This window comes from Pseudomonas syringae pv. tagetis (genome assembly GCF_022557255.1).
GTDB lineage: Bacteria > Pseudomonadota > Gammaproteobacteria > Pseudomonadales > Pseudomonadaceae > Aquipseudomonas > Aquipseudomonas caricapapayae.
Genome location: NZ_CP092923.1, coordinates 5732501 through 5847843, shown reverse-complemented (window position 1 = coordinate 5847843; position 115343 = coordinate 5732501). Strand labels below are relative to the sequence as shown.

The window sequence follows — 115343 nt, the reverse complement described above, 5'->3', positions numbered from 1 at the left end:
AGTTTCTTGGGTCAAGCCTAATCCGCGAAGCTTTGCGTCCACCGCATGCGGGCAGGCCTCGATGGTCGTCAACGCTGCAGGCACTGAGTGCAATTCGGCAAGTCCTTACACCAAATCCAACGATTGCCAAACTGAGGCTTATAGCGCGTATGGTGGAAGCTCCGAGCAAGCCAGCGGAAGTCGATCATGCAACATACCTCGTGACTGCGGCAGCTTTGGGTGCGCGCCCAACTGACATCATAGCTTGGTATCGCGAATTGCTGATGCGTAGTGACAACGACCTGTGCCAGCAGACCAAGAACCGCAGGCGTGGCCTTAGTTATGAGGCTTTATCCGATCAGCTAGGTCAGGTCGCTGCGTCCTTCGATGAGTGGAGAACCCTCTGGAAGGCTTTATTTGTCACAGATAGAGAACACGCCCGGTACTTCCCATTTGCTCCCAACGCACTCTACCCCAGTATTCATTTGCTCCGTACTGGCATGGAATTGCTTCGGAAAAATCCATCACACGCCGACGCCCAGAATTTTTTCGACGAACTTGTTGGCTACAACAGATGCCTCTTGTCAAATGTTACCCGGAATACCAGTCCAATTGGTGATGAGCTGGTTGGGTATGGTGTCGATGTCGCCCCAAGCGTTTTTGGATCTGATTGGCCGCAGCGGCTGAGGATTGATCCGCGTTTGCTCACAAGCGCAAAAAGCCGCCTCTACTTCGCGACGCTTCTTCTCGGAGGAGGCGCTACGTTCGGTGATGCCACAGACGCCTTGAAAGCCGCAGGCCACCACCTCATGGAGGCTGTCGACGAAATAAGAAAAACGAAGAGATTCGATTACGATGCCCATCGTTTGTGCGAAATAATTGAGGATGCCGCGAGCGAACATCGTAGGATTGGGAAAGGGGCGCGATTGGACTTGCCCCTACCAAACCTGACACCAACTCCCCGTTAAATTGATGTTGCCGCTAAGCGCCTGTACTCCCTCGGTGATCGATATTTCAAGGCGCTGTGCGGATGCTGCTCGTTGTAATGCTCGAAGGCAATTGCCAGGTTGCGCAGCGCGGTTTCTCGATCCGGTTTGGGCATGTGCGCCACGTATTCACGTTTGATCGTCTTCACGAAACTCTCGGCCATGCCGTTGCTCTGCGGGCTACGCACCGGTGTGGTTACCGGTTGCAAACCGATCTGCCGAGCAAACAGACGCGTCTGTTCGGCGGTGTATGCCGAGCCGTTGTCGCTTAGCCATTGCACCGGCGTAGCGGGCGGTTGATTACCAAAACGCTTTTCAACGCTTTCCAACATCAAGTCGCGGATATCATCGCCGCTGTACCCGGTTGAGCTCGCGACCCCAGCCGATGGCTTCACGATCACAGCAGTCCAGGGCGAAAGTTACGCTCAGTTTGGCGCCGTCCTCGCAACGGCATTCAAAGCCGTCCGAGCACCAACGCGTATCGCTGGTTTTCACTGCAATACGGCCTTCCTGCCGACGCGGCACGCCGGGTTGGTTGATCCGGCGCTCAAGCAGCAGGTTGTGATCACGCTTCACCCGGTAAAGCCGCTTATTTCGCCAGCGGTTGTGGCGATACTGCATACGTCAGGGCATGAGTCGCCGGGGAAATTGTTGAGACAGTGCGCCTATGGAGCGGGTGTTCCGGAGTTTGAAAACGGAATGGATACCGACCTTAGGCTATAGAACTGCGCAGAACGTACAGTGCGACATCAGCCATTTTTTTGAGCATCGGTACAACTGGATCCGGCCGCATCAGTTCAATGGCGGGCTGGCGCCAGCTTGAGCCGAGGAAAAAAACTCAATGTCGTGTTCGGGATTGGTTGACCACTACATTTTGCTCCCCACTCGGACTCATCTTCGGCTGCTCTTCCGCTGTGACAACCTTTATTCTTCTGAAAACACCTTGATATTATGAACTGACAATATTTGTGACATCCTTTTTTAATTTGCAAACGCTCGATTTCTCCATGGAGGCCTCTACATACAAGGGGTGTTGTGACAATCTTTATTTCTTGGGCACATATATTGGTTTTAGAGAATTAAAGCTGTCGCAAGAGAAATAAACCTGTCGCAGCAGCCGGTCCGATGACTCGAATCGGCTTCTGCCATGCATTCGCTGGTTGCTTGGCATGCCATGCCCCGGCCTAGTCGAGCCGGTTGATGCTGCTACGAATCCAGAAAAATGAGTCCTTACGTTCCTTTGTGGAACGTAGTCTTTTTATTCCCAATGCAGGCCTTAGCGACGAAGCCGTTAAGGCTTTGTCTGCCTGGAATTGGAACAGTTATCACGTCAAACTAATCGCTAAGCTACTTGGATGGCATGGTTGCTATGTAGCGGTCAACTGATCCCGGACACTGCGTTAAGTTTTTCCTCGGCGACCGCAGGCGCTGACCCTTGATTGAACTTGTGTGGTCGCCGCCAGTTATACTGCTGCATCAGATACCGACCGATATCCTGCTTTGCCAGCGCAGCGCTCATGTAGCCCACCGTCGGTATCCATTCAGTTTTCAAGCTGCGAAATAGCCGCTCCATCGGTGCATTGTCGTGGCAGTTACCACGCCGGCTCATGCTTTGTTTAAAGCGATATCGCCACAGCCTCTGGCGGAAGGCTCTGCTCCCGTATTGGCTGCCCTGATCACTGTGAAACAAAACGTTTTGCGGCCGGCCCCGTTGCTCGTAAGCCATGTCCAACGCCTTGATTACCAGGTCAGCGTCAGGGTTGGGTGAGAACGCCCGGCCCACGACTCGGCGCGCATATAGGTCGATAACGGCTGCCAGATAGTGCCAGCGGCCCTCGGCCCAAATGTACGTAATATCACCGCACCAGACCTGATTGGGGGATGTGACGGCAAACTCTCGATTCAGCACGTTCGGGATATCAGGTCGCTCTACGGTAGCCTTTTTGTAGACATGGGAGCCTGGTTGCTTGCTGATCAAGTTCATCTCGCGCATCAACATGCGTACCTTGAACCGCCCGATTTGCAGGCCGTCCTCTTTCATCATCAGCATGATGCTGCGGCTACCTGCAGCGCTTCGGCTTTGCGTGAATAACTCATTCACACGGTTGCGCACAAGCACCCGTTCAGCGTCCGGAGTTCGACGTCTGCGACAGTACGCGTAGTAGCAGGATCGAGTGACTTCAAAGACCGAGCACAAAAAATCAACCGGCTCCTGTGAGCGCAATTGATCGACTAACGCAAGCGCTCGTGTTCCTCGGCCATCAAGAGCGCGGTAGCCTTTTTTAAAATCGATTTCTCTCGTTCCAGGCGGTTGATTCGGGCTTCCAGTTCCTGGATTCTCTGCTGCTCGGGTGTCAGCGCTTTGCTGGTCGGTGTGGCACCGCCTCGTTCCTGCTAGAGCTGGTTGACCCACCGGCGCAGTGCCGACTCTACCAACCCAAGCGACTGGGCTGCATCAGCGTGGCTGCAGCCCTGGTCAAGCACCAGGCTGGCAGCTTCGCGCTTGAACTCGGGGGTGAAGGTACGTCGTTGTCTGCTCATCGAACACCTCTATGCGGCGATCATATTCGCCTAAAAAGGTGTCCGGGGTTAGTAGACCACTACACACTCCATTAACTCAAGCCGAAGGTTTTTCGAAGCCCTCTATCCAACAATGAACTAGGCAAAAACCGTCTTATAAATCTAAGTTTTGATGCCTCCCCACTTGCTGTGTGACGCATTGCCCAGGGACCTACGGCCGCTTCCACGACGATTTTGGCTACATGCTCTGGTCCAGGTGCTTTGAGGTTGTTCTGAGCTATAGCCTTTTCTATATCGCTACGAATTGTGTCATAGCTGGCCAAAGGGGTCTGTACTCTGGCTGAGTTTGCATCAAATCTAGTTTTGGTAAACGATGGCTCGACTAGGCTTACACGAACGCCAAAATGGCGAACCTCATGATCGAGCGTTTCAGAAAAACCTTCGAGAGCATGTTTTGATGACCCATAGATTCCTTGATAAGGTGCAGGCAAGAACCCTAACACTGAACTTACATTGACGATTCGTCCAGATTTACGCGCTTTCATATGGGGCAACACAGCTCGGACAGTCCGCAAAACACCAAATAGATTTGTGTCAAAAACCAGTTGTGCCTCTTGTACGCTACTTTCCTCAATACAACCCAGCAAAGATACTCCAGCATTATTTACTAGAATATTGATCTGAAACGATCTCTTGACAATATCGCTAATTGCTTTTTCTACCGAATGGTCGTCACAGACATTCATCTCAATAAGTTCAACACCTCTTATCGAATTTTGCTGAGCTATCGATCTAACGGTACCAAAGACTCGATAACCTTTAGCCACGAACGATTGTGCTACTGCTAGACCAATACCCGACGACACTCCGGTCACCACGACCACTTCAGAATTTGACATGCTTCTATAGACTCATTAAAAACGCTCGACAATTCCTTTTATCAAAGCGCAAAACTGTTAGCCGTGCGTAATTTGCATAGCGCTTATCTTTTTTGAAACAGACTGCTATGGAGGCCATAGCGAATTTTGCTACTTTTTATCATCAATAAATTTATTTACTGTTGAATTGGCTGCCATCGCTTCGCCAAACGAAGTAGGCATGCGACCCAGAAGCTTTTCCAAGACATCAGTTACAACTTCATACCTACCACCAGCAATCAATCGCGTTAGAACTTTCAAATGCTCAGCCGTATGGACACTTCGTTTTGCTAAAATTGTATCGATCATATTATCGCTATGGTCAATTGATAGCGAAACATACGCGACCTTGCGTTCTAAAACCCGTGAAAATTCAGCTGCAATTTGATTCATGCTCAACGATTCAGGCCCCGTTAAAGCATAAGATTTTCCGATATGAGCTTTTGGTGAAATCAGGATATTAGCGCAAACGTCGGCGACATCTTTGGCTGCGATAGGAGATATGCATGCAGACCCAAAGGGAAGACATAGCTCACCTTTTTTATACATGTTTTCAAGTGGGAACCATGTCAGCAGCGGATTTTCGACGAAGATAGTCGGTCGCACATGAACTGCGGGTAAGTCAGACCAATTCAAAGCTTGTTCTGCAAGCCAATGAGCACGTTGTTGAGGTGACCATTGATCAGCTAACCCGCCAAGCCATTGCAGGCGATGCTTTCGATCTGCCGACATGTGTTCATAGGTCATATAAGACTGCTCAATATCCGAAATATTGACTAGTACCTCAATGTTTTCTGCCTGACGGGCTGCTGCGATCATTACAAGGTTGGCATCCAAGTAATAGGGGGATAGGCTCATAGTGAAAAATATTCGTTTACAACCTTTTAATGCTGACGCAACGTCAGCAATATTCAATAGGTCGCCTACGAATACCTCAGCGCCTGCCTCTCGGAGAGCTTCAGCACGCTCGTCATCACTGCGCACAAAAGCTCTAACAGGGTAGCCTTGTTCCAATAGCCGGTGAGCAATTCCTCTGCTCACCGATCCGATCTCACCACCTGCTCCAGTAATCAAAATTGGAGAAAAATCAGTCATGTATGCGCCTTTCTAGCCATTTATGGGAAATCAGGGAGGGTCTACACCTCAAGCATGATGGTCATCATGATTGGATTAAAATATGATGACCATCATGCTATATGTCAAGCATCTTCGTTCAAGGGACACACATGAGATATCCAGCAAGCCAAACAGCAGAGCGTCATGGAAAAATCCTGCAGGAGGCGTCGCGTCTGTTCCGTGCGAAAGGGATGGTCGGTGCAAGCATCGCTGAGGTGATGAAGGCGTCTGGTCTAACCCACGGAGCCTTTTATGCGCACTTCAAATCCAAGGACGCACTAGCCTGTGCGAGCCTCGAACACGCTATGGATCAGCTAGCAGAACGACTTGATCAAATTACCGGTGCCAGTGAAACGCCAAAGACTGCATTCTTGGCACACTATCTAAGTCAGTGGCATCGTGATCATCCTGAAGAAGGTTGCCCAATGCCTACCTTGGCTGTCGAAGTTTCTCGGGAGCCTAAGATGCGTCCTACGTTCACGAAGCGCCTCAAGGGAATGATTCAATCGTTCAGCGAGAATCTCCCTTGGCGGCAAGATAGTGCAGCGGAAGATCAGGCAATCTGCTTTGTGGCAGCAATGGTCGGCGCCCTGGTGCTTTCTCGCGCAGTAGAAGATCCTGAGCTTTCAGACAAGATCTTGTTAGCAACCCAGAATGAGCTTTCTCGATCTTAGTTTTTGGGCCTTGCAGCATCCCGTGGCTTACCATGAATCGCCCCTGGTTTCCTAGACACCTCCAAGCCTCATAATGAGGCCCAAATAGGAGGTGCCATGAGTCGTCAGCGTTACCCCGAAGAATTCAAGATCGAAGCGGTCAAGCAAGTGACCGAAAAAGGCAAACCTGTCGCCGATGTCGCCCAGCGCCTGGGCATGTCCGTGCACAGCCTTTACGCCTGGATCAAGGTCTACAGCAAGCCCCAAGAGCAGCGTCAGCAAGACGACGATCAGCAGGCAGAACTGCGCAATCTACGCGCTGAACTTAAGCGCGTGACTGAAGAGCGAGACATCTTAAAAAAGGCCGCCGCGTACTTTGCCAAGGAGTGTGGCTGAAGTACGCCTTCATCAAGAAGCACTCGACTGCTTACCCGGTGAGGCGCCTTTGCCAAACCCTCAAGGTGCACGCCAGCGGCTACTACGCTTGGCTGGCCGAGCCTCAATCTGCCCGAGCGAAAGAAGATCAACGTCTGCTTGGCTTGATCAAACACGCTTGGCTGGAAAGCGGAGGTGTATACGGCTATCGCAAAATTCACGATGACCTACGTGAGCTGGGAGAGGCATGCGGGCGAAATCGGGTCGGGCGCTTGATGCAGGCGGAGGGGCTGCGTTCGCAAACGGGCTATCGGCGGCGTCCAGGGTTTTACGGTGGAAAACCAACAGTGGCCTCGCCCAACCACCTCGCGCGGCAGTTCAAGGTCAGTGAGCCGAACAAGGTCTGGGTGACCGATATCACTTACATCCGCACCTATGAAGGATGGCTCTACCTGGCAGTAGTGCTGGATCTGTTCTCACGCCAAGTAATTGGTTGGTCAATGAAGCCAAGGATGTGCAGCGACCTGGCTATCGATGCGATGTTGATGGCTGTGTGGCGACGCAAACCACAGCAGCAAGTAATGATCCACTCAGACCAAGGCAGTCAGTTCAGTAGTTCAGACTGGCAAAGCTTCTTGAAGGCCAACAATGTAATCAGCAGCATGAGTCGGCGAGGAAACTGCCACGACAATGCCGTAGCCGAGAGCTTTTTCCAGCTTTTGAAGCGGGAGCGAATACGACGAAAGATCTACACAACGCGTGAAGACGCCCGAAGTGATATTTTCGATTACATCGAAATGTTCTATAACCCTAAACGCCGGCACAGCAGTGCTATGCAGCTGTCTCCAGTAGAGTATGAGAAACGTTATTTCCTGAGCTTGGAGAGTGTCTAGGAAACCAGGGGCGATTCAGTCGGAAATAAATAAAGTCTGTCGCTGGCGCCTCCTAAACCTACGGTCGAGTTGCCGGTGACGCTTTTTCCGGGCCACCGTGCTCGGGATGCACTTAAGGTTTTGACGACCAAATGATCTTAGCTATTCAGCCTGAGGAGACGGTACGTTCCTTTGTGGCAAGAACTCTTTTTGTTAAAGGAAAACATTCTTCCGAAGAGGTTTTTCGGAAGTTCCCCAAAAACTACGCATTACACGCGGATATTTTGTTAATCGCCGAAATGCAGGGATGGATTGGCTGCTACGGCTTTAACAAAATTCTTCATAAGCATACTAATTACCCGTTAAAAGAGGTTTTTAAAAATATTCAAGATATCTCCTATTCTAGAGGCGAATACATAGGTCATTCGAGGTGGTGTGATTCAAATAGAACCCCAGCAGGGTTCTGCCCTATTTGTGTTACCGAAGATACTAAACGCTTAGGATTCTCCTTCTGGCGGCGTGCTCACTGCTGTGAGCTCAAGGTCTGCGCTGAACACAATGTAGAGCTAGTCAAACGCTGCCTATCCTGTGACAAGCCGTTCTGCCACGGCGGCCATGACCTGGATGTGATGTGGACTACCTGTGAGGGGCGACATCTTAAAGACAGCCCAGTGACGTTGAACACAGATCCATTTGAACTGAAGAAAGCTCGAATTTTTGCAGAGATTCTGTCAGCCACCCATCACCTCTCTGAGGAGGCAGTTCTTGCGGTCTTGGATGAGAGAGTCGATAAAAACGTTAACTTAAAGCTTAGAGTTTGGAGCTCCAGATACAACCAGACGCTGGGATATACAATTAAACGGCGACTAGAAATTGTCAAAGAAGGGGTTGATACAGAAAACGGACAAAATCGTACGCTAAGCATTCATCAAGGGTCACCCGAAGTCCCGGAAAATCACGGCCATTCATCAAATGTGGTTGACCCAAGTGTCACCTTGTATATGATTACAAGTGAGCGCGAAACTAGTGGCCTTCAGCGGCAATGACTGGCGTAGGAACCCCGGCGATGGCTGAACATCGGCGTAGGGTGAGACCTCCACACCCCTGCTTGAGGGTGTGTATATGAATATCAAGCTTCAAATTTGAGGGCTACTTTCACTAGTAGCCCTTTTTATTTGCTCTCAGAAAAGCGTGTAGCGCTTGTACAGCAGCTCGATGCATAGGAATTTCAAAATGCCTATGCATCCGGCTGACGTTATGACGGAGGCGTCATGCCTTCAAAGCGATGTGTAGGAAGACGCTGATGCGTTACTTATGCAGTGAAAATCCCTATCAATCAGCATTAACGCAGGTTATTTTACCGCTGAACCTAGGTGCGGACGCACCTTCCCCCTGTCATGGCTTCACGTACCTCATCTGCGCGATCGCCTGAGCGTTGAGGACCAGTCCCTGCACCGTCAGCCCGCTGATTGCCGCCGTGTATACCATCCGCGCGCCACACAGCACGCAGCGGAACGGATCGACGTTTAGAAAGGCTTTGGCCATTGGCGCAAAATACAGCTTTGGTACCGGTCCTGGCGTCGCCATCTTCAGTGCTTCATAGACCTTCGGCAGGTACTGCCCGCAGACCCGATTGGCCAGAAAACCAAAATACCGGATCATCCGGAAATGCTTTTCGGGGATGTGCACGTGGTTTGGAACCTTACGGAGGTTCACGCCACCAAGTTTTCATTCGAACCTAAAGGTATTCACACCATGCGCACATCCGTTAATCGTCTGCTTGAGCACAGCCTGAAGACCCTGGGCTTTGATACTTCGGCATTGCAGGCCTTGCGCGACGACGGTTATTTACTGTGGCAAGGCAAGGATAAACAAGCCAGTCTTCTGGTTCCCTCTACTGACGGCGACGCGCTTTTCGTCGTCTGTACCTTGAGCCGTGTCGATCCCGAGCACGACGGACGTCTGCTGGCGCTTGCATTGCACCTGAACATGTCTCCTGTCCACACGATGAGCGCATGTATAGCACTTGATGTCGAGCAAAACACGTTGTGTCTTCGCTACACCCATGACCTTGGCGGGAACGGGGCAGATACCCTGTTGCTTGCGCTCGAAAACGCCCATGCGCTGGCTGAACAGATCAAGCAGGTAATCGAAAACTTTAGGCACGATCAGGGACGCCGATAAAAGGAGGTTGGTATGAAAATATCCGGCTCCACATCTTCTGCAAACACCCCAACGGATTCAGCGCAGAAGTCTTCTCCAAAGGACTGCTGAGTGGGTTGGCCCGCAAATCAGAAGAGTGAGGGCTGAAATTGGTCCCCAGAAAAGCAAGGTAAGCTCGTTCGATTGAAAAAAGCGGCTTGAAAAACGAGAACGGCGCGGACGTGTTAATTGTTCAGCGTTTCTTTAAAATTTAAGTGAGTGATTTTATTTATGGGTAATGTTTGTGGTACTTCTGGCTCCAATCATGTGTATAGTCCGCCTATTAGCCCTCAACATGCCTCTGGTTCGTCCACACCAGTGCCCAGTGCTCCTGGGACGATGCTTTCTCTCGGTCATGAACAAATATTAAACCAAAACTATGCTAGCAATATAACGGGGAAACATCGCACGAATCCCCGAAAAGGACCATCTCCTAGGCTTTCTGATACGCTGATGAAGCAGGCGCTGTCTTCAGTGATCACACAAGAGAAAAAGCGACTTAAAAGTCAACCAAAGTCAATAGCCCAAGATATTCAGCCTCCAAACAGCATGATCAAAAATGCACTTGATGAAAAAGACAGCCACCCTTTTGGTGATTTCTTCTCAGACGATGAATTTCTTGCGATCTATCTCTATACGAGTTGTCTTTACAGACCGATCAACCATCATCTGCGGTATGCCCCGAAAAATGATGTCGCACCTGTTGTCGAGGCAATGAAAAGCGGTTTGGCCAAACTTGCTCAATACCCTGATTATCAGGTGTCTGGTCAGCTGCATAGAGGCATCAAGCAAAAGATGGATGATGCTGAAGTTATGAGTCGCTTCAAGCCGGGTAATATTTATCGTGATGACGCGTTCATGAGCACATCGACTAGAATGGATGTTACAGAAGAATTTACTTCCGATGTCACGTTACATCTGCAGTCCTCATCAGCCGTCAATATAGGTCCCTTTTCAAAAAACCCATACGAGGACGAAGCGCTCATCCCGCCCCGGACGCCTTTCAAAGTAACCGGTCTGCACAAGCAGGACGATAGGTGGCACGTCCACTTGAACGAGATCGCAGAGAGCTCTGACGAGTGACTCATATGATGAAAACAGTCAGCAATCACTCGATACCCAGTACAAATCTCGTCGGGGATGCGGGAACGGAAACTTCGGCGCAGAAATCACAGCCGGTTTCCAGCGAAATCCAGCGCAACAGCAAGATTGAAAAAGCAGTCATCGAACACATTGCCGACCACCCGGCAGCGAAAATGACAATAAGTGCGCTGGTTGACACGTTGACAGACGTTTTCGTCAAGGCTCATGGGGAGGTTAAGGGGTGGGCCGAAATCGTCCAGGCAGTCTCTCGCCCTCATGACAGTAATCGACACGGCAGTGGCGTGCTTAGCCCGCGCTTTGATGTAATGGGGAGTGTTGGTTGGAATGCGGCAGCTATCCGGGCCACCAGTCGCGTCGGGACGCTCCGAGAGAAAGGTACACTGTTCATTAGCCTTATGCTCAGTAACAACTTCAAACATTTGCTTGAACGAGTGGTTAGCGATCCAGCCTTGCAGCAAAAGCTCGACGGTGTGGTAGACCTCAATTATCTGAAAGCTTGTGAAGGCGATCTTTATGTCATGTCAGGGTGGGCTGCACGGGCTAGCGAAAGTCGTGAACAGATTGGCAAAGCTCGGTATGAAACGGCATCAAATCTTAACCAGACGCTGATCAGTGCACGTGAGTTGGCTTTTCATCGTCACAATCCGGTTAATCATCCGTCTGCCCAAGCGAAAGTGGGCTTTAATAAGGGTTTGCCTGAGGAATCTGATCTGCAGGTTCTGAGAAGCCATGGCAGCAGTGTATGGAGTGTAAAACCGAACAGCGATTTCGCAAAGCGTGCTGAAGTTTCTGCAAAGCCTATTATCGCCGGCCCGGCCGGTACCGCTTCGCGCATGGTCGCTGTTGCGCGTTTTCTGGCACCGGCTTGTTTGAAAAGCCTGGGTATTGAGAGTGAGCAGAACCTGAAAGAGCTTGTGCGGTATGTCTGCTATGCCTATTTCGGTCAGGACAGCCACCATTCGATGCTTGAAGTGAATCTGGGTGTCGCTCCCCATGGAATGCCGGAACAATGGGACGACACGCTTTATAGCGAGCCTTTCAGTAATTCAATTAAAGGTCGCGGGTTTGGTATAGACAATCTCGCGCAAAGGCAAGTCGTCAGGCAGGCGGCTCAAAAGTCATGAGCCATTGATGTATAGGAATTTTAATAATTCCTATACAGGGTAATCCTCCTAAAAAGGCACCCTCTGCGTGGTGCCAACGTGGCGTCGATGTCGGCAAAAAGCTTTTTTCACTCATCACCCACGCCGAAAAATGGATTGAAAGCGACTTTTCTGGGGAGCCTAGAGAATTCGGAAAAAATTGTACGCTAAGGTTTTCCGAGCTGTCGTAACGGCCTGAATTTACCGTCTTCCAGCTTGCGGCTCTGCCGCCAAACGTAATCGCCGGTCAGGTTGATGTGCTCCCAACCCAACGGCGACAGGTACTGATACAGATCGGTATTCACCGGCTTTCCGGCGTAAGTCAGCCCTTGGGTGGCCCGCTCCAGGTAGACCGTGTTCCACAGCACGATGGCGGCGGTCACCAGGTTCAATCCGCTGGCCCGATAGCGCTGCTGCTCGAAGCTCCGATCCCTGATTTCACCGAGGCGATTGAAGAACACCGCCCTGGCCAAGGCGTTGCGCGCCTCGCCTTTGTTTAGGCCTGCATGCACACTGCAGTGGTCTAATGATTCCGGACACTCATTTAGGCGAGAATATCGCCAGATAGAGGTGTCTGATGACCAAACAACGCCGTACCTTCTCTGCTGAATTCAAACGTGAGGCCGCAGGCCTCGTGCTCGATCAGGGCTATAGCCACATTGAGGCCTCCCGCTCACTAGGGGTGGTCGAGTCTGCGCTGCGTCGCTGGGTGAGCCAGCTCCAGCAGGAGCGCAATGGCGTAACGCCTCAGAGCAAAGCCCTGACGCCCGAGCAGCAGAAAATTCAGGAGCTGGAAGCGCGGATCGCTCGTCTTGAGCGGGAGAAATCCATTTTAAAAAAGGCTACCGCGCTCTTGATGTCGGAAGAACACGAGCGCTTGCGCTGATCGATCAGCTAGGTGCCCATGAGCCGATCGAATTGCTGTGCGAGGTGTTCGAGACACCTCGCTCGTGCTACTACGACCATTGCCAGCGGCGTCGGGCTCCAGACGCTGAGCGGGTTCGTTTACTCAGTCGAGTCAATGAGCTGTTCGGGCAAAGTCGAAGCGCTGCAGGCAGCCGCAGTATCGTTTCGATATTGCAGGAAGATGGCGAGCAAATTGGTCGGTTCAAGGTACGTGGCCTGATGCGGGAACTGGGATTAATCAGCAAGCAACCTGGCTCTCATGCTTATAAAAAAGCAACAGTGGAGAGGCCTGACATTCCGAACATTTTGAATCGGGAGTTCGATGTACCCGCGCCCAATCAGGTCTGGTGTGGCGACATCACCTACATCTGGGCGCAAGGAAAATGGCATTACCTGGCGGTGGTTATGGATCTTTATGCGCGTCGGGTGGTGGGCTGGGCGTTTTCAAACAAACCGGACACGGACTTGGTCATCAAGGCGCTGGACATGGCTTATGAGCAACGCGGCAAGCCTCAGGGCCTGCTGTTTCACTCAGATCAGGGCTCCCAATATGGGAGCCGACAGTTTCGCCAGCGGCTTTGGCGATACCGCATGCGCCAGAGCATGAGTCGCCGAGGTAATTGCTACGACAACTCGCCGATGGAGCGTGTATTCCGCAGCTTGAAAACCGAGTGGATACCCGCCGTGGGCTACATGACGGCCCAAGAGGCACAGCGGGATATCAGTCATTATCTGATGCATCGCTACAACTGGGTTCGGCCACACCAGTTCAATGATGGACTGGCACCCGCTCAGTACGAGAAAAACCTTAACGTCGTGTCCGGGATCAGTTGACCACTACAGTGTACCCACCTAAATAAGCGCCAGATGCCCCTGCTCTGTTGATACCCACCATATGCTGATTTTCTCCGCTTACTGGCTTGCAGGGTAACTGACCCTGCAAAATTAAAGTGTGTGGCAACGAGCAAGAAAAAGTTCCACCTTGATGCATAGGCATTTTTAAATTCCTATGCATAAGGTCTGTCGCTCCCGTCGAGACCGCCGCTTGGATGTACTCATGGCTGGACTTGGAACTGGGTGACGGGAATTTCTGGGATTCCGGCTTACAACCCCGACCTGTATCAGTACCTGTCGCCGTTGGGTTGGAAGCATGGGAACCTGACCGGCGATTACGTCTAACGGCAGAGCTGGAAGAGCGTAAATTCAGGCGTTACGACAAGTCGGAAACCTTAGCGTACGATTTTTTCCGAATTCTCTAGGCTCCCCTTGTCAGAGCACTCGGCGCTAGTGTTTCCATAGGCGGTGGTAGCGGTACCTATGGTCGAAGAGACCCCGTTGATAGAGCTGGCACTCGGATGGCATCCGGAGAATCGGTCGTCTGCGCTGGCGGCATTCATCAGGGCATTCAGTGATCTAGACCCCAGCGCTGGAGAACAGAAGTACATGTACGGTAGCTAACCAGCGTTAACCAGCCGCAATTCAGTGAGTTCGCTGCGAGGCCCGGGGCCTTAGCAGCAGCCACTAAAGGAGATGCTCCTCGGTAGCCCAGAAGCGTACCGCTGCTGGGTCAGCGATGCGGCGCAATGGTCTCCAGACAACGCTGCAAAGTATCCGAAACGTCGCCGGTACGGTGGCTGACAACGATCGGCGACGTCACGCTGCTATCAAGTAGTGACACATAGCCGATGTCATCCCGGTGCAGCCGCTGCACCGAGGCAGGCACCAATGTGATGCCCACCCCGGCGGCCACCAAGCCAATTGCTGTCTGCAACTCGTTGGCCATCTGAGCGACGTGGATTTTCAAGCCACGTTGAGCAAACACTCCCAACACGTGATCGGCGTAGCTGGGCCGCGGGTTGCCGGGGTACAGAATGAACGGCTCTGCGCTTAATTGCTGCAAAGTGACCGGCTCGTCGAGCAAGGGGTGCCCCGCCGGAAGCGCGGCCACCAGCGGGTCTTCACGAAGCACTTTCTGAGTGATCGCCGGATCATCGAACAGTAAGCGGCCGAAGCCCAGCCGCTCGTGCAGGGGTTTCAGGTCCGTCGTGTCACTACCAGCTCTACTGCGGCAATACGGTCCACATCCTTGTAGCCCTCTTCAAGCAGCTCTTCGCCGAACACATCCGGGTCCAGTTCGCGGTAGGTCCATGCCAGCGTTGCATGACCGATATCGTCACGCACAGCTTCGAAAAACGGGTCATGCTCACCCACCATGGCCACGCCGGTGTAGAGCACCAGCGAGCCGCCCTGGGCAAGTCGATCCAGTGCCTCACGCACGATGCGCACTGACAGGTCTGCGCCCAATGCATCGCCGCCATGGCGGTAAGCCCGGCGTTTGGCGTCCTTCATGTAGGGCGGGTTGGCGACAATAAGGTCGAAGTTACCGGTCAGGCCCGAGAGGATATCGCTGTGGCAGCACTCCATGTTTTCCAGCCCGGCTATCATGGCGTTGGTCTGAGCGAAATGCAGTGCCTTGGGGTTGATGTCGACCGCGTGAACCTGCGCCTGCGGACGTGCAACTGCAACCAGCATGGCACCAGCGCCGGTGCCACAGCCGATATCGACCGCGCGGTTGATCGGCTGCGAAGTACTTTGCAAATGGCGATGGATGGAGTGCGCAAAGCGGTAGGTGTCCGGGCCGAAAAATACCGAGTCTTCATCGGCAGTCGGAAACGCGGAGTGCACCAGCAGCAAGTCATCCAGGCTGGAAAATCTGACCCGGCTCTTCAAGCCGTCTTCGCTGCGTTGAAGAATACCGGCTTCCAGCAAGCATTGCGCCTCGGCCACCGGCAGCATGGATTCCGGTATCGAACGGCTCCAGCCGAATACGTCTCTTAGCGACGCAGCGACACGGTTTTCCGGACGTTGATTGACATGCTTATGAGTCAACGGAGTGGGTGTGACAAACCGATACCCACTGGTCTTGAGACGCTGCGCCAGCGCAATCAGCGCGGCGCTGTCTGGCAGTGAGTTATTCATACGCAAGCTCCCGTCACTCGCTCGGCCATGCTGCTGACAAACAGGCGAGTGGCGTGCAGTCCGGCGGCGGTGGCATGCCTTGCTGGCGACATGCTTTCGATCAGCGTGGACATCTTCTCGGACGCCGCCGCCGATTCGAGTTTCATGTGCAGTTCGCGTACATCCGGATCAGCGTCGGCCGATGCGGCCGTGGCCAAAGCCGGCGAAGGCTGAGCGCTGCCTTGCAGGTTGCGAAAGCGGGAGCGGAATGCTTCCGGAAGCCGCTTGCCGACAGTTGGCTGAGCGCTGCCATCGGACAGCCAGTCGCCGGCGATCCAGTCATGCATGAGCTGCTTTTCGTAGCCATTGAACACGCCGAACATGGGAGCGCCGGCGCCTTCGAACAGTTTCCAGAAACGGCTGTGCAGGGGATCTTCATGACGTTTGATCCAGCCCCGGTTTTGCAGTACGGCAAGAAATTCCGGGATCTGGTCGGGTTCGGCCAGCCACTCGTTGACCGTTTTGCCATCGAGACGGCAATAGTCTGAATGCATGTGCTGACCGAAGGTGCGCTTGCGCTCAAGCATGGCGATCACTTCCTGCTCAAGATCGAACGACTGGATCACCTGGGTAGAGCCCATGCCCAGCTCGTTCAGCCTGTAGCCATTGGCGACACGGCGATAGAACTCGTCGCGTTCCTGACCTACAGGCAGCAGCTCCAGAACGCTCTGCGCAGCCTTGCGCGCATGGCCGGTACTGGCGTTGTCGATCGTGACATGCAGTGTGAAGTAATAAGGATCGATACCCAGCTCATTCAGCTCGAACGAGGTGATGAGCAAATGCAGCGGCAACTGCTCATACCCCAGGTTGTAACCAATGACCTCGGGAAGGTAGTGCTCGCTCAGTTGCCCCAGCGACAACTGAATGGCACCTTGCAGGTAAGCGTCATCAGTGAGCGGGGCGCTGGTATCGCAGTCCAGATCCGCCAGCAACTTGCGGTACAGAGAGACATGATTCTGTGCCTGTTCGCCGTCGCCCAGTTCTTCAAGGTAAGTACGAATCAGGCCGTGAAAACGGTAGTCCGCCCAGTGCGGCAGCAAGCCATACAACCACGCACCGTCGACCAGCTTGGTTGGCGCGACCTGCTGAATGAAATACATGGCCTGCGCCTTGGTCCTGAAAAACCGTCTCGGTTGCCCGTTACGACGTTGTTCAAGGTAGAGCGCATACTGATCGGCTACGACCCCTACGTTCTGTTCCATCCAGTGTTCAAGCGTTTCAGGCTGAGCCGGAAGGTCGCAGTTTTCCCGCTCGGCCTGAGCCAGGCAGTGATTCAGAAACATGGCCGCATCGTGTTGATGTTCTGGAGCGCGTTCAGTCATCCATGATTGATAGACGGTTTTTGAACAGGCTTCTTCAACGACGGTTTTGATGACGGCAGTGCCGGTCATCACTTGAAGAGACGTCATGAAAATCGTACCTCGGCAGTTGAACATCACGATTGACGCGGTCATTCGAGACTTTCTGTTTTTCTATGCAACGTAGATAAGTGAGTGTCGCGGTACGGGGAAATTCAGCGTATTTTTCCGAGGACCGATAGGTGGCGATCATGGTTATTTCATGAGCGCGAAGGCCGGGTGGAAAAAATGTATCCTCGTCCGGTACGCACATCAGGAACAGGCCATCATGGACAGCTCACATCGGGTAAAGAACCTTGTCTGGCAAACCAGCCAAGTGTCCTCGACAGACCGTGAGGAGTATTTGAAGCAAGCGCCGAAAACAGTTTGGCTTACCGGATTCAGCGGCTCTGGAAAGTCCACCATTGCGTTTGCACTGGAGCGCGCGCTTATGGACCTTGGCAAGCTTGCGTATACCCTGGATGGCGACAACCTGCGTCAAGGTTTATGCCGGGACCTGGGGTTCTCTGCCGCCGATCGTTCGGAGAACATCAGACGTATCGCTGAAGTCGCCCGGTTGATGAATGACGCAGGGTTGGTCGTTATCTCATCATTCATTTCGCCCTATGAGGCGGACCGGGAAGCCGCCCGCGCTATCATCGGTCACGAACGCTTCATAGAGGTGTTTGTCAGCACCCCCCTGGAAACCTGCATTCAGCGTGATCCCAAAGGGCTTTATCGCCGGGCGGTGGCGGGGGAGTTGAAAGACTTCACCGGCATCAGTGCGCCTTATGAGCCGCCCGTCAATCCCGCGTTGCAGCTCGACACACGGCACCTCTCGATTGAACAGTGCCTGGCGCGGATTCTGGATGTTCTATTGATAACAGCGGAGCCAAACGTTCGCGAATAGACCGTTTCGGTCTTTCAATCAAAAAATCCGCTGACAGGCTTGTCTCAGGCCCGCCTGCGGATCATAGGGATTGCATCGCTGCAGTAATGATCAAGCCATCAGCGTGTCGGCAAGTTGTTGTCCAGCAATGTTCCAACCCCGAAGACTCTGGTGGCCATCACCACCTGAAAGCCACGACGTGCAAGCAGCGCCTGGGTTTCGAAAGAACGAAGCCCGTTTACAAATACGGTGTCTGTCAACGCCGTATCGAACTCGACCGAAGACGATCGAGGTTTTTGGGAGCGAAGTTTTTTCATGATTCCATTCTCCTTTACGAGACAGTCTTGAACCCGTGTCAGGCGTCTTTGCCCTGTACGAAGCCTGAGCCCAGATCCGCCCCGGTAATCGGGTTTGCACTCGGATCGGACTGAGTCCGCTCCTTCATCATTTCCAGCACCTCGGCATCTTTGGTATCCAGCTTGACGGATGCGGTGCCGTCACCACCGTCGACTGCCGGTTGTGGTGATTCCACATACTCCCAGTCACCGCCCTGGTTCCACGGACCGCGTACATTGGGTTCGCCGGACATGTTGAAGTACGTGTTGGTGAATTCCGGCATGCCGGGCAATTTGCCTTGGGGGAAGTTGGGCTGGATGGCGTGCAGGGCTTTTTCGAACGACAATTGGTGAGCGATCTCCCGTGCCATCAGAAAGCCCAGCGCTTCTTTCACGCCTGGATCATCCGTGACGTTCATCAAGCGCTCATAAACGATCTTGGCTCTGGATTCCGCCGCAATATTGGAGCGGAAGTCAGCAGTGGGCTCGCCAATGGTATCGATATATGCCGCCGTGAACGGCACACCGGCAGAGTTGGTCAACGGGGCACCGGCCCCGTACAGCAGGCTGGTGATATGTGAGTCGTTGCCATTGCCGTTGATGGCGCGGTATAGCTCGCCTTCCTCTTCAATGCCTTCAGCGAGCTGGCCTTTGGCACCTTTATTGAGCATGACGATGATCGAGCCGACTATTTCGAGGTGGCTCAGCTCTTCGGTGGCGATATCCATCAGCAGGTCCTTGCGACCTGGATCTTCTTCGCTCAACCCTTGAGTGAAATAACGTCCTGCTGCGGCCAACTCGCCTTGGGCACCGCCGAACTGTTCGAGTAGAAGGTTGGCCAGTCCAGGGTTGGGTCGCGCTACCCGGACGGTATATTGAAGTCGCTTGTTATGAATAAACATGTCGTGTCCTCAGGCGTGGTCTCTTGGTAAGCGTCAACCCATTTGAATGGGCTTCATTCAACGCAGTCACAGGGTATGAGAGACTGAGGCAGTGCATTGTTACGACTAACTTTTTTAAATGGGATGGGCGGCGTTAAACGTCTGGTTCAATAGAATTTGATTATTCCCTTAACCTCGCCGTGTATCGATTAAAATTAGTTAGCGCGCCTATTATCAATGGCCAGAGGCTGGCCAGTAATTACTGCGGAAAAACACTGAAAAAGTTCAGTTATAAACAAACTCTATCATTAAGCAGACCGTGGGGTTCAGGCATAAAAGCGCGCCATGATATGGCTATATGATATCATTTACATGACGGCATTAATATTTTGAATTTTTTGAAATGGCTGCGATCTGTTTTGCGAGTCGACAAAGCAGGAGCAACACAATGGCTGATGAAAAACACTACCGTATCGATTACCTGCTGCATGGCAGTTACAAGACGTTCTACATAAGAGCGGTTGTCATGGACAATAAAGAAGCCTGGCATTGGGCGTCGGTGGATGCGGGATTCGGTGCAATTCCCAAATACCGCTCCGACCCGGTCCCCAAATTGAGCAAGCCTCAGGCTGAAAAGCTCGGGTTGTCGAACGTGGAGTGGACACGGGCTTGAAAGTCCTCGTTCACCTCAATACGGCTCTCACCGTCGTGCGTCACGATGACGCGCGACGGTGTATGCGCTGAAGATTCTGCGCTCGGCAGATCGGTCGGACAGATGCCTTTCCCCCGAAATTGGTCTGAACCCTCTTTATCTGGATCATGATTTACCGCTGGCTTCATAGCCCCCCGCGTCGCTCCCGCCTGACACTTGCCAACCCTCTAACTTCACGTTCCACGTGGCCTTGCCGATAGCCCGGTGTCAGGCTATGGCCCCTGTTGAACTTCTCGACGGGGCATCGCTCTGAGGTGATGTCACTGTGCCTTCATTTGAGTGGATGAAGTCCTTCAACGTCGCATAACTGACCTTGCACCTGCCGTGATGCAAAGAAAGGAGATTTTTCAGCCGGATCGGGCACCCTAATTAAAAAGAGAACACTATGAACATCCTTTCGCCTGGTATTTACCTTACCAATCGCCTGCGGTTCCCTGCCAAGTTTGCCGTTTTAGCCATCATTATCGTCATCCCGCTGATCGTTCTGGGCCTTCGCGTCTTCAACAGCCTGAATGCGAGTATCGACACCGTTGCGCAAGAACGTATCGGTCGTGAATACCTGCATGTCATGACGCCGGTTCTGCGACTCTCCATGCTGCAACGTGCGACAACCAACCGTTTGCTCGCCGGTGATGCGTCTGCCGCTCAGGATCTGGCCAGCAATCGCACTCAGCTCGAGACTGCTCTCAATAACCTCGCCGACATGGATGCTCGCCAGGGACGTGTGCTGGAAACGGAGAATCGTGTGCAGCGTCTTCGTGAAGGTGCCCGTTCTCTGATGGAAAGCGTCAAGCCCGGCCTTTTGCAAGATGAGGTGTTTGCCCAGTGGAATGAACAACTGGCCCAGACACTCAACTTTATCTATTACGTCTCGGCTACCTCGGGCATGGTGCTGGACGAGGATTACGCCTCACTGTTTCTGATCGACCTGAGCACCATCCGCATGCCCAGAGAAATCAACGTGGCCGGTCAGATCCGCGGTATCACGGCGGGCTTGAGTACCGGTCAGGGGCTTAGCGTACCCATGCGCGGTTCGCTCGAAAGCCTGCTGAAGATCGAGCTGCAATTTCGCGCGGAGCTGGAGCAAAGCATTCGACTGCTCAAGCGCCGTGCTCCAGAGCTTGCTGCACGCATTGGCGACCCTATCGCTACGGCTACTTCGGCAATGGACAGCTTTCGCAACGACATGTATGCGTACGTCAGGGGTACAGAGTTCTCTGCACAGCAGGGACAGGCGTTAAGTGCTCGCGGTAATGTCGTGGTAGCGGGTCTTTATAAGGCTCAGGACGAGATACAGGCTGCGCTTCAGCAGGAACTGGATGCGCGTTATGACGCGCTTCTGCTGCAACGCGAGGTCGTCATTGCCATGTGCGTGATCATGGGTTTATTGCTGCTCTATGCGTTCTTCAGTATCTACCGCGCTCTGCGCCTGACCATCGACGGCCTGCTGGGCGTCACTCGCCGCCTGGCAGAAGGTGATCTGAGCGCCCGCGTACAGGTCAGCAGCAAGGATGAAGTGGCGGATATCGCCAACGGTCTGAACCTGATGGCGGAAGCATTTGCCAGTTCCATCTCGCACATGGACCGCACTTCCTACGAGCTTTCTGATGTGGCTGCCCGGCTGGGCACATCCATCGGCCTGGCCAAGCAGTCGATGAACGCGCAGCAAGCTGAAACCGAGCAAGTGGCGACCGCTATCAACGAGATGACCACAAGCGTGGCCGATGTGGCGCAGAACACCGAGGGCGCCGCGCTGGCTGCCGATGAAGCGAACACGGCGTCGCGTAACGGGCTGCGCATCATGCATCAGGCCCACTCGACCATTCAGGCCCTGGCGGAAGAAGTGGAGGTCAGTGCCCAGAAAGTCCAGGCGCTGGCCCTGCACAGCCAGTCGATTGGTGGCGTCATTCAGGTCATCAGTACGATTGCCGATCAGACCAACCTGCTGGCTCTTAACGCCGCGATCGAAGCGGCACGGGCGGGCGAGCAGGGACGCGGGTTTGCTGTGGTCGCTGATGAAGTGCGCACGCTGGCTTCGCGTACTCAGGCGTCGACCGAAGAAATCCGCAACATCATTCAGCAACTGCAAAGTGCTACCGATGCTGCCGTGCAGCAAATGCAGGCTGGCCAGCAAAAGGCTCAAGCGTGCATCAGTGCCGCGAGTGACGCCTCCGGCAGCCTGTCGAGTATCAGTCAGGGCGTCGAGCGTATTGTCGAGATGAATACTCAGATTGCCAGCGCTGCGGTGCAACAGCATGCGGTGTCCGAGGACATCAACCGTAATGTCATGGAGATTCGCAACAGCTCCGGGACGTTGATGCTGGGCATCGACAACAACGCGGTCACTGCCGAAGAGTTGGCACGGGTCGCTACCGACATGCGCAATGTCGTAGCGCGTTTCAAGCTGGTTGCCTGACCGGATCGGGGGGCTTGCAGCCTCCCGGTTCACCCTTCCTCAGTCAGCGCCCGGGCGCTGATTGCCTTTTTTTGATCAAGTTTTGCTCTTCTGCGGCCGATAGCTCTGGCGCGCGGGTTTGCTGTCCATAAAAACAAATCTTCAGCTCTTTCGTTGCGCACAAAAAGCATATTCAGGAGATTTTATGAACAGCAGTTTTGCGAACATCAGCGTCAACATGAAGTTGGCATTGGGCTTTGGGATCGTTCTCTTCTTCACTGCCATCCTCGCACTCGTCGGCTGGACCAGCCTCGATAAACTCATCAATCGCACTGACAGAATCGGCGATATCACTGAGCTGAGTGACAACCTGACCAACCTGCGGGTCGCGCGCCTGCAATACATGCTGACTGACGGCGATGAAACCGCCGCGCAAAATATGCAGAGCAAACTGGATGTCTTCAAAGCCCAGCAGCAATCACTGCTCATCAGCTTCAACAACCCGGTCAACCTGAAACCTCTGCGTGAGCTCGCCGACGTCACTCGCGACTATGAAATGTCCTTGAACAGCATGCGTGCTGCTTACCAGGCCGGAGCCAGAGTGCGTAGCGAGATGACCACCAATGCCATGGTCGCCATGCGGGCTGTCGACTCATTGAACGATGCTGTCATGCAGATGGATCCTTCGGACCCGGCCCGTTTCGATCAAGCCCGAGTGGCGGCTACCGCCAGGCAAGACCTTACTCTGGTCCGCTACGAGGTACGGGGTTATACCGGCAATCCGAATGACAAGGCAGAGGCCGCCGCCTTCCAGCAGCTTGATGCAGCGATCAGTCATCTGGACGCACTTAAAACCACGTTTGGCGCTGCCAGTCGCGATCAGATTACCCAGTTTGAAACCGCTCTGCGCAATTACCGCAGTTCGGTCGACGCGTTCAAGGCTACCACTCAGACGGCTGCCAGCGTGCGCAAGGACCTGACCTCCCAGGGCGCCGCCATCGTCAAACTGGGCGAAGAGCTGTACGGCATTCAGATGCAGATGGGCAAGGAAGATACCGCTCAGGCGCGTAATCTGCAGATCGGTTGCGTGTTGTTGGTCATGTTGCTGGGCATTCTTGCAGCCATCGTCATTACCCGTCAGATCACCCGACCGTTGCACGATACGCTGGCCATTGTGGAACGTATCGCAGCTGGCGACCTGACTCATACGCAGGCAGTCACCCGGCGTGACGAACTGGGCGTGTTGCAGCAGGGCATCCAGCGCATGGGCGCAACCTTGCGCGAGCTGATTTCCGGTATTCGCGACGGCGTTACGCAGATTGCCAGCGCTGCCGAAGAACTGTCGGCGGTCACCGAGCAGACCAGCGCGGGCGTCAACAGTCAGAAGGTCGAGACTGATCAGGTGGCGACTGCCATGCATGAAATGTCAGCCACTGTGCATGAGGTAGCGCGCAACGCCGAGCAGGCTTCGGTTGCCGCTTCCGATGCCGACAACCAGGCCCGTGAAGGCGACAAGGTCGTAGGAGAAGCCATCCAGCAGATCGAGCGGCTGGCCGCCGAGGTGGTGCGCTCATCCGACGCGATGAACGTGCTGGAGCAGGAAAGCGACAAGATCGGCAAGGTCATGGATGTGATCAAGGCCGTCGCCGAGCAGACCAATCTGCTGGCACTCAACGCGGCCATTGAGGCTGCGCGTGCCGGGGAAGCCGGTCGCGGTTTTGCCGTGGTGGCCGACGAGGTTCGTGGCCTGGCACAACGAACCCAGCAGTCCACCGAAGAAATCGAGGGCCTGGTCGCTGCATTGCAGAACGGCACTCGTCAGGTATCGGGCATCATGCTGGGCAGTCGCACGCTGACTGACAACAGTGTCGAGCTGACGCGCAGGGCCGGGACGTCACTGGAAAGCATCACCCGGACTGTGTCGAACATTCAGGCGATGAACCAGCAGATTGCCGCCGCTGCAGAGCAACAAAGCTCGGTGGCCGACGAAATCAGCCGCAGTATCGTCAACGTTCGCGATGTATCCGAACAGACCGCCGAAGCCAGCGAAGAAACCGCAGCCTCCAGCGTCGAGCTGGCACGTCTGGGAGGCCAGTTGCAGATGATGGTCAGCCACTTTCGGGTGTAATGAGGGCTGCATGCCGACGCGGAGCGCTGCACGATAGTTGAAGCAGTTGAGATTATCGTTGCGCACGTCCCAGCGTCGGAATGCCTTGCGTGACACTCTGCGCTACAGATCTGCGCCACGCATTCAAGGTCAGACGCAGCACGTCCAGAATGGCATGCCGACGCGGAGCGTCGCACGATAACTTAATCAGTTGAGGTTATCGTTCATCACACGATGGGCAGGAGCGTTAGCGCACTATACGTTGGTATATATAAACCATACTGACAGATAAACATGACCTACTTTTGCAGGTTATATCTATTGTTCAAACCTCGATAAGCTTTACCTCATTATCCGGCAGCCATTAATGCCCTTTATGTCTAATCGCTGACAGCCCGTCTGCTCATAGAGCCGGCGTGTCTGCGCCTGCACAGCCGATGCGAGGTGAGCAATGCATTCTATATTTGAATTCGGTAAAAGCCTGCGCACGCCCCGTTTTGTAAAACCCGGCGCGCGCACTCCGTACTGGGCCGATGGCCTCTGCCTGGTCATTATTGCCGTGTTTATTGCGCTGGTGCTGTATGGCACAAGCCAGATGATGCAGCCACTTGCCGCGTTGAACTCAAGCCCGATGAGTCTGGACCCGGCGCGCCTGCCCGAGTATGCATTGCGCACCACACTGCGCATGTTCATCGCACTGGCGGCCTCCCTGATCTTCACGTTTGTCGTGGCCACGCTGGCGGCAAAAAGCCGCAAGGCCGAACACGTGATTATCCCGGCGCTGGATATTCTTCAGTCGGTTCCGGTACTGGGGTTTTTGACGTTCACGGTGACGTTCTTCATGGGGCTGTTTCCCGGTCGGCAGATGGGCGTTGAATGCGCAGCCATTTTTGCCATCTTCACCAGCCAGGCATGGAATCTCGCGTTCAGTTTCTATCAGTCACTGCGCACCGTGCCAAGCGACCTGAATGAAGTCACACGCCAGTTCGGGCTGTCCCCAGTGCTGCGTTTTACCCGCCTCGAGTTGCCGTTTGCCATACCGGGGCTGGTATGGAACATGATGATGTCGATGTCCGGCGGCTGGTTTTTCGTGGTCGCCTGCGAAGCTATTTCAGTCGGTGATACCACGGTCAATCTGCCTGGCATCGGGTCATGGCTGGCGCTGGCCATCGAGCAGAAAAACCTTGGCGCGATTGCCTGGGCGGTGGGCGCAATGGCGCTGGTGATTCTGGCCTATGACCAACTGCTGTTCAGGCCGATCGTGGCGTGGGCGGACAAGTTCCGCTTCGAGCAAACCGCGTCGTCCAAGCGTCCGCGCTCCTGGATGTACAGCCTGCTGGGCCGTTCCCGAGTGGCGCCCATGCTCGGTTCGATCCTGGCTGCGCCGTGGAAATGCCTGATGCTGATCGACTGGCGCGTGGCATCCCGGCTCTGGAACGTAAAGCTCTCGCCTGGCGTTGTCCGGTTGCTCGACTGCCTGTGGCTGGGGCTGGTCATGGCCGCCTGTCTGGCCGGGAGTGTCTACCTGTTCAGGTTCATCGAGACATCGCTGGGCCTGAGCGATCTGGCCACTGCGTTTGGTCTGGGGCTGGCCACGATGGTACGGGTGATCGTATTGATCGTCATCGCGAGCCTGATCTGGGTGCCTGTCGGTGTATGGATCGGCTTGCGTCCGGTCTGGGCCGAACGGTTGCAGCCCATCGCGCAGTTCATGGCAGCCTTTCCCGCCAACGTGCTGTTCCCTTTTGCCGTGATCGCGATTGTCGGTCTGCACCTGAACCCGGACGTCTGGCTCTCGCCGTTGATGGTGCTCGGTACACAGTGGTACATCCTGTTCAACGTGATCGCCGGCGCAAGCGCCTTGCCTACCGATCTGCGCGAAGCGGCGACCATGTTCAACATGCGCGGCTGGCAGTGGTGGCGGCGAGTGGCCTTGCCGGGCGTGTTCCCCTACTACGTCACCGGGGCGCTGACTGCATCGGGTGGTTCGTGGAACGCCAGCATTGTCGCCGAAGCGGTGTCCTGGGGTGATCAGCATCTGGAAGCGGCGGGGCTCGGTGCTTACATCGCCAACGCGACCCAGGCGGGAGACTTTCCACGCGTCGCGTTGGGCATTGTCGTCATGTCGGTCTTCGTGATCGGATTCAACCGGTTGCTGTGGCGTCCGCTGTACGGATTTGCCGAGCGCCGCCTGAGTCTTGTGTGAATTTTTGTAAGGGAGGGCGCCATGATGATGGCTGTCGAAACGCGTTGCCTGGTAGATGTTCAGAAAGTCCGACATGTGTACGGCAAAGGCAGCAAAGAGCGTCTGGTGCTGGATGACGTGACACTGAAGCTCAACGAGAACGAAATAGTCGGCCTGCTGGGCCGCTCCGGCTCGGGCAAGTCCACGTTGTTGCGCTCCATCGCGGGCTTGGTGGTGCCCACCGAAGGCGAGGTGAGCTTTCCTCGTCGTGCACAGGGGCGGGCGATGTCGGTGGGCATGGTGTTTCAGAGCTTTGCCCTGTTTCCGTGGCTGACGGTGCTGGAAAACGTCGAAGTCGGGCTCGAGGCGCAGCGCGTGCCGGCAGCGGTACGCCGCAAGCGGGCGCTGGCGGCCATCGACCTGATTGGCCTGGACGGTTTCGAAAGCGCCTATCCCAAGGAGCTTTCCGGCGGCATGCGCCAACGCGTGGGCATGGCGCGAGCGCTGGTGATCGACCCTGATGTGCTGCTGATGGACGAACCCTTTTCCGCGCTCGATGTGCTGACGGCTGAAACCCTGCGCACCGACCTGCTGGACATGTGGAGCGAAGGGCGCATGCCCATCAAGTCGATCCTGATGGTGACGCACAACATTGCCGAGGCGGTGCTGATGTGCGATCGGATCCTGCTGTTCTCCTCCAATCCGGGCCGGGTGATCAGTGAGATCAAGGTCGATCTGCCCCAACCGCGCAATCGTCAGGACCCGATTTTCCGCGCACTGGTGGAAGAAATCTACGTGCTGATGACCCAGGACAACGATGCCGGCGAGATTCGTCAGGGCGTATTTCCGGGCACCGGGCTGGGCATGGTGTTGCCACAGGTGTCCACCAATGCGCTCGCGGGGCTGATCGAAGCCATTCATGCGCCGCCCTACAGCCTCAAAGCGGACCTGCCGGAGCTGGCCAGTGCACTTCACTACAATGCCGACGAGCTGTTCCCGATTGCCGAGGTTCTGCAACTGTTGCGCTTCGCTGAACTGAAGGGCGGTGATATTCGCCTGCTGCCTGCCGCAAATCGCTATGCACTGGCGGATGTGGATGAACGCAAGCAACTGTTTGCCCAACACCTGTTGAGCTTCGTGCCGCTGGTGGCGCACATTCGGCGGGTGCTGGATGATCGCCCCACGCACACAGCCCCGGCGCGGCGATTTCGCGACCAACTGGAAGACTTCATGTCCGAAAGCGATGCCATGCAGACCCTGAATGTCGTCACACAGTGGGGTCGCTACGCCGAGTTGTTCGCGTACGATGAACTGGCCGATCAGTTCAGTCTGGATAACCCGTCCTGAGGTGTGTAAGACATACTCTGCGGGCGTTTGAAGAGCGAGAGGGTGCCGATGCACGAGCCAGAATCCTGTAGCAGGGCTGCGATGGCAGTCAGGTGGGTCGCTTTGCTGGCGCTGGCGCTGGTGATCGCGGTGGCCGATACCCTTACCGATCTGGAGATCGCCGTAGGGGTGTTCCAGATCGCTGTGGTGTTGCTGGCAGTCTGGTTTTTGCCGGCCAGGGGCGTGATTGTCGTGGCATTGGTGTGCATGTTGCTGACGGTGGTCAGTTACGAGATGACCACCTCCAGAGGCAGTGAGGCGTCCGGGCTGATCAACTGCGTCATCAGTCTGGCCGCCATCGCCATAACCACCTGGCTGGCGTTGCGCATGGCGCGGGCCATCCGCACGGTCCATGAAGCGCGTTCGCAGCTGGCGCACATCGCCCGGGTCAACCAGTTGGGCGAGCTTGCTGCGTCCATTGCCCATGAGGTGAATCAACCGCTGTCTGCGATTGTCATCAGCGGTAACGCCTGCCAGCGCTGGCTGGCCACAGAGCCTGCCAATCTGGAAAAGGCCCGCCAGGCCGTCGAGCGCATGATCGGTGACGCCAACCGCGCCGGGGATATCATCGTGCGAGTCCGCGCCCTGGCGAAGCGCTCGTCGACGCACAAAGAGTGGATCAGCGTGGCAGACACGGTGGCCGAGATCGTCGCGCTGGCGCACAGCGAGCTGGACGGGCAGGGCGTGACACTGTCGGTTGACGTACCTGAGGGCATGCCACCATTGCTGGCTGACCGGGTGCAGATCCAGCAGGTGTTGCTGAACCTGATGCTCAATGGCATGGACGCGATGAGGAAAGTCGAACCCGAACAGGCGCAGCTGAATGTACGGGTCGAGTGGCGTGGGGGCATGGAAATCGAGTTCACTGTCAGCGACAGCGGCATAGGGGTTCAGCCGGAAGACGCCGACCGGCTTTTCGACGCTTTCTATACCACCAAGGAGGAGGGCATGGGGATTGGCCTGGCGATCAGCCGGTCTATCATCGAAGCTCATGGCGGCCGGATCTGGATGACGCCCAACCCGTCAACCGGGGCTATGTTTCATTTCACTCTGCCCACTGGAAAGATGGAAAGCTGATGAACACAATCGCCACCGCTCCGCAGGCCGAAGAGCCGATCATCTTTGTCATTGATGACGACCTGTCGGTGCGCTCGTCTCTGGAAGACCTGCTGGCATCGGTCGGATTGCGCAGCATGCTGTTCGGCTCGACCCGCGAGTTCATGGACACCCCTCGTCCTGACGCGCCGGGCTGCCTGATCCTGGACATCCGCATGCCGGGCATGAGTGGCCTGGACTTTCAGGAGCATATGGCCAGGTCGGGGATTTTTCTGCCGGTCATTTTCATCACCGGGCATGGCGACATTCCCATGTCCGTGCGAGCAATGAAGGCCGGTGCGGTGGAGTTTCTGACCAAGCCCTTTCGTGACCAGGACCTGCTGGACGCACTTCAGGCAGGGCTTGAGCGCGACCGTGGCCGTCGGCGCAACGCCGCCATCGAAGCCGAGTTACAGCGTCGTCATGCCAGCCTCAATCCGGGCGAGCAGCAGGTGATGGAACTGGTCGTCAGTGGCTTGCTCAACAAGCAGATTGCAGCCCGCCTGAATGTGAGTGAAATCACCGTCAAGGTCCGGCGTGGATCGGTCATGCGCAAGATGGAAGCCGACTCTCTGGCCGACCTCGTCAAGTTTGCCGAGCGGCTCAAAGAGCTTCACTGATCAAGCGTCAGGATCGGACGCAGAACGTCCGCAAATACAGGCGGGGGCTCATGCACGATGGCGTTCTCTCGTAGACCGCTCGTGGGGATACTTTGGGTACCGCCTTGCATCGCAAAACGGCGTGCTCACTCATTCACCAGCTGCGGCAGCACGTAGTTGCGCACGACGTACAGCGAGCCTTCGACGCTCAGATGCCCCGAGTCGATCTGCAGCAATGAGCGGCTGTCTTCCATACGTACCAGACAGGCATCGGCGATGCACAGCTTGTCGATCAGCGACACAAACCGGATGCCTGCCGATGCGGCCAGCGTGCGGGTTGCCTGGTCCACCAGCATGACGCTCTGATCCAGTGCCGGATCGCGGATATGCGACTCGCTCAGTCCCCAATGACGGTTGACTATGACGCTGGGCAGCGATGGATTCCACGACGGTACCGGGCCGATCAGCACAATGTGCTTCACGCCAAAGCCTTTGAGTCGGGTCGCGATCCGCTGCCAGTCGGTTTTGTCATGGCCATCTTTTTGCGCGATGACCACGATGTCCGGACGCAGCCTTTCGATACTCTGCACGGCAGTCCTGTTGGAGTAATCGCAGGTTTTGCTGGTTGCCGAGGTACGGCCCGCATGGTCGCTCAGGCCGGGCAGGCAACTGGCCGATGCCACCTGGTAGAAGGGCGTATTGCGGGTCAGCAGGGTTCGTAGCCCGAGCGACAGCGCCTGTGCGTGAGAGTCACCCCACAAGAACACGCCCCCTGGCCCCTGTTTGCGAGTACAGGCCTCGTCGATCCCCGACTGGCCACGCTGGGTGAGGGCGGAAAAGGCATCACATTTCAGCCAGTAAGGCTCGTACAGGTTGTGCTGGCGATCAACGTATTCCTGAATGAAATGCGCCCTGTCCGAAACGCTGATCGGGCGAAGTGGCGATACCACCCCTTGCGTTGCACTCACCAGCGCGCCACCCATGAACACCAACACGACCAGCGTACCCAGCGTGGTAAACCTGCGGCGCGGGTCAGGCTGATGGGCACTGGCGGACTGCTCGATCAGCCGCGATGAAATCAGCCCCAGTATCACCGCGATACCGATGCCCGGCAGCACCGTGCGAGTCTCGTTCAGCAAACCGGCGTAGTTCATCCACACCACCACTGGCCAGTGCCACAGGTACAACGAGTACGACAGTTTGCCTGTCCACTGAAACAGCGGGTTGCAGGTCAGCAGCGAGTCATTGCGTGCCGCCGCGATCACCGCGAAAGTCCCCAGTACCGGCATCAATACCAAGTGCCCTGGCCATGTGTCCTGCACTGACAACAGGCAGAAACCGGCCACGATCAGCCCCATTCCGACCTGCTCCAGAACGCGTTGCTGCATGACCTTGAGTTGCAGCGGGAACAGGCATGCCACGCCACCCGCCAGCAGCTCCCAGGCGCGGGTCGGCAGCAGGTAGAAAGCAGCCTCCGGCCATTGGGACGATGCAAGCACACACAGCACAAAGCCCCCCAGGCATGCACCCAGCACCCACCAGCGCAGGTTGTGCAGCGCGACGAAGCGAGCGAGTAACAACAGCGCAATCGGGTACAGCAGGTAAAACTGCCATTCCACCGACAGCGACCAGGTGTGCAGCAGCCATTTTTCATGAGCACCGGCGGTGAAGTAACCGGCCTCGCGCCAATAGACAAAATTGGAGACGAACCCCAGACTGCTGGCCACCTGCGTGCCCAATGCGCTGTAGTCCAGCGGCAACAGAGAAACCCAGCCCAGCACCAGCAAGGCAAGACACAGTACGGCAAGGGCCGGGACAATGCGTCTGGCCCGCGACGCATAGAACGCCGCCAGCCTGAATTTACCGCTCCTCAGGCCCCGCAGGATGATCCCGGTAATCAGATACCCCGAAATCACGAAAAACACGTCCACACCGGCAAAACCGCCAGGCAGCCAGGCCGGCTGGAAGTGAAAGAGCAGCACTGCGATCACCGCGATGGCGCGCAGTCCGTTAATGTCTTTTCTAAAGTCCATTTGAGAAAGCCATCCAGTGGATGATCATGCGAAAGGGGCTACGGATCAGCCGAAAACGACCGTTGCCAACAGGATTGTCGGTATTTAGCGGGCAGTCGACGTCAGGCCGAATGCCTGGCCCGTAGCGGAATGTCGTGCGCCAATCACATGACCAATTGCCAGGCCTATAAACAGATTGGCGACAGCCACCTCGAACATGTCAGTGGTCCAGCTGATCAGGCACCAGCAGAAGCTGATGGCCAACAGCATGTGACCGACACGGGTCTGGTCGTCGATCAGCCTGAACAGCAGCGGTATCTGCAGCGCATACAGCAACAGCCCGAGCACGCCCAGCATTGCCCACAGATACAGGGCCGAGCTGTCCATGCCGAGAAAGACTCCGCCACCGTCCACCGGAAATAACCCCATCGTGCTACCGACCATGCCGAAGCCCGCGCCACTGATCATCCAGCCTTCGCGGCTCATGTCACTGATCAGGCCGGGCCAGGTATTGATCAGCCGGTCATACAGCGAAGCCAGAGGGCCGCCGCCGCTGACCACGTAGGCGTCAGGACTGGCAATCAGCCCCAGAGTCGGCAGCAGCAACCCGATGCCCACCACTACGGTACAGAGCGCCCGGCAAGTCCAGTTCATCCGCCGCATCGACAGCAGAACGATGGTCAAGGCAAACGCGGCCGCCGGTGCTTTGCTGGTGGTCAGCACGATGGCGTAAAGCGCCGTGGCACTCAGCAACAGCATCATCAGGCGCGAGCGCAGGAACATGAGCAGGTACAGCGTGTAGAAGGCGATCATGATCGACAGCACATTGGACACTCTGGCGAAGCCGGCAATGCGGTCCACCTCGTCCGCGCTCCAGGTGGTGTTGGCGCTCAATTCGGTTTCACCCACGCTGTAGCTGTAGCCCTTCCAGGGCACCGAGGTGAACTTGTCCAGAGCGAGACCCAGCAGTGAGGCCAGCAGGCAAAAGCCGATGGCCCGGTACAACAGTTTGCGGCGATACAGCAGGTGCTTGCCACAGACCAGGCCAAACACCAGCGGGCTCAGTGCAAACAGACTGAACGCGAGGTTGTAGACACTGGCGCGATGCAACATGGCCAGCAGCCCTGAAATCAGCCAGAGGATCATGAACGTCCAGAACAACCTCCCGGCTCTGAACGTGCGCAGTTCAAGCGTAAACAGCAGGATGCAGGCGGCTTTGGGCAGATAGAGCAGGGGGCTGATGCCCGCCTGATCGAAGTAGAAGCGCAAAGCTCCGGAAAAGGTTTCGACCAGTATCAGGCTGATCGCGACCCATACCATCACTGTGGACTTGTCAAAGGACATCAGCGACGACCTGGCGTCGGCGCTGTTCGCAGTAGTCAACGCCATGCTGGCTGCCTTCTGATATGCGTCGAGGGAATTGCGCGGACAAAGCTACCGCCCGACGATCACGAGACTCGCGTCGATACAGGAAGGCTTTGGGAGATAAAGGGTCTGGAGCGAATGCTCGCAACGGCATGACAACACGTATATCAGTCGCAGTTTGGGCAACTGTCAATTAATTAATCGGGATTAAGGGTTATGTGCTGCACATCCTGCCCGGAACGACATGCCCATAACACACCTGTCGTTCCTCACGCTTCAGCCTGGACACCTTGCGCTCCACAAGCTCCAGCCCAGACACCTATCGTTCCTCACGCTCCGCGTGGGAATGCCTTGCGTGACGCTCTGCGTCACAAATCTGCGCCGCGCCACAGTTCTTGTATAGGAATTTCAATAATTCCTATACAAGGTAATTCGCCGAAAAAGGTTCCCTCGGCATGATGTCAACGTGGCGTCGATTCTGCGGAAACGCGTTTTCACGCCACATCGGCGTCTAAAAACGCATCCATTGCAACGTTTTGCTGTGTTTCGTGAACGTCAGGCGCACCTTCCCCGCACCAGTCCGGTACGTACCTCAATTTCGCGATGCTTTGGGCATTGTTGACCAAGCCCTGCACTGTCAGGCCGGCGATGGCTGCGGTGTACACCATCCGCGCTCCGCATAGCACGCAGCTGAACGGATCCCGATGCAAGAACGCTTTGCTCATCTGCGCAAAATACAGTTTTTGCGCTTTGCCACGCCTTTCCATGCTTAGCGCCATGTCGGCCTAGCTCAGTGTTTCCTGCTGATAGGGGTTGTAAGCCGGAACCGCCGAAATTTCCGTCATGGGCGGGAAGCCAGTACTGGTGCGGATTGACGTCAATTACTTGGTCTTTCACGGGACTCATTTTTCGTCAGCGCCACTTATTGTGAGCTTTTTTCATAAATAGAGTGCTGATCCTTTCGGTGCAACCGAAAGTGCGGAGGTTTTTGTGAGGGTGTGCAATGGTTAGCCGAGACTCAGCCACTGTTATAGATCCTGTATTTCAGAGCGTCATCAGCTGATCTGCTGAAAAAATATCAAATCAATGTTTCCCCAGCAGATACTCAGGGTCGGGACGTTTTTATTTTGTCCATTGAAAACCTGGACATTTATCTTATGGGCAATCTACGAGGTTATCTGAGTATTGCCTGTAAAGCGGGAAGACTTTCAGAAGAGGTTGGTGATGAGGCTTATATGGCTTTACTGTCGGAAAATCTTTTCGGCCTTGAGCATCCAGTGCTGAGCGTGGGCGTCGCTCCGGAAACCAGAGAAGTACTACTTTCTACGCGGCAACCCTTGTCGGAACTGGACTCTGCCGGAATATTCAGGCTGGTCGATAGTGTCATCGAACATGCTCAGGCACTGGGGGAGTGGCTGAAATCTCCGCTCGGCAATCGGTCTGTATCATTTGCGAGAGCGCCTGCATTACACAGGCTGCATCCATCGATTAAATTGTGAGGCGCTGTAATGTTTCGTTGCTTTGCTGGACCAAGCGGTAGTAGCTCGACCCACTCGACCAATAACTATGTTTCCTTATCAGACGCTCATGACTCGCGCCTCGAGTCATTGTCTGCGGGAAGGCGCAATGGTCAGATAATCCAGGTGTCTGCGGCGACCTTCGACACAATGTCTCTGGCGCATAATATCTTGCTGAAGACCGCCCATGAAACTTTTCCGGACGGCCCGGGGAATCAAGAAGCCAACGTGTGGATGAGTGGCGGACGAAGCTGGATGCGCAAGGAAATGTGCCGCAGTCGTGTTGACGAACGAGCGAGTCAGGACCAGCAGATCAAAGGCATAATGGAGACCGGTAGCGGCAATTGCGGTGAGTACGCGAAAACGGTATTTGCCGAGCTCCAGCGCAATCAGAGGAACGTGCCTGTGTTTAAAGTGCTGGAGTCATATCAGCACAGCCTTGTAATTGTCGGCGACTGGCGAGACCGCAACACTGGCGACCATGCGGTAGTAGTGGATCCTTGGCAGGGGCTGAAAAAAGTTCATACATAGGGTGAGAGAAGCGTTACCACGACGCCTGTTGTCACCGAGACCGCTTCTGAAGGCGGTCCTATACGGTCTGCCAAGCTTAAAGCTGCATTTGCCCTTAAGCCCGTTTCCAACGACAGGGTGGATGCTGAAATAAGAGCAAAGTCGTATTCAAGCTCCAGCGGCGCTTTTTACGCACGATCGGTAATTCGAGAAAACAAGCCGGTCATGTTCGATCAAGTGGCAGGGACGCAAAACCTGCACACCGTCTATCGGGATCCATCCGGGAGGGAGTCGGCTTTCAACAGCGTGCCGCCGTCTTACCTTGAAAGCTACCTGAATGCTAGAGACGCTATCGTAAACAATTATGTCTGAATAAGGGGGTGTACGCCGGAATCCCCGAAAACTTCCCTCGGAAAGCATCAAGCTGGTGCTATATGGAGGGAGGCTTCATGTCTTCATATCGATGCGTACAAAGATGTGCCTTCAATGAAGGCATGCGATTTGGGCTGCTTACCGGTCTAAGCTTTAGATCGGTTGCACTGCTTCAACGCGGAGCTGGAGCGCGGCTTGTCAGAACCGGACGCGGAGCGTCCAGAACGACATGCCCACGCTGGAGCATGGGCACGATAGTGGTCCTGCAGAGACCTTGCGCTCCTCACGCTGGCGTTCCTGCAGACACCTATCGTTCCTCACTCCGCGTGGAAATGCCCTGCGTCACACAGCTGCGTGTCAAGGGTACTTGCGCTTGTCCGGTGCTGGCGGGAAGTACTGGTACATCCACGTTTCGCTCAGCGTACGGTCGCCGGTGCGGATGAACATGCGCATTTCAACCGGCTCGACCGAGTCGCTGTCCGGCACCCAGTCGAAGGTGACACGGTAGCCCTTGATGTCCGGCAGCACGAGGATGTTGAAGTCCTGCACCTTGCCATGAGTGACGGTGACGATGGGTTCGATCCCGGTGCCTTCCGGCAAGCGATCCAGGCCGCCGCCATTGAAGTCCACCGCAAAGCGGCGCGCCCAGGTTTTCGGGTAGTGCTCGCCCGGCGCCCAGCCTTCAAGAAAACCGCCCATGCCTGAACGTGTGGCGTGGACTTGCGCCAGTGGCGTGCTCACCGGTGGCAACGGGCTCCAGAACAGCTTGTAGCCATAGTTCATCGAGTCTCCGGCCTTGACCGGCGTCTTCGGTGTCCAGAACACCACGATGTTATCCATTGTCTCGCCAGTGGTGGGCAGCTCCAGCAGGCTGACCTCGCCTTCGCCCCACGCCGTGATCGGCTCGACCCACAGACTCGGACGGCGGCTGTACCAGACCACAGTGTCCTGATAACTGGAGAACTCGTGATCGCTCTGCACCAGCCCGAAACCTTTCGGATCGGTGTCGGCGAAGGCGCTGAACTGTGGTTTGACCGGGTTGTTCAGCGGACGGCAGATCCACTCGCCATTGCCGCGCCACATGGACAGTCGATCCGAGTCGTGAATTTGCGGATGGATGGTGTCGCACATGCGCCGTTCGTGAGTACCGCAACTGAACATGCTGGTCATCGGTGAAATGCCCAGTTGCTGGATATCTGTACGGGCATTGATGTGCGCGTCGATCTCCATGACCACCTGACCGGCCTGACAGTCGATGTCGAAGCGGTAGGCGCCGGTTGCACTTGGCGAGTCGAGCAGCGCGTACACCACAAAGCGCGTTGCGTTCTTGTCCGGCGTTTCAAACCAGAACTTGGTGAAATCGGGGAATTCTTCCTGACGTTTGGCATAGCTGTCGATGGCCAGGCCACGGGCGGACAAACCATATTGCTTGTTGCTGTCCACGGCCCGGAAGTAGCTGGCACCGAGGAACGAAACGACGTCGTTGATGGCGATTTCAGGCGCCTTGAACAGTTTGAAACCGGCAAAGCCCAGATCGCCCTTGACCAGGTTCTTGTCGATCCCGCTGTTCTCGTAGTTGAACAGGTCATGGCGGAAATGCACTTCCCGCGCCTGCTTGCTCTGCGGGTCGACGCTGTACATGCGCACGGGGGTCTTGAAGCCCATGCCGACGTGGAAGAAATGCACGTCGAGCTGGCCGTGGACGTCTTTCCACAGCGAATGATTCGGATCGTAGCGGATGGCATTGAATTGCTGCGGCGTCATGTTCGCAAGTACCGGTGGCAGCACTTGCTTGTTGCTCACATAACCTTTGCTCGCAAGCTTCTTGGCATGCGCCTGCAGCTCTGCGAAATCGAAGTGTTCGATCTCGCCATCGGCTGCGGCGGCCAGTGCCCGCGCAGCAAAAAGCCCCGAGGCCGATACGCTGCCGTAGGCGGCCAACGCCATGGACGCTTTCAGGAGATTTCTGCGATTCATAAAGGTGAAGCCTCTGAGTAATTCTGTGCGTCCTGCACAAAAAATGGCGCGCCAACGACTCCTTGCCGAACGCAAACTACCCACAACAGATAACAAAGACGAGATCCCGTTCGGAAATCGGCCAAAAAAAAACGCCGATCATGGGTAATGAACCCGGCGTGTTGACCGCTGTGACGCTGATTTTTGCGCCGCTGCAGACTAATCGATTAAGCGCATCGCCGCTTGGCGCAAGGCTTCCAGCCAATGGAGGCAAGACGCGCTGAGCAACCCGGTGCCTTCGACCGACACAAAATTTTTTTTGCCAGGCAATATTCAGCAATCATTTTGCTGGCGTGCGGTCCCGCCCTCTGCCCGACTTCAGGTCGATTTGCCCGTCAGGCAGCACCGCTATCTCGCATTCGTTCAGCTAACAGTCCTGACGAAAGTTTCACTCTGTGTGTTATATCGTAACGCTATGATGCAACTGCATTAATGGATGCCGATACGGGGCTCTCTACAGCAATGATCAGCGGGTACCGGGGTAGCAATGCGGGTTGATTTGGATGAGCACGAAGGCCTCGAAGGCCTGCCGCGTTTTCAAATGGCGGTGCAACAGGTTCGGCGTCTCGGACGATTGATGTATGTGACCGGTGGAGCAGCGGCGTTCTGGCTGCTGCTGGCGTTGTCCATCGATCTGTTTTCCCCCGGCTCATTGTGGATGGCCGTACTGGGCAACGCCGCTGCGGCGCTGGTGCTGCTCACCGCAGGCTTGCAGTCGGCCAGGCACGTGGCGATGTGGCGCGCCCGCGCGTTGGCAGTACCTGTCGCAGAAGCGTTTCCTGAAACGGCAGACATGCTCGATGAGACCGGCTGGTACGAGCGTTTTCTCTCCCGGATGAGTCATTCAGGCGAGTCGCTGGTCAGGCACATCGGCAGCTCGACCCTGTGGCTTGCCGGGTGGGCGTTACTGGCGTTGATCATTGTTCGCGCCTTCTGGAATCTGACGTTGTCTCGCTCCGACCTTTCGACGGCAGGCAATCTGGCCGGCAGCTTCCTGTTGCTGTTGGCGTTCGGGCTTCTGGTCATCGAACGGCAACTGAGCAGTGAGCCCGACGGCCAGTCGCCGGAAGCCGGAGCGCTGGCGCAACTGGTGCGCATGACGCTCATCGTTATGCTGATCGGCGCGCTGTGCCTGTTCTTCTCCAGTGCAGATCGCGCCTGGCCTGCACGACTGGCCGTGTTGATCGGCCTGCTGCCGCTGGGCGTGGCGCTCGAATTCCTGTCGAGGGCTGCGTTATCGGTCTTCAGCCCGCGCACGCCGCGTATCGAGCCACGCCTGCTGGCTGCCAGTTTCATGGCTGACCTGTTGCGTTGGCCACCACGCCCTCTGCTCGCCTTACAGCATGAGCTGCACAACCGCTTCGGCATTGATCTGCGTCAGATCTGGGCTTTTACCTACATGCGCAGTGCCTTTTTGCCGGTGCTGGCGGCGGTGGCAGCGCTGGGCTGGGCGCTGAGCGGCGTGCATGAAATTCCGATGCAGGGGCGAGGCATTTATGAGCGGTTCGGCAAGCCCGTCGAGGTGTTCGGGCCTGGTCTGCATGCAGGCTTGCCTTGGCCGTTTGGCCGTGTTCTGGCGGTTGAAAACGGTGTGGTTCATGAGCTGGCGACCAGTGTTTCTGCAGCCGATGCTGCCGAGCAGACGCTTGACCCGGCTGAAGGACCGCCGCCGGGCAGCGCCAACCGACTGTGGGATGCCAGCCATATCAACGAGAAATCCCAGGTCATTGCCAGCAGTGCAGGCGACAAGCAGAGCTTTCAGATCGTCAATATGGATGTGCGGTTCGTCTACCGCATCGGCCTGACAGATGCCGCAGCGATGGCGTCGACCTATAACAGCGCCGATGTTCCGGCCCTGATTCGCAGCACGGCGAGCCGCGTGCTGGTGCATGACTTTGCCTCGCGTACGCTGGATGAACTGCTCGGCGAACAGCGCAGCGGGCTTGCCAATGACATCGGCAAGGCCGTACAGGCTGACTTGCAGCGCCTGGACAGCGGCGTCGAATTGCTCGCCACGGTGGTCGAAGCCATCCACCCGCCCGCTGGTGCCGCCAATGCCTATCATGCCGTGCAGGCGGCGCAGATCGGCGCGCAGGCATTGATCTCCCGCGAGCGCGGCGCGGCCAGTGACAAGGCCAATCAGGCTTGGCTCAATGCCAGCGTTGCTCGCGATCAGGCCAGCGCCGCTGCGCGCGAGGTACTGGCCACGGCGCAAGGCGCGGACCTGCGCTTCAGTGCGGAGCGCCAGGCCTACGCCAAGGCGGGGCAGGCGTTTTTGCTGGAGCAATACCTGGCCCAACTGACCGAGGGCCTGGGCAATGCGAAGTTGCTGATTCTCGACCACCGTCTGGGCGGCGACAACCCGCCGACCATCGACCTGCGTACCTTCATCCCACCGGCAGACCCAACGGCGTCGCGTAAAGCCGTTCAGTAAGGAGTCGTCCCTTGAGTCTGTTTCATCATCATCATCACGATCACGCCGACCATAACCATGACAGTCACGGGCATGGAGGTCACGGCCATCATCACCACCATCACGGCGCGTCCGGTCCTGCCGCTTTCCCCTGGCGTCGGGCAGGCCTGGCTGCGGTGCTGATCGCCTTTGCGATTGCGGCGGCGAGTCTGGTGCAGGTGCGTTCCGGGGAAGCGACAGTCGTCACCCGCTTCGGCAATCCCTCCCGCGTTTTGCTGGAGCCTGGCCTCAACTGGCGCTGGCCCGCACCGTTCGAAGCGACCATTCCGGTGGATCTGCGCCTGCGTACCACCTCCAGCGGTTTGCAGGATGTCGGCACCCGCGACGGCTTGCGTATCATCGTTCAGGCCTATGTGGCGTGGCAGGTGCAGGGCGATGCCGACAACGTGCAGCGCTTCATGCGCGCGGTACAGAACCAGCCTGACGAGGCGGCCCGGCAGATTCGGACCTTTGTCGGCTCTGCGCTGGAGACCACAGCGAGCAGTTTCGACCTGTCCAGCCTGGTGAATACCGACGCCAGCAAGGTGAATATCACCGCGTTCGAAAATCAATTGCGCCAGCAGATCGATCAGCAACTGCTGGCGACCTATGGCGTTCGCGTTCTGCAGGTCGGTGTTGAACGACTGACCCTGCCGTCGGTGACCCTCAACGCCACCGTGGACCGCATGCGAGCCGAACGCGAGACCATTGCCACCGAACGCACCGCAGTGGGCAAACGCGAAGCCGCGCAGATTCGTTCGGCCGCCGAGCGCGATGCGCGCATCGTCGAGGCCGATGCCACGGTCAAGGCTGCCGATATCGAAGCGCAGTCCCGTGTTGAAGCCGCGCAGATCTATGGCCGCGCCTACGCCGGGTCGCCGCAGTTGTATAACCTGCTGCGCTCGCTGGACACTCTGGGCACCATCGTGACGCCAGGCACTCGTCTGATACTGCGCACCGATGCCGCACCCTTCCGGGTGCTGGTAGATGGCCCGCCGACACTGGACGGCAAAAGCGGAACGCAACCATGAGCCAGCCGGTCGACGAGCCTGTGACGCAACGGCCGCCTGTCAACAGTCCCTGGTTGCAGGCGAGCCGTCTGGCGTTCCTTGGGTTGTATGGCGTCACTCTGCTGGCAGCGCTCGCCTGGGCCACCTCCAATGTCCGCCAGATTGATCCGCAGAACCGTGCAGTGGTCATGCGTTTCGGTGCTATCGAGCGGGTTCAGAACGCAGGACTGCTGACCGCCTGGCCGCAGCCGTTCGAGCAGGTGGTGCTGTTGCCCTCGGCTGATCGGGTAATCGAGCGACGTGTGGAAACCTTGCTGCGTTCGCCCGCTGCACTGAAAGCGGACGAAATTGCGACCCTGTCGGCCCCCATGAGCGATGCCCTGGCAGGTTCCGGCTTTCTGCTGACCGGCGATGCCGGGGTTGTGCAACTGGACGTGACCGTGTTCTACAAAGTGACTGATCCCGACGCCTTCGTGTTACAGGGCGATCATGTGTTACCCGCGCTTGACCGCCTGGTCAATCGCAGTGCCGTGGCGCTCACCGCAGCGCGGGACCTGGACACCATTCTGGTTGCCCGTCCCGAGCTGATCGGCCCTGACAGCCAGGCCGCAGAGCGCCGTGAACGGCTGCGCGGCGATCTGGTGCGCGGCATCAATCAGCGTCTGGCGGAGCTCGACGCCACCGGGATGGGCATCGGTGTCGAAGTGGCTCGGGTGGATGTGCAGTCGAGTCTGCCGACGTCGGCAGTCAACGCCTTCAACGCCGTGCTGACGGCCAGTCAACAGGCCGATCAGGCAGTGGCCAATGCGCGCACCGATGCCGAAAAGCTGACCCAGACAGCCAATCAACAGGCTGACCGAACCCTGCAAGTGGCGCACGCACAGGCGTCCGAGCGACTGGCCAAGGCACAAGCGGCCACCGCAACGGTCACCAGCCTGACGCAGTCTGCCGACAACCACAGCGATCCCGGCCTGATGCAGCGTCTCTACCGTGAACGCGTGCCGGCCATCCTGCATCAGGCCGGCTCGGTGACCACCGTCGACCCCAAAGACGATTCCCGCCTGATCATCCAGGGAGCACCACAATGAGTGGCGAAGCCGTTCACACCCATGACGCCGCCACACCCGACGCGGTCGGCAGCCTGCTGAGCAATGCAGAACAGCGCAGTGCAGCCCGGCAACTGACCCTTGCGATGCTGGCACTCGGTGTGTTGGTACTGGGTCTGGTCTGGCGCTTTTTCGCCCCGCAGCAGGAAGGTGTCAGTCAGTTGTTGTTGGGCGCTGCGTCACTGTTGGTGGCAATACCGGTGATCAGCGCCGGTTGGCACAGCCTGAGGCATCCGAGCCTGCACGGCATCACTGACCAGTTGATCGCGCTGGCGATGCTCGGTGCCTGGGCCACTGGTGATTTGATGACCGCCGCCTTGCTGCCGATCATCATGATCTTTGGTCATGTGCTGGAAGAGCGCAGCGTGATCGGCTCGCAGGAGGCTATTGAAGCGCTGGGCCGCCTGACCCGCAGCCAGGCCCGTTTGCTGGGGACCGATGGCAGTATTCGCGAGGTCGACAACGCGACGCTCAAAACCGGTGATCGGGTCGAAGTGCGTGCGGGTGACCGGGTCCCGGCGGATGGTCGGGTTCTTTCCGGTCAGGCCAGTCTGGATACCTCGTCAATCACTGGCGAGTCGGTGCCGCTGGAAGCCACGGTCGGGATCGAAGTGTTCGGCGGGGCGATCAACCTGGACGGACTGCTGCGTATCGAAGTGACCCGCATCGGCGACCAGTCCACGCTGGGCAAGGTCATCGCGCTGATGCAGAGCGCCGAACGATCCAAGCCGCCGATCACACGCCTGCTAGAACGCTACGCAGGCAGCTACATGGTCTTGGTGCTGCTGATCGCGGCACTAACCTGGTTTATCACTCAGGATGCCCAGGCGATGCTGGCAGTGCTGGTGGCTGCCTGCCCCTGTGCGCTGGTGCTCTCGGCCCCGGCCACCGCCATCGCAGGTATCGCGGTTGCGGCGCGGCACGGGATTCTGATTCGCAGCTCGGCGTTTCTTGAAGAACTGGCGGACCTCAACTCACTGGTTGTGGATAAAACCGGCACGCTGACCTACGGCCGCTTGCGCTTGCAGTCGGTGCAGGCTGACGGGCCGCAGCACCCGCAATTGCTGGAGCTGGCCGCCAGTCTCGGGTCGGCCAGCAGCCACCCGGTCAGTCGGGCCTTGGCCGGTCTTGTGGATAACGCCTGCTTGCTGCCGTTGCTGGACACCCGTGAGCGTCAGGGGCTGGGTGTGGTGGCGTCGACCGGGCAGGGTGAGGCTGCGTTGGGTCGCCCGGAGCTGTTCGAACAGTTGGGCATTGTCACGCCTGCCGTTCCTGTACACGACGGTCCGCTGGCCGGGCTGTCGCTGGATGGTGTTTTTCTGGCCTGGTTGCTGCTGGCCGACAGCGTCAAGCCGGAAGCACAGGCAGCGCTGTTTGAATTGCGTGAACTGGGCATGGGGCGGCAGTTGTTGTTGACCGGTGACCGGCAAAGCGTTGCCGATACCCTGGCGCACGATATCGGTATTACAGACGTTCAGGCGCAGGCCTTGCCTGAGGACAAACTGAGCCGGGTCATGGGCGAGATCGCCAATGGCTTCCGGCCAATGGTGGTGGGCGACGGCGTCAACGATTCGCTTGCTCTGAAGGCGGGAGTGGTCGGCGTTGCCATGGGTGCGGGTGGCGCGGACATCGCGCTGGCTTCCGCCGATATCGTGCTGATCGGCAGCGATCTGCGCCGCCTGGGTACATGCGTGAGGCTCAGCCGTCAGTGTCGTCAGACGTTGCAGGTCAACGTGATCATCGGTCTGGGCTGGACGCTGGCCATTGTGGCACTGGCCGCCTTCGGTCTGCTCGGCGCTGCCGGTGCGATGGTTGCGGCTATCCTGCACAATCTGAGCACCTTGTTGGTACTGGGCAACGCCGGACGTTTGCTGCGCTTTCAGGAGCCATTGCTCAAGCTCCAGACGTTCCATACACCGCATCAGGGCTCGAGCCGGCAGCGATAATCAGCGATTTAAAACGGCTTGAGCTTTGACGAATTCTGTTACAGATTAAGCGCTGTGTTTCAGTGTGTGATCCAAATTCAGGCTGTCTTTCGGCTCGAATCAGTGGGCACAGGGCTGTTCCCCGAAGTTGATTCATTGCAGTTTTGCCGTCGCCAATAGCCTTTGCGGGCCCTGTTGCGGGGTCCTTGCTGGATTACTCTTTTTGAGTTTCTGGATAAGGGGGTGATTTTGAATGCTTACACAACTTCCAACGACCCTGCAGAGCCTGCACCTGCCGCTACGGCTCAAGCTCTGGGACGGTCATCAGATGGACCTTGGGCCTGCGCCCAGCGTCACGATAGTCGTCAAGGATCCGCAACTGGTCTCCGACTTCAACCATCCCAGCCTGGGCCTGCTCGGCAGTGCGTTCGTTGAGGGGCGGCTGGAGCTGGAAGGTTCGATCAGCGAAGTTGTCCGGGTGTGCGATGAACTGACTCATGCGCTGCTGGACGATGATGACAGTGCCGAAAACCCGGCCCGCGTTCAGCATGACAAGGACACCGACGCGGCGTCGATTGCCTACCACTACGATGTATCCAACGAGTTCTACCAGCTCTGGCTCGACAGAGAGATGGTCTACTCATGCGCATATTTCAGGACCGGTGACGAATCGCTGGAACGGGCGCAGCAGGATAAATTCCATCACCTGTGTCGCAAGCTGCGGCTCAAACCGGGTGAATACCTGTTGGACGTAGGGTGTGGATGGGGCGGCCTGGCACGGTTTGCCGCTAGCGAATACGGCGTCAAGGTCTTCGGCATCACACTGAGCCAGCAACAATTGGCGCTGGCCCGTGAGCGGGTGAAAGCCGAAGACCTGGAAGACAAGGTCGATCTGCAATTGCTTGACTACCGCGACCTGCCGCAGGATGCACGCTTCGACAAGGTGGTCAGCGTCGGTATGTTCGAGCATGTAGGGCACGCCAATCTGCCGTTGTACGCACAGTGTCTGTTCGGGGCAGTAAAGGAGGGCGGGCTGGTGATGAACCACGGTATTACCGCGCGGCATACAGACGGTCGTCCTGTCGGGCGCGGTGCCGGTGAGTTCATCGACCGCTATGTATTTCCCAATGGCGAGCTGCCGCATCTGGCAATGATCAGCGCCCATATCAGCGAAGCCGGGTTGGAAGTGGTCGACGTGGAGAGCTTGCGTCCGCACTACGCCAGAACCCTCGAACACTGGAGCGCACGGCTTGAAGCCCGGCTCGATGAAGCGGCCCGCATCGTGCCCGAACATACCCTGCGGATATGGCGTCTGTATCTGGCAGGCTGTGCCTATGGATTTGCCAAGGGCTGGATCAATCTGCACCAGATACTCGCGGTCAAACCCTTTGCCGACGGCAAGACCGGGCTGCCGCTGACGCGGGAGGATATTTATCGGTGAACGGTGGTGACCAATGCCGAGGCTCTGGGAGTTTGCAGAGCCTGGGCGCAAGACGGCTTTCGTACTGTTTATCCAATGTTCACAGCGCAGTGACTATCGCAATTGGCTGTCCTCACAAAATCGGCGAGATCAGCCTCGCAACGCGCATGCCTAACTGATGAAGGCGTCGTGTCTCGTGGCTTTCCTGGATGGATATTTCTCGCGCGAGGGCGAAATCGGCAGTGAGCATGGCTTCGACCTGACGGGAAAAGTCGCTGTCGACGGTCAGCAGCATCAGTTCGAAGTTGAGGCGGAACGAGCGGTTGTCGAGGTTTGCGCTGCCTATTGCAGTGATTTCGTTATCGACCAGCACGACCTTCTGGTGCAGAAAGCCCGGTTCGTATCGGAATACTCGCACGCCGGCACGCACCGCATCGAAGGCGTACAGGCTGGAGGCTGCGTACACCACGTAATGATCGGGGCGCGAGGGCAGCAGCAGGCGCACATCCACCCCGCGTAGCACAGCCAGGGTCAGAGCGGCGGTCACAGCTTCGTCCGGGATGAAATAAGGACTGGTGATCCACACTCGCTCTTCGGCAGCGTGGATGGCTTCTACGAAGAACAGCGAGCAGGTTTCCTGTGCATCGGCCGGACCACTGGTCAGCAACTGACAGAGCACACCGTCTTCGGGAAATTCGTCAGGCAGACTCAGCGGTGGCAGTTCGCGAGTGGCCCAGAACCAGTCTTCGGCGAACGACTCCTGCAGACAGGCGACTACCGGGCCGATGACTTCTACATGGGTATCGCGCCACGGAGCCAGCGGTGGCTTCAGCCCCATGTATTCATCACCGACGTTATGCCCGCCCATATAGCCCTTCAGGCCATCGACAACAACGATCTTGCGGTGGTTGCGGAAGTTGATCTGAAAGCGATTGAGCCAGCCGCCACGCGTGGCAAAGGCTTTTATCTGCACACCACCGTCGCGCAAGGTGTCGATATAGCTGCCCGGCAAGGCGTGGCTGCCGATCCGGTCGTAAAGCACAAAGATAGCTACGCCCTCGGCAGCTTTTTCCAGCAGCAGGGTTTGCAGCTGACGACCCAGCTTGTCGTCATGAATGATGAAGAACTGAATCAGAATGGTTTTTTTAGCCTCGCCGATGGCTTTAAAAATCGCCCCGAAAGTTTCTTCGCCGTTAATCAACAGCCTGACCTTATTGTTGGCCAGTGCAGGCATGTTCCCCAGTTTGGGCATCGCACGCAGTGCCGCATAGGCATCCGAGCGGCGCGCTGCTACAGCCTCCTCGATCCAGGGCCGCCAGTTCAGGCTGCCAATCGCAATTCGCATTTCCTGATTGGCTTGGCGACGCGCCTTGATATAGGCGTCGAACGAGCTTCTGCCGAACACAAGATAAGGCAGCAGGGTGAAGTAGGGGATGAACAGCAGCGGCATCGCCCAGGCAATCGCCCCTTGAGAGGTTCGCACAGTCAGCAATGCGTGAATGGCTGCACCTGTGCCGAGCAAATGAATGAAACCGAGGACATAACCGAAAAAGTACGGGTCGTGATAATCCATGTGAAACAATGCTCCTCGCCTTTGCTGCCTAACAGACCACAGCTGGACTCGAATGTCGCTATTTTATTCCCGGTGCAACTGGGCGGTCCCCGTGCCGTCTAAGGCTTATCTTTCGGCTGGATGACTCTGGCCTCGTTTACATCTGCAATCGTCCATCAGGAATCTTGAAATGAACAAACGTATGTTGGCCTGGATGTTTTGCCTGGCTACCCCTCTGGCTCAAGCTCAAATGCTGCAGCCGGGTTTGTGGGAGCTGACGTCGAGCAATATGAAGGTGGACGGACAACAACTGCCGGACATGCAGTTGATGCTGGGGCAATTGCAGAACCTGCCGCCTGAGCAGCGCGCCATGATGGAACAGATGATGAAGAAGCAAGGCGTCACGCTCGGCGGCAAAGGCGTGAGAGCCTGCCTGACACAGGCTCAAGTACAGTCGGACGATATCCCGCTGACTGATCCGGCTTCCGGATGCACGCAAAAGATCACTGCAAGAAACGGCAAGACCTGGAACTTCCAGTTCAGTTGCCCGAAAGCTCAAGGTACCGGGCAGGCGAAATTCCTGAGCGATCGTGAATTCACCACGAACGTGGTGGGTACATTCAACGCCACTGGTCAGCAACAGAACGGAAGCATGGATACTCGAGCCGTGTGGCTGGGCCCGCAGTGTGGCAATGTGGCTCCGCGTACCTGATCAAATTCAGAGACTTATGTTCCACGTGGAACACGCCGTCTTCAGGTGATGACTTTTTGTCGCTGCTACAGCGGTGCCAGATGACGGAATCTTCATGAAGGGCTTCATCTTTCGTCCGTAACTGCATGTTATATTGTTACTAATGATGTGGATGAACCCTTCGTGAGCCGGGATGCTCAATTTGCTCTTTGAGACGTTCCATGCACCGACGCCAAGTGTTGCTCAACATGCTGCTGGCCAGCGCGGCTCTGACGTTGCCGTTGGGTGCGTACGCCACACAGATTCGTAACGCCCGGCTGTGGCGTACCAACGACAAACTTCGGCTGGTTCTTGATCTGAGCGGCCCGGTTCAATACAAAACCTTCACGCTTACTGCACCTGACCGTCTGATCATTGATGTCAGCGGTTCACGTCTGACCGGTGACTTCAGCCAGCTGGCACTGGACCGTACGGTTATCAAATCCATTCGCTCCGGGCACTACGGCCAGGGTGACGATACACGTATCGTGCTGGACCTTACCGCGCCGGTACAACTCAACAGTTTCCTGCTCGGGCCGGAAGGCGGGCAGGGGCATCGGCTGGTACTGGACATGAGTTCTACGGCTCGTGCCCCGGTGCAGATGGCTGAGCTACCGCCGCCGGTGCCTGTACCGATCCAGAGCAAGGCGCACACCGGACGCGACATCATGGTGGTGGTCGATGCCGGTCACGGCGGCAAGGACCCGGGTGCCGTGGGTTCACGGGGCGAGCGCGAGAAAGATGTCGTGCTTTCCATCGCCCAGTTGCTGGCCAGGCGCTTGAAGCGCGAGAAGGGCTTCGACGTACGTCTGGTGCGCAACGATGACTTCTTCGTACCGCTGCGCAAGCGCGTCGAGTTCGCGCACAAGTCCAACGCCGACATGTTCATCTCTGTTCACGCTGATGCTGCGCCTCGTCTGACGGCATCTGGTGCTTCGGTGTTTGCCCTTTCAGAAGGCGGAGCAACCTCGGCAACGGCACGCTTCATGGCTCAGCGGGAAAACGGTGCAGACTTGTTGGGTGCGACGTCGCTGCTCAACCTGAAGGACAAGGATCCGATGCTCGCCGGGGTGATTCTCGACATGTCGATGAACGCCACCATTGCCGCCAGTCTGCAACTGGGCCACACCGTGCTAGGCAGTCTGGAAGGCATCACCACGCTGCATCAGAAGCGCGTGGAGCAGGCCGGGTTCGCCGTTCTCAAATCACCGGATGTGCCGTCGATTCTGGTCGAAACCGGATTTATCTCCAACAGTCGCGACAGTCAGCGTCTGGTCACCGCGCGCCACCAACAGGCGGTTGCAGATGGTTTGTTCGACGGCTTGCAGCGCTACTTCCAGCGTAACCCGCCGGTGGACTCGCACATGGCCTGGTTACAGGCGCAGAAACAAGAGCAGCAAGTCTGACCAAATCAGCGGCAGCCGTTCAGTCGGCTGCAGGTGAACTTGCTGCGTGTGCCGCTTGAGCTGGATACCCGCGTAATGGTCGTCCAGCCTACGCGCTGGACGGTGCCTATCCAGGTTTCGCCATTGGACGCCAGCCCGGTAAAAAACGTCAGTTGACCATAGCGACTGTTGGTTTGCGCCCAGCGACGCTTATCGAGCTTCTCGTAACCCTTTAGCCAGGTCGTTGATCCTGCAGTGGCCACGCTGTAGCTGTTGCCTGATGCGTCTTTGCAGGCAAGCACCGTTGCGCTACGGGTACAGGTGGCGAGATCGGCAGAAGGTCTGGGTGGTGACGCCATCAAATGCGTGCTGATGAGCAGCGCGATCAAGCCTGTTGAAACCCGTTTCATGAAGATCCCTTCACCAAAGCTGTAGCTATTCTGACTTGTTATACTATAACATCTCGATGTGATTAGCGTCGGCTGCCTGAGGGATTCGTTGCAGTCGACATGAACAAGGCCAAAGCCTTGCAGCTGCCTGGAGAATCCTGATGGCCAATCTTCTACCCGTTACCGTCCTGTCCGGTTTTCTTGGCGCCGGTAAAAGCACTTTACTCAATTACGTGCTGCGCAATCGTGAAAATCTGCGGGTTGCCGTGATCGTCAATGACATGAGTGAGATCAATATCGATGGCAGTGAAGTTCAGCGCGATGTCAGCCTGAATCGCGCCGAAGAAAAGCTGATCGAGATGAGCAATGGCTGCATCTGCTGCACCTTGCGTGAAGACTTGCTCGAAGAGGTCAGCCGCCTCGCGCAGGATGGCCGTTTTGACTACCTGTTGATTGAGTCCACCGGGATCTCCGAACCGTTGCCAGTGGCCGAGACCTTCACCTTCCGTGATGAGGCTGGCAAAAGCCTGATGGATCTCGCCCGCCTGGACACGATGGTCACCGTCGTAGATGGCGTGAACTTCATGCTTGATTACGAGGCGGCAGACGGTTTATCCACGCGTGGGGAAAGCCTGGGTGACGACGATGACCGTTCGATCACCGACCTGCTGATCGAGCAGATCGAATTTGCCGACGTCATTCTGCTCAGTAAGATTGACCTGATCAGTTCCAGCGAGCGCGAGGAGCTGATGGCCATTTTGAAACGCCTGAACCCCGAAGCTGAAATCGTGCCGATGGTGATGGGCCAGGTTCCACTGGCGAGGATTCTCAACACCGGACGCTTCGACTTTGAACGTGCTTCCCGGGCACCCGGCTGGCTCAAGGAAATGCGCGGCGAACATGTTCCGGAAACCGAAGAGTACGGCATCGCATCAACGGCCTATCGCGCTCGTCGCCCGTTTCACCCGGAGCGCTTTTTCAATTTCATCAATCGTCCGTGGACCAACGGCAAGTTGCTGCGCTCCAAGGGCTTCTTCTGGCTGGCCAACAAGTACAAGGATGCGGGCAGCTGGTCACAGGCGGGCGGCTTGATGCGCCATGGCTTTGCCGGACGCTGGTGGCGTTTCGTGACGCGCGACGGCTGGCCCGAGGACAGGGAAAGTGTCAGGTCCATCCTGGAGAACTGGTCAACCGAAACCGGCGACTGTCGCCAGGAACTGGTGTTCATCGGCCAGAACATCGACTTTGCCTTGCTGACGGCCGAGCTGGACAATTGTCTACTCACGGATGCCGAGCTGGCGGAGGGTGTAGAGCGCTGGCGCACGCTGGCCGATCCTTTCGGCAACTGGTACGAAGAAGAGGTGGCTGCCTGATGCTGGCCTATCGTCTGGAGCCGAGAGCTGCCGTTCGTCAGGCGCAGGGCAGCGCCCCTGAAGTATTGAGCGAGATTCTGCAGGATGGCGTCAACCTCGCGGTCTGGCAGCGTCAATTACCGGCGCACATAGAAGATTTCGGTGCCTTGCTGCTGTCGATGGGCGAGCCTCTTGCCGAGTCCATGACTCTGGAAGTGAAAGGGGGCGAAGTCGACCCTGACCTGAGTGCGCTGGCGCGAGGATATTCCGATCTGCAGGGTTATCAGGGCTTCATTGCCGATGTTTCCTGGCTGGTCAGTGCCTACGCCTGTCTGTTGGGCGCAGAGTGCGTTGGCTTGCGCCTGCGGGTACTCGACAAGGCCATGTGCCCGCGCTTTCATGTCGATCATGTGCCGGTGCGCCTTATCACCACATATGGCGGCGTTGGCAGCCAATGGCTGCACGAAGGGGTGATGGATCGCAAACACCTCGGTCAACTGGACGCCGAGCCCACCAGCGCTGCCGACATTCGGCAAATCAACAGCGGAGAAGTGGCACTGCTCAAGGGCGAACGCTGGCATGGCAATGAAGGCTTCGGTTTGATCCACCGCTCGCCGCAACTGCTGCGTAACAAGCGCAGGTTGATTCTGACCCTGGACTGGCTTGCCTGAATTTATTCAGGTGTTATCCATTGCCCCTTGCTCTGGCCTTCACAGAAAGGCGTGAGGTACAGCGCGTCGCCAGCGACGCCGTAGTAGTGAATGTGCTCGCGATACGGCAGATTGGCGACCTGCGCATTGCGGCAGACGCCGAAGGCGCCTGCCGGGCACTGTTGCGAGTAGGTTGTTTCGGTCTTTTGCCCGGCCAGCTGTGGCTTGCAGAAACTGTCGTGGAACAGGTTTGGCGGAATATTGATATTTTCCTGGCAGACTTTTACATCAAGCCTTTCGGCCTGGCTGTGAACCAGGCAGGCCTCGGCCCACGCCGTACCTGAACACACTACCAGCAGCATCAGTGCCATGCGGGCAGACAGCCACATCACTTGCATCGTTACCCTTCCTTGCTCTTCAATGACCCACGCATTCGTCAAAAGTGATCCCATGCTGCAAAACATACCGACGCATGTCATCGGTGGCCCTCTGGGTGCCGGCAAGACCAGTCTGATCAAGCGCCTGCTGGCGCAGAAACCCGCTCATGAACGCTGGGCCGTGTTGATCAATGAGTTCGGCCAGATTGGCCTGGATGCCGCGTTGCTGGCCACGGATGCCGATGGTATCGCACTTGGCGAAGTGGCTGGCGGCTGCCTGTGCTGCGTCAACGGCGTGCCTTTCCAGATCGGCCTGGGGCGTTTGTTGCGCAAAGCCCGGCCTGATCGTCTGCTGATCGAACCCTCGGGGCTCGGCCATCCTGCGCAACTGATGAAACAACTGCGCGAGGCACCCTGGCGCGGTGTACTGGATGTTCAGCCCGGCGTGATGGTGCTGGACGCAAAGGCAATGCTCGCCGGGCAGCCACTGCCGATCACTCAGCAGGAAGCGCTGGCCGGTGCAGGCCTGCTGGTCATGAACAAGTCCGAGCAACTGGATGAAGTCTCTCGCCAGACATTGACTGAGCAAATGACGCCGCATGCCTTGACCTGGACCCGCCATGGAGAATTGCCACTGGACCGCCTGCCTGGCTTCGGCAGTGTGTCGGCTGTGGATAACCAGGCTGTGGATAAACTGACGCTGCCCGGCGGCGTCGGCCAATTGCCGGCGCTATGGGCTGATCCAAAGGTGCCGATCTGTCTGAGTCAGGTCAGCAACGACGGCTGGAGCATCGGTTGGCGTTGGCATCCTTCGCAGCGCTTCGACCTGCAGCGCGTGTTGCACTGGCTGGAAGGCCTTGAGTGGCGACGAGCCAAGATGGTTATCCACAGCGAGGGCGGCTGGTATTCCGGCAACGTCGTGGATGGTGCTCCGCTGGCGTGGCAGATCAGCGAGTGGCGTCAGGATTCACGTCTGGAATTGATCTTTTCCGTGGCGCAGAATGTGGATGAGTTACAGGCGCAGATGGCGGAGTGTCTGGTGTGACGGGTGTTAGTGGCTTGCTGAGGGCAGGACGCGGAGCGTCCGGAACGGCATGCCAACGCGGAGCATTGGTACGATAGTCAGTCGGACATCAGCACTGAATCGCGGCAACGAGCACCGTGCGCGCTTACTGCTTCCACTTCTGATGAGATTGCCGCCACTCGCTCATTTGAATAATCTCGGCGCTAGGTGGTGGCGTTTTGATTTCAAACGGGTAGGGTGCCAGTTCGATTTGCGCAGTGTGCGCGCCAAACATGGTGATCGTGCCGGGATGACGTTGCTCGCCGGTTACCGTGAACTCGAAACCATAGACGCGTGCCAGACGCTTGCGGCCCTGAGCGTCCAGGGCAAAGGTCAGACGGCGCAGGGCAACCGCGTCGTCCAGCAGTTGCAGTTCAAGGCGTGCGCAATGCTGCTTGACCCGGGCCAGCGCTTTTTCTCGCAGACCATGGGCATGCCACCACCAGGCCGCAGCGCTCGCGAACAGCATCAGCACGAAAATGTTTCCCAGGGTCAGCATGACAGAGTGCTCCAGCGTAGGAGTCACCAGCTTAACTGTCCTGAGTGATTTACAGCCATACTGTGCAACTTATATTTCTCATAATTGCATTTGCATCGTGTTCAGGATTCCGCCCCCCATGAAACGTACGCCTCACTTGCTCGCTATCCAGTCCCATGTGGTGTTCGGCCACGCCGGCAACAGCGCAGCGGTGTTCCCGATGCAGCGTATCGGGGTCAATGTCTGGCCGCTCAATACCGTGCAGTTCTCCAACCACACGCAATACAAGCAGTGGACAGGCGAAGTGCTGGCCCCGCAGCAGATTCCGGCACTGATCGACGGGATTGCCGCCATCGGCGAGCTGGGCAACTGCGACGCCGTGCTTTCCGGGTATCTGGGCAGTGCGGCGCAGGGCAGGGCGATCCTGACCGGTGTGGCGCGCATCAAGACTGCCAACCCGAAGGCGCTGTACCTGTGCGACCCGGTGATGGGCCACCCTGAAAAAGGCTGCATTGTTGCGCCAGAAGTCAGCGACTTCCTGCTGGAAGAGGCAGCGGCCATGGCGGATTTCATGTGCCCCAACCAGCTGGAGCTGGACAGCTTCTCGGGCCGCAAGCCCGAATCACTCTCCGACTGCGTGGCGATGGCGCGGGCCTTGCTGGCACGTGGGCCCAAAGCGGTGGTCGTCAAACACCTCGATTACCCCGGCAAGGCTGCCGACGTGTTTGAAATGCTGCTGGTGACGGCGCAGGCAAGCTGGCACCTGCGTCGCCCGTTATTGGCTTTTCCGCGTCAGCCAGTCGGTGTGGGCGATCTGACGTCCGGGTTGTTTCTGTCACGAGTGCTATTGGGCGACGACCTGGTCGCAGCATTCGAGTTCGCCGCGGCAGCCGTCCACGAAGTGCTGCTGGAGACCCAGGCCTGCGGCAGCTATGAGCTGGAACTGGTGCGCGCCCAGGATCGTATCGCGCACCCGCGGGTGAAGTTCGACGCAGTGCGTCTTTAACCTGAACCGGCTCAGGCATTGGTGCCTGAGCCGGTTCATTACAGCGCTTCTTCCTTGATGTCCTGATAACGTTTTTCCAGTTCCTGACGAATCTGGCGGCGTTGCTGTGCCTGGATAAAACGACGTTTGCCTTCCGGGGTTTCCGGTTCAAGAGGCGGAACGCTGGCGGGTTTGCGGTTATCGTCCACGGCGACCATGGTGAAAAAGCAACTGTTGGAATGGCGTACCGAGCGTTCGCGGATGTTTTCGGTGACCACCTTGATGCCCACCTCCATGGAGGTATTGCCGGTGTAATTGACCGACGCAAGGAAGGTCACCAGTTCGCCAACATGCACCGGCTCGCGAAAAATTACCTGGTCCACCGACAGCGTCACCACATAGCGCCCGGCGTAGCGGCTGGCACACGCGTAGGCCACTTCGTCCAGATACTTGAGCAACGTACCGCCGTGGACATTGCCAGAGAAGTTGGCCATGTCCGGGGTCATCAATACAGTCATCGACAGCTGGGCGTTTCCGGGTTCCATAGCGTACTCACACGGTCAAGGTGTTCAAGGGACGCCTATGCTGGCGTTCAAGGGGCTTGCGACAGTTATCGGGACGCCGGCCAGCAGGCGGCCGTCACGCGTCATAACTATCTGTTTCCATATATTGCACCGGCTTTATGTCGAAGGGGGCGGTGTTAACCTGCAAAAACCCGTGGATCGGGAATTTTCCCACGCTTTCATCAGAATTTGATGGCGCGACTGCCAGCCGACGCCGTTTCAAGAACAGCGCCAGCAGTTCGAGGAGTCATCACCCACAAGGAGCCGTACCCCCATGCATGCCATCAATTTCATTCAGGACCTGGCAGTGATCATGCTGGTGGCTGGCGTGGTGACCATTCTCTTTCATCGTCTCAGGCAGCCGGTAGTGCTGGGCTATATCGTGGCCGGTTTCATCATCGGTCCGCATACGCCACCGGTCAGCCTGATTCACGACGAGGACACCATCAAGATCCTGGCCGAACTGGGGGTCATCTTCCTGATGTTCTGTCTCGGGCTGGAGTTCAGCCTGCGCAAGTTGTTCAAGGTCGGCGCAACGGCGTTCATCGCGGCCTTTCTGGAAATTGCCCTGATGATCTGGATTGGCTATGAGATCGGGCAGTTCTTCGGCTGGAAAACCATGGATTCGCTGTTCCTCGGCGCTATTCTGGCGATTTCTTCCACCACCATCATCGTCAAAGCGCTCAACGACCTGAAGATGAAGAACCAGCACTTCGCACAGCTTATTTTCGGTGTGCTGATCGTGGAAGACATTCTCGGCATCGGCATTATTGCGTTGTTGTCGGGCATCGCAGTCAGCGGTTCAGTCAGTTCGGGGGAAGTGTTTTCCACGGTCGGCAAACTGTCGCTGTTCATGATCGTGGCGTTGGTGGTCGGTATCCTGCTGGTGCCTCGATTGCTGTCCTACGTCGCCAGGTTCGAAAGCAATGAAATGTTGCTGATTACCGTGCTGGGCCTGTGTTTCGGTTTCTGTTTGCTGGTGGTCAAGCTGGAATACAGCATGGTGCTGGGGGCCTTCCTGATCGGCGCAATCATGGCCGAGTCGCGTGAACTGCTGAAGATCGAACGATTGATCGAGCCGGTTCGCGACATGTTCAGCGCTATCTTTTTCGTCGCCATCGGCTTGATGATCGACCCGAAAATCCTGCTCGAATATGCCTGGCCGATTGCTGTGATCACCGTGGCCGTGGTGCTGGGCAAGATGTTGTCCTGTGGCCTGGGGGCTTTTATCGCGGGCAATGATGGTCGTACTTCACTGCGCGTGGGGATGGGGCTGTCACAGATTGGCGAGTTTTCCTTCATCATCGCGGCACTGGGCATGACCCTGCAGGTGACCAGCGATTTTCTCTATCCAGTGGCTGTAGCGGTATCAGCCATTACGACCTTGCTGACACCGTACCTTATTCGCGGTGCCGATCCGTTGTCACACAAACTGGCGTCGATAATGCCCCGGCGAATTGCGCGGGTGTTCGGTATGTACGGCGAGTGGCTGCGCAGCATCCAGCCGCAAGGACAGAGCGCGGTGCTCGCCGGAATGATCCGGCGGATTCTTTTGCAGGTCGGCGTCAATCTGGCGCTGGTGATGGCCATTTTCTTCAGCGGGGCCTACTTCGCCGAGCATCTTGGCGGGTACATGGACGAGTGGGTGGTGGATGTCAGCCATCAGAAGGCCTGGATCTGCGGTGCGGCGCTGCTGCTGTCGCTGCCGTTTTTGATTGCCGCGTATCGCAAGCTCAAGGCGTTGTCGATGTTACTGGCGGAGATGGGCGTGAAACCCGAGATGGCGGGGCGCCATACCGTACGTGTCCGAAAGGTGGTGGCGGAGGTGATTCCGCTGTTGTCACTGGTGGTGATCTTCGTGATGCTGGCGGCGTTGTCTGCAAGCATTCTGCCGGCCAACGAACTGCTGCTGGTCATTGCCCTGATTGCCGCGCTGGTTGCGGCATTGCTCTGGCGCTGGTTGATCCGTGTACATACGCGGATGCAGATCGCGCTGCTGGAGACGCTGGGTAACAATCAGGAATCATCCGGGCACTGAGCCCGGAGATCCTCACGGCCTGCGGCACAAGGGCGTCTCAGCTTTCCAGCCAGACATCCCGGGCCCAGTGCCAGACCGACTCCCAGCTTTCTTCAGTGACCAGTTCTTCTTCGGCGGACCACAGCACTACCGTGCCGTCTTCTTCGACGCAGTAGTAATCGTCGCCGTCCTGGCAGATCGGAATCAGCTCGCGTGGCACGCCCAGATCCCAGGCCGTGGCAGCCACGTCCGGCAAATAGGTGTGCGACTGCGGATCGGTGACGGTGACGGGCTCAAGGCTGCCGTACACCACATCGCTGACTGTCAGGAGAAACTCTTTGAAGACGAATGGAATATTGATGAACAGTTGTTCTTCAATTTCGACCAGTTGGTCTTCGTCTGGCAGCTCAAGCGGAACCGGGACCGGTTCGTTCGCTTCACGCAGTTGTTCGATGACTTCTTCCACGACACAGATCCTCTCACTTGATGGCGCGGGTTATACAGTAGCGTAAAGCCTTTCTCAAAATAACTATCCGAACGGATAAACAAAAAACCCCGGACATGTCCGGGGTTCTGAACGCGAGAAAGGAATCTGGTTCAACCGTTCTGGCGAATTCCTGCTACCAGCCAAGGCTGGTTATCGCCTTGCGGACGTTCCATGTTCCAGCTTTCGCTGAACACTTCACCCTGGTCGAAACGCGATGTCTTGGACACGCCCGAGAAGGTCAGGGTGGCGATGGTCTTGTCGGCACGATCGTCCACGCCGTCCAGTTGAACCTGAAGGTTGTCGATGTAGGTCGACTGGAAGCCGTCGCCCAGGTCCGCGCGTTCCTTTTTCAGGAACTGCAGCATTTGCGGGGTGACGAACTCGGCAATCTTGTCCATCTCGTTGGCGTCCCAGTGCTGCTGCAGCGACTGGAAATGCCCGCGAGCCGCTTCCAGAAAACGCTCCTCATTGAACCAGGCCGGCGCATTGATCACCGGTGCCGCGGAGGCTGACGACGAACTGCCGAAGATCGGATTCTGCGCAGGCTGGCTGCTTTCACGCTGGTACGGTGCACCGGCAGCGGCCATTTTTGGCTGTTGCTGCTGACGACGGCGTGCAATGAAGCGGAAGATCAGAAAGGCGATGAGGCCCATGATCAGGATGTCGAACAGTTGCAGGCCGTTGAAGCCGTCACCCATGAACATCGACGCGAGCAGGCCACCGGCAGCGATACCGGCCAATGGGCCCAGCCAGCGCGACGCACCGCTTGCGGCAGGTGCAGGGCGACCGGCAGCGTTAGGCGCAGCCGCGGGGGTGGAAGGCGCGGTCTGGCGAGCCTGGTGCGTAGGCGCTGAGCCCATGCTCTTGCCGCCACCGAAGCGCGCGGCGTTCACATCCAGGCTCATGGTGAGCCCGATGCACAGCGCCATCGCGATGCTTAGAAAACGTTGCATAAGGGTATTCCCGTTTTGTGATTGCACGCGCGCCATGTTGCACAGCGTATGGCCTTATGACCAGCGCGTTAGTGTTTCGGACTTTTACATAAACAGCGTAGGACTTTTCTACGCGCTTCGTAGGGCTTGTGACTAATTGCACGCGGAAAGGTTATACACAAGTCCGCTTTTAATTCGGCCCCCGGCCACAATCAAGAGCGGACTTATGCATGAAGCTGGGCGCTGGGACGAGAGCAGTTGTGGTCCGAGCGCCGCTTCCCGACCTCGAAACCCTACAACGGTACCAGCTTCGCGTAGCCCATCATCAGCCACTTGCTGCCTTCGGAAAAGTTGACTTGCACCCGCGCTTGAGCGCCAGCGCCCTCGAAGTTGAGGATCACGCCTTCGCCAAATACGGCATGCTGGACGCGCTGGCCCATGGTGAACTCGGTTTCCGGAATACCGGTGCCGTTGAACAGGCTGCTGCTGTTGAACTTCGGGGTGCCGCCAAACGGACGGTTGACGCTGTTGGAAAGGCGGACTTCCTGGATCAGCGCGGGCGGGATCTCGCGGACGAAACGCGAGACCTTGTTGTAGGTTTCGCTCCCGTACAGGCGGCGCGTTTCTGCGTAGGTCATCACCAGCTGTTTCATGGCGCGAGTGATGCCGACATAGGCCAGTCGCCGCTCCTCTTCCAGCCGTCCCGGTTCCTCGAGACTCATCTTGTGCGGGAAAAGCCCTTCTTCCATGCCGACCAGGAAGACATGTGGAAACTCCAGACCCTTGGCGCTGTGCAGGGTCATCAGTTGAATGCTGTCTTCATGTTCCTGCGCCTGGGTGTCGCCAGCCTCCAGCGAGGCATGCCCCAGGAACGCGGCCAGCGGCGTCAGTTCCTCGTCGCTCTCGTGATTTTCGAAAGCACGTGCGGCGCTGACCAGTTCTTCAAGGTTTTCTACCCGAGCCTGGCCTTTCTCGCCTTTTTCCTGCTCGTGGTAGGTGATCAGCCCGGACTGCTCGATAACCGTCTGTGTCATCAGGTGCAGCGGCATCTCCATGACCTTGGCCGCAAGATTTTCGATCAGCTCGATAAACCCGCCCAAAGCCGTGGCGGCGCGGCCAGTGAGGCCCTTGTTGGCGACCAGCAGGCGCATGGCTTCCCACATGGATACGTCGGCATGGCGGGCATGTTCGCGAATCGCTTCAACGGTTTTTTCACCGATGCCGCGCGCCGGAACGTTGATCACCCGCTCCAGTGCTGCATCGTTGCCACGGCCTTCCAGCAGGCGCATGTAGGCCATGGCGTTCTTGATTTCGGCGCGTTCGAAGAAGCGCTGTCCGCCATAGATGCGGTATGGAATACGCTCGCGCAGCAGGGCCTCTTCCAGCACCCGGGACTGGGCGTTGGAGCGGTAAAGGATGGCGATATCGTTGCGCGAGATTCCGGTTTTCAGTGCGCTTTCGATGGTTTCGACCACATAGCGCGCTTCATCGTGTTCGTTGAACGCGGCATACAGGTTGATCAGTTCGCCATCGCCGACATCGGTCCACAATTCCTTGCCCAGGCGACCGCTGTTATTGACGATCAAACCGTTGGCAGCCTTGAGAATGCTCGCTGTGGAGCGGTAATTCTGCTCCAGACGGATGACTTCGGTGTCCGGGAAGTCGGAGGAGTACTGGTGAATGTTCTCGATCTTCGCGCCACGCCAGCCGTAAATGGACTGATCGTCGTCGCCGACCACCATCAGGCTGTCGCCACCCTGGGCGAGCAGGCGCAGCCATGCGTATTGCACGGCGTTGGTGTCCTGGAACTCGTCCACCAATATATGACGGAAGCGCCGCTGATAATGCGCCAGCAAACCTGGATTATCGCGCCACAAATCGAGTGCGCGCAGCAGCAGTTCGGAGAAGTCGATAACGCCAGCCCGTTGGCAGGCGACTTCGTAGGCTTCATAAACGCTTTTCATGGTGGTCAGGAACAGGTCGCCGCTGGCCTGAATATGTTTCGGGCGCAGGCCTTCGTCTTTCTGGCCATTGATGAACCACTGGGCCTGACGTGCAGGCCAGCGTTGCTCGTCCAGACCCAGCTCGCGCATTACGCGCTTCACCAGGCGTTGCTGGTCGTCGCTGTCGAGAATCTGGAAGGTCTGCACCAGTCCGGCTTCCTGCCAGTGCGCCCGCAGCAGACGATGGGCCAGGCCGTGGAAGGTGCCGACCCACATGCCAGCGGGGCTGATGCCCATGAGTTGCTCAATGCGGTGACGCATTTCGGCGGCAGCCTTGTTGGTGAACGTCACCGACAGGACCGAATGCGGGGAGGCTTGCTCGACCTGCATCAGCCATGCGATGCGATGCACCAGCACACGGGTTTTGCCGGAGCCAGCACCAGCCAGGACCAACTGACGACCCAGTGAGGCGGCTACGGCCTGACGTTGGGCATCGTTGAGGGAATTCAGAAGCAGAGAGAGATCATCGCGCATCCGCGCATTCTAGGGTGCTGCGTCATGCCGGGCAAACCATGCTTTGCGTCCGGCCATAAAAATGGTCGAGCGCTGACGACCGGTCGTCGCCTGCCACCGGGAGCGATTGCGTTCGGACTACCGTTACTTGCGAGCAGTCAGAGTCTGACAGGCGATTTGGCCTAATGTAGGATTATTCCCACAATTGCCGCCGATAACGCCCACACGGTACGTTCCAGCTTCGTTTAACTGGGCGGCTGGCAGGTCATGTAGTATAACTACAAGAAAGCTACAACCCAGCCCATCTTCCTTTTGCCGAGTCTGCCCCTTGAATCTGCTGCAACACATCGCCCAGTCACGTAATTTGCTGCGCAAATCGGAGCTCAAGGTAGCCGACCATGTGCTGCTTGACCCTGCGGCCGTGATGCACAGTTCCATGGCGGATCTGGCGCACAGTGTCGGTATCAGCGAGCCGACCATCGTGCGTTTCTGCCGCGCCATTGGCTGCAGCGGGTTTCAGGACCTCAAGCTCAAGCTGGCGCAAAGCCTCGCGGCGGGCGCAAGTTTCGGTCAGTTTGCGATTCACGAAGATGACTCGGTCGCCGACTACAGTCTGAAGATTTTCGACACCACGCTGCACACGCTCATGGAAGTGCGCGAAAACCTCGATCCCCATGCGTTGCAACTGGCAGTCACGGCAATGGCCGGGGCAAACCGGGTCGAGTTCTACGGGTTTGGCGCGTCCGGCGCAGTGGCGGCCGACGCACAGCATAAATTCTTTCGCTTGCTGCTGACCGCTGCGGCATATTCCGATCCGCACATGCAGGCGATGTCAGCCGTCACGCTCAAGCCGACCGATGTGGCGGTGTGCATTTCCCAGTCGGGCCGTTCGAAGGATTTGCTGATCACCGCCAATCTGGTCCGTGAGAGCGGCGCGACGCTGATTACCCTGTGTCCGAGTCAGACGCCGCTGGCTGAGCTGTCTTCGGTCAATCTGGCTATCGACGTGCACGAAGATACCGAAATCTACACGCCGCTGACGTCCCGCATCGCACACCTGGTCGTGATTGACGTGCTGGCGATGGGGGTCGCGATGGCTCGCGGCCCTGGTCTGGTCAACCATCTCAAGAGTGTCAAACGCAGCCTGCGCGGCTTGCGTCTGTCGCCGAAATCGATCAAGCCTCACGAAGACTGAGCCATCGTTGGCAACCCATAATTCATCGATTTGTCATGTGTCCGCCGCCTGACTGTCACCCCAGGGCTTCATGCTGGTGCTCCCACAAAACGTATTGGGAGACAGGATATGGCTCGGCACTACGATGATTTACCTACCAGCACCGTGAAAACCCGCCGCCAGCAGGAAGACCAGCGTCGCATGGAGTTTCGTCGGGCTATCGAAAGCTACAGTGAAGCGCGTCAGCTCAATCAGGAGTTGTGTGACTACATGGACGGCATGGACAACGCCGTATGGCAGACCATCAAGTTGCCCGCGGTCGACCGTCGAAACGCTCGACAAGCTGGCTGATCTGCGCACGTTCGGTGCGGATGAACGCAAGAAAGGCATGTGCCACCGGTGAGAGCCGTTTGTCTCTGGCCTGAGCCACGCACCAGCTTCGATACAGCGGCAGCTCCGCCACGGGCAGCTCCACGAGAGCGCCGGTGGCGAGTTCCTGACAGACCGCATGCCGCGTCAGCATCGCCAGGCCCAGCCCGGCGACCACACATTCACGCTGCGCCTCGCTGGAGGAAACCTCCAGTGTCTGAGTGAAGTGCACGCGCTTCTCTTTGAAGTACTCCTCGCAGGCCCTCCGTGTGCCCGAACCGGCTTCGCGGGTAAGCAGTGGCCATGGCTCAAGGTCTTTCAGGTTCAGTGCCGTATGGCTGCTCAGCGGGTGATCGGGCGGTGCCACGGCGACAATCGGGTTATTGAGGAACGGCAAAAACTCCAGGCCCATATCCAGTGGCACTGCCGACATCACTACAAGATCATCACGGTTATCCGACAATCGCCTGATGATCTGTGCACGATTGACTACCATCAGGCTCAGGCTGACCTCTGGATGCTGGCGTTTGAAAGCGGCGAACAGGTGAGGGACGAAATACTTGCAGCTTGACTCGATTGCCAGTTTCAACTGGCCTTGCAATGAGCCCTGCATGTCCGAAAGCTGCATGTCCAGACTTTCCAAGCGCCCGAAAATATCCCGGCTGGCCAGTTGCAGTGCTTGAGCCGCCTCGGTCAGGTAGAGTTTTTTACCGACGTATTCGAACAGGGGCTGGCCGATCAGCTCTTCAAGCTGGCGGATCTGCAGGCTGACAGCGGGCTGTGTCAGCGACATCTCTTCAGCCGCCCGGCTGTATGAGCGTAGATCACACACTTCGTTGAAAATGCGCAGCTGGCGCAATGTCATGCGCATCAATGACTTACGCATCTTTAGATATTTCCGGATGACGGGCAAGGCTCAACTATAAGCTTTTACTTATGCACTCCCCAACTTTTACTCATTTTTGTTAATCCTTGATTCGGCATAGGGTGTCCCTGCGACATTCAGTCACATGCCCTGTTACACAAACGGGTCGAGGGAAACGCCAGTGATAACAAAAATTCTGATCGCCAACCGCGGGGAGATTGCCGTTCGCATCGTGCGCGCCTGCGCCGAGATGGGCATTCGCTCGGTTGCGATCTTTTCCGATGCTGATCGGCATGCATTGCATGTCAAACGCGCTGACGAGGCCTATAGCATCGGTGCCGAACCGCTGGCGGGTTACCTGAACCCGCGCAAACTGGTGAATCTGGCGGTTGAGACCGGTTGTGATGCGCTGCACCCCGGCTACGGCTTTCTCTCTGAGAACGCTGAGCTGGCCGATATCTGTGCAGAACGAGGGGTCAGGTTCATTGGTCCGTCAGCGGAGGTGATTCGCCGCATGGGTGACAAGACCGAGGCCCGTCGCAGCATGATCAAGGCCGGTGTGCCGGTGACGCCCGGCACCGAAGGCAACGTGGCGGACATCGACGAGGCGCTGGCCGAAGGCGAGCGCATCGGCTATCCGGTCATGCTCAAGGCCACTTCCGGCGGCGGTGGCCGCGGTATTCGTCGCTGCAACAGTCGCGAAGAACTCGAGCAGGCCTTCCCGCGGGTGATTTCCGAAGCGACCAAGGCCTTTGGTTCGGCGGAAGTCTTTCTCGAAAAGTGCATCGTCAATCCCAAGCACATTGAAGCGCAGATTCTGGGCGACAGTTTCGGCAACGTGGTGCACTTGTTCGAGCGCGACTGCTCGATTCAGCGGCGTAACCAGAAGCTCATCGAAATCGCTCCCAGCCCGCAACTGACTCCCGAGCAGCGCGCCTATATCGGTGATCTGTCGGTGCGTGCGGCCAAGGCCGTCGGTTACGAGAACGCAGGCACCGTGGAGTTTCTGCTCGCCGAGGGCGAGGTGTACTTCATGGAAATGAACACTCGGGTGCAGGTCGAGCACACCATTACCGAAGAAATCACCGGGATTGATATTGTTCGCGAGCAGATCCGTATCGCGTCCGGTCTGCCGTTGTCGGTCAAGCAGGAAGACATCATCCATCGCGGCTTTGCCCTGCAATTCCGGATCAACGCCGAGGACCCGAAGAACAACTTTTTGCCCAGCTTCGGCAAGATCACTCGTTATTACGCACCCGGCGGGCCAGGTGTTCGCACCGATACGGCGATTTATACCGGCTACACCATTCCGCCGTTCTACGACTCGATGTGCCTGAAGCTGATCGTCTGGGCGCTGACCTGGGAAGAGGCGATGGATCGCGGCCTGCGTGCGCTGGATGACATGCGGCTGCAAGGAGTGAAGACCACTGCAGCTTATTACCAGGAAATCCTGCGCAATCCGGAGTTTCGCAGCGGTGAGTTCAACACAAGCTTTGTCGAGAGCCACCCCGAGCTGACCAATTACTCGATCAAGCGCAAACCCGAAGAACTGGCGCTGGCCATCGCCGCCGCCATTGCCGCACACGCCGGTCTGTAAGGAACAGTGAAATGCCCAAGAAGATTTTCGTAACCGACACCATCCTGCGTGACGCCCATCAATCGTTGCTGGCGACCCGCATGCGTACCGAGGACATGCTGCCGATCTGCGACAAGCTCGACAAGGTCGGTTACTGGTCGCTGGAAGTCTGGGGCGGTGCCACGTTCGATGCCTGCGTACGCTTTCTGAAGGAAGATCCGTGGGAGCGCTTGCGTCAGTTGCGAGCGGCTTTGCCCAATACCCGTCTGCAAATGCTCCTGCGTGGCCAGAATCTGCTGGGTTACCGGCATTACAGCGATGACGTGGTCAAGGCATTCGTGGCCAAGGCGGCGGTCAACGGCATCGACGTGTTCCGTATTTTTGATGCCATGAACGACGTACGTAACCTGCGTGTTGCGATTGAGGCCGTGAAAGCGGCGGGCAAGCATGCTCAGGGCACCATCGCTTACACCACCAGCCCGGTTCACACCATCGACGCATTCGTGGCGCAGGCCCGACAGATGGAAGCGATGGGCTGCGATTCGGTGGCCATCAAGGACATGGCAGGTCTGTTGACGCCCTATGCCACGGGTGAACTGGTCAAGGCATTGAAGGCCGAGCAGTCGTTGCCGGTGTTCATTCATTCTCACGACACCGCAGGCCTGGCTGCCATGTGCCAGCTCAAGGCCATTGAAAGCGGCGCTGACCACATCGATACGGCGATTTCCAGCTTCGCCTGGGGCACCAGCCATCCGGGCACCGAGTCGATGGTTGCTGCGCTCAAGGGCAGCGAGTTCGACACGGGGCTGGACCTGGAGCTGCTGCAGGAAATCGGTCTGTACTTCTACGCAGTGCGTAAGAAATACCACCAGTTCGAGAGCGAATTCACGGCGGTCGATACACGGGTGCAGGTCAACCAGGTGCCAGGCGGGATGATTTCCAACCTCGCCAATCAGCTCAAGGAGCAGGGCGCACTCAATCGCATGAGCGAAGTGCTGGCTGAAATTCCGCGGGTGCGCAAAGACCTCGGCTATCCACCGCTGGTAACGCCGACCTCACAGATTGTCGGTACTCAAGCGTTCTTCAACGTGCTGGCCGGGGAGCGTTACAAGACCATCACCAATGAAGTGAAGCTTTATTTGCAAGGCGGCTATGGCAAGGCTCCGGGGCAGGTGGACGAAAAGCTGCGCCGTCAGGCCATCGGCAATGAAGAGTTGATCGACGTTCGTCCGGCCGACCTGCTCAGGCCGGAGATGACCAAATTGCGTGCCGATATCGGCGCACTGGCCAACTCCGAAGAGGACGTGCTGACCTTCGCCATGTTCCCGGACATCGGCCGAAAGTTTCTTGAAGAGCGGGCCGCCGGGACCCTGATGCCGGAAGTGCTGTTGCCGATTCCTGAAGCTGGAAGCGTGGCAAGGGCGGGTGGTGAGGGCGTGCCGACGGAGTTCGTTATTGATGTTCACGGCGAAACCTATCGGGTCGACATCACTGGCGTGGGCGTCAAGGCGGAGGGCAAGCGCCATTTCTACCTGTCCATCGACGGCATGCCTGAAGAGGTGGTTTTCGAACCGCTGAACGAATTCGTCGGCGGTGGTGCCAGCAAACGCAAGCAAGCCCACGCACCGGGCCACGTCAGCACCACCATGCCTGGCAACATCGTCGATGTGCTGGTCAAGGAGGGCGATATGGTCAAGGCCGGGCAGGCGGTATTGATCACTGAAGCCATGAAGATGGAGACCGAAGTTCAGGCATCGGTGGCAGGCAAGGTCGTGGCGATTCACGTTGCCAAGGGGGACCGTGTCAACCCTGGCGAGGTGTTGGTCGAGATCGAAGGTTGAGCTGATACCAGCGCATCCTCCAAAGGTTTACCTCAGGGAAGCACTCGTGGCTTCCCTTTTTTTATTACGTGCAGGTGGGGCCGATGGTCACAACGATCGTTGCGAACGCTCCAACGTGGGAATGCAGTTCTGGACGCTCTGCGCCCTCAGGTCACCGAAACGCCTCAAGCCCCTTGATCTGTCGGCCGTCAGTAAAGTTATCCACAGCTAGCCAGCGTTCAAAGGCCACTTGCCGTTCAGGCCATTCACTGTCGAGGATCGAATACCACGCTGTGTCCCGGCTCTGGCCTTTGACGACCATGTGCTGGCGGAAGGTGCCTTCGTAGCTGAAGCCGAATCGTTCGGCCGCACGTTTGGAGCGGGCGTTGTTGGCGTTGCACTTCCATTCCAGGCGGCGGTAGCCCCGTGCGAAAGCCTCTCTGGCCAGCAGGTAAATGGCCTCGGTGCCTTTGGGTGTACGTTGCATGGCTGAGCTGAAGGTGACATGCCCTATTTCGATCCGTCCGTGGGCCGCGACGATCGACATCAGGCTGATGACGCCTTCGGCTTTATCGGTCTGCTGATCGACGACCGTGTAAAACCAGGGGTCGGAGGCTGCCTCATGCCCGGCCAGCCAGGCATTGAAGGTGCTCCGCTCCGTGAAGGGCCCGTAAGGCAGGTAATTCCACAGTTCGGGGTCGGCATTCGGGCCTTGAAATGCAACCCACAGGTCATCGGCATGACGCGCTGCGTCGAGTTTTTCCAAGCGAATGAAGCGGCCTGTCAGTGTGTCGGTTGCAGGCAATGCAGCGGCTTGCCAGTCCAGCAGAGTGTCGGGCATCAGTCACTTCCTGTTTCAGAGTGCTTTACGAAATTGTATGAGGCCGGGTCGCTCGGCCATTCGCTCGTATAACTGAATGGCCGTGGTGTTGGTTTCCTGGGTCAGCCAGTGCACCTTGTCGCAACCGTCTGCTTTGGGGGTGGCGTAGACGAACTCGATCAGTTGCCTGCCGATGCCTGTTCCGCGTTGCTCGGGTGCAACGATCAGATCCTGCAGGTAGCACGCATTATTGATGCTCCAGTTGGAGCGGTGATAGATGAAATTCACCATGCCGACCGCCTCGCCGTCCAGCCAGGCCAGCGCCGAGTGGGTGGGTTCGTTCGAGTCCACCAGCCGTTGCCAGGTGACATCACTGACCCCTTCGGCCAGCTCGGTATTGTAGAAGCGCAGATAGGCCTGCCACAGAGGCCGCCAGGCGTAATGGTCGTCGACGGTAACGGGGCGAATACGGACAGCGGTCATGAGGTTCTCCATCAGCTCATCAAGCGAGCGATTTGCTGATCATGTGCATCTGCGCTTGCTGCGAGGCCGTCGCGTACACCGGCCATGTCTGAAGCGCTGCGGTTCTGGCTGAGTTTGCGTTTGCCTTGCAGCCGCTGTACGGGAAGGGCAAACCCTGCAATTGCCCCGAGCATTTTTGCAATATAGCCCGCGGGCGCATCGTCGATGGACCAGGGCTGTATACGGCTGGATTCATGGCGATGGGTCAGATCAGCCAGCAGTTGGTGCAGTTGCGCTGCATCGGTAAATACTTGGGCCTGCCCATAGGCATGCACGGCCAGGTAATTCCAGGTTGGGACGACCTTGCCGTGTTCTGCCTTGCCAGGATAGAAGGACGGGCTCACGTAGGCATCCGCGCCCGGGAAAACCACCAGCGCTTCAGCGCCTGAGTTCAACTGCAGCCACTGCGGATTGGCCTTGGCCAGATGCCCGTAAAGCGTGCCATACGGTCCCTCGTCGCGGCGCAACAACAGCGGCAGGTGGGTCGCCTGTAAACCGTCTTCCCCATCAGTGACAAGAATTGCCAGGCGCGTTTGATCGATCTGTTCGTGCAGGCTGAACGTGTCGTTTTCCTTGAACGCAGCAGGTATGTACATGGAGATTTTCCTTGGCTGATGAGCTGATCGTAGGCAAGGTATTGGCCTTATGTAAGATCCATTTTTGACAGATTTCATAGGGCCAATTCATGCCTGTCGTTCCCGTAGCGTTCTCGTCCACGCTTACCGGTATCGTGCTCAACCCGAATCAGGGCTTGAGCAAGCAGCTTTATGAGATCTTGCGCCAGCGGGTGCTCGATGGGCGCTTGAGTGGTGGCACGCGCCTGCCGGCCAGTCGTGATCTGGCAAAGTCATTGGGCATTTCCCGCAACAGTGTGATGCGCGCCTACGACCAGCTTTACGCTGAAGGTTTCACAGAGGGGCGCACGGGTGACGGCACTTATGTCGCCCGGCTCTCGGCAAACAACTCGCCAACCCGGCATGCGAGTGGAGAAAAACTATCCACCAACTTGTCCACAGACATATCCACAGGGTTACGCACAGATTTATCCACAATCGCGGCTGAAATGACACCGGATTCATCCGCTGAAGTTATCCACAACCCGACATCCGCACTGCTTGAAAAGCATCACCTGCACGAGCCGCCAACGGGACGGCCACGGGCCTTTCGAGTAGGGGGTCCGGCGTTCGATCTTTTTCCGTTTGCCTTGTGGGGCAAGCTGTATGCAGCTTTTTGGCGCAAGCCAGACCTCGCTCAGCTCGGTTATGGGGCTGCGGCGGGAGATTCGCGGTTGCGCGAATTGATCGCTGTTTATCTTCGTTCATCACGTGGACTGCACTGCACGGCTGAGCAAATTGTGATCACCAGTGGCGCCCAGCATGCGATCAGCCTTTGTGCACAGTTGCTTCTGACGCCGGGTGAGGGCGTTGCCGTGGAAAACCCTGGCTACCGGGCGGCAGGTCATGCATTTGCGCTGGCGGGTGCGCATCTGCACGGTGTGGCTGTGGATAACGAAGGCATGCGATGCGCCGACCTGGAGCAGGCAGAGTGCAGGCTGGCGTACGTGACACCTTCGCACCAATACCCGACTGGCGTGGTCATGAGCCTGGCACGGCGGCTGGAATTGCTGGCCTGGGCCGAGAGACATCAGGGCTGGATTGTCGAAGACGATTACGACGGTGAGTACCGGTACAGCGGTTCGCCATTGGCCCCCTTGGCTGCGCTCGACCAGGGCGGTCGAGTGCTCTACGTCGGGACCTTCGGCAAAATCGCCTTTCCTGCGTTACGCCTCGGGTATCTGGTGCTGCCTCGACAACTGGTGCGACCGTTCAGCCAGCGCAAGGCAATAGACATGCGCCATACCGAGATTGGCGTGCAGGCGGTCATGGCGCAATTCATCGCGCAGGGGCATTTCCAGCGACACATCCGTCGTATGCGGCGCGCGGCGCTGAGTCGTCGCAATGCGCTGCTGGACAACTGGCCCGTGGATATTCCCGGATGCGCTGCAATGCCCAGAGTGGTGGCAGGGCTGCATATCATGGTGACGGTAGACAGCGTCGCGCGTGAACGGGCGCTGATTGCCAAAGCCGGCAGCGTCGGTGTCGAGATGAATGCCTTGAGTGATTACTGGTTGCCTGACACCCGTGAGCCTGTGGATAACCGCGCCGGGTTGGTTCTGGGTTTTGCAGCAGTGCCCGAGATCGAGATTGCCGATGCATTGAACAGGCTGCGCGAGGCCTGGTCCGAGTAGTCCCGTTGGCAGGCGTATAATCTGCACTTTCTGTTACCTGTTCTTGAGATACCCATGAATAACTCTCTTGTTGCAACGCCCGGACGCAAGTTCGGCGCGCCGCTGGCTGCGCTGTTCCTGCTGCTGATGGGCGCCCAGTTTCTGCTGCTGAGTGTCGGCACCCGCCAGGTCATGCTGTGGATCGTCGGCGCGGCGCTGGGCGTAACGCTGTATCACGCGGCATTCGGTTTCACCTCGGCGTGGCGGGTGTTCATCCGTGAGCGACGTGGTGCGGGTCTGCGGGCGCAGATGGTGATGCTGGCGGTTGCCGTGGTGCTGTTTTTTCCTGCGCTGGGTGCAGGCACGCTGTTTGGACAGCCGGTTACCGGGCTGGTCGCGCCGGTCGGAATTTCGGTCGTGGTGGGGGCGTTCATCTTCGGTATCGGCATGCAGCTGGGTGGTGGCTGTGCGTCGGGCACATTGTTCACCGCAGGTGGCGGCAATGCGCGAATGCTGGTAACGCTGCTGTTTTTCATCCTCGGTTCACTGATTGCCACCCATCATGTCGACTGGTGGTTCGCCCTGCCTTCGTTTCCGGCTGTTTCCGTGGTCAACACCTTCGGCGTGCTGCCTGCGCTGCTCATGAACCTTGCGCTGTTCGCCTTGATCGCCCTGGTGACCGTGAAGCTCGAAAAGCGTCGTCACGGTCAGCTTGAAGCGCCGCAGAGCACTGACCGTCGCGGTCTGAGCCGTGTCTTGCGTGGGCCGTGGATTCTGGTCTGGGGTGCTGTCGCGCTGGCGCTTCTCAATTACGCGACGCTGGCATTGGCGGGCCGCCCATGGGGCATCACGTCGGCATTCGCGCTATGGGGGGCGAAGGTCGCCAGCGGGCTGGGCGTGGACGTCGGCAGCTGGGTGTTCTGGCAGAGCGCCGCAAATGCCAAGGCGCTGGCAGCGCCTGTATGGGAGGACATCACCAGTGTGATGGACATCGGCATCATGCTCGGTGCCCTGCTGGCAGCAGGGCTGGCGGGACGTTTTGCGCCCAGTCTGGACATGCCCGCACGTTCGCTGGTTGCTGCGGTGATTGGCGGGTTGCTGCTGGGCTACGGCTCGCGTCTGGCCTATGGCTGCAACATCGGTGCGTACTTCAGCGGTATCGCTTCCGGCAGCCTGCACGGCTGGTTGTGGCTGGTCGCCGCTTACGCCGGGAACGTGGCCGGTGTGCGTCTGCGGCCGATTTTCTTCGCCGGTGAACGTCCGCAGGTGGCGCTGACTGGCTGCTGAACCAGGTTGAAACCCCGAGATTAAGCGGGCCGTTTGCGAACCATCTGCCGGATTGGCATTCAAAGGCCATGCAGCAGCTGTCCGCCTGCGATTCGCTTAATTTTCGATGGGGTAGTTCCTTTGCAGCAAACGATCATTTCGAAAATCCGTTTTCTCGGCAAGACCATCGGTTACGTAGGTTGGTCGCTTTTCTGGTTGTTGATCTGGGACGTGATTGTCACGGTTGACTTCATGCTGTATCTGGAGCGCAAGATCACATTGCCTTCCATGCCGCTGACCCTGCTGGGCTCGGCGCTGGTAGTCCTCACCAGCTTTCGTAATTCCAGTGCCTACAACCGCTGGTGGGAGGCCCGCACGCTGTGGGGCGCACTGGTCAACAGCTCGCGCAGCTTCGCTCGTCAGGTGCTGACTCTGGTTGAGAATGACGACGGGATCAACCCGGTCAAGGCCACGCTGTTGCGTCGCCACGTCGCTTATGTGAAGTGTCTGTCTGCGCACCTGAAGGGTGCCAAATGTGGCGACGAGATTCAGATGCTGATTCCCCGCGAGGAATTCGAGCGCCGTCACGACACCAACAACTTCCCCAACGACCTGCTCAACACTTCGGCAGCGCTGTTGGCCAAGGAGTATCAGTCGGGCCGGCTGGACAGCATTCGTCTGGCGCGCCTGGAGTCGACCATGGTGGATATCTCCAATTGCCAGGGCGGTATGGAGCGTATTGCCAACACGCCGCTGCCTTATCCGTATGTCGCCTTTCCGCGCTTGTTCATCACGCTGTTCTGTCTGATCGTCCCGATCGGTCTGGTGGAAACCCTTGGCTGGTTCACGCCGCTGGCTTCGACCGTAGTGGGCTTCATGCTGTTGGCCATCGAAAAGATCGGCACTGACTTGCAGAGCCCGTTCCGTGCCAGCGAGCATGAGATTCAGATGACGGCATTGTGCGAAAACATCGAACGCAATCTGGATTCGATGCTCAGGGGCGCACAGGAAGAATGCAAGGCTTCGTAAGGAGGTTGAGGCGTTCAGCGTTTGCCGAGCGCCTCGTATAACGTGGGAGTTGCAGCTGCTTAACGCAGCTCACCACACAGATCCAGCTCGACCAGCCGTCGCACTTCCTCGTTCGTCAGGCCTGCACCCAGCAGCGCATGCAGTTTGCCAAGCGCTGCTTCGCGGGTCATGCCGCCACCGGAAAGCACGCCTGCAGCACGCAGACGGCTGCCCGCCTCGTAGACGTCCAGCTCGACACCGCCCTCGTGACACTGGGTGATCGCAACCACGCAGATGCCAAGCGCTCGTGCGTTTTCCAGACTGGCCAGGAACTGCGGATCGTCACTGGGGCCAGTGCCGTTGCCGAAGCATTCGATTACCAGCCCCTGGATGCCGCTGTTGATCAGACCGTCGAGCTGAGCAGCGCCGATGCCGGGAAACAGGGGTAATACCGCAACCTCTGCCAGCGTCCTCGCCTGACGGTAATCGAGGGCGTCAGGCAGCGAAACCACCGCGTGACCACCACGTGAGCGTTGCAATGGTGCAAATGGTTGACGACCGAAGCTGCGAATTTTCGCGCAGCGAACAGGCGTCATCAGTTGCCCGTGGAAATACAACTGGACGCCCGAAACCAGGCCTGAACCCAGAGCGAGCAGGGCGCCGTTGACGTTTTCCCAGGCATCACTGTCCTGCACGCCCGCAGGCAGCATCGAGCCGGTGAACAGCACCGGCGCGCTGAAACCCAACAATTGGAAGCGCATCGCCGCTGCGCTGTAGGCCAGGGTGTCAGTGCCATGCAGGACCAGCACCGCATCGCAGCCGTCGACCTCAACCGCTTCGATCACCGCGTCGCGCAGGCGTAGCCAGTAGGACGGGGTCATGTTGGCGCTGTCGATCAGTGGCGACATCTCGCGAAAGTGCCACTCGGGTACCAGCAGTTCCGGGTGCTCGGCCAGCTGTCCGGCCATTCGTGCCTCGAAACCCGAAGCCGGTGCCAGACCGTTGGCGCTGGCCTGCATGCCAATGGTGCCGCCGGTGTAAAGAACCATCACGCGTTGTGCGGGTTGTTGTGCGTCATGAGTCATGGCTCTTCTCCGGCGTAGTGTCGCGGTGGTTATCGTTCTTCTGGTACGGGTCTGGCTGCCGCTTCGGCATCCTGTGTCGACTGACGGGTCGGATTGGCTGGCCATGCGTTGCGGTCCAGATCCAGATCAGGGAACTGGCTGGAATCGAACACCGGCGTCTTGATGCCTGCCCGGCGCTGCGCATCGTAGTCGTTCAAAATGCGTTTGACGACTTTGAACAGCATTGCGAGGGCGATCAGGTTGACGAATGCCAGCATGGTCATGGTGATGTCGGCGAATGCCAATACATCCTTGAGGTCGACGACGGCACCCCACATGATCAGGACCAGTACCGCGATACGGTAAATGATGATGGTCTGGATCTTTTCGCCAAACAGGAACCGCAGGCTGTTTTCGCCCAGGTAGTAGTTGTAGAGAATCGAGGTGAAGACAAACAGCGCCAGCGCCACGCTGATGAAGATTCTGCCCCAGTCACCGACCACGGCAGCCAGCGAGTTCTGCGCCAGCACGATACCGTTGCCGTCGTAGCCGATGTCGTAGATGCCGGACAGCAGGATCAGCAAGGCGGTGCAGGTGCAGATCACGAAGGTATCGAGGAATACGCTGAACGCCTGAACCACGCCTTGTGCCACCGGGTGCTCGACATGTGCCACGGCAGCAACGTTGGGCGCACTGCCCAGGCCGGCTTCGTTGGCGAAGACACCACGTTTGACGCCCATCACGATAGCGCTGCCGATCAGGCCGCCGAATACCGGATCAAGACCGAAGGCGCTTCTGACGATGGTCATCAGCATGCCGGGAACGTGGTCGATCTGCAGGACGATGACATAGATGGTGACCGCGATGTAAATCAGGGTCTTGACCGGAACCAGCAGGTCGGAAATCGCCGCAATGCGCTTGATGCCGCCGACGAAGGCCAGGCCCAGCAGCACCACCAGACAGATACCGGTGGTTCTGGTGTCGATGTTGAACGCACTTTTCAGCGAGTCGGTCACGGCATGGGATTGCACGCCGTTGAAGGCAAAACCGAAGGTCACCAGCAGCAGTACGGCCATGACCATGCCCAGCCAGCGCTTGCCCAGACCGTGCTGGATATAGAACGCCGGACCGCCGCGGAACTGACCTTCGGAATCCTTGCGCTTATAGAGTTGAGCGAGGGAGCACTCGATGAAGCTGCTGGACATGCCGACCAGTGCGGTTACCCACATCCAGAATACGGCACCCGGACCGCCGAGCGTTACGGCGATGCCGACGCCTGCGATGTTGCCGGCACCGACGCGGCCCGCAAGGCTGAGCATCAGTGCCTGAAACGAACTCAACTGACCCGCGCTGCTGCGCAAGCTGTCGCGAAAAACCGAGAACATGTGGAAAAAGTGTCGAAACTGAACGAAACGCGAGCGGATCGTGAAGTAACTACCCAGGCCAACGATAAGTACGATCAGTACCTTACCGGAGAGAAAGTCGTTAATCATTTCCAGCATTTTTGTTATTCCTCGCTACTTTTGAGGGGGCGCACTATACCGGTGCAAAGTTTTTACGTCTGTAGTCGCTTTCTTGGACGGCTGATTCTTCATTCGCGACGATGAATGAATACTTCCTCGGATTACTCCGCCGAAGTGAGGTGCCGGAGGCTCTGGGTCCAGTGTGGGAGCCCTTTGCTGCAGGCAAAAAAAAGGGTCTGGAGAATCACTCCCAGACCCTCAAAAAATTGAGGGGTGTCTAGGCCCTCAATCTGGTGAGCAGGTTGCGCAGGTCACTCCTGTCAGGCCTTCAAGGGGGCCAGACGGGGAGCGATCATGTTTTCCGGGCGCAGGATGTCGTCGAGCATGGCATCGTCGAGCAGACCTTCCTCACGCACCAGTTCAAGCACACCGCGGCCGGTTTCCAGCGCGATGCGGGCGATACGGGTGGAGTTTTCGTAACCGATGTAAGGGTTGAGTGCGGTGACCAGGCCAATCGAATGCTCGACCAGCTCGCGGCAGCGTTGTTCGTTGGCCGTGATGCCGACGATGCAGTGCTCGCGCAGCATGTCCATGGCGCGCTGCAGCAGGCGGATCGAGTCGAAGATCTTGTAGGCGATCAATGGCTCCATCACGTTGAGCTGCAATTGCCCGCCTTCGGCAGCCATGGTCAGCGACAGATCGTTGCCGATGATCTCGAAGGCGACCTGGTTGACGGCTTCCGGGATCACCGGGTTGACCTTGCCGGGCATGATCGAGCTGCCTGGCTGGCGCGCCGGCAGATTGATTTCGTTGATCCCGGTGCGCGGGCCGCTGGACAGCAGGCGCAAGTCGTTGCAGATTTTCGACAGCTTGACCGCCGTACGCTTGAGCATGCCCGAGAACAGTACGAATGCGCCCATGTCCGAGGTCGCTTCGATCAGGTCCGCTGCCGGCACCAGCGGCTGGCCGCTGATCAGCGCCAGACGGTCGACGGCAAGCTTCTGATAGCCTGGGTCGGCGTTGATGCCGGTGCCAATGGCCGTTCCGCCCAGGTTCACTTCGGTCAACAACTCCGGTGCCAGGCTGCGCAGGCGGTTGAGGTCTTCTGTCAGGGTGGTGGCAAAGGCGCGGAATTCCTGACCCAGAGTCATTGGAACGGCGTCCTGCAACTGAGTGCGGCCCATTTTCAGAACATGGTTGAATTCTTCACCCTTGGCGGCGAACGACTGGATCAGGCTGGAGAGGCTGGCAAGCAGGGCGTCATGACCCAGCAGCAGGCCCAGACGGATCGCGGTCGGGTAGGCGTCGTTGGTCGACTGCGCCATGTTTACATCGTTGTTGGGATGCAGGTGTTTGTATTCGCCTTTCTCGAAACCCATGGTTTCCAGAGCGATGTTGGCGATGACTTCGTTGGCATTCATGTTAGTGGACGTGCCGGCGCCGCCCTGAATCATGTCGACCACGAACTGATCGTGGAAGTCGCCGCGGATCAAGCGGGCGCAGGCCTCGCTGATGGCCGCATGCTTGGTATCGTTGAGGTGTCCGAGCTGGTGGTTTGCATCAGCTGCCGCCTGCTTGACCATGGCCAGGGCCACAACCAGTTTAGGGTAGTGCGAAAGCGGCACGCCGGAGAGGTGAAAATTGTTCACCGCTCGCAGGGTCTGGATGCCGTAATAAGCGTTGGCAGGTACTTCGAGAACACCAAGAAGGTCTTTTTCGATGCGCGATGATGCAGGCGAGGACATGATAAAAAAAGTCTCAAAAAGGCACGGACAATGCCGGAACGCCACGAATAGTGGGCTTGCCGCCTCGGCTTGACCAATGCTGTTAAACGCTGGCCTATGCAATAACGGCATAATCAGGGTGTGACCCGGATTCCTTTCAGTGCGTAAAGGGGGCAAAATGTCGCACCCCGGCGGTTCTCCGCTTCTCTCAAATGGAGCCGTCCGGTCATGTATCCGCGCCGCGTTGCCGATCGTCCCACCAGGGTCGCTTCAAACCGGGTGCTTGCAGGGCTGCGCAGTTGCCCGTCGAAGCAGCCATCCATTGTCCGGGAGGACCTGATGAATCTGGAAAGCAAATGGCTGGAGGATTTCAGCGCCCTGGCGGCCACTCGCAGCTTTTCTCAGGCGGCCGAGCGTCGTTTCGTGACTCAGCCCGCGTTCAGCCGGCGTATCCGCAGTCTCGAGTCGGCATTGGGGCTGACCCTGGTCAATCGCTCGCGCACGCCCATCGAGCTGACGGCGGCGGGGCAACTGTTTCTCGTCACCGCGCGTACGGTGGTCGAGCAACTGGGCGAAGTGGTGCGCCATCTGCATCATCTGGAAGGTGGGCAGGGCGAGGTGATGCAGGTTGCTGCGGCACACTCCCTGGCGCTGGGATTCTTTCCGCGCTGGATCGCCCAGTTGCGCAACGAAGGGCTGAACATTGCGACCCGGCTGGTGGCCACCAATGTCGGCGATGCGGTACATGCGCTGCGTGAAGGTGGCTGTGATCTGATGCTGGCGTTCTACGACCCTGATGCAGCGCTGCAAATGGATGCCGAAATATTTCCCTCCCTGCATCTGGGGCATACCGAGATGTTGCCGGTCTGCGCTGCCGATGCCGATGGGCAGCCGTTGTTCGATATGGAAGGCGAGGGCAGTGTGCCGTTGCTTGCCTATAGCGCCGGGGCTTTTCTGGGGCGTTCGGTGAATCTGCTGCTGCGTCAGCGCAATCTGCGCTTCACGACGGTCTACGAGACGGCCATGGCAGACAGTCTGAAAAGCATGGCGCTGGAAGGCCTGGGGATAGCCTGGGTGCCGCAGCTGAGTGTGCGCGCCGAACTGGCGCGCGGTGAATTGGTGGTGTGTGGCGGGCCGCAATGGCACGTTCCGCTGGAGATCAGGCTTTACCGCTGCGCACTGGTACGCAAGGCCAATGTGCGTCTTTTATGGCGCAAGCTGGAAAGCGCGGCGCCACCAGAGTCATTGTAAGGCGGGCCGCTCGTGGCAAGCGGCCCGCGCTTCATTCAAGGGTACTCACTCAGGTTTGCGACGATTTTTTGCTTGTTTTTGTCGCTGTAGAAGTAGCAGTTGGCACGTACGGATTGGCGGGTTGCTACCAGATTGGTTTCGCACCACCAGCCACCTTTGTAAATGACTTCTGCGAGTTCGTGAGTACCGCCGAGCATATGGCCAAGCTCATGTGCAGGTGCGGTAAACGTTTCCAGCGAGGCTATGCCGGTATTCCCACCGATGTTGGCGAAACCAACCGTGGTTGAATTCATCCTGCTTTGGGTCACCAACAGGTATTTGCTGGTGCCATTGATCGGCAGGTTTTGCTCCGTCAGATACTTATTGATTTCGCTCCTCCATGCGTCATAGGTCTGGTCAGTGTTTTCGTTCTTGTACTGAAAGTCCGTCACCTCAGGAACGTTGCGAGCGAACTGTAAATGGACGCGACGACCCGTGAAGCTTTCCAGGTCCTTGATGAGCCAGGCAAAGTAGTCCTGGGCCAGGCGCGCGTCGCTGGTTTCCTTGACGTCATCATGAATGAACAGGAAGAAAAACAGCGGTCGTTTCGATTGATCGGCCAAAGCGGCCTGGCACAGTGTGAATGTGGCGATCAACAGCAGGGATCTTGCGATTGTCTTGAACATATTTACTCGTCCGTGAGCAGTGAATAGGGGGGCATGACCGGAAGCAGGTCATGGCTACAATTAATAACAATTGCGGCGTCGGTTAAATCAGGATTGGCAGCTGTCGATGTAGCCTTTACCTGTACCAAAGTGCAGGAAGAGTGACGGGCTCTTCCGAGCTCGTCCGACTCGCTGCCCCGTGCACGTAAAAACCTTGAACGGTTGATCGTCCAAGGGGGCTGTCATCCTGACGCTTTGCGGTATACTGCGCGGCCTTTGGCCGGCTAAATCGGTCATTATTCGTACAACAAGCCACGCCGGTTCCCCCGCGTGGCTTGTTGTTTTCAGACGCGCCTGCGGGCGCCCGATGAGAGGCACGACGATGAGCGCACTGGTTGGCGTGATCATGGGCTCCAAGTCCGATTGGTCCACCCTTAGCCACACTGCCGACATGCTGGAAAAGCTCGGCATCCCTTATGAAGTCAAGGTAGTGTCAGCTCACCGCACGCCGGACCTGCTGTTCCAGTACGCCGACGAAGCCGAGGGCCGTGGCATTGAAGTGATCATCGCCGGTGCCGGTGGTGCCGCTCACTTGCCGGGCATGTGCGCTGCCAAGACTCACCTGCCTGTGCTGGGCGTTCCGGTGCAGTCGTCGATGCTGTCGGGTGTCGACTCCCTGCTGTCGATCGTGCAGATGCCTGCCGGCATTCCGGTGGCGACCCTGGCTATCGGCAAGGCTGGAGCGATCAACGCAGCGCTGCTTTCAGCCAGTATCCTCGGGGCAAAACACCCTCAATTCCACGCAGCGCTGAAGAAATTCCGTGCTGAGCAGACAGACAGCGTCCTGGACAATCCAGACCCGCGCCACGCCTGAGGTTTTTTCATGAAGATCGGTGTAATCGGTGGCGGCCAGCTGGGCCGCATGTTGGCATTGGCAGGTACGCCGCTGGGCATGAACTTCGCCTTTCTCGATCCCGCGCCGGATGCCTGTGCCGCTGCACTTGGCGAGCACCTGCGTGCCGATTACGGCGATCTGGATCATCTGCGTCAGTTGGCAGACGAAGTCGATCTGGTGACCTTTGAGTTTGAAAGCGTTCCGGCCGAGACCGTGGCGTTTCTGTCGCAGTTCGTACCGGTTTATCCGAGCGCCGAGGCGTTGCGCATTGCGCGTGACCGCTGGTTTGAAAAAAGCATGTTCAAGGATCTGGGCATTCCGACGCCGGCATTCGCCGATATCCAGTCGCAGGCCGACCTGGATGCTGCCGTTGCCAGCATCGGTCTGCCGGCCGTCCTGAAAACCCGCACCCTGGGTTATGACGGCAAGGGCCAGAAGGTTCTGCGTTCGGCGGCCGATGTCGTCGATACATTCGCCGAGCTGGGCAGCGTGCCCTGCCTGCTGGAGGGCTTCGTGCCGTTCACCGGCGAAGTGTCGTTGATCGCCGTTCGCGCGCGTGATGGCGAGACCCGGTTCTACCCGCTGGTGCACAACACACATGACATCGGCATTCTGCGCCTGTCCATCGCCAGCACCGATCATCCTTTGCAGACACTTGCCGAAGACTACGCCGGGCGCGTCCTGAAGCAACTTGATTACGTGGGTGTGCTGGCATTCGAGTTCTTTGAGGTGGATGGGGGCCTGAAGGCCAACGAGATTGCGCCGCGCGTGCACAACTCCGGTCACTGGACTACCGAAGGGGCCGAGTGCAGCCAGTTCGAAAACCACCTGCGGGCGGTTGCCGGTCTGCCGCTGGGCTCCACAGCCAAGGTCGGCGAGAGCGCCATGCTCAACTTCATCGGTGAAGTGCCGGCAGTGGACAAGGTCGTCGCCGTCGAAGATTGCCACCTGCACCATTACGGCAAGGCGTTCAAGGCCGGACGTAAAGTGGGTCATGCCACTCTGCGCAGCGCCGACCGTGCCACGCTGGACCGTCAGGTGAAACTGGTTGAAGCGCTGATCAAGGGTTGATCACCGGTTTGAGTCTGGTGCCAGCGCTGGCATGCCATTCAGTACGCTGCGTCCCGTTACGGCGCGCAGCGTCGGGCATTGCGTTGCCACGCTGGGGCGTGGGAAACGAGAATTGCCCTTCATGAAGAATTTTCCACCTCGACCCAAACTTGCCATTGCGCCGGAACCATTCCCGACCGCTGTTCTCAGATAGCGTAGGCCGGGGCTGCTATTAGCCCGGGCGTATTCACTTAATACAGAGGGAAATGGCATGGGTATCATTGGAACCATCTTTATCGGCCTGATCGTTGGTCTGCTGGCTCGCTTTCTGAAGCCGGGCGACGACAGCATGGGCTGGATCATGACCATCGTGCTGGGTATCGCCGGTTCGCTCGCGGCCACTTATGGCGGTCAGGCGCTGGGTATCTATCAGGCTGGCGAAGGCGCAGGTTTCCTTGGCGCGCTGGTCGGTGCAATCATCCTGCTGGTTATCTACGGCATGATCAAAAAGAAATAACGCTAATGCGTCAGCCCTCTGTTTTACAGTGCGCAGAGGGCTAGAATGCTCGGCAACTTTCCACCCCCTTTGCCGAGTTCTACCATGCGTCGCTTTCTGTTGATGACTCTTCTGCTGTTATCCGCGCTTTCCGGCGTTGCACACGCTCAGTTGCCGGAAACCGACTGGCTTGAGCTGATGCCCAAGTCCGATCAAAAAGCCCTCGAAGCCATGCCCGAGATTGATCATAACTCTCCGGAAGCCATGGGCACGTTCGACAGCAAGGGTGGGTTGAAACAAAGCAAGGGTTTGCCAGCGGTCATGTACTCGACCAAAACCGTCCCCGCTATGAACGGCAAGACCATTCGGCTTGGCGGTTACCCGGTGCCCCTCGAAACCGATGCCAAGGGCCATAGCACGCTGTTTTTCATCGTGCCTTATCCAGGCGCCTGCATCCATGTTCCGCCACCGCCACCCAACCAGTTGGTGCTGGTGCGTTACCCGAAAGGCCTGAAACTGGATGATATCTACACACCCCTGTGGGTAGAAGGCACCCTGAAAATCGAGAAGGTCAGTAACGATCTGGCTGACGCGGCCTACGCGATGGATGCATCAAAGGTCCGTGTGGTGGTGGAATCGGACCTTTGATCTCTGATCGAATTTGAATCAGAGCCCTTCGCTCCAGATACTCACACCCAGAACATGCATCTGATCGGGTGTCAGCGTCACCACGTCGTCGAGCACGTTGGCGGTTTCGACGCAGACCATGCGCTGCCAGCCGTCCGCTGCCATATCGGTGAATGTGCCGGTTTTCTCGATCCACGGGTTCCACAGGATGGCCGACCTGGAGCCTGTGCTGCGGATGTGGATGCGTCGCTGCCATTCTGGGTCAACGATGCTGAGTACACCCGGTGTGTTCTTGTAAATGCGGTCGGTTTCGCCCGCGAACGTCAGGTCGCCGCTTTGTTCGCGTTCTTCCCAGTTTTCCAGGGTTTCGATATAGCGCAGGCCGTCCAGCCCTTCGATGCTGATCTGGCGTACATCGCTGATGGCGAAATAGGTGTGCAGTGCCTGGCTGATGGTCACCGGTTCTGTGCCGCAGTTATAGCTGACCAGGCTGACGTTCAGGGCGTGGTCCAGGCGGATGCTCAGTTTCAGGGCAACGTTGTGCGGCCAGCCTGGTAAATGGCCTTCCGCCTCTGGAAGGACGAACTCCACCAGCAGTGCGTCGCCGTCTCCACCGATGCCCAGCAATTGCCAGTCCAGCGCCCGCACCTCACCGTGGGCCTTGGCCGGCTCGCTGCTGTCGCGCATTGCCTGCACGCTTTGAGGGTTGCGTTCCAGGTTGCCGAACCACGGCCAGCAGATGGGCATGCCTGCACGAATGGGTTTGCCCTGCTTGAAAACGGCTTCTTCATTCAGCCACACCAGTGGCTGCTGTCCGGCCACTTGATAACTGAGGAGGTGTGCGCCCTGTTGTGCGACCAACAGCTCTGCTTCGCCGTGGCGGATACGCCAGCAGTTCAATTCATCGTACTGGACGGATTCAACGGTAGGTTCAACCGGGGATGTTGGCATGCAAAGTTCTCACTCAATGACCGTGACGAAAGTAGACCGCTTCACGCTCGGTGAGTTTACCCGTGCAGCCAATCCATGACCGAGCGACAATTTACCGCCGCGCAGGAACCGAGCGTGTCCGGCCGCTGGAATCAATGGCCACGAATACGAATGCGGCCTCTGTGACCTTGCGCCATTCGCTGGTGACCGGGTCATCGCTCCACACTTCGACCATCATCTTGATCGAGGTACGTCCGACTTCCAGGGTGCGAGTGTAAAAGGACAGCTGCTCGCCGACAGCCACCGGGACCAGAAACGCCATGCGATCAATCGCCACGGTCGCCACCCGGCCACCCGCCACTTTACTGGCCATCGCTGTACCTGCCAGGTCCATCTGGGACACCAGCCAGCCGCCGAAGATGTCGCCAAAGCCATTGGTTTCGCGGGGAAGGGCGGTAATTTGCAGTGCAAGGTCGCCTTGCGGAGTTGGATCTTCTTGTTCGAGCTCGATCATGCCTAGGGTGCCTCTGACCCATGACTCTCATTATTGTATGCAGCGGTTAACAGGTGCCATTCAAGACCATTAGCATGAACATTATGTGTTCTGCACTGGCGTGGCCCATAGGGAAACTCTGCGAAACCCGCTGATTCAGACGTTTTCGCACAACTTCCCACGGCTGTTGACGGCTTGCGAGTATATCGGGCGTTGCGTCATAGAACGACCGCCCGGTCTTCATTTTGTGCCCGTGGCAGTTCTTGTCATGTGTTTTTTGAAACAATTTGCTATCTTGCTGGACCTCTACAGGTGACAAGACTGCCTGTACACGCAATTTTGGTGCCTACCTGCACCGTTGCTCCCGACAATCGCTTATGCACGGCACCCCGCAGCAGCCAGCGTTGCAGTCACTTGCCCCTTTTTAAAGAACAAGTAAAGAGAAGCCTTGTCATGTCATCTGTCCCTTCAAGTTCCACGCAGCCTGCGCGGCCTTTGACTCGCAGCGATTACAAAACCCTTTCGCTTTCTGCCCTGGGTGGTGCGCTGGAGTTTTACGACTTCATCATCTTCGTGTTTTTCGCGGCGGTAGTCGGCAAGCTGTTTTTCCCGGTGGACATGCCTGACTGGCTGCGCATGATGCAGACATTCGGTATTTTCGCCGCCGGTTATCTGGCGAGACCCCTGGGCGGCATTATCATGGCGCACTTCGGCGATTTGCTGGGGCGCAAGAAAATGTTCACGCTGAGCATTTTCATGATGGCGGTGCCGACCCTGATCATGGGTTTGTTGCCGACCTATGCTCAGATCGGGCTGTGGGCACCGATTCTGCTGCTGCTGATGCGCGTCATTCAGGGTGCAGCCATTGGCGGCGAGGTGCCGGGTGCCTGGGTATTCGTGTCCGAACATGTGCCTGCACGTCGTGTCGGGTATGCCTGCGGCACCCTGACTGCCGGGCTGACAGCAGGCATCCTGCTGGGCTCGCTGGTCGCCACGGCAATCAACAGCATTTATACCCCGGTCGAAGTGTCCGATTACGCTTGGCGGATTCCGTTCCTGCTGGGTGGCGTGTTTGGTCTGATGTCGGTCTATCTGCGCCGCCTGCTGCACGAAACACCTGTGTTCGCCGAGCTGCAACAGCGCAAGGCGCTGGCCGAAGAAGTGCCGCTCAAGGCGGTATTGCGTGATCATCGTGGTGCGGTTGCGCTGTCGATGCTGATGACCTGGCTGTTGTCGGCCGGCATCATTGTCGTGATCCTGATGACCCCGACCATCCTGCAGACCCTCTATGGCTTCCCGGCAGCCACGGCGCTGAAGGCCAATAGCCTGGCTATCGTGTTCCTCAGTCTGGGTTGCATCGCGTCGGGTACTCTGGCCGATCGTTTCGGCGCAGGCTGGGTGTTCCTGTTGGGCAGCGCAGGTTTGCTGGTCAGTTCCTGGACGTTCTACCACGTCCTCGGCAGCCACCCGGAGATGCTGTTCCCGCTGTATGCCGTGACCGGGCTGTTCGTCGGTACTATCGGTGCAGTTCCCTATGTCATGGTCAAGGCGTTCCCGCCGGTGGTGCGCTTCTCGGGACTGTCGTTCTCCTACAACCTGGCGTACGCCATTTTCGGCGGGCTGACGCCGATGGTGGTGACGTTCATGCTCAAGAGCAGTCCGATGGGCCCGGCCTGGTACGTCGCGATTCTCTGCGGCCTGGGCATGGCAATCGGCGTGTTTTTGCTGACCAGAAAGCGTTGAACATCGCCCGACGGGAAATCGTTCAAGGCATCCGTTAAAGCGAAAGGCTATCTCCCTGCGCAGGGCGATAGCCTTTTCATCTTATTGTCATAATCAATTCATAGAGTAGTCACAAGACTGGCCGCGAAGGCTTGTGAACACCTACATACCCTGCCAGGAGCGCAAGGATGACACTCAAGCGTTTGATGGCTGCACTGACATTGATGACCGCCGCAGTGACGGCAGCCAATGCGGTAGCGGCCGTCGATCCTGCCATCAAGGCCTACACCAGAACCTCCGGCGTGTCGGGCAATCTCTCCAGTGTCGGTTCCGATACCCTGGCAAATCTCATGACCTTGTGGGCCGAGGCGTACAAGAAAGAATACCCCAGCGTGAATATCCAGATTCAAGCGGCCGGCTCTTCCACAGCGCCACCTGCGCTGACCGAGGGCACTGCCAATCTGGGACCCATGAGCCGCAGGATGAAGGATGGCGAACTATCGGCCTTCGAGCAGAAGCACGGCTACAAGCCAACGGCTATCCCGGTCGCTGTGGATGCATTGGCTGTTTTTGTCCATAAGGACAATCCGATCAAGGGCCTGACCCTGCAGCAAGTCGATGCAATCTTCTCTGCGACCCGACTGTGCGGTGCCAAGGCGGATGCGAAGACCTGGGGTGATGTCGGGGTGAGCGGCGATCTGGCAGGCAAGCCGATCCAGTTGTTCGGCCGCAACTCGGTGTCGGGTACGTACGGTTACTTCAAGGAAGAAGCGCTGTGCAAAGGCGACTTCAAGGCCAACGTCAACGAACAGCCCGGTTCGGCCTCGGTGGTCAGCGCCATCAGCAATTCGCTCAACGGTATCGGCTACTCGGGCATTGGCTACAAGACGTCCAATGTGCGGACGGTCCCGCTGGCGAAGAAGGAGGGCGGCGAGTTTGTCGAAGACAGCGAAGCCAACACCCTTAACGGCAGTTACCCGCTGTCGCGCTTTCTTTATGTCTATGTGAACAAGGCACCCAATCAGCCTTTAGCGCCGCTGGAAGCCGAGTTCGTGAAACTGGTGCTGTCCAGGCAGGGCCAGGAAGTGGTGATGAAAGACGGTTATATTCCGCTGCCTGCCCGTGTGGTGGAAAAGACACTGGCCGACCTCGGCCTGCAAGGCGCGAGCGGTGCAGCGGTAAAGTAATCACGCATAGCTTGCAAGCGAGGCTTAATGGACTGGCCTGCCTACAAATTGAACAGTCCGCTGCCAGTTTCGTGGGCAGCGGGCTTTCTTGCGTCACCTTGCTGTAATGTTTCTGTCATACAAGGCGTCTACGGTGTGTGCGCATGAATGAGCTGTTCAAATCTACGATGGACCAGGATTCGCCTCCCGCGCGCATTGATTTCAATACGCCTGCGATGGTGCGAAAGCGTCGTGTCCGTGCGTTCAAGGATCGTCTCACGCACTGGTACGTGGCCATTGGCGGCCTCGCCGTACTGGCTGCCATCACGCTGATCTTTTTCTACCTGGCCTATGTCGTTGCGCCCCTCTTCAAAGGCGCAAGCCTGACATCCGAACCTGCGCTGAATACTGCCTGGATGCAGAAAGCGGGTACGCCGCTGATGATTGCAATCGAGGAGCAGAACCAGATCGGAATGCGTATTTCCGACAAGGGCGAAGTGATCTTTTTCAACATCAAGGATGGCGCAGAGCTGCACCGGATTACCTTGCCGCTGCCCGCAGGCGTATCCGTTGCGTCCATCGGCAAGGATCAGCCGGGTGCTCCCTTGATAGCCCTGGGCCTGTCCAACGGTCAGGTGCTGGTGTTCAGGCACTCGTACCTGACAACCTACCCGAACGACCAGAAAACCATCACCCCGAGCGTGGCCTGGCCTTATGGCGAAGCGCCTCTGGTGCTGGATGAAGCCGGTCGCGCCGTCGAGCATGTGACTGTCAGTGCCGATGGCGAAAGCCTCAAGCTGGCAGGCTCTACCGGCACTCAGCTGCACGTCATCTCGCTTGAGCAGAAAGAAAACATGATGACCGGCGAGATGACGCGCGAGCAGACGCGCATCGATTTGCCGCAGATGTCGGCTGCCGTCAAGGCGATCTACATCGACCCGCGCCAGCAATGGCTGTATGTCATCAATGGTCGCGCGCAGGCAGATGTGTTCAGCCTGCGCGATCGCAGCCTCAATGGCCGCTATAAATTGCTGGAAGACGGTAACGCCGAGATCACGGCAAGCGCCCAACTGGTCGGCGGTATTTCGCTGATCATCGGCAACTCCAAGGGCGGCATGTCGCAGTGGTTCATGGCCCGGGATACTGACGGCGAGCAGCGCCTGATGCGCATCCGCGATTTCAGGCTGGGCAGCGCGCCCATCGAGCAGATCAAGGCTGAACAGCGTCGCAAGGGCTTCATTGCCCTGGACACCTCGGGCAGGCTGGGTGTCTTCCACAGTACCGCGCACCGTACGTTGCTGATCGACAAGGTTGCCGATGGTCCAGGCATCCTGGCGTTATCACCGCGCGCCAACCGGATTCTGATCGAAAGCGGTGGCAAACTGCTGCCGCTGACGCTGGACAACCCGCACCCGGAAGTCTCCTGGAGTTCGCTGTGGGGCAAGGTCTGGTACGAAAACTACGATGAGCCCAAGTACGTCTGGCAGTCCACGGCGTCCAACTCGGACTTCGAGCCCAAGCTGAGCCTGGCACCGTTGACCTACGGCACGTTGAAAGCTGCTTTCTACGCCATGTTGCTGGCAGCGCCGCTGGCCGTGGCTGCCGCGATCTATACCGCCTACTTCATGGCACCTGGCATGCGCCGCAAGGTCAAGCCGGTGATCGAGTTGATGGAGGCGATGCCGACGGTGATTCTCGGCTTCTTTGCCGGACTGTTTCTGGCACCTTACCTTGAAGGTCATCTTCCCGGCATCTTCAGTCTGTTGCTGCTCACGCCGATCGGCATTTTGCTGGCGGGCTTTTTCTGGACGCGTCTGCCTGATTCGCTTCGCCTGCGCGTGCCCGATGGCTGGGAAGGCGCAATCCTGATCCCCGTCGTGCTGTTGGTGGGCTGGTTTTCGCTGAGCATGAGCCCGCATCTGGAGAGCTGGTTCTTCGGTGGCGACATGAGTACGTGGATCCGCGACCGACTGGGTATTACCTATGATCAGCGCAACGCGCTGGTGGTCGGCATCGCTATGGGTTTTGCGGTGATCCCCAACATTTACTCGATTGCCGAAGACGCGGTGTTCAGCGTACCGCGCAGCCTGACTCTGGGCTCTCTGGCTCTGGGCGCGACACCGTGGCAGACCTTGACGCGGGTGGTGATTCTGACTGCCAGCCCCGGCATTTTCTCCGCCTTGATGATTGGCATGGGCCGCGCGGTGGGGGAAACCATGATTGTGCTGATGGCGACCGGCAACACGCCGATCATGGACATGAATCTGTTTGAAGGCATGCGCACGCTGGCGGCCAACGTCGCGGTGGAAATGCCCGAGTCGGAAGTGGGCGGCAGCCATTACAGGGTGCTGTTTCTGGCGGCGTTGGTGCTGTTGATGTTCACCTTTGTGATGAACACCCTCGCGGAGCTGATTCGTCAGCGTCTTCGCAAGCAATACTCGGCGTTGTAAGGAAGGTAGGCGTTGGTGAAGCGGAACTCCCTCAAGAACTGGTTCAAAAGCGGTGCCCCCGGCGTCTGGATGAGTGCGGGTGCCGTATCCATCGCTGTGATCATGACCATCGGCCTGTTGGCGGTGATCGCCGTGCGTGGCCTGGGGCATTTCTGGCCTGCCGATCTGGTATCTGCGCATTACGCGGTGCCCAATCAGGAATCGAGTGTTCTGGTCGGTGAGCGGGTCGAGCAGGAACAGGTGCCGCGTGCGCGCCTGAAAAGCGCAGGTCTGCCGGTGCCTGATCAAGGACCGGAGTTCATGACCCGTGAGCTGTTCAAGGTCGGCAACCGCGATCTCAATCCCAGCGATTTCACCTGGGTCGTGGGCGATTGGCTGACCGCGCAGAGCCGTCCTGCCGAGCTGATGACGCTGGAGCGTCGGGAGTGGGGTAACTTTTACGGCTATCTGGTCAACGTCAAGGAAGGCGGCCGGATCGTTGCCGAAGGCGAGGCTGCCTGGCCGATCCTGCAAGAACGCATCAAACGCGTCGAAAAGCTGGCTGACGAGCTTTATACCCTGGAAAAGAAAGACATCGGTGCCATCAATCACGGCATTGAGCGTCTGCGCCTGCAGGCCCGCAAGCTGGAACTCAATGGCCGGCTCGACGCAGCAGCGCAAGCTGACATGGCGGCAGAGCGCGCCGAGCTGGACGCACGCTACAAGGTCATCGAAGCGCGTCTTGACGGGCTGCATCAGGCCTTTGACCGAGACAGCCTGACGGCACGCGATGCCAACGGTAAAGAGATCGAACTCAGTCTGGGCAAGGTGGTGCGTGCTTATCAGCCCAACGCGATGAGCATGCTCACCAAGCTGGGTTTCTACTTCCAGAAGTTGTGGGAATTTCTCAGCGCCGATCCACGCGAAGCCAACACGGAAGGCGGTATTTTCCCGGCGATTTTCGGCACGGTGATGATGACCCTGATCATGGCGGTGATCGTAACGCCGTTCGGCGTGCTGGCGGCGGTTTACCTGCGTGAATACGCGCGTCAGGGGCCGGTCACCCGGCTCATCCGCATTGCCGTGAACAACCTCGCCGGTGTGCCTGCGATTGTGTATGGCGTCTTCGGGCTGGGCTTTTTCGTCTATGTGCTTGGCGGTTCGGTGGATCGGCTGTTCTTTCCTGAAGCGCTGCCAGCCCCGACATTCGGCACGCCCGGCCTGTTGTGGGCATCGCTGACGCTGGCGCTGCTCGCCGTTCCGGTAGTGATCGTGGCAACGGAGGAAGGCCTGGCGCGCATTCCGTTGACCCTGCGTGAAGGCTCGCTGGCATTGGGGGCGACCAAGGCCGAGACGCTGTGGAAGATCGTCCTGCCGATGGCCAGTCCGGCGATGATGACCGGTCTGATCCTGGCTGTGGCCCGCGCTGCCGGCGAAGTTGCGCCATTGATGCTGGTGGGTGTCGTCAAACTGGCCCCGTCGCTGCCGCTGGACGGCAACTATCCTTATCTGCATCTCGATCAGAAGATCATGCACCTGGGGTTCCACATTTACGACGTGGGCTTTCAGAGCCCCAATGTCGAGGCCGCGCGTCCGCTGGTCTACGCCACCGCGCTGTTGCTGGTGCTGGTTATCGCCTTGCTCAACCTGTCGGCCGTGAGCATCCGTAACCATCTGCGGGAAAAATACAAGGCGCTCGACAATTGATCCCGAATTCGCCCTTTGGCAAACGCGGCAGTTCGATGAAGCGAATCGTTCGCACAGGAGCAATCCATGCAGCATGAAAGCCCGACCAATGGCATGAACATGTCGGCCCTGAGGCGTCACAAGCAAAGCCTGGATCTGGCTGACGAGGCCGTGGCCATAGAAGTGCCGGGGCTGAACCTGTTCTATGGCGAGAAACAGGCGCTGTTCGATATCGCCCTGAACATTCCGAAGCAGAAGGTGACCTCGTTCATCGGGCCGTCCGGGTGCGGCAAGTCAACGTTGTTGCGCTGTTTCAATCGGATGAACGACCTGGTCGATGGTTGCCGCGTTGAGGGCGCGATCAACCTGTACGGTCACAACATCTATACCAAGGGCGAGGAAGTCGCCGAGTTGCGTCGGCGCGTCGGTATGGTGTTTCAGAAACCGAACCCGTTCCCCAAGACGATTTATGAAAACGTGGTCTACGGGCTGCGCATTCAGGGGATCAACAAGAAGCGCGTACTCGATGAAGCCGTCGAGTGGGCGTTGAAAGCCGCTGCGCTCTGGGATGAAGTCAAGGATCGACTGCATGAGTCGGCGTTGGGTTTATCCGGGGGGCAACAACAGCGTCTGGTCATTGCCCGAACAATCGCCGTGGAGCCGGAAGTCCTGCTGCTCGACGAACCCTGTTCGGCACTTGATCCGATTTCGACCCTTAAAGTCGAAGAACTGATCTACGAACTGAAATCCAAATACACCATTGTGATCGTTACGCACAACATGCAGCAGGCGGCTCGGGTGTCGGATTACACCGCGTTTATGTACATGGGCAAACTCGTCGAGTTCGGTGATACGGATACGTTGTTCACCAACCCGGCAAAAAAACAGACAGAAGACTACATCACCGGTCGTTACGGCTAGGACGTGCTTCGTCAGACCTGAACCACCGCTGCGTTTTCGCAATTAACCGGACGTTCCAAGGACACCCAGCATGATCCACAAAGACAGCCATACGCATCACATTTCCCAACAGTTCAACGCTGAACTCGAAGACGTTCGCAGCCATTTGCTCGAAATGGGTGGCCTGGTCGAGAAGCAGGTGAACGATTCGGTCACGGCACTGATCGAGGCCGACTCCGGTCTTGCCCAGCGTGTTCGCGAGGTCGACGACCGAATCAATCAGATGGAGCGCAGCATCGACGAAGAATGTTTGCGCATTCTGGCTCGTCGTCAGCCTGCGGCGTCCGATCTGCGCCTGATCATCAGTATTTCCAAGTCGGTAATCGACCTGGAGCGCATTGGTGATGAAGCCACCAAGATTGCCCGCCGCGCCATCAAGCTCTGCGAGGAAGGTGAGGCACCGCGCGGTTACGTCGAGGTACGTCATATCGGCGATCAGGTGCGCAACATGGTGCGCGATGCCCTGGACTCGTTCGCGCGCTTCGACGCCGAACTGGCCTTGTCGGTTGCGCAGTACGACAAGACCATCGACCGCGAGTACAAGACCGCCCTGCGCGAGCTGGCGACCTACATGATGGAAGATCCACGCTCGATCTCCCGAGTGCTGGACGTCATATGGGTGCTGCGCTCTCTGGAGCGCATCGGCGACCACGCACGCAACATTTCCGAGCTGGTGATCTACTTGGTGCGCGGTACGGACGTACGGCACATGGGTCTCAAGCGCATGAAGGAAGAAGTGCAGGGTATATCGAGCGAAACCGCTAATGTTCCGGACGACGCTGACGATAAGTAAGATTGCCTGCGAGAAAAACGCCCGGCATGTGCCGGGCGTTTTTCGTTGCGCAGACGAGTATTCCCGTCGCCTGCGGATTAAATGTCGCGGCGCAGTCAATCAATATGGCAGTTGGCCATCGGTCAACGCTATGCTTGCCGAAACAAAGGGCGTGTTGGCATAACGCAGTTCGCCTCCAGGTGAACACGCCCGCAGGAGCGTCGATGAGTAAGGTCAGTGTATTGGTGGTGGATGACGCGACTTTCATTCGCGACTTGGTCAAGAAAGGGCTGCGCAATTATTTTCCCGGGATTCATACCGAGGACGCAGTCAATGGTCGCAAGGCTCAGACGTTGCTGGGCAAAGAATCATTCGATCTGATTCTGTGCGACTGGGAAATGCCGGAAATGTCCGGCCTCGAGCTGTTGACATGGTGCCGCGAGCAAGACAATTACCTGAGAACCGTCCCGTTCATCATGGTGACCAGCCGCGGTGACAAGGAAAACGTTGTGCAGGCTATTCAGGCCGGAGTGACCGATTTTGTCGGCAAGCCGTTCACCAACGAGCAGTTGCTGACCAAGGTCAAAAAGGCGCTGGCGAAGGTCGGCAAGCTTGATGCCGTCATGTCCACGGCCCCGGCGCGCATGAACTCGCCGCTCAATGACTCCCTCAGTGCGTTGACCGGTGGCAAGGCCGAGGTGGTTCGTGCCGCGCCAGCTGCTGCGCCTGCCGGCCTCACCAAAGCCCCGCCAGCTGCAGCCAGATCGGCCGAGCCTTCCGGTCGTGGCCAGGGGCAATTGCGTCTGCCCAACGGTATTCAGTCCTGTGTGATCAAGGCCCTGACGCTGAAGGACGCGACACTGGTCATACGCGTCAGCGAAAATCTGCCGCAGGTACTCGACAGCGCGGTTCTGGATCTTGAGCAAGGCGAGAGCAACGAGATTGCACGCCTGAACGGTTACCTGCACTCCGTTGCTGCGTTCGAGCAGAAGCCTGACAGCGAGTGGCTGCAAGTGACTTTCCGCTTTGTCGATCAGGATGCACAGAAGCTCGACTATCTGTCCCGTCTGATCGCGCGTGGCACGGCCCAGAAACACTTTATTCCGGGCGCCTGATCCGCGCGCGGATCGTTGCCGACGCTCCGCGTGACATCCTCGCTCCACGATCCGCTGCCCGCAGCCCGGCGCGGTGTTCCAAAACACCGCGTATCGCGCATTCTGGCGTGCCTTCCTTGACGCCTCATGCATGTCCGATTGATACCGTTGAGTCCTCTTCTGCCTGCAAGGCTGCTAGGCTTGGCACCCAGTGCCCTTGAGTCCGAACGTCCCTGATGCGTGAACGCCTGCTTATCCTGTGTGCCCTGATGTTGACTGTACAGTCGGCCGGGGCGGTCACGATCTATAAATTCACCGATGCCGATGGCGTGGTGTCCTTCTCGGACCGCCCTACGCCGGGCGCGTCGGTGATGGTGTTTCGGGACCGGATGGTCGAGCGTATCGACGGCCAGGTGCACTTGAGTGTCAGGCGCGAGAAGGGCGTACACAGCCTGTATGTGCGCAATGACTTGTACGCCCCGGTCGAGGTCGAACTCAGGCTTTCCAGTGTAACCAACGTGCTGGGTGTCTCTGGCTCGTCAGCAACATTGCGCCGCACGATCCCTGCGCGCAGTAACGAGCGCGTGGTGGTCTTGAGCCCCAAGGTCGGCAGCAAGCCGATGAACTACGCTTCGGTGCTGACTTCAACCCTGGGCGATCCAAGAGGCTCGGTGCAGGCCTATAAATACCCGTTGCCCTGGATCGGCGGTCCGTTTCGTCTGACTCAGGGACCGAATGGCAAATACAGCCATTTCGGCGTGAAGGGGCGCTACGCCATGGACATTGCCATGCCTGAAGGCACGCCGATCATCGCAGCGCGAGGCGGCACGGTGGTCAAGATCGAAAACAGCCAGTCAGGCCGGGGTTCGAATGCGTCAGGCAACTTTGTGCGCATTCTGCATGAAGACGGCACGATGGGCGTCTATCTGCACCTGATGCGCGGTTCGGTGAGTGTCAGGGAAGGTCAGCGGGTCAGCGTCGGCACTCCGCTGGCACGCTCGGGCAACACCGGCAACAGCACCGGCCCGCATCTGCACTTTGTCGTGCAACGCAATTCGGGTAACGAACTGGTCTCGATACCCTACGAGTTCGCCAGACCGGTGCAGAGCCTGCCCAATTTCGCCGTTGGCGGGAATTGAGCTGGGGCCATTCATAGCTCCACGCTCTGCGTCCGGTTTGACAGGCGGCGCTGATCGGGTCAATCCAGCTTCAGTACCTTGGCCAGGACGATCTTCGGGCCTTTCATCTTCTTGATGATGATGCGCAGGCCTTCGACTTCCATTTGCTCTTCTTCTTCCGGTACGCGCTTGAGCGTGTCGTAGATCAGACCGGCCAGTGTCTCGGCTTCGATATGATCCAGATCGATGCCCAGCAGGCGCTCGATCTTGAACAAGGGCGTATCGCCGCGCACCAGCAGCTTGCCCGGCTGATACGCAAGAATGCCGCGCTCTACCTTGCGATGTTCGTCCTGGATGTCGCCCACTAGCACCTCCAGCACATCTTCCATGGTCAGATAGCCAACGATCTTGCCGTCGGCCTCTTCGACCACAGCGAAATGTGCGCCACCCTTGCGGAACTGCTCCAGCAACTGCGACAGCGGCATGTGCCGGGAAACGCGCTCCAGCGGCCGGGTCAGTTCAGCCAGGTTGAACGACTCCGGGATGTGGTCCAGCGCCGCCAGCTCCAGCAACAGGTCCTTGATGTGCAACAGGCCGACAAACTCGCCACGCTCAGCGTCATACAGCGGGTAACGGCTGAATTTGTGGCGGCGGAACAAGGCGAGGATTTCCTTGAGCGGCGCATTGAAATCCAGCGAAACCATGTCTTCGCGGGAGTTGGCCCAGTCGACCACTTCCAGCTCGCCCATCTCGACAGCAGACGCCAGCACGCGCATCCCCTGATCGCTCGGGTCCTGGCCACGGCTGGAGTGCAGAATCAGCTTCAGCTCATCGCGGCTGTAGCTGTGTTCATGGTGCGGGCCGGGTTCGCCCTGGCCAGCGATACGCAAAATGGCGTTGGCGCTGGCATTGAGCAGGTAAATCGCCGGGTACATCAACCAATAGAAGAAGTACAACGGCGCCGCTGTCCACAGCGACAGCAGTTCCGGTTTGCGGATCGCCCATGATTTTGGGGCCAGCTCGCCGATGACGATGTGCAGATAGGAAATGATGAAGAATGCAGTAAAGAACGATATGCCTTTGATCAGCTCCGGAGTATCGACGCCGATTGCCGCGAGCAACGGCTCCAGCAGATGCGCAAATGCCGGTTCACCGACCCAGCCCAGTCCCAGAGAGGCGAGGGTGATCCCTAGCTGGCAGGCCGACAGGTAGGCATCCAGCTGGCCGTGGACCTTGCGCAGAATGTGCCCGCGCCAGCCGTTCTTGTCGGCGATGGCTTCAACCTTGGTCGAGCGCAGCTTGACCATGGCGAACTCTGCTGCAACGAAAAAGCCGTTGAGCAGGACCAGGAACAAAGCAAAAAGAATCATGCCGAAATCGGCAAAGAGTGAAGACAGGTTAAAACTAGGGGAAGGGTCCATGATGGGGTTTTGCAGGGTCCGTATTAACAGAAAGAGAATAATGTCACGCCGCAGAGGACGCTATGAACCCGGCAATGTAGCGGCTCGAAGCATGATTGCCTAGTAGTCTGAATCGTCGCTCGCAGGTTTGGACAACTGGCCGCTGGCAAAGTGACAGGTAAAAACACTGCCCTTGCCCGGAACACTGTTGATTTCAAGATGGCCGCGATGGCGCAGAAGCACATGTTTGACGATGGCCAGGCCCAGCCCCGTGCCACCGGTATTCGATGCGCGGCTGGTGTCCACCCGATAGAACCGTTCTGTCAGGCGCGGCAGGTGTTTGGCCTCGATGCCGATGCCCGAGTCCTGCACGCTCAGGTGCGCGCCCCGTTCGTCGGCCCACCAGCGAATACGGATCACACCCTCTGCCGGGGTGTATTTGACAGCATTGAAGATCAGGTTGGAAAACGCGCTGCGCAATTCGCTTTCGCTGCCCTTGAGGCGCATATCGCTTTCCAGGCTGAGGTGTATCTGCTGATTTTTGCTGCCCGACAATGCGTTGGCATCGGCGGTGATGGTCTTGAGCAAGGTATTGACCATTACCGGATGATTGTCGGAGGGGTAATCAGTCGCTTCAAGCTTGGCCAGCAGCAACAGGTCGTTGAGCAGCGTCTGCATGCGCCCGCCTTGCTGATGCATCTGCTGCAATGCCCGCATCCAGCGCGGATTGACCTCGTCCACGTTGTCGAGCAGGGTTTCCAGATAGCCGAAGATCACCGTCAACGGCGTCCGCAGCTCATGAGATACGTTGGCGACGAAGTCTTTGCGCATCTGTTCCAGCTGATGGATGCGCGTCACGTCGCGCACCAGCATCAGGTGCTCATTGTTGCCGTAGCGGGTAATCAGCAGCTGGATGCGTACGCGGTCGCTGGTCGGCGAGGGGATCTCCAGCGGCTCGCTGTAGTCGCCCAGCGCAAAGTACTCCTTGAAGCGCGGATGTCGCACCAGATTGGTCACAGGCTGGCCACTGTCCTGTGGCGTCTTGAGGCCCAGCAGGGTTTCAGCGGCACGGTTCCACCACTCCAGATTGCCCTCACTGTCGAGCATGATCACGGCATCGCGCAGGGCGGCTGTGGATTCCTGTACCCGGTCGATGACGGCCTGCAGGCGACCGCGGACACGCTGATCACGGCGTTGCAGGTGGTAGATGCTGTCGAAGACTTCGCCCCACAGCCCGTAACCGTCCGGAGGAGGCTCATCAGCCTTGTGGCTGCTCAGCCAGTCATGCAGGCGCAACAGTTGCTTGAGGGTCCAGGCCAGATACAGGCCCAGGCCGGTGGCCAGGCTCCAGCCATACTGCCCACTGATCAGGCCGACCAACAGGCAGGCGGTGACCAGCAACAACATGTGACGTATCAGGGTGCCGTGCCAATTTTGATTCAATTAGGGGTAAATCCTTGTCTGGTCTGCACTGGCTGTCGCCCTGCGTCGACGCAACGACTGTCAGCTCTTTGTAGAGAACCGGTAGCCAGTGCCGCGCACGGTTTGTACCAGATTTTCATACGCATCGCCCAAGGCCTTGCGCAGGCGGCGAATATGAACGTCCACCGTGCGCTCCTCGACGTAGACGTTGCCGCCCCAGACCTGATCGAGCAGCTGGCCACGGGTGTAGGCGCGCTCCTGGTGGGTCATGAAAAACTGCAGCAGACGGTATTCGGTCGGACCCATTTCAGCCGGTTTGCCGTCGATGGTGACGCGGTGGCTGATCGGGTCGAGCAGCAGACCGCCGACTTCGATAGGCGCTTCGCCGTCAGTCGGACCCGCTCGACGAAGCACGGCCTTGAGGCGTGCAACCAGTTCGCGGGGCGAGAAGGGCTTGGTGATGTAATCGTCAGCGCCGACTTCCAGGCCCTGAATCTTGTTGTCCTCTTCACCTTTGGCGGTCAGCATGATGATCGGGATATCCCCGGTCAGCTCATCACGCTTGAGGCGGCGGGCCAGCTCGATGCCGGATGTGCCTGGCAGCATCCAGTCGAGCAGAATCAGGTCGGGCTTGCGGTCGACAATGATCGCGTGGGCCTGCTGAGAGTTTTCGGCTTCAATACAGTCGTATCCAGCCATTTCCAACGCAACGGCGATCATTTCACGAATAGGCGCTTCGTCGTCAACGATCAGGATGCTCCTGCCAGCCATGCTCGAACCTCTTGTCATTTAACTGTCTTGGGGCGCATTAGATAACGGAATTATTGCAGTCGTGTGACAGACAGGGATGAGGCTAGCACGCCGATAGGCCGCGAAGGCCCGTGGGCCTCGCGATCCTGCATTTATTTCAATCGGAAGGCGGGTGGCGGAGGCGGCCTTCAGCGCACTGCGTAGTCGGCGACGATACCGAGAAATATCGCCAGCCCGGCCCAGTGGTTGTGCAAAAAGGCTTTGAAGCAGGCGTCTCGCTCGCGCTGACGGGTGCTCCAGAACTCCCAGACGAAGCATCCTGCTGCGGCGAGCAGGCCAGTGTAGAAGCATGCACCCAATTCAAACCGCGCACCGGCCAGCATCAGGCAACCGAGCGCCAGGCCTTGCAGCGTCAGAATGATCACCCGGTCAGCGTCACCGAACAGTACGGCCGTGGATTTCACGCCGATTTTCAGGTCATCGTCACGATCAACCATGGCGTAATAGGTGTCATAGCCCACGGTCCATAGCAGGTTGGCGATATACAGCAGCCATGCTGCCGCTGGCAGGTCACCGGTTTCTGCAGTGAACGCCATCGGCATGCCCCACGAAAACGCGGCACCCAGTATCACTTGCGGGTAATAGGTGTAGCGCTTCATGAACGGATAGCAGGCAGCCAGCGCCAGACCGCCGAACGACAGCCAGATCGTTGTCGCGTTGGTGAACAGCACCAGCACAAAGCTCAGTCCGACCAGCACCGCAAACAGCACCAGCGCTTCCCGTGAACTGACTTTGCCGCTGACCAGAGGACGCTGCTCGGTGCGTTTGACGTGGCCATCCACCTTGCGGTCGGCGAAGTCATTGATCACGCAGCCTGCTGCGCGCATCAGAAATACGCCGAGGACAAAAATGAACACAGTCTTGAGCGATGGCGATCCCTTGCCTGCAATCCAGACCGCCCATAGGGTTGGCCATAACAACAGGTAAACGCCAATGGGCTTGTCGATACGCGTCAGCTGGATGAAATCCCAGGCGCGTGGGCTCAGACGATTGAGGGATTTGAGAAGGGACAGGTACATCAGGCGTGGTCCTTGTCATGGATCGCATTGCACAGCGCGGGCAGGAAAACTTCGGCGACCAGTACGCTCAACGCACCGCGGCTGAATCGCGAGCGGCGTGCCCACAGTCCGCGCGCTGCATCGGCAGCAGGCAGCCAGGCCTCAGGGTAATGACACACTTCAAGCGGGCCGCGCACGAACGCGGGATCGCTGAACAGCAACTCACCGAGCGAGCGAGTGCCCAGATCATCCATATTCAGACCGCCTTCCTGCAAGGCGCTGCGGGCGGCGACACTGCGGGCGAATACCCAATGGATGTCATTGCCACGCAAGTAAGCCTCACGCACCCAGCCTTCGCTGGTCGCTGGCAGGTCAAGCGCCAGACATTCATCACGGCGCAACGCCTGCCAGCCTTCGAACTGCGGGAGTACGCTGAAGCCGCCGTCGGACAAACGGTTCAGTCGGCGTGTGAGGGAGTCCTGATTGAATAACCATTCGAGCAACAGCGGTTCGGGCGCATCGATCAACTGCTCGCGCCTGAGCCAGATCGGGCTAATGAATGCGGGGGATTGCTGGGTCACGGTAAGCCAGTTCCGGCAGCCAACGAGGCCGCGAGCTTAGCATGATTGAACGCCTCGACCGATGGCCGGCAGAACCTCAGGTTATAGAATCGGGCTTGCATCCGGGCCTGCCGATCAGTACAACGCCCGTTCAGACGGCAATCGATCGTCGTATGCTATCCAGCCTGATAAACGAGAGAACCGAACATGAAGAAGTGGCAATGCATCGTCTGTGGCCTGATCTACAACGAAGCGGACGGTTGGCCGGATGACGGTATTGCGCCTGGCACGCTCTGGCAAGACGTACCGGAAGACTGGCTCTGCCCGGATTGTGGCGTGGGCAAAATGGACTTCGAAATGATCGAAATCGCCTGATTGCTGCCCGCCGACGAAGCTGGCAACAACGGGCAGAAAACACAATGAATAGGGAAGAACAATGAGCGCACCTGTCGTCATCATCGGCACCGGCCTTGCGGGTTACAACCTCGCCCGGGAGTTTCGCAAGCTGGACGCAGAGACGCCGTTGCTATTGATCACGGCCGACGATGGCCGCTCCTATTCCAAACCGATGCTGTCCACCGGGTTTGGCAAAAACAAGGAAGCCGACGGCCTGAGCATGGCGGAACCCGGTGCCATGGCCGATCAGCTCAAGGCCGAAATTCGTACGCATACGCGGATCAGCGGGATTGATCCCGGGCACAAACGCCTGTGGATCGGCGAAGAGGCGGTCGATTACCGCGATCTGGTGCTGGCTTGGGGCGCCGAAACCATTCGCGTACCGGTGGAAGGTGACGCAGGCGATGCGATTTTCCCGATCAACGATCTTCAGGATTACGCCCGTTTTCGGGCGGCGGCGGCGGGCAAAAAGCGGGTTCTGATCCTCGGTGCAGGGCTTATTGGCTGCGAATTCGCCAACGACCTGATCCTTGGCGGCTACGAAGTGGATCTGGTTGCGCCGTGCGAGCAGGTCATGCCGACCTTGCTGCCTCCTGCCGCCGCGGCGGCTGTGAAGTCCGGTCTTGAAAGCCTGGGTGCACGTTTCCATCTGGGGCCAGTGATGACGCGCCTGAATCGCATCGATAAGGGGCTGCAAGCGCAGTTGTCGGACGGGCAGGTGATTGACTGCGACGTGGTGGTTTCGGCCATTGGCCTGCGCCCACGCATCGATCTGGCCGCAGCTGCCGGTTTGCAGATCGGGCGCGGCATTCTGGTGGATCGCCAGCTACAGACCTCTCATGCCAATATCCACGCGTTGGGCGACTGCGCTGAAGTCGACGGCCTCAACCTGCTCTACGTCATGCCATTGATGAGCTGCGCTCGGGCGTTGGCGCAGACGCTGTCTGGAACGCCGACCGCCGTAAAATATGGGCCCATGCCGATCACGGTAAAAACACCGGCGTGTCCGCTGGTGGTTTCACCACCACCGCGTGGGACCGATGGCTACTGGAGTGTCGAAGGGCAGGGCTCTGATATCAAGGCGCTGTGTCATGACGCGGACGGCAATCTGTTGGGCTATGCGCTGACCGGCACTGCGGTTATGGAAAAACTCGCACTGAATAAGGTTTTACCTGCGTTATTGGCATGAATTCGCGTCATTTTGTCGGATAGACCACGTATTTTTGCCAATAAACCTCGCCCGCGCACTGGCGCGGGTCGATTCGGCATGCCATCCTCGGTCTTGTCTGCCGCTACGTAGAGCCGTCGCGGCGCCTTGTTGCCGTTTTCACAAAAGCGGCGCGGGACATAAAAACAAAAACCGTAAAGAGGCTTCATATGCGTAAACCAGAAGTTGCAGCCGCCATTGCTGAAAAGGCGGATCTCACCAAAGAGCAATCCAACCGCGTTCTCAATGCCATCCTTGAAGAGATTACTGGCGCACTGCACCGCAAGGACAGTGTCACGCTGGTAGGCTTCGGTACATTCCTGCAACGCCATCGCGGTGCCCGGACCGGCAAGAACCCACAGACCGGGGAGCCGGTTAAAATCAAGGCAAGCAACACGGTTGCCTTCAAACCGGGGAAAGCCCTGAAAGACAGCGTCAACCCTTGACACCCTGTTGTGCGCCTCGGCGGGAGGCGGGCAACTCACAGGCGGGCATACCAGGTAGTCTGGATGCCCGCTTTTTGTTGATGTCGTCTGTCGCCGATGATGCGTCACGCTCCCGTTGAGAATTGTCCTACTCCTTTCCGTATGATTACCTTCCCAAGCTCCAGCTTTGCCTGACTTCCTCTCGTTGCTGATTCCCTTAGAGTTCCGCCCCTGCTGCACCCCTTCAATGACTCTTGGGAAATCTCGAATGAAAAAGCTATGGAAGTTTGCTGCTGTTGCAGCTCTGATCGCTGCTACCAGCGGCTGTGTGAGCTATAACGTCAGCCAGCCAAGCGTACCGCTGGAAGGCACGGTCAAAACCGATCTGAAGGCGGACGTCAAGGTGGGCGGCACTATCAGCGGCGAGTCCTCCACCAACGTGTTGTTCAATTTCCTGAGTTTCGGTGGCGATAACCAGTTCGCCGATGGCGTGACCTATGGTGGCGCGAGCGGCGGTGGCGGCCTGGGTCTGGCGTTGCCTGATCCTGTGTCGACGACCAAGGCTGCAGCGGCCTACAAGGCAGTCAAGTCCTCCGGTGCCGATCTGATCGTGGCACCGCGTTATGAGGTCAGCATCAAGGACTACTTCATCTTCAAGAAAGTGGATGTAAAGGTTACCGGCAGCAAAGGCAGCATCAACAGCATTCGTTGATGCAATCGGGATGCTGCTTTCCACGCGGAGCAGCATCCTCGCATTCAACAGGTATTTTGTACCGATCTCCCTCGAAATCCATCTTGTCCTACAGGTTTTGGGCGGATAACCGGCTACACTGCTCCGCCGATCCCTATCACCGGATCCAGTGCGTTCAGAGGCCGTGTATGAAATTTCGTTTTCTATTGTGGATGCTGGGTCTGCTGATGGCCCGTGCCAGTCGAAACAATCCCGCCTTCCAGCAGCAGTTGGCTGGCAAGGACCTTACATTTCAATTGCAGACCGCAGATGGCAAGATCGCGCGTCACTTCGTGGTGCACGATCAGCGCATTCGCAGTGCCAGCGGTCTGGTTGCAGAGCCAGCCTTTGCCATCTCGTTTCGTGATGCCGCGTTTGGTTTTGCCACCCTTCAGGCGAAAAACAAGCAGCTGGCCTTCATGAAGGGCATTCAGGACAAGGACATTCAGATCAAGGGCAACCCGGCCCTGGTGATCTGGTTCCAGGGCTTGGTCAAATACCTCAAACCGAAAAAGAAAGCCGCCTGATCATGGCAGTTGCAGCCCGCCTGCAGCCTTGTGCAGCGCTCGAAGGTGCTCGGACATCTGTTTGAGATTGGCTTCGTTGGCCGCAATTTCCCGGGCGCGCTCAGGCCCCAGCAAGGCGCGCACTTCCTTGTCGAGATCGCCGGTCAAGCGCTTGAGCTGTTTCTGACGCTGACTGCTTTCTGCTTCAAGCCGCTGCCATTCACCTGCCTGTGGCAAACCGTACCCGCCGCTACCCAGCAGCTCGGCCGGCCGGCTGAGGAACCCGCTGCTGGCGAGGATCTCCTGCAGCGTCGCAGTGGCTTTGGAGACCCTGCCGTCGTTAGATTGCCGTGCGCCGAGGTAACGTTGTTTGACCTCGTCCTGCGCCAAAAGCAATTGTCGGCGCAGGCTCGCCTGTTCCAGCAACAGCATGGCAGCACTGGTGCGCAAGTCGGCTTTCTCAAACCATTGGCTGCGTTCGCTGGCCGGCAATGTCATCCATTCTTCGACGGTGCTCTGCTTGATAGGCAGGTGTTTTTTCAGGACCTCGAACATGGCCTGATAGCGGTCGCGGTAAGAGTCGAACCGGTAGCCCAGACGCAACGCTTCCCTGGGGTCGTCAAGCACACTGGTGTCCGCCAGCCCGCGGCCTTTCAGGACTTCAAGCAGACCGTTGGGCAGAATGCTGTCCAGACCGACGAGCTTGGGGTTGTGGGTGCCGCTGCGCAGCAGCTTGAGGTTTTCCACCGCGCAGTTGTTCGACAGGAAATAGTAGTTGCCGTCGTAGCTCCAATGCATCTCGGCAGCGTGTTGAACCAGCCCCTCAATCTCCGGGCGGGACAATTTGATTGGCACGGAGGCCAGGCTGCGCAGTTCGGTCTTGGTGTATTCATCAATGACCTGCGCCAGCGGCAAGACGAACAGCCGTGACGGGTAGGCCCCCATCAGGCCGTCCCAGCTGGACAGCTGTACATCGCCGACGAATGCCCGATAAGACAGGACCAGATGCTGGTCAAGGTCCAGGCGGCAATCCGGGCCACGTGGACGACCCGGTTTGCAGATCACCAGGCGTAACATGCTGTGGCCCCAGCGGCTCGCCCAGTTCTGATTTGCTTCGGCCAGCAGATAATCCACCGCATAGACCCGTTCCGGGTCCAGCTTGCCCAGCGGTTCCCGACCAAAGTCGCTACCGGCGTTCAGATAAGGGTAGTAGGTCGGGCATTCATCCCGTTCAGCGGGGGCCCAGCCAAAGCGCTCTTTGTAATATGCATACAGTGCGGGGCGACGGCAGGCGTAGGCCGGGTCGAGGAGGAAATACTCCATGTTCACGGCTACGAATTCCAGCGGGCTGGTGGTTTCGTAGATATCGGGGCTGCGTGCGACCTGACCGTTATGTTCCTCACGCTCACCGCGACGGCCGACATATTGCTGCCAGCCCGCCAGATCCAGCAGGCGAGGGTCGTCACTGAGGGTAAAGCGTCGCTCGGTCTGACCCCGGCAGTTGTCGGGCAGGCCGATCTTGCCCAGTGAGCTGTTGCGCGATGCACAGCGAAAAATAGCCGCTCGCTCGGTCGGCGACCACAGACGAGCCCGGTCATAGACGTGGGTCAGCTCATGCAGGACAGTGGCAAGCAGTTCCCGGCGTACCGTGCCATGCGGACGACCGGTCTGGGCAGTTGCGGCGGAGCCGTCAGTCAATGAGGCCAGCAAGTGACTGTTGAGGTACAGCTGATAAGGGCCGGCAGCCTGGCCGTAGGCATTTTGCGGCATGTCAGCGGACCAGCTTACCTCGACGGTTCGGTCCAGTGCCTCGACGAAGCGGGGTGGCAGCGCGTGCATGGCTTCGTCGAGCAGCGTCTGGCTTGCTTGCTGTTGGGGCGCATCAAGGCCGTCGGTGTGCAGTTCCAGCTTCAGGCTGGCAAAGGCGTGTGTCCCGACCAGCGACAGCGCGCCAGCAAGCAGCCAGGCGCGAAACCGCCTCACAATGCGAGGATTGCTTCAGCCAGAGTCTGATCGCTCGCGCCACGTGCTTCAGGCACGCGAGTACGCAACGTGTCGAAGGCTGCATCCAACTGGGCGCCGTGGATGTCTCCGCCGCTGGCAACGTAACTGGCGGCGTCATCCTTGGCCTGAAGCACAACTTTGGAATCGCGAATCGAGGTGGTGGTGTCCGAGGTGAAATCGATGGTACGGCCGAACGCGCGAACGATGATGTTGCTCGTGGCTACAACGGTCTGAGCCTGGGCAAAATCGGCCAGCAACAGCAGGCCAAGGGAAGCAGCAATCAGCGGGGTACGCATGTAGTGACGTCTCCAGTACGCAAAAGGGGGAAAGTGGCTATTGGACGAGGATTGCCTGCGCCAGTTCAAGGTCGCTGGCACGAAGTTTTGCGTCTGCTTCACGCAGAGCGTTCAGCGCTGACTCGAGGCATGCGCCGCGCATCTTTCCGCCGCTGGCGATGAATGCTGCAGCATCGTCACGGGCTGCCATGATCAGTTTGTTATCGAACGGTCCTGTCGAGACCTGGCTGGTGGCATAGCCGGTCTTGACCAGACCTTGCGTGGTCGTATCGAACGCTTGAACCTGGCTGACGTACATCAGGCTGGCAAAAGGAGCGATATACAGAAGGTGCACTAAACGCATGACTTTCACGAACCGGCAAAACAGGCTCCAAGGCTAGCGCAATGCGCGGGCCAGAGCTACCCCGGCTCGTAGCCGGGGGCGCAGCGGTCAGATGGCCAGAATGGCCTGAGCCAGCTGGCTGTCGGTAGCTTGCAGTTCAGGCAGAACCTGGCGGATGTGCTGCAACGCGCCTTCGAGTCGAGCGCTACGGATGTCGCCGGAGCTGGCCACGAAGCTGGCAGCGTCGTCGCGGGCGGCAAGCACGATCTTGTCGTCTTTCAGAGAGGAAGAAACATTGGAAGTGGCACGCGTCGATGCGTTGACGGCATCGACCACTGCGTCAGTGGTCACAATGAAGCTGGAGGCGTTGGCACCTGCTGCGGCAGTCAACAGAAAGGCAGCGCCAAGGTTACGTAGCAGAGACATGATCGAGTTCCATTGTGGACGAAGGGGCACAGACGGCCTGCGAAGCCAAAGGGCTGAGGTAGAGCGCTAGACTATCCCACCGATACCGCGCTTGTCATGATGGGTGATGATGCTGCGTGGCAGGGTTTGTAAGATTTTGGTAACTGTACTTGATAACCCTGAAACATCTATAACTGTACTGCTTCTTTCAGGACTGATGAAGTCCGACCCGAAAACGACAAAACCCGTCTCGGTTGCGCGAGACGGGTTTTGTATGAAGCAATTCGGTGTGCTGGCGAGAGACCTGCAGGCCTGGACCAGCGAGCGCTGGTTTAGCGCCAGAACGGCTTGCTCAGCTCTTCGTAACGCTGGGATTCGCTGATACCGGCGTCAGCCAGCAGGCGTGCATCCAGACGAGCAAGTTGATGGCGGCTGGACAGGCGACGCTGCCAGAGCATCAGGTTGGCGAATACGCGCAGAGGCAAAGAAGCTTTTGCGGTGGTAACAGTGCTTTCGCTGAACAGATCGGAACTGATTGTACGTTCCATGGTGTGACTTCCTTCCGCTTGTGGCGGGATAAGTGAGTTGCTTGACTGGTGCCCATTTTCCTCGTACGCGTACAGCTTCCATAGACACAGTTCACTTGTATTGTGAGGGTTCAGTTAACTGTGATTGGGCACTGTTTTGTTCATAAATGGGGCAACTGTACCGGTAGGCACCATATAGGTGCATTTTGTGGTCGATTATGGTGATTCTGGTGTTTTAAGACGGTTTTATGACCGGTACAGCAGTACAGTTTTTCAGGAAGCAGCCAGGTAGGGGTTGGAAGTGACCCGCGAGATGTCTTGTTCACTTCCAACTGTCCTGTTCAGCCCGGCAGCATGCGCCCGGTTTCTTCCAGGTTGATGTGCCAACTCAGTGCTTCCCGAAGGATATGCGGTGTATGCCCACCCAGCGTACAGGCGGCACTGAAATAAGTGTTCAAAGCGTTGCGATAGTCCGGGTGTACGCAGTTATCGATGATCACTCGCGCGCGTTCGCGAGGTGCGAGGCCGCGCAGATCCGCCAGGCCCTGCTCGGTCACCAGGATGTCGACATCGTGTTCGGTGTGATCGACATGGCTGACCATCGGCACAACGCTGGAGATTGCACCGCCTTTGGCAATCGACTTGGTGACGAATATCGCAAGGTGCGCATTGCGCGAAAAATCCCCCGAGCCGCCGATGCCGTTCATCATTCGCGTCCCGCAGATGTGGGTGGAATTGACGTTGCCGTACAGGTCGAACTCCAGCGCCGTGTTGATGCCGATGATACCCAGGCGGCGTATCACCTCGGGGTGATTGGAAATTTCCTGTGGGCGCAGCACCAGTCTGGATTTGTAGCGATTGAAGTCGGCGAAGACCTCGGCGTGTTTGGCTGCCGACAACGTCATGGAGCTGCCCGAGGCAAAGGTCAGTTTGCCTGCGTCGAACAGGTCGAACGTCGAGTCCTGCAGTACCTCGGAGTACATGGTCAGGTCCGTGAAAGGCGACGCCAGCAGGCCATGCATCACGGCATTGGCGATGTTGCCGATGCCCGCCTGCAGTGGCATCAGCTTGTCGGTCAGACGGTCTTCGCGAACCTCCTTTTTGAAGAACTCCACCAGATGATTGGCGATGGCTTGAGTATCCGCATCAGGTGGCGTGACTGTGGAAGGCGAGTCAGGCTGGTTGCTGATAACGATGCCGACTATCTTCGCCGGATCGATCTTCACTGCATGGCTGCCGATGCGCGAGTCTGCCTCCAGCACCGGAATCGGCAGGCGCGTCGGTCTGTAGCTGGGTATATAGATGTCATGCAGACCTTCCAGCTCCAGCGGCTGGGACAGGTTGATCTCGACAATGACCTGTTTGGCCAGAATGGCGAAGCTGGCCGAGTTGCCCACGGAGGTGCTGAGGACCAGATGGCCTTCTTCGGTAATCGCAACGCACTCGATCACCGCCAGGTCCACAGCCTTGATCTGCCGATTGCGCAGCAGTTCGACCGTGTCGGACAGGTGCTGGTCGATGAACATCACCGTACCGTTGTTGATCGCCTTGCGCAGCGTGCTGTCGACCTGAAAGGGCATGCGCCGCGACAGTACGCCGGACTCGGTCAGCTGCTTGTCCAGATCGTTGCCCAGACTGGCTCCGGTCATCAGGCTGATTTGCAGTGGAGTCACTTTGGCGCGCTCGGCCAGCGCATGAGGTACGGCCTTGGCTTCGCCTGCGCGGGTGAAACCACTCATGCCGACGGTCATGCCGTCTTCAATCAGGGCGGCAGCGTCGGCTGCGCTCATAACCTTGCTCATCAGGGAGGGCAGGCGGATACGGTCACGGTACATGGGTCTGTCTCGTAGATAGAAGCGAGCGACAAGTCTAGAGCGTCGGACGGGCTTCGTCCTGCTACCAAGGTCGCATTTGAGCGCTCTAATTGGCGGGTTTCAGCGTAAAACACTGTTACGCGAAATGTAAAAAGCCCCGGTCGCCAAGCGAGCCGGGGCTTTCGTGAGGCAGGGTCAGGCTAGGCGTTTTCGACTGCCTTCACCATGTCCTCGATCACCTTTTTGGCATCTCCGAACACCATCATGGTTTTATCCAGATAGAACAGCTCGTTGTCCAGACCTGCATAACCACTGGCCATCGAGCGTTTGTTGACGATGATGGTCTTGGCCTTGAACGCCTCCAGAATCGGCATGCCGGCGATGGGGGATTTCGGGTCGTTCTTGGCGGCCGGGTTGACCACGTCGTTGGCACCCAGCACCAGCACCACGTCCGCCTGACCGAACTCGGAATTGATATCGTCCATCTCGAACACTTGATCGTAAGGCACCTCGGCCTCGGCCAGCAGCACGTTCATGTGCCCCGGCATGCGCCCGGCGACCGGGTGGATGGCGTACTTCACGGTGACGCCACGGTGGACCAGCTTTTCCGTCAGTTCCTTGAGCGCGTGCTGCGCGCGGGCGACGGCCAGACCGTAACCCGGCACGATGATCACAGTGTCGGCGTTGGTCAGCAGGAAGGTTGCATCGTCTGCCGAGCCTGACTTGACGGGTCGGGCTTCCTTGTTGCCGGCAGGCCCTGCGGAATCCGTTGCGCCACCGAAGCCGCCGCCGATCACGTTGAAGAACGAGCGGTTCATCGCCTTGCACATGATGTAAGACAGGATCGCGCCCGAAGAGCCTACCAGCGAGCCTGCAATGATCAGCATCGAGTTGTTCAGCGAAAAGCCGATACCGGCCGCCGCCCAGCCCGAATAGCTGTTAAGCATCGAGACCACTACCGGCATGTCGGCACCACCAATCGGGATGATCAGCAATACGCCAATCACGAACGCCAGCGCGAGCATGATTGCAAAGGCCGTGAGGCTGCCGGTGAACATGAAGGTCAGGCCAAAGAACAGCGTCGTCAGGCCAAGTGCCAGGTTGAGCTTGTGCTGACCGGCAAACTGTACCGGTGCGCCCTGAAACAACCGGAATTTGTATTTGCCCGACAGTTTGCCGAAGGCGATTACCGAGCCAGAGAAGGTGATCGCACCGATTGCTGCGCCAAGGAATAACTCCAGACGGTTACCCGCCGGAATGGCATCACCGAGGTTGCGAACGATGCCCAGTGACTGAGGCTCGACGACGGCGGCGATGGCGATAAACACTGCTGCCAGGCCGATCATGCTGTGCATGAACGCAACCAGTTCCGGCATTTTGGTCATTTCTACACGCTTGGCCATGATTGACCCGGCGGTCCCTCCCACCAACAGGCCAACCACAATGTAACCAATGCCCGCATGCGTGCCTTCAGCGGTAGAAAGCGCCGCCAGCTTGAATACCAGGCCGATTGTGGTGATGACCGCCAGGCCCATGCCGAGCATGCCGAACAGATTGCCGCGGCGCGAGGTGGTCGGGTGCGACAGGCCTTTGAGTGCCTGGATAAAGCAGATCGATGCGATCAGGTACAGCAGGGTTACCAGATTCATGCTCATGACTTCGGCGCCTCATCCTTTGCCTTGGGGGCCTTTTTCCTGAACATCTCCAGCATCCGTCGGGTAACCAGAAATCCGCCAAACACATTCACCGCCGCCAGCGCGACAGCCAGGGTGCCCATCGTCTTGCCCAGCGGCGTTACCGTCAGCGCAGCGGCGAGCATGGCGCCAACGATGACGATGGCGGAGATGGCGTTGGTTACTGCCATGAGCGGTGTATGCAGCGCAGGCGTGACGTTCCAGACCACGTGGTAGCCGACATAGATTGCCAGCACAAAAATGATCAGGTTGTAGATGCCGGGGGAAATCAGCTCTTCCATTGGTGTGTCCTCAGCCGTTCTTGCGCACGACGTGCCCGTCGCGGCACATCAGGCACGCGGCGACGATGTCGTCTTCGAGGTTGATCGAGAATGTGCCGTCCTTGTCGAACAGCAGCTTCATGAAGTCCAGCAGGTTGCGGGCGTAAAGTGCAGAAGCATCGGCTGCGACCAGGGCAGGCAGATTGGTGTGGCCGACAATGGTCACGCCGTGCTCGACAACAACTTGATCGGCCACGGTCAGCGGGCAGTTGCCGCCTTGTGCGGCAGCCAGGTCGATCACCACCGAGCCGGGCTTCATCTGTGCCACGGTTTCAGCGCTGAGCAGCACCGGTGCCTTGCGGCCTGGAATCAAAGCAGTGGTGATGACGATGTCCGCCTGCCTGGCGCGCTCATGAACGGCTGCGGCCTGGCGTTGCATCCAGCTGGCAGGCATGGGCCGTGCGTAACCGCCAACGCCTTCGGCGCATTCGCGTTCTTCGTCGGTCTCGTAAGGCACGTCGATGAATTTGGCACCCAGCGACTCGATCTGCTCCTTCACGGCCGGACGTACGTCCGACGCCTCTACCACGGCACCCAGACGCTTGGCGGTGGCAATGGCCTGCAGACCAGCAACACCTGCGCCGAGGATGAGCACTCGTGCCGCCTTTACGGTGCCGGCAGCGGTCATCAGCATGGGCATGAAGCGCGGGTAGTGATGTGCGGCAAGCAGCACGGCTTTATAGCCTGCAATGTTGGCTTGCGAAGACAATACATCAAGGCTCTGCGCGCGGGACGTACGCGGTGCGGCTTCCAGGGCGAACGCAGTAACACCACGCGCCGCCATCTTGCCGATAAGTTCGTTATTGAAGGGGTTGAGCATGCCGATGACCACCGAACCGCTCTTGATCAGGTTCAGCTCATTGTCGTCCGGTGCGACGACCTTGAGGATCAGATCGCCCGCATACACTTCGTCAGCATTGCCGGTGATGGCGCCTGCAGCTTCATAAGCGCTGTCCGGGACACTGGCATGAATGCCTGCGCCGCTTTGCACCGTCACCCTGTGACCCTGACTGATCAGCTTCTTGATGGTTTCCGGAGTGGCAGCCACCCGGGTTTCGCCCGCTTGCGTTTCGAGAGGAACACCAATGTGCACGACAAATCTCCTGCGCGATTTTTTATCGTTCGTATGTAGGCCTGTGCACTACGGCTGGTGCGTCTGGCATCGCCAATCAGCACGCCCCTTTCAAGGAGGGGCGGGGCATTTTGCAGGCGAAGTCGGCGGGCTTCAATACATTCTGTAACGAAACTATAGATGAACTACAAGTCATACTGTGACCTATTGTCGCAGCCATTCTTCAGAGCTCTTATCTGCGGGGGTTGTGGCGATATTCCGTATAAAAAGCAGGCGATAAAACTTTTTCTCCTGTAAGCGTGAAAAATCAAGCGAATCAGGTCAAATCCCCTGCAAACATAGGGGCATAACCTGATTTTTGCGATGCACATAGAGTTATCTTAAAACGACATAAGGTTATATCTGTAGGTGCTTGTCGATAAGCACTACGAGAGAATAGCGATCAGTCCAGATTCTGCGGCAGCTGGTAATCCCTGGCTTGCCCGACCAGCCAGTCCCGGAATGCACTCAATGACGCCGACTCCACTTTGCGCTCGGGAATCATCAGGTGGTAAGCCTTGCTGCCGGGCAGCGAACGCGTATTGGCAATCACCAGGCGTTTTTCCTGCAGTTCGCGCTGAATAAGAAAGGGCGGGATCAGCGCTACACCCATATCGTGCATGGCCGCCTGCGCCAGCATCGAAAACAGCTCATAGCGAGGCCCTGTCATGTCGCGAGCGACATCCATGTCCTGCGCGTTGAACCATTGCCGCCATGCATAGGGTCGGGTGGTTTGTTGAAGCAGTGGCCGCTCGGCCAGCGCGCTTGCACTCAGGTTGTCCTGGCCCTCTAGGAGCGATGGGCTGCAGACGGGCATTGAGTTCTCGCTCATCAGCCTGTGCGACTGGGTGCCGGACCAGTCCGCGTCGCCGAAATAGATAGCAGCGTCAAAGTCGGTATCGGCGAACAGGAAGGGGCGTGTACGGTTGGTCAGGTGGACCGCGACATCGGGGTGTTTGCGCTGGAAATCCTTCAGGCGCGGCAACAGCCATTGAGTGCCGAAAGTAGGCACCACGGCCAGTTCGATTGCGTTGGCACCCTGCGGTGCCATGACGGAAAGCGTGTCGCGCTCGACCGCGTCCAGTTGCAGGGCAACACGGCGGCTGTAGGAAAGGCCGGCCTCTGTGAGCTTCACGCCCCGTCGAGAACGTCGGAACAGCTCAACGCCGAGGAACTCTTCCAGCCCGCCGATCTGTCGGCACACGGCACCTTGTGTCAGAGAGAGCTCGTGAGCGGCCTTGGTAAAGCTTTCGTGCCGCGCAGCGGCCTCGAAACTTACCAGCGCTGTGGTGCTGGGTATCTTACGTCGCATGTACTCTCTGCTCACTGATGTTTTTGTTTGATAGCGATTTTTGCTGGTTCGGAGTGAGAAATTATCACACCGACTTGATAAAACCTCGTTTGTCGCGGGTCTGGACCAGGGCTAGGATCGTTACAGGATTTTTCAGCTGAACATGAGGAACAGGTATGAGCGGTAAGGCGAGCTTTAACTGGATTGACCCATTGCTGCTGGATCAACAGCTTACTGAAGAAGAGCGCATGGTCCGTGATACTGCCGAGCAGTTCGCCCAGAGCAAGCTGGCCCCGCGCGTGCTGGAAGCGTTCCGTCACGAGAAAACCGATCCGGCTATTTTTCGCGAGATGGGCGAAGTAGGTTTGCTGGGAGCAACGATCCCCGAAGAGTTCGGCGGTAGCGGCCTGAATTACGTCTGTTACGGATTGATCGCTCGTGAAGTCGAGCGAATCGATTCGGGCTACCGCTCAATGATGAGCGTGCAGTCGTCGTTGGTCATGGTGCCTATCAATGAATTTGGTACGCTGGCTCAGAAAGAAAAATATCTGCCCAGACTGGCCTCGGGCGAATGGATCGGCTGCTTCGGCCTGACCGAGCCCAACCATGGTTCCGATCCTGGAGCGATGATTACCCGTGCCAGGAGCGTGGAGGGTGGTTATCGTCTGAGCGGCAGCAAGATGTGGATCACCAACAGCCCGATCGCAGATGTGTTTGTGGTGTGGGCCAAGGACGATGCCGGCGATATTCGCGGGTTCGTTCTTGAAAAAGGCTGGGCGGGCCTGAGCGCTCCGGCCATTCATGGCAAGGTCGGTTTGCGCGCATCGATCACCGGCGAGATTGTCATGGATAACGTGTTCGTGCCTGAAGAGAACATCTTTCCCGATGTGCGCGGTTTGAAAGGCCCCTTCACCTGTCTCAACTCGGCGCGTTATGGCATTTCCTGGGGGGCTTTGGGCGCTGCGGAGTTCTGCTGGCACACCGCACGGCAATATACCCTCGACCGTCAGCAGTTCGGCCGTCCATTGGCCGCCAATCAATTGATTCAGAAAAAACTCGCGGACATGCAGACTGAGATCACTCTGGCCTTGCAAGGCTGTCTGCGCCTGGGGCGCATGAAGGATGATGGCACGGCTGCCGTAGAGATTACTTCGATCATGAAGCGCAACTCCTGCGGCAAATCGCTGGATATAGCGCGCATGGCTCGCGACATGCTGGGCGGCAACGGCATCTCGGACGAGTTCGGCATCGCCAGGCATCTGGTCAATCTGGAGGTTGTGAACACCTACGAAGGCACGCATGACGTGCATGCATTGATTCTGGGGCGTGCGCAGACCGGCATTCAGGCTTTCTATTAAGGAGGGCTGATCATGGGGGCGCTTTCGCATATCCGGGTGCTCGATTTATCGAGAGTTCTGGCCGGGCCTTGGGCCGGTCAGATACTTGCCGACCTCGGAGCTGATGTCATCAAGGTCGAGCGACCGGGATGTGGCGATGACACGCGCTCGTGGGGCCCGCCGTTTCTTCGCGACGCGGCCGGCCAGAACACCACCGAGGCTGCTTATTATCTGTCGGCCAATCGTAACAAGCAGTCAGTCACTATCGACTTTACGCGTCCTGAAGGGCAAAGGCTGGTGCGCGAGTTGGCGGCGAAGTCCGACATCGTGATTGAAAACTTCAAGGTTGATGGGCTGGCAGCTTACGGTCTGGATTACGAGTCGCTGAAGGCCGTCAATCCCCGGCTGATCTATTGCTCCATTACGGGCTTCGGGCAAAGCGGGCCTTACGCGAGGCGTCCGGGCTACGATTTCATGATCCAGGCGCTGGGTGGCCTGATGAGCCTTACCGGTCTGCCGGAGGGCGAGGAGGGTGCTGGTCCGGTCAAGGTCGGCGTCGCGCTCACCGACATCCTCACGGGTCTGTATTCGACGACTGCCATTCTCGCTGCCCTGGCTCATCGTGAGCAGAGCGGTATCGGTCAGTACATTGATATGGCACTGCTCGATGTACAGGTTGCCTGTCTGGCCAATCAGGCTATGAACTACCTGACTACCGGCGTCGCGCCCAGGCGCTTGGGAAATGCTCATCCCAACATAGTGCCGTATCAGGACTTTCCCACTGCCGATGGCGACCTGATCCTTACGGTAGGTAATGACAGTCAGTTCAGAAAATTTGCCGAGGTCGCGGGGCAGCCGCAATGGGCGGTTGATCCGCGCTTCCTGACGAACACGTTGCGTGTGGCGAATCGTATCGAACTGATTCCGCTGATTCGCCAGACTACGGTATTCAAGACCACTGCCCAGTGGGTTGATGAACTGGGGGCAGCCGGGGTGCCGTGCGGGCCGGTCAATGACCTTGCTCAGGTGTTCGCGGATCCACAGGTCGTTGCACGGGGGCTGGCCATAGAGATCCCGCATGCGCTGGGTGGTCGCGTTCCGCAGGTCGCCAGCCCGATTCGGTTATCGGAAACGCCAGTCGAATACAGAAGGGCACCTCCTTTATTGGGAGAGCATACAGCGCAAGTACTGCATGAGCTTTTGGGGATTGATGGTGAGGCGATGGCCTTGCTGCGTGACTTGGGGATTGTGTAGCTATATAGAAGAAAGCGTTCGCAAGCGGCTTTTCTATATGACTGCAGGGCCTTCGCGGTTAATTTCGATGTTTTTGAAATTAACGGTTGACGCCCTCTGTGATCTGTCTATAATTCGCCCCACTTCCGGCGCAGACGGAAACGAAAAAGCCTTGTAGATCAATGGTTTACAAGGGTTTGGAGTGAAGAGTCAGCGAGGAAGGAGGTCGGGTCTGGATTGATCGGCAGCGGTGAGAAAAAAGAGTTTGACACGCGGTTGTAACGCTGTAGAATTCGCCTCCCGCTGATGAGCAACTGCAGAGTTGATCGAAGCGCAAGTGGTTGAAGTTGCAAAGGAAACTTTGAAAACTTGTTGAAATAACCGCTTGACAGATACAGAGGACGCTGTAGAATGCGCGCCTCGGTTGAGACGAAAGGTCTTGGCCCACCGCTCTTTAACAACTGAATCAAGC

The 115343-nt window shown here is 57.8% G+C and carries 97 protein-coding genes and 11 pseudogenes (1 of these 108 cut by a window edge); 60 read left to right on the top strand and 48 right to left on the bottom strand.

What is annotated here, in order from left to right:
- A protein-coding gene (locus MME58_RS26180) for a hypothetical protein (protein WP_055004871.1) crosses the window boundary here: on the top strand, window positions 1-947 show its 3' portion. It extends 1009 nt beyond the left edge of the window; only the last 947 of its 1956 coding nucleotides appear in the window; its start codon lies beyond the left edge, outside the window; the stop codon is at window positions 945-947.
- Here MME58_RS26180 and MME58_RS26175 read toward each other — a convergent pair.
- Window positions 944-1556: pseudogene (locus MME58_RS26175) on the bottom strand (integrase core domain-containing protein); the annotation flags it as partial. The gene MME58_RS26180 and the pseudogene MME58_RS26175 overlap by 4 nt on opposite strands.
- On the opposite strand from MME58_RS26175, the pseudogene MME58_RS27950 reads away from it, so the two are divergent.
- A pseudogene (locus MME58_RS27950) lies at window positions 1549-1829 on the top strand (integrase core domain-containing protein); the annotation flags it as partial. The pseudogenes MME58_RS26175 and MME58_RS27950 sit on opposite strands and share 8 nt — an antisense overlap.
- Window positions 1830-2343: 514 nt before the next feature.
- Here MME58_RS27950 and MME58_RS26165 read toward each other — a convergent pair.
- The 3 genes and pseudogenes from MME58_RS26165 to MME58_RS26155 all read right to left on the bottom strand — a co-directional run bounded on the left by MME58_RS26165 (window position 2344) and on the right by MME58_RS26155 (window position 5497).
- Window positions 2344-3506, bottom strand: a pseudogene (locus MME58_RS26165) (IS3 family transposase).
- 71 nt (window positions 3507-3577) lie between these two features.
- Window positions 3578-4384 (bottom strand): oxidoreductase, encoded by an 807-nt coding sequence (locus tag MME58_RS26160; RefSeq protein ID WP_082427030.1) that lies wholly within the window; start codon window positions 4382-4384, stop codon window positions 3578-3580.
- A gap of 129 nt (window positions 4385-4513) precedes the next feature.
- Window positions 4514-5497 carry an NmrA family NAD(P)-binding protein gene (locus MME58_RS26155; RefSeq protein WP_183139089.1) on the bottom strand — a complete coding sequence of 328 codons (984 nt, stop codon included), beginning with the start codon at window positions 5495-5497 and terminating at the stop codon, window positions 4514-4516.
- Between the two features lie 131 nt (window positions 5498-5628).
- On the opposite strand from MME58_RS26155, the gene MME58_RS26150 reads away from it, so the two are divergent.
- From MME58_RS26150 to MME58_RS26140, 3 genes are all read left to right on the top strand, one after another.
- The gene (locus tag MME58_RS26150) at window positions 5629-6192 is read left to right on the top strand and encodes a TetR/AcrR family transcriptional regulator (protein WP_054985607.1); all 564 of its coding nucleotides are present in this window, start codon (window positions 5629-5631) and stop codon (window positions 6190-6192) included.
- 96 nt (window positions 6193-6288) lie between these two features.
- A protein-coding gene (locus tag MME58_RS26145) for an IS3 family transposase (RefSeq protein ID WP_241409112.1) occupies window positions 6289-7439 on the top strand; the annotation gives its coding sequence in 2 pieces (ribosomal slippage) (window positions 6289-6523 and window positions 6523-7439; 1152 coding nt in all).
- A 131-nt stretch (window positions 7440-7570) separates the two neighbouring features.
- A complete protein-coding gene (locus MME58_RS26140; RefSeq protein WP_082427621.1) occupies window positions 7571-8464 on the top strand; it encodes a TniQ family protein in 894 nt (297 codons plus the stop codon).
- Window positions 8465-8813: 349 nt separating this feature from the next.
- On the opposite strand, the pseudogene MME58_RS26135 reads toward MME58_RS26140, so the two are convergent.
- Window positions 8814-9104 (bottom strand): annotated as a pseudogene (locus tag MME58_RS26135) (IS91 family transposase); the annotation flags it as partial.
- Window positions 9105-9173: 69 nt separating this feature from the next.
- Between MME58_RS26135 and MME58_RS26130 the strand changes: the two are divergent.
- From MME58_RS26130 to MME58_RS26120, 3 genes are all read left to right on the top strand, one after another.
- Window positions 9174-9602, top strand: coding sequence for a CesT family type III secretion system chaperone (locus MME58_RS26130; RefSeq protein ID WP_054986247.1), 429 nt, complete (start codon window positions 9174-9176; stop codon window positions 9600-9602).
- A 249-nt stretch (window positions 9603-9851) separates the two neighbouring features.
- Window positions 9852-10703: an ADP-ribosyltransferase domain-containing protein gene (locus MME58_RS26125; RefSeq protein WP_082427620.1), complete on the top strand. Its 852-nt coding sequence runs from the start codon at window positions 9852-9854 to the stop codon at window positions 10701-10703.
- Window positions 10704-10708: 5 nt separating this feature from the next.
- Window positions 10709-11848, top strand: a complete 1140-nt coding sequence (locus tag MME58_RS26120; protein ID WP_055007069.1) for a hypothetical protein — start codon at window positions 10709-10711, stop codon at window positions 11846-11848.
- A gap of 185 nt (window positions 11849-12033) precedes the next feature.
- Here MME58_RS26120 and MME58_RS26115 read toward each other — a convergent pair.
- Window positions 12034-12378: pseudogene (locus MME58_RS26115) on the bottom strand (Tn3 family transposase); the annotation flags it as partial.
- 65 nt (window positions 12379-12443) lie between these two features.
- Between MME58_RS26115 and MME58_RS26110 the strand changes: the two are divergent.
- Window positions 12444-13606 (top strand): IS3 family transposase gene (locus MME58_RS26110; RefSeq protein ID WP_103715205.1). Its coding sequence is split into 2 segments (ribosomal slippage): window positions 12444-12699 and window positions 12699-13606, totalling 1164 coding nucleotides; the frame shifts between segments, so codons are not numbered across the junction.
- Window positions 13607-14339: 733 nt separating this feature from the next.
- On the opposite strand, the pseudogene MME58_RS26105 reads toward MME58_RS26110, so the two are convergent.
- The 3 genes and pseudogenes from MME58_RS26105 to MME58_RS26095 form a co-directional block, all read right to left on the bottom strand.
- Window positions 14340-14789: pseudogene (locus MME58_RS26105) on the bottom strand (LysR substrate-binding domain-containing protein); the annotation flags it as partial.
- Window positions 14790-14806: 17 nt separating this feature from the next.
- Complete coding sequence (locus MME58_RS26100) at window positions 14807-15751, bottom strand: N5-glutamine methyltransferase family protein (RefSeq protein WP_054985389.1); 945 nt, start codon at window positions 15749-15751, stop codon at window positions 14807-14809.
- Window positions 15748-17199 carry an iron-containing redox enzyme family protein gene (locus tag MME58_RS26095; RefSeq protein WP_082427417.1) on the bottom strand — a complete coding sequence of 484 codons (1452 nt, stop codon included), beginning with the start codon at window positions 17197-17199 and terminating at the stop codon, window positions 15748-15750. Before MME58_RS26095 ends, MME58_RS26100 begins: the two co-directional genes overlap by 4 nt.
- Before the next feature lie 217 nt (window positions 17200-17416).
- Between MME58_RS26095 and cysC the strand changes: the two genes are divergently transcribed.
- Window positions 17417-18037, top strand: coding sequence for an adenylyl-sulfate kinase (gene cysC, locus MME58_RS26090; protein ID WP_054985978.1), 621 nt, complete (start codon window positions 17417-17419; stop codon window positions 18035-18037).
- A gap of 98 nt (window positions 18038-18135) precedes the next feature.
- On the opposite strand, the gene MME58_RS26085 is transcribed toward cysC, so the two are convergent.
- Window positions 18136-18333, bottom strand: coding sequence for a hypothetical protein (locus MME58_RS26085; protein ID WP_054985976.1), 198 nt, complete (start codon window positions 18331-18333; stop codon window positions 18136-18138).
- Between the two features lie 38 nt (window positions 18334-18371).
- A complete protein-coding gene (locus MME58_RS26080; protein WP_055006035.1) occupies window positions 18372-19253 on the bottom strand; it encodes a manganese catalase family protein in 882 nt (293 codons plus the stop codon).
- A gap of 427 nt (window positions 19254-19680) precedes the next feature.
- On the opposite strand from MME58_RS26080, the gene MME58_RS26075 reads away from it, so the two are divergent.
- From MME58_RS26075 to MME58_RS26045, 9 genes and pseudogenes are all read left to right on the top strand, one after another.
- A complete protein-coding gene (locus tag MME58_RS26075; RefSeq protein WP_002555969.1) occupies window positions 19681-19905 on the top strand; it encodes a DUF6555 family protein in 225 nt (74 codons plus the stop codon).
- Window positions 19906-20329: 424 nt separating this feature from the next.
- A pseudogene (locus tag MME58_RS27945) lies at window positions 20330-21490 on the top strand (HAMP domain-containing protein); the annotation flags it as partial.
- The gene (locus MME58_RS27940) at window positions 21491-22360 is read left to right on the top strand and encodes a methyl-accepting chemotaxis protein (protein ID WP_375233306.1); all 870 of its coding nucleotides are present in this window, start codon (window positions 21491-21493) and stop codon (window positions 22358-22360) included.
- A 184-nt stretch (window positions 22361-22544) separates the two neighbouring features.
- Window positions 22545-23564: pseudogene (locus tag MME58_RS27935) on the top strand (methyl-accepting chemotaxis protein); the annotation flags it as partial.
- A gap of 39 nt (window positions 23565-23603) precedes the next feature.
- Window positions 23604-24467, top strand: coding sequence for a methyl-accepting chemotaxis protein (locus MME58_RS27930; protein WP_371904915.1), 864 nt, complete (start codon window positions 23604-23606; stop codon window positions 24465-24467).
- Window positions 24468-24897: 430 nt separating this feature from the next.
- A complete protein-coding gene (locus tag MME58_RS26060; protein WP_054984291.1) occupies window positions 24898-26652 on the top strand; it encodes an ABC transporter permease in 1755 nt (584 codons plus the stop codon).
- 21 nt (window positions 26653-26673) lie between these two features.
- Complete coding sequence (locus MME58_RS26055; RefSeq protein WP_054984292.1) at window positions 26674-27978, top strand: ABC transporter ATP-binding protein; 1305 nt, start codon at window positions 26674-26676, stop codon at window positions 27976-27978.
- Between the two features lie 48 nt (window positions 27979-28026).
- Entirely contained in the window at window positions 28027-29094 is a 1068-nt protein-coding gene (locus tag MME58_RS26050) for a sensor histidine kinase (RefSeq protein ID WP_054984293.1), read from the top strand.
- Window positions 29094-29732 (top strand): response regulator transcription factor, encoded by a 639-nt coding sequence (locus MME58_RS26045; RefSeq protein WP_054984294.1) that lies wholly within the window; start codon window positions 29094-29096, stop codon window positions 29730-29732. Before MME58_RS26050 ends, MME58_RS26045 begins: the two co-directional genes overlap by 1 nt.
- 125 nt (window positions 29733-29857) lie before the next feature.
- Here MME58_RS26045 and MME58_RS26040 read toward each other — a convergent pair whose 3' ends face one another.
- The 3 genes and pseudogenes from MME58_RS26040 to MME58_RS26030 form a co-directional block, all read right to left on the bottom strand.
- Window positions 29858-31744: an acyltransferase family protein gene (locus MME58_RS26040; RefSeq protein ID WP_055006037.1), complete on the bottom strand. Its 1887-nt coding sequence runs from the start codon at window positions 31742-31744 to the stop codon at window positions 29858-29860.
- 84 nt (window positions 31745-31828) lie between these two features.
- Window positions 31829-33112 (bottom strand): hypothetical protein, encoded by a 1284-nt coding sequence (locus MME58_RS26035; protein WP_055006038.1) that lies wholly within the window; start codon window positions 33110-33112, stop codon window positions 31829-31831.
- A 557-nt stretch (window positions 33113-33669) separates the two neighbouring features.
- A pseudogene (locus MME58_RS26030) lies at window positions 33670-33864 on the bottom strand (IS91 family transposase); the annotation flags it as partial.
- Between the two features lie 227 nt (window positions 33865-34091).
- On the opposite strand from MME58_RS26030, the pseudogene MME58_RS26025 reads away from it, so the two are divergent.
- Both MME58_RS26025 and MME58_RS26020 read left to right on the top strand, forming a co-directional pair.
- Window positions 34092-34587: pseudogene (locus MME58_RS26025) on the top strand (CesT family type III secretion system chaperone).
- Between the two features lie 168 nt (window positions 34588-34755).
- Window positions 34756-35487 (top strand): annotated as a pseudogene (locus tag MME58_RS26020) (hypothetical protein).
- A gap of 357 nt (window positions 35488-35844) precedes the next feature.
- Here MME58_RS26020 and MME58_RS26015 read toward each other — a convergent pair.
- Window positions 35845-37464 carry a glucan biosynthesis protein D gene (locus MME58_RS26015; RefSeq protein ID WP_055006039.1) on the bottom strand — a complete coding sequence of 540 codons (1620 nt, stop codon included), beginning with the start codon at window positions 37462-37464 and terminating at the stop codon, window positions 35845-35847.
- Window positions 37465-37990: 526 nt separating this feature from the next.
- Here MME58_RS26015 and hflK (MME58_RS26010) point away from each other — a divergent pair.
- The 5 genes from hflK (MME58_RS26010) to cfaB all read left to right on the top strand — a co-directional run bounded on the left by hflK (MME58_RS26010) (window position 37991) and on the right by cfaB (window position 45437).
- Entirely contained in the window at window positions 37991-39937 is a 1947-nt protein-coding gene (gene hflK, locus MME58_RS26010) for a protease modulator HflK (protein WP_055006040.1), read from the top strand.
- Between the two features lie 11 nt (window positions 39938-39948).
- Window positions 39949-40986, top strand: a complete 1038-nt coding sequence (hflC, locus tag MME58_RS26005) for a protease modulator HflC (protein ID WP_054984299.1) — start codon at window positions 39949-39951, stop codon at window positions 40984-40986.
- Entirely contained in the window at window positions 40983-42053 is a 1071-nt protein-coding gene (gene hflK / locus MME58_RS26000; RefSeq protein WP_054984300.1) for a protease modulator HflK, read from the top strand. Before hflC ends, hflK (MME58_RS26000) begins: the two co-directional genes overlap by 4 nt.
- Complete coding sequence (locus tag MME58_RS25995) at window positions 42050-44017, top strand: cation-translocating P-type ATPase (protein ID WP_055006636.1); 1968 nt, start codon at window positions 42050-42052, stop codon at window positions 44015-44017. Before hflK (MME58_RS26000) ends, MME58_RS25995 begins: the two co-directional genes overlap by 4 nt.
- A gap of 232 nt (window positions 44018-44249) precedes the next feature.
- Window positions 44250-45437: a C17 cyclopropane fatty acid synthase CfaB gene (gene cfaB / locus MME58_RS25990; protein WP_054984302.1), complete on the top strand. Its 1188-nt coding sequence runs from the start codon at window positions 44250-44252 to the stop codon at window positions 45435-45437.
- Between the two features lie 112 nt (window positions 45438-45549).
- On the opposite strand, the gene cls is transcribed toward cfaB, so the two are convergent.
- Entirely contained in the window at window positions 45550-46989 is a 1440-nt protein-coding gene (gene cls, locus MME58_RS25985) for a cardiolipin synthase (RefSeq protein WP_054984303.1), read from the bottom strand.
- A 169-nt stretch (window positions 46990-47158) separates the two neighbouring features.
- Between cls and MME58_RS25980 the strand changes: the two genes are divergently transcribed.
- Both MME58_RS25980 and MME58_RS25975 read left to right on the top strand, forming a co-directional pair.
- Window positions 47159-47680, top strand: coding sequence for a DUF3617 domain-containing protein (locus MME58_RS25980; protein ID WP_054984304.1), 522 nt, complete (start codon window positions 47159-47161; stop codon window positions 47678-47680).
- 200 nt (window positions 47681-47880) lie between these two features.
- Window positions 47881-49104, top strand: coding sequence for an N-acetylmuramoyl-L-alanine amidase (locus MME58_RS25975; RefSeq protein WP_054984305.1), 1224 nt, complete (start codon window positions 47881-47883; stop codon window positions 49102-49104).
- A 5-nt stretch (window positions 49105-49109) separates the two neighbouring features.
- On the opposite strand, the gene MME58_RS25970 is transcribed toward MME58_RS25975, so the two are convergent.
- The gene (locus MME58_RS25970) at window positions 49110-49493 is read right to left on the bottom strand and encodes a hypothetical protein (protein WP_055006637.1); all 384 of its coding nucleotides are present in this window, start codon (window positions 49491-49493) and stop codon (window positions 49110-49112) included.
- Window positions 49494-49633: 140 nt separating this feature from the next.
- Between MME58_RS25970 and zigA the strand changes: the two genes are divergently transcribed.
- Both zigA and MME58_RS25960 read left to right on the top strand, forming a co-directional pair.
- Window positions 49634-50845, top strand: coding sequence for a zinc metallochaperone GTPase ZigA (gene zigA, locus MME58_RS25965; protein ID WP_054984307.1), 1212 nt, complete (start codon window positions 49634-49636; stop codon window positions 50843-50845).
- Window positions 50845-51495 carry a DUF1826 domain-containing protein gene (locus MME58_RS25960; RefSeq protein ID WP_054984308.1) on the top strand — a complete coding sequence of 217 codons (651 nt, stop codon included), beginning with the start codon at window positions 50845-50847 and terminating at the stop codon, window positions 51493-51495. Before zigA ends, MME58_RS25960 begins: the two co-directional genes overlap by 1 nt.
- Window positions 51496-51497: 2 nt before the next feature.
- On the opposite strand, the gene MME58_RS25955 is transcribed toward MME58_RS25960, so the two are convergent.
- Complete coding sequence (locus MME58_RS25955; protein ID WP_055006638.1) at window positions 51498-51872, bottom strand: hypothetical protein; 375 nt, start codon at window positions 51870-51872, stop codon at window positions 51498-51500.
- A gap of 52 nt (window positions 51873-51924) precedes the next feature.
- Between MME58_RS25955 and MME58_RS25950 the strand changes: the two genes are divergently transcribed.
- Window positions 51925-52896 carry a CobW family GTP-binding protein gene (locus MME58_RS25950; protein WP_055006658.1) on the top strand — a complete coding sequence of 324 codons (972 nt, stop codon included), beginning with the start codon at window positions 51925-51927 and terminating at the stop codon, window positions 52894-52896.
- 124 nt (window positions 52897-53020) lie between these two features.
- On the opposite strand, the gene MME58_RS25945 is transcribed toward MME58_RS25950, so the two are convergent.
- Window positions 53021-53413 carry a DUF3301 domain-containing protein gene (locus MME58_RS25945; RefSeq protein ID WP_004659125.1) on the bottom strand — a complete coding sequence of 131 codons (393 nt, stop codon included), beginning with the start codon at window positions 53411-53413 and terminating at the stop codon, window positions 53021-53023.
- A gap of 118 nt (window positions 53414-53531) precedes the next feature.
- Here MME58_RS25945 and pdxY point away from each other — a divergent pair, with 118 nt between their 5' ends.
- Window positions 53532-54398, top strand: coding sequence for a pyridoxal kinase PdxY (gene pdxY, locus MME58_RS25940; protein WP_054984310.1), 867 nt, complete (start codon window positions 53532-53534; stop codon window positions 54396-54398).
- Window positions 54399-54436: 38 nt separating this feature from the next.
- On the opposite strand, the gene MME58_RS25935 is transcribed toward pdxY, so the two are convergent.
- Window positions 54437-54922: an acyl-CoA thioesterase gene (locus MME58_RS25935; RefSeq protein ID WP_002555921.1), complete on the bottom strand. Its 486-nt coding sequence runs from the start codon at window positions 54920-54922 to the stop codon at window positions 54437-54439.
- A gap of 292 nt (window positions 54923-55214) precedes the next feature.
- On the opposite strand from MME58_RS25935, the gene MME58_RS25930 reads away from it, so the two are divergent.
- Window positions 55215-56978: a cation:proton antiporter gene (locus MME58_RS25930; protein WP_055006639.1), complete on the top strand. Its 1764-nt coding sequence runs from the start codon at window positions 55215-55217 to the stop codon at window positions 56976-56978.
- A 37-nt stretch (window positions 56979-57015) separates the two neighbouring features.
- Here the strand turns inward: MME58_RS25930 and MME58_RS25925 are convergent, their stop codons facing one another.
- From MME58_RS25925 to uvrD, 3 genes are all read right to left on the bottom strand, one after another.
- Window positions 57016-57423, bottom strand: coding sequence for an SMI1/KNR4 family protein (locus MME58_RS25925; protein WP_004659120.1), 408 nt, complete (start codon window positions 57421-57423; stop codon window positions 57016-57018).
- Between the two features lie 131 nt (window positions 57424-57554).
- On the bottom strand, window positions 57555-58397 hold the full coding sequence (locus tag MME58_RS25920) for a Tim44 domain-containing protein (protein ID WP_054986498.1): 843 nt from the start codon (window positions 58395-58397) through the stop codon (window positions 57555-57557).
- A gap of 272 nt (window positions 58398-58669) precedes the next feature.
- Window positions 58670-60853, bottom strand: a complete 2184-nt coding sequence (gene uvrD, locus MME58_RS25915; protein ID WP_055006640.1) for a DNA helicase II — start codon at window positions 60851-60853, stop codon at window positions 58670-58672.
- A 307-nt stretch (window positions 60854-61160) separates the two neighbouring features.
- Here uvrD and hexR point away from each other — a divergent pair, with 307 nt between their 5' ends.
- Both hexR and MME58_RS25905 read left to right on the top strand, forming a co-directional pair.
- Window positions 61161-62027 (top strand): transcriptional regulator HexR, encoded by an 867-nt coding sequence (hexR, locus tag MME58_RS25910; protein WP_054986500.1) that lies wholly within the window; start codon window positions 61161-61163, stop codon window positions 62025-62027.
- Between the two features lie 144 nt (window positions 62028-62171).
- Window positions 62172-62357 carry a PA3496 family putative envelope integrity protein gene (locus MME58_RS25905; RefSeq protein WP_003316061.1) on the top strand — a complete coding sequence of 62 codons (186 nt, stop codon included), beginning with the start codon at window positions 62172-62174 and terminating at the stop codon, window positions 62355-62357.
- Here MME58_RS25905 and MME58_RS25900 read toward each other — a convergent pair.
- Entirely contained in the window at window positions 62311-63261 is a 951-nt protein-coding gene (locus MME58_RS25900) for a LysR family transcriptional regulator (RefSeq protein WP_054986501.1), read from the bottom strand. The genes MME58_RS25905 and MME58_RS25900 overlap by 47 nt on opposite strands.
- A gap of 160 nt (window positions 63262-63421) precedes the next feature.
- On the opposite strand from MME58_RS25900, the gene MME58_RS25895 reads away from it, so the two are divergent.
- Window positions 63422-64837, top strand: coding sequence for an acetyl-CoA carboxylase biotin carboxylase subunit (locus tag MME58_RS25895; protein WP_054986502.1), 1416 nt, complete (start codon window positions 63422-63424; stop codon window positions 64835-64837).
- Window positions 64838-64848: 11 nt separating this feature from the next.
- On the top strand, window positions 64849-66657 hold the full coding sequence (gene oadA, locus MME58_RS25890; RefSeq protein ID WP_054986503.1) for a sodium-extruding oxaloacetate decarboxylase subunit alpha: 1809 nt from the start codon (window positions 64849-64851) through the stop codon (window positions 66655-66657).
- Between the two features lie 151 nt (window positions 66658-66808).
- Here the strand turns inward: oadA and MME58_RS25885 are convergent, their stop codons facing one another.
- From MME58_RS25885 to MME58_RS25875, 3 genes are read right to left on the bottom strand one after another with little or no spacing between them, the layout of a single operon-like run.
- Entirely contained in the window at window positions 66809-67477 is a 669-nt protein-coding gene (locus MME58_RS25885; RefSeq protein WP_054986504.1) for a GNAT family N-acetyltransferase, read from the bottom strand.
- A gap of 15 nt (window positions 67478-67492) precedes the next feature.
- Entirely contained in the window at window positions 67493-67939 is a 447-nt protein-coding gene (locus MME58_RS25880; protein ID WP_055006659.1) for a GNAT family N-acetyltransferase, read from the bottom strand.
- A gap of 11 nt (window positions 67940-67950) precedes the next feature.
- On the bottom strand, window positions 67951-68574 hold the full coding sequence (locus MME58_RS25875; protein WP_055006641.1) for an FMN-binding negative transcriptional regulator: 624 nt from the start codon (window positions 68572-68574) through the stop codon (window positions 67951-67953).
- Window positions 68575-68663: 89 nt separating this feature from the next.
- Here MME58_RS25875 and pdxR point away from each other — a divergent pair, with 89 nt between their 5' ends.
- The 3 genes from pdxR to MME58_RS25860 all read left to right on the top strand — a co-directional run bounded on the left by pdxR (window position 68664) and on the right by MME58_RS25860 (window position 72500).
- Entirely contained in the window at window positions 68664-70226 is a 1563-nt protein-coding gene (pdxR, locus tag MME58_RS25870; RefSeq protein WP_055006642.1) for a MocR-like pyridoxine biosynthesis transcription factor PdxR, read from the top strand.
- Between the two features lie 54 nt (window positions 70227-70280).
- A complete protein-coding gene (locus MME58_RS25865) occupies window positions 70281-71492 on the top strand; it encodes a YeeE/YedE family protein (protein ID WP_055006643.1) in 1212 nt (403 codons plus the stop codon).
- A gap of 120 nt (window positions 71493-71612) precedes the next feature.
- Window positions 71613-72500: a bestrophin family protein gene (locus MME58_RS25860; protein ID WP_055006644.1), complete on the top strand. Its 888-nt coding sequence runs from the start codon at window positions 71613-71615 to the stop codon at window positions 72498-72500.
- A gap of 59 nt (window positions 72501-72559) precedes the next feature.
- On the opposite strand, the gene MME58_RS25855 is transcribed toward MME58_RS25860, so the two are convergent.
- The 3 genes from MME58_RS25855 to aspA all read right to left on the bottom strand — a co-directional run bounded on the left by MME58_RS25855 (window position 72560) and on the right by aspA (window position 76751).
- Complete coding sequence (locus tag MME58_RS25855) at window positions 72560-73564, bottom strand: asparaginase (RefSeq protein ID WP_054986509.1); 1005 nt, start codon at window positions 73562-73564, stop codon at window positions 72560-72562.
- 29 nt (window positions 73565-73593) lie between these two features.
- A complete protein-coding gene (locus MME58_RS25850; RefSeq protein ID WP_055006645.1) occupies window positions 73594-75045 on the bottom strand; it encodes an alanine/glycine:cation symporter family protein in 1452 nt (483 codons plus the stop codon).
- Between the two features lie 281 nt (window positions 75046-75326).
- Window positions 75327-76751 carry an aspartate ammonia-lyase gene (gene aspA / locus MME58_RS25845; RefSeq protein WP_055006646.1) on the bottom strand — a complete coding sequence of 475 codons (1425 nt, stop codon included), beginning with the start codon at window positions 76749-76751 and terminating at the stop codon, window positions 75327-75329.
- Window positions 76752-77069: 318 nt separating this feature from the next.
- Here aspA and MME58_RS25840 point away from each other — a divergent pair, with 318 nt between their 5' ends.
- Window positions 77070-77981, top strand: a complete 912-nt coding sequence (locus tag MME58_RS25840) for a LysR substrate-binding domain-containing protein (RefSeq protein ID WP_005739654.1) — start codon at window positions 77070-77072, stop codon at window positions 77979-77981.
- 35 nt (window positions 77982-78016) lie between these two features.
- Here the strand turns inward: MME58_RS25840 and MME58_RS25835 are convergent, their stop codons facing one another.
- A complete protein-coding gene (locus MME58_RS25835; RefSeq protein ID WP_054986512.1) occupies window positions 78017-78646 on the bottom strand; it encodes a hypothetical protein in 630 nt (209 codons plus the stop codon).
- Window positions 78647-79007: 361 nt separating this feature from the next.
- Here MME58_RS25835 and purE point away from each other — a divergent pair, with 361 nt between their 5' ends.
- The 4 genes from purE to MME58_RS25815 all read left to right on the top strand — a co-directional run bounded on the left by purE (window position 79008) and on the right by MME58_RS25815 (window position 81714).
- A complete protein-coding gene (gene purE, locus MME58_RS25830; RefSeq protein WP_002555898.1) occupies window positions 79008-79499 on the top strand; it encodes a 5-(carboxyamino)imidazole ribonucleotide mutase in 492 nt (163 codons plus the stop codon).
- A 9-nt stretch (window positions 79500-79508) separates the two neighbouring features.
- A complete protein-coding gene (locus MME58_RS25825; RefSeq protein WP_055006647.1) occupies window positions 79509-80591 on the top strand; it encodes a 5-(carboxyamino)imidazole ribonucleotide synthase in 1083 nt (360 codons plus the stop codon).
- 250 nt (window positions 80592-80841) lie between these two features.
- Window positions 80842-81087: a GlsB/YeaQ/YmgE family stress response membrane protein gene (locus tag MME58_RS25820; RefSeq protein ID WP_002555896.1), complete on the top strand. Its 246-nt coding sequence runs from the start codon at window positions 80842-80844 to the stop codon at window positions 81085-81087.
- Window positions 81088-81171: 84 nt separating this feature from the next.
- A complete protein-coding gene (locus MME58_RS25815; protein ID WP_054986514.1) occupies window positions 81172-81714 on the top strand; it encodes a DUF3299 domain-containing protein in 543 nt (180 codons plus the stop codon).
- An 18-nt stretch (window positions 81715-81732) separates the two neighbouring features.
- On the opposite strand, the gene MME58_RS25810 is transcribed toward MME58_RS25815, so the two are convergent.
- Window positions 81733-82644: a D-hexose-6-phosphate mutarotase gene (locus tag MME58_RS25810; RefSeq protein WP_055006648.1), complete on the bottom strand. Its 912-nt coding sequence runs from the start codon at window positions 82642-82644 to the stop codon at window positions 81733-81735.
- Between the two features lie 91 nt (window positions 82645-82735).
- Entirely contained in the window at window positions 82736-83137 is a 402-nt protein-coding gene (locus MME58_RS25805) for an acyl-CoA thioesterase (protein ID WP_003378389.1), read from the bottom strand.
- Window positions 83138-83569: 432 nt separating this feature from the next.
- Between MME58_RS25805 and MME58_RS25800 the strand changes: the two genes are divergently transcribed.
- The 8 genes from MME58_RS25800 to MME58_RS25765 all read left to right on the top strand — a co-directional run bounded on the left by MME58_RS25800 (window position 83570) and on the right by MME58_RS25765 (window position 94084).
- Window positions 83570-84859, top strand: coding sequence for an MFS transporter (locus MME58_RS25800; RefSeq protein WP_055006649.1), 1290 nt, complete (start codon window positions 83570-83572; stop codon window positions 84857-84859).
- Window positions 84860-85026: 167 nt separating this feature from the next.
- On the top strand, window positions 85027-86025 hold the full coding sequence (locus MME58_RS25795) for a phosphate ABC transporter substrate-binding protein PstS family protein (protein ID WP_055006650.1): 999 nt from the start codon (window positions 85027-85029) through the stop codon (window positions 86023-86025).
- A gap of 143 nt (window positions 86026-86168) precedes the next feature.
- On the top strand, window positions 86169-88454 hold the full coding sequence (locus tag MME58_RS25790; RefSeq protein ID WP_055006651.1) for an ABC transporter permease subunit: 2286 nt from the start codon (window positions 86169-86171) through the stop codon (window positions 88452-88454).
- Between the two features lie 69 nt (window positions 88455-88523).
- A complete protein-coding gene (gene pstA, locus MME58_RS25785) occupies window positions 88524-90140 on the top strand; it encodes a phosphate ABC transporter permease PstA (protein ID WP_199727400.1) in 1617 nt (538 codons plus the stop codon).
- 66 nt (window positions 90141-90206) lie between these two features.
- Window positions 90207-91040, top strand: coding sequence for a phosphate ABC transporter ATP-binding protein PstB (pstB, locus tag MME58_RS25780; RefSeq protein ID WP_055006652.1), 834 nt, complete (start codon window positions 90207-90209; stop codon window positions 91038-91040).
- 70 nt (window positions 91041-91110) lie between these two features.
- Window positions 91111-91872, top strand: a complete 762-nt coding sequence (gene phoU / locus MME58_RS25775) for a phosphate signaling complex protein PhoU (protein WP_055006653.1) — start codon at window positions 91111-91113, stop codon at window positions 91870-91872.
- A 203-nt stretch (window positions 91873-92075) separates the two neighbouring features.
- Window positions 92076-92966 carry a response regulator gene (locus MME58_RS25770; RefSeq protein ID WP_054986521.1) on the top strand — a complete coding sequence of 297 codons (891 nt, stop codon included), beginning with the start codon at window positions 92076-92078 and terminating at the stop codon, window positions 92964-92966.
- A gap of 215 nt (window positions 92967-93181) precedes the next feature.
- Window positions 93182-94084, top strand: a complete 903-nt coding sequence (locus MME58_RS25765; protein WP_055006654.1) for a peptidoglycan DD-metalloendopeptidase family protein — start codon at window positions 93182-93184, stop codon at window positions 94082-94084.
- Window positions 94085-94143: 59 nt separating this feature from the next.
- On the opposite strand, the gene MME58_RS25760 is transcribed toward MME58_RS25765, so the two are convergent.
- The 5 genes from MME58_RS25760 to MME58_RS25740 all read right to left on the bottom strand — a co-directional run bounded on the left by MME58_RS25760 (window position 94144) and on the right by MME58_RS25740 (window position 99274).
- Window positions 94144-95484 (bottom strand): hemolysin family protein, encoded by a 1341-nt coding sequence (locus MME58_RS25760; protein WP_054986763.1) that lies wholly within the window; start codon window positions 95482-95484, stop codon window positions 94144-94146.
- Between the two features lie 99 nt (window positions 95485-95583).
- A complete protein-coding gene (phoR, locus tag MME58_RS25755) occupies window positions 95584-96906 on the bottom strand; it encodes a phosphate regulon sensor histidine kinase PhoR (protein ID WP_055006655.1) in 1323 nt (440 codons plus the stop codon).
- Between the two features lie 60 nt (window positions 96907-96966).
- Window positions 96967-97656, bottom strand: coding sequence for a phosphate regulon transcriptional regulator PhoB (gene phoB / locus MME58_RS25750; protein WP_002555882.1), 690 nt, complete (start codon window positions 97654-97656; stop codon window positions 96967-96969).
- A gap of 167 nt (window positions 97657-97823) precedes the next feature.
- Window positions 97824-98714: a 4-hydroxybenzoate octaprenyltransferase gene (ubiA, locus tag MME58_RS25745; protein ID WP_055006656.1), complete on the bottom strand. Its 891-nt coding sequence runs from the start codon at window positions 98712-98714 to the stop codon at window positions 97824-97826.
- Window positions 98714-99274 carry a chorismate--pyruvate lyase family protein gene (locus MME58_RS25740; protein WP_055006657.1) on the bottom strand — a complete coding sequence of 187 codons (561 nt, stop codon included), beginning with the start codon at window positions 99272-99274 and terminating at the stop codon, window positions 98714-98716. Before MME58_RS25740 ends, ubiA begins: the two co-directional genes overlap by 1 nt.
- Window positions 99275-99460: 186 nt before the next feature.
- On the opposite strand from MME58_RS25740, the gene MME58_RS25735 reads away from it, so the two are divergent.
- The 5 genes from MME58_RS25735 to MME58_RS25715 all read left to right on the top strand — a co-directional run bounded on the left by MME58_RS25735 (window position 99461) and on the right by MME58_RS25715 (window position 102538).
- The gene (locus tag MME58_RS25735; protein ID WP_054986759.1) at window positions 99461-99628 is read left to right on the top strand and encodes a rubredoxin; all 168 of its coding nucleotides are present in this window, start codon (window positions 99461-99463) and stop codon (window positions 99626-99628) included.
- 61 nt (window positions 99629-99689) lie between these two features.
- On the top strand, window positions 99690-100838 hold the full coding sequence (locus MME58_RS25730; protein ID WP_122297182.1) for an NAD(P)/FAD-dependent oxidoreductase: 1149 nt from the start codon (window positions 99690-99692) through the stop codon (window positions 100836-100838).
- A gap of 188 nt (window positions 100839-101026) precedes the next feature.
- The gene (locus tag MME58_RS25725; protein WP_002555877.1) at window positions 101027-101302 is read left to right on the top strand and encodes an HU family DNA-binding protein; all 276 of its coding nucleotides are present in this window, start codon (window positions 101027-101029) and stop codon (window positions 101300-101302) included.
- Window positions 101303-101549: 247 nt separating this feature from the next.
- Complete coding sequence (locus MME58_RS25720; RefSeq protein ID WP_054984937.1) at window positions 101550-101993, top strand: hypothetical protein; 444 nt, start codon at window positions 101550-101552, stop codon at window positions 101991-101993.
- Window positions 101994-102160: 167 nt separating this feature from the next.
- Window positions 102161-102538 carry an SCP2 sterol-binding domain-containing protein gene (locus MME58_RS25715; protein ID WP_054984938.1) on the top strand — a complete coding sequence of 126 codons (378 nt, stop codon included), beginning with the start codon at window positions 102161-102163 and terminating at the stop codon, window positions 102536-102538.
- Here MME58_RS25715 and MME58_RS25710 read toward each other — a convergent pair whose 3' ends face one another.
- The 10 genes from MME58_RS25710 to MME58_RS25665 form a co-directional block, all read right to left on the bottom strand.
- Window positions 102539-104500: a DUF7844 domain-containing protein gene (locus tag MME58_RS25710; protein ID WP_054984939.1), complete on the bottom strand. Its 1962-nt coding sequence runs from the start codon at window positions 104498-104500 to the stop codon at window positions 102539-102541.
- The gene (locus tag MME58_RS25705; protein ID WP_002555873.1) at window positions 104497-104817 is read right to left on the bottom strand and encodes a DUF2388 domain-containing protein; all 321 of its coding nucleotides are present in this window, start codon (window positions 104815-104817) and stop codon (window positions 104497-104499) included. The genes MME58_RS25710 and MME58_RS25705 overlap by 4 nt, the downstream gene beginning before the upstream one ends.
- 37 nt (window positions 104818-104854) lie before the next feature.
- The gene (locus tag MME58_RS25700; RefSeq protein ID WP_055006977.1) at window positions 104855-105160 is read right to left on the bottom strand and encodes a DUF2388 domain-containing protein; all 306 of its coding nucleotides are present in this window, start codon (window positions 105158-105160) and stop codon (window positions 104855-104857) included.
- An 87-nt stretch (window positions 105161-105247) separates the two neighbouring features.
- Window positions 105248-105565: a DUF2388 domain-containing protein gene (locus MME58_RS25695; protein ID WP_054984941.1), complete on the bottom strand. Its 318-nt coding sequence runs from the start codon at window positions 105563-105565 to the stop codon at window positions 105248-105250.
- A gap of 311 nt (window positions 105566-105876) precedes the next feature.
- Window positions 105877-106092, bottom strand: coding sequence for a DUF1127 domain-containing protein (locus MME58_RS25690; RefSeq protein ID WP_002555870.1), 216 nt, complete (start codon window positions 106090-106092; stop codon window positions 105877-105879).
- 320 nt (window positions 106093-106412) lie between these two features.
- Entirely contained in the window at window positions 106413-107906 is a 1494-nt protein-coding gene (locus MME58_RS25685) for an acetyl-CoA hydrolase/transferase family protein (RefSeq protein WP_055006976.1), read from the bottom strand.
- A 179-nt stretch (window positions 107907-108085) separates the two neighbouring features.
- Window positions 108086-109540: an NAD(P)(+) transhydrogenase (Re/Si-specific) subunit beta gene (locus tag MME58_RS25680; RefSeq protein WP_055006975.1), complete on the bottom strand. Its 1455-nt coding sequence runs from the start codon at window positions 109538-109540 to the stop codon at window positions 108086-108088.
- On the bottom strand, window positions 109537-109860 hold the full coding sequence (locus tag MME58_RS25675) for an NAD(P) transhydrogenase subunit alpha part 2 (RefSeq protein WP_054984944.1): 324 nt from the start codon (window positions 109858-109860) through the stop codon (window positions 109537-109539). Before MME58_RS25675 ends, MME58_RS25680 begins: the two co-directional genes overlap by 4 nt.
- Before the next feature lie 10 nt (window positions 109861-109870).
- Complete coding sequence (locus tag MME58_RS25670) at window positions 109871-110992, bottom strand: Re/Si-specific NAD(P)(+) transhydrogenase subunit alpha (RefSeq protein ID WP_054984945.1); 1122 nt, start codon at window positions 110990-110992, stop codon at window positions 109871-109873.
- Window positions 110993-111413: 421 nt separating this feature from the next.
- On the bottom strand, window positions 111414-112322 hold the full coding sequence (locus MME58_RS25665; protein ID WP_054984946.1) for a LysR family transcriptional regulator: 909 nt from the start codon (window positions 112320-112322) through the stop codon (window positions 111414-111416).
- A gap of 155 nt (window positions 112323-112477) precedes the next feature.
- Here MME58_RS25665 and MME58_RS25660 point away from each other — a divergent pair, with 155 nt between their 5' ends.
- The gene (locus tag MME58_RS25660; RefSeq protein ID WP_054984947.1) at window positions 112478-113659 is read left to right on the top strand and encodes an acyl-CoA dehydrogenase; all 1182 of its coding nucleotides are present in this window, start codon (window positions 112478-112480) and stop codon (window positions 113657-113659) included.
- A gap of 9 nt (window positions 113660-113668) precedes the next feature.
- Window positions 113669-114892 (top strand): CaiB/BaiF CoA transferase family protein, encoded by a 1224-nt coding sequence (locus MME58_RS25655; RefSeq protein ID WP_199727369.1) that lies wholly within the window; start codon window positions 113669-113671, stop codon window positions 114890-114892.
- The last annotated feature ends 451 nt before the right edge of the window (window positions 114893-115343 follow it).

Excerpts from the sequence above, each read along its gene's own strand:
- MME58_RS25685 (WP_055006976.1), bottom strand. The coding sequence starts at position 107,906 with ATGTACCGTGACCGTATCCGCCTGCCCTCCCTGATGAGCAAGGTTATG.
- MME58_RS27940 (WP_375233306.1), top strand. The coding sequence starts at position 21,491 with ATGGCGGAAGCATTTGCCAGTTCCATCTCGCACATGGACCGCACTTCC.
- MME58_RS26035 (WP_055006038.1), bottom strand. The coding sequence starts at position 33,112 with ATGGCGTTGACTACTGCGAACAGCGCCGACGCCAGGTCGTCGCTGATG.
- MME58_RS25835 (WP_054986512.1), bottom strand. The coding sequence starts at position 78,646 with ATGTTCAAGACAATCGCAAGATCCCTGCTGTTGATCGCCACATTCACA.
- MME58_RS25705 (WP_002555873.1), bottom strand. The coding sequence starts at position 104,817 with ATGCGTACCCCGCTGATTGCTGCTTCCCTTGGCCTGCTGTTGCTGGCC.
- MME58_RS25815 (WP_054986514.1), top strand. The coding sequence starts at position 81,172 with ATGCGTCGCTTTCTGTTGATGACTCTTCTGCTGTTATCCGCGCTTTCC.
- MME58_RS25695 (WP_054984941.1), bottom strand. The coding sequence starts at position 105,565 with ATGTCTCTGCTACGTAACCTTGGCGCTGCCTTTCTGTTGACTGCCGCA.
- cfaB (WP_054984302.1), top strand. The coding sequence starts at position 44,250 with ATGCTTACACAACTTCCAACGACCCTGCAGAGCCTGCACCTGCCGCTA.
- MME58_RS25810 (WP_055006648.1), bottom strand. The coding sequence starts at position 82,644 with ATGCCAACATCCCCGGTTGAACCTACCGTTGAATCCGTCCAGTACGAT.
- MME58_RS25725 (WP_002555877.1), top strand. The coding sequence starts at position 101,027 with ATGCGTAAACCAGAAGTTGCAGCCGCCATTGCTGAAAAGGCGGATCTC.
- MME58_RS25770 (WP_054986521.1), top strand. The coding sequence starts at position 92,076 with ATGAGTAAGGTCAGTGTATTGGTGGTGGATGACGCGACTTTCATTCGC.
- MME58_RS25900 (WP_054986501.1), bottom strand. The coding sequence starts at position 63,261 with ATGCGTAAGTCATTGATGCGCATGACATTGCGCCAGCTGCGCATTTTC.
- MME58_RS25730 (WP_122297182.1), top strand. The coding sequence starts at position 99,690 with ATGAGCGCACCTGTCGTCATCATCGGCACCGGCCTTGCGGGTTACAAC.
- cls (WP_054984303.1), bottom strand. The coding sequence starts at position 46,989 with ATGGATTATCACGACCCGTACTTTTTCGGTTATGTCCTCGGTTTCATT.
- MME58_RS25930 (WP_055006639.1), top strand. The coding sequence starts at position 55,215 with ATGCATGCCATCAATTTCATTCAGGACCTGGCAGTGATCATGCTGGTG.
- MME58_RS25945 (WP_004659125.1), bottom strand. The coding sequence starts at position 53,413 with ATGCTGACCCTGGGAAACATTTTCGTGCTGATGCTGTTCGCGAGCGCT.
- MME58_RS25970 (WP_055006637.1), bottom strand. The coding sequence starts at position 49,493 with ATGAAACGGGTTTCAACAGGCTTGATCGCGCTGCTCATCAGCACGCAT.
- MME58_RS26080 (WP_055006035.1), bottom strand. The coding sequence starts at position 19,253 with ATGTTTATTCATAACAAGCGACTTCAATATACCGTCCGGGTAGCGCGA.
- MME58_RS25690 (WP_002555870.1), bottom strand. The coding sequence starts at position 106,092 with ATGGAACGTACAATCAGTTCCGATCTGTTCAGCGAAAGCACTGTTACC.
- uvrD (WP_055006640.1), bottom strand. The coding sequence starts at position 60,853 with ATGCGCGATGATCTCTCTCTGCTTCTGAATTCCCTCAACGATGCCCAA.
- pdxR (WP_055006642.1), top strand. The coding sequence starts at position 68,664 with ATGCCTGTCGTTCCCGTAGCGTTCTCGTCCACGCTTACCGGTATCGTG.
- oadA (WP_054986503.1), top strand. The coding sequence starts at position 64,849 with ATGCCCAAGAAGATTTTCGTAACCGACACCATCCTGCGTGACGCCCAT.
- MME58_RS26100 (WP_054985389.1), bottom strand. The coding sequence starts at position 15,751 with ATGAATAACTCACTGCCAGACAGCGCCGCGCTGATTGCGCTGGCGCAG.
- MME58_RS26040 (WP_055006037.1), bottom strand. The coding sequence starts at position 31,744 with ATGGACTTTAGAAAAGACATTAACGGACTGCGCGCCATCGCGGTGATC.
- MME58_RS26160 (WP_082427030.1), bottom strand. The coding sequence starts at position 4,384 with ATGTCAAATTCTGAAGTGGTCGTGGTGACCGGAGTGTCGTCGGGTATT.
- MME58_RS25820 (WP_002555896.1), top strand. The coding sequence starts at position 80,842 with ATGGGTATCATTGGAACCATCTTTATCGGCCTGATCGTTGGTCTGCTG.
- MME58_RS25885 (WP_054986504.1), bottom strand. The coding sequence starts at position 67,477 with ATGCCCGACACTCTGCTGGACTGGCAAGCCGCTGCATTGCCTGCAACC.
- phoB (WP_002555882.1), bottom strand. The coding sequence starts at position 97,656 with ATGGCTGGCAGGAGCATCCTGATCGTTGACGACGAAGCGCCTATTCGT.
- MME58_RS25735 (WP_054986759.1), top strand. The coding sequence starts at position 99,461 with ATGAAGAAGTGGCAATGCATCGTCTGTGGCCTGATCTACAACGAAGCG.
- MME58_RS25825 (WP_055006647.1), top strand. The coding sequence starts at position 79,509 with ATGAAGATCGGTGTAATCGGTGGCGGCCAGCTGGGCCGCATGTTGGCA.
- MME58_RS26150 (WP_054985607.1), top strand. The coding sequence starts at position 5,629 with ATGAGATATCCAGCAAGCCAAACAGCAGAGCGTCATGGAAAAATCCTG.
- ubiA (WP_055006656.1), bottom strand. The coding sequence starts at position 98,714 with ATGTACCTGTCCCTTCTCAAATCCCTCAATCGTCTGAGCCCACGCGCC.
- cysC (WP_054985978.1), top strand. The coding sequence starts at position 17,417 with ATGGACAGCTCACATCGGGTAAAGAACCTTGTCTGGCAAACCAGCCAA.
- MME58_RS26140 (WP_082427621.1), top strand. The coding sequence starts at position 7,571 with ATGATCTTAGCTATTCAGCCTGAGGAGACGGTACGTTCCTTTGTGGCA.
- MME58_RS25760 (WP_054986763.1), bottom strand. The coding sequence starts at position 95,484 with ATGGACCCTTCCCCTAGTTTTAACCTGTCTTCACTCTTTGCCGATTTC.
- MME58_RS25795 (WP_055006650.1), top strand. The coding sequence starts at position 85,027 with ATGACACTCAAGCGTTTGATGGCTGCACTGACATTGATGACCGCCGCA.
- pstB (WP_055006652.1), top strand. The coding sequence starts at position 90,207 with ATGCAGCATGAAAGCCCGACCAATGGCATGAACATGTCGGCCCTGAGG.
- pdxY (WP_054984310.1), top strand. The coding sequence starts at position 53,532 with ATGAAACGTACGCCTCACTTGCTCGCTATCCAGTCCCATGTGGTGTTC.
- MME58_RS25865 (WP_055006643.1), top strand. The coding sequence starts at position 70,281 with ATGAATAACTCTCTTGTTGCAACGCCCGGACGCAAGTTCGGCGCGCCG.
- MME58_RS26120 (WP_055007069.1), top strand. The coding sequence starts at position 10,709 with ATGATGAAAACAGTCAGCAATCACTCGATACCCAGTACAAATCTCGTC.
- MME58_RS25955 (WP_055006638.1), bottom strand. The coding sequence starts at position 51,872 with ATGCAAGTGATGTGGCTGTCTGCCCGCATGGCACTGATGCTGCTGGTA.
- MME58_RS26050 (WP_054984293.1), top strand. The coding sequence starts at position 28,027 with ATGCACGAGCCAGAATCCTGTAGCAGGGCTGCGATGGCAGTCAGGTGG.
- MME58_RS26130 (WP_054986247.1), top strand. The coding sequence starts at position 9,174 with ATGCGCACATCCGTTAATCGTCTGCTTGAGCACAGCCTGAAGACCCTG.
- MME58_RS25960 (WP_054984308.1), top strand. The coding sequence starts at position 50,845 with ATGCTGGCCTATCGTCTGGAGCCGAGAGCTGCCGTTCGTCAGGCGCAG.
- purE (WP_002555898.1), top strand. The coding sequence starts at position 79,008 with ATGAGCGCACTGGTTGGCGTGATCATGGGCTCCAAGTCCGATTGGTCC.
- MME58_RS26015 (WP_055006039.1), bottom strand. The coding sequence starts at position 37,464 with ATGAATCGCAGAAATCTCCTGAAAGCGTCCATGGCGTTGGCCGCCTAC.
- MME58_RS25680 (WP_055006975.1), bottom strand. The coding sequence starts at position 109,540 with ATGAGCATGAATCTGGTAACCCTGCTGTACCTGATCGCATCGATCTGC.
- MME58_RS26045 (WP_054984294.1), top strand. The coding sequence starts at position 29,094 with ATGAACACAATCGCCACCGCTCCGCAGGCCGAAGAGCCGATCATCTTT.
- MME58_RS26060 (WP_054984291.1), top strand. The coding sequence starts at position 24,898 with ATGCATTCTATATTTGAATTCGGTAAAAGCCTGCGCACGCCCCGTTTT.
- MME58_RS25765 (WP_055006654.1), top strand. The coding sequence starts at position 93,182 with ATGCGTGAACGCCTGCTTATCCTGTGTGCCCTGATGTTGACTGTACAG.
- MME58_RS25675 (WP_054984944.1), bottom strand. The coding sequence starts at position 109,860 with ATGGAAGAGCTGATTTCCCCCGGCATCTACAACCTGATCATTTTTGTG.
- MME58_RS25840 (WP_005739654.1), top strand. The coding sequence starts at position 77,070 with ATGAATCTGGAAAGCAAATGGCTGGAGGATTTCAGCGCCCTGGCGGCC.
- MME58_RS25700 (WP_055006977.1), bottom strand. The coding sequence starts at position 105,160 with ATGCGTTTAGTGCACCTTCTGTATATCGCTCCTTTTGCCAGCCTGATG.
- MME58_RS26125 (WP_082427620.1), top strand. The coding sequence starts at position 9,852 with ATGGGTAATGTTTGTGGTACTTCTGGCTCCAATCATGTGTATAGTCCG.
- hflK (WP_054984300.1), top strand. The coding sequence starts at position 40,983 with ATGAGCCAGCCGGTCGACGAGCCTGTGACGCAACGGCCGCCTGTCAAC.
- hflK (WP_055006040.1), top strand. The coding sequence starts at position 37,991 with ATGCGGGTTGATTTGGATGAGCACGAAGGCCTCGAAGGCCTGCCGCGT.
- MME58_RS25720 (WP_054984937.1), top strand. The coding sequence starts at position 101,550 with ATGAAAAAGCTATGGAAGTTTGCTGCTGTTGCAGCTCTGATCGCTGCT.
- MME58_RS25665 (WP_054984946.1), bottom strand. The coding sequence starts at position 112,322 with ATGCGACGTAAGATACCCAGCACCACAGCGCTGGTAAGTTTCGAGGCC.
- MME58_RS25715 (WP_054984938.1), top strand. The coding sequence starts at position 102,161 with ATGAAATTTCGTTTTCTATTGTGGATGCTGGGTCTGCTGATGGCCCGT.
- MME58_RS25980 (WP_054984304.1), top strand. The coding sequence starts at position 47,159 with ATGAACAAACGTATGTTGGCCTGGATGTTTTGCCTGGCTACCCCTCTG.
- MME58_RS26155 (WP_183139089.1), bottom strand. The coding sequence starts at position 5,497 with ATGACTGATTTTTCTCCAATTTTGATTACTGGAGCAGGTGGTGAGATC.
- MME58_RS25975 (WP_054984305.1), top strand. The coding sequence starts at position 47,881 with ATGCACCGACGCCAAGTGTTGCTCAACATGCTGCTGGCCAGCGCGGCT.
- MME58_RS25805 (WP_003378389.1), bottom strand. The coding sequence starts at position 83,137 with ATGATCGAGCTCGAACAAGAAGATCCAACTCCGCAAGGCGACCTTGCA.
- pstA (WP_199727400.1), top strand. The coding sequence starts at position 88,524 with ATGAGTGCGGGTGCCGTATCCATCGCTGTGATCATGACCATCGGCCTG.
- MME58_RS25790 (WP_055006651.1), top strand. The coding sequence starts at position 86,169 with ATGAATGAGCTGTTCAAATCTACGATGGACCAGGATTCGCCTCCCGCG.
- MME58_RS25880 (WP_055006659.1), bottom strand. The coding sequence starts at position 67,939 with ATGACCGCTGTCCGTATTCGCCCCGTTACCGTCGACGACCATTACGCC.
- MME58_RS25855 (WP_054986509.1), bottom strand. The coding sequence starts at position 73,564 with ATGACTCATGACGCACAACAACCCGCACAACGCGTGATGGTTCTTTAC.
- MME58_RS26055 (WP_054984292.1), top strand. The coding sequence starts at position 26,674 with ATGATGATGGCTGTCGAAACGCGTTGCCTGGTAGATGTTCAGAAAGTC.
- MME58_RS26075 (WP_002555969.1), top strand. The coding sequence starts at position 19,681 with ATGGCTGATGAAAAACACTACCGTATCGATTACCTGCTGCATGGCAGT.
- MME58_RS25875 (WP_055006641.1), bottom strand. The coding sequence starts at position 68,574 with ATGTACATACCTGCTGCGTTCAAGGAAAACGACACGTTCAGCCTGCAC.
- MME58_RS25800 (WP_055006649.1), top strand. The coding sequence starts at position 83,570 with ATGTCATCTGTCCCTTCAAGTTCCACGCAGCCTGCGCGGCCTTTGACT.
- MME58_RS25935 (WP_002555921.1), bottom strand. The coding sequence starts at position 54,922 with ATGGAACCCGGAAACGCCCAGCTGTCGATGACTGTATTGATGACCCCG.
- MME58_RS25660 (WP_054984947.1), top strand. The coding sequence starts at position 112,478 with ATGAGCGGTAAGGCGAGCTTTAACTGGATTGACCCATTGCTGCTGGAT.
- MME58_RS26085 (WP_054985976.1), bottom strand. The coding sequence starts at position 18,333 with ATGAAAAAACTTCGCTCCCAAAAACCTCGATCGTCTTCGGTCGAGTTC.
- MME58_RS25920 (WP_054986498.1), bottom strand. The coding sequence starts at position 58,397 with ATGCAACGTTTTCTAAGCATCGCGATGGCGCTGTGCATCGGGCTCACC.
- MME58_RS27930 (WP_371904915.1), top strand. The coding sequence starts at position 23,604 with ATGGGCGCAACCTTGCGCGAGCTGATTTCCGGTATTCGCGACGGCGTT.
- phoU (WP_055006653.1), top strand. The coding sequence starts at position 91,111 with ATGATCCACAAAGACAGCCATACGCATCACATTTCCCAACAGTTCAAC.
- MME58_RS26095 (WP_082427417.1), bottom strand. The coding sequence starts at position 17,199 with ATGACGTCTCTTCAAGTGATGACCGGCACTGCCGTCATCAAAACCGTC.
- MME58_RS25995 (WP_055006636.1), top strand. The coding sequence starts at position 42,050 with ATGAGTGGCGAAGCCGTTCACACCCATGACGCCGCCACACCCGACGCG.
- aspA (WP_055006646.1), bottom strand. The coding sequence starts at position 76,751 with ATGTCCTCGCCTGCATCATCGCGCATCGAAAAAGACCTTCTTGGTGTT.
- MME58_RS25950 (WP_055006658.1), top strand. The coding sequence starts at position 51,925 with ATGCTGCAAAACATACCGACGCATGTCATCGGTGGCCCTCTGGGTGCC.
- zigA (WP_054984307.1), top strand. The coding sequence starts at position 49,634 with ATGGCCAATCTTCTACCCGTTACCGTCCTGTCCGGTTTTCTTGGCGCC.
- MME58_RS25850 (WP_055006645.1), bottom strand. The coding sequence starts at position 75,045 with ATGCTGGAAATGATTAACGACTTTCTCTCCGGTAAGGTACTGATCGTA.